Genomic DNA, 115,343 nt, shown 5'->3' on the forward strand with positions numbered 1-115,343 from the left:
TATTGCGCTAAAAAATATCATCACAGCTGTGCAAGATCTGGTAAGTAAAAACAGAATCAATCCCGATCTAATTGTCCAAGTGAACGAAAAGGAATATCCAAATGCTCACAGTTCCTTTGGTGGGAAAAAATTTGGAGAAAGCCTCACTCGCATCACTGAACGATGTAAACAAATCATACAAGATTTTCGAATGAATGCGTTGATGAATATGGAAGGTTAATTCTAATGTGCCATCATGGACCCAATTCTACTAGGTGTCGCAGACACCATCGAATCTGAATTTGATTCGGAAGTTTATAAAAACCTTCCTCCTTTAGAAAAATACCATTCTTTACTTTTCCGTTCTGTGGATAAACTTTTCGGTTTTCTCGGAACGGATCGTTCAAAAATTGCTCCTTATTTAACTGATTTTGTTTCCATCGAAGCCCAGTCTCTTGGGCGCGAAGGGTATGGATTTACAGTGAAAGATGCCAATGATATGGGATTTGGTGGGCTTGCCTGCCATACGGTGGATTTGGGTGGGGCCAGTGTCGGTGGAGCTATCGGACAGGCACATACCATAGTCAAATCCAATCCTTATGCAGTTGTCCTTGTTGCGGCCGCCGATATTCCCAAATCTGTTTTCAAACAAGTTTCAGACTTAAAACGACTCACAGCCACAGTTTGTCATAAGGATTGGGAAATGCCGTATGGGGCAACTCTCATTGGACTTTATTCTTTGTTATGTGAACGAATGATGTTTGATACGGGTGTGACTAGTGAGGATTTAGAAGAAATCACAAAACACTTTCGTTCCCTTGCCGAATCCAATCCCCGTGCCTTCCAATTCCAAAAACCACTCACAGAAAAACAATTAAAGAAACCTCTTTCTGGAGTTTATAGCACACCGATGATCGCCATTGTCACCGATCATGGATTTGCCACTCTCATCACTTCTGAATTCATGAAACAGAAGTTAATTGAGAATAATATTATCAAAAAAGATGCCGAACATATTTACTTAGCAGGTTCCGGACACAGTGCCCATGCGGAATACTTCATCCAAAAGAAAGACTTAAAAAGTCCAGCGGCTCTTGCTTGTGAACGAGCTGTGGCTTCTTCTGGATTCAATCGTTCGGAGATTGACTATGCTTGGATTTACGATTGTTTTACAGGAATGATCATCCATGAAGCGGGTTTGTATTTTGGAGTTTCTCCGAAAGATACAGCGACATCACTACGTAAGGGAAAAATCTCCAATGGTGCAAAAGAAATTCCGATCAACCTAGGTGGGGGAATTTTAAACTACCAAGCGGCAATGGCACTTTCGGGAGCTACAGGTCTCATTGATATAGCAAGCCAATACGAACTTGCGGTAAATCCTATTCCAAAAAAGTTAGAAACGTCACCTAATGTGAGTTTGCTTGGTGGGAATGGTGGGATTGATAGTATCAATTCAGTGGTTTTGTTTTCTAAAGAAAAACCAAAACCTGCGAGAGAACCATTGGCTTTAAAACCATTGGAAGTCAATGTCCCCAGTCCCAAACTCGGAGAAAAAGCAACCATCCTTACCGTTAGCACCATCTATTTCAATCCAGGTGGAGAAAAAAAACCACCATACCTCATTGTTTGTTCTACAAAAGACAATGGAGAGATGGTTCTTACCAATCTATATGGGAAAGACGGAGTGGAAATTGTATCGAAAGAAGGATTGGAACTGGGAAAATCAAAAGTAGAATTCCAGGAGATCGAAGGAAAAATCCAAGCGATTCTATTAGGGTAAAATGAAAAAGGCCAAGGATGGAAGTTCTTGGCCTTTGGTTTCTTAATCACCTAACAATACTAAAACTGTCTTAAAAACCTTAAATTCCCCGATTGGAAATACCGGATGTCATGGATTCCATAACGCATCATCACAAGACGGTCAAGGCCTAGGCCAAAGGCAAACCCAGTCCATTTTTTTGAATCAAGTCCTGCCGCTTCCAAAACATTGGGATGAACCAGTCCACAAGGAAGTAATTCCAACCAACCGGAATGTTTACATACACTACAACCATCTCCACCGCATACCAAACAGTTGATATCAAGTTCAAAACCTGGTTCCACAAAAGGGAAGTATCCTGGTCTTAGTCTAGTTTTGATTTCTTTGCGAAACACACGAGAAAGAAGTGTTTCCATAGTATAAATCAAGTGGGCGACTGAAATATTTTCACCCACAACCATCCCTTCTACTTGGTAGAATGTATTTTCGTGAGAGGCATCTACTTCTTCATAACGAAACACACGACCCGGAGCAATGATTCGAAAGGGTGGTTTTAATTTACGAAGGGCACGCACTTGGATGGCTGACGTATGAGTTCTCAGTAAATTTCCATCTTCCGTATAAAACGTATCTTGCATATCGCGAGCAGGATGGTCTTCGGTAAAATTGAGAGCACCGAAATTGTTTTCATCGGTTTCTACTTCTGGCCCATCCATCACAGAAAAACCCATAGAAGTAAAAATATCTTCGATTTCGTATTGGATTTGAGAAATGGGATGAAGGCTTCCTCTTTCTTTGGAAGCTAGCGGTTGCAAACTATCAAAAAATTCTTGGCCTAACTTGTTTTCATAAAAACTTTCTTTTAACGAAGTTCTTTTGGATTCAACAAAACTTTCGAGCCGGCCTTGTGCCTCGTTCGCTTGTTTCCCTACTGTTTTTTTCTCTTCCACGGATAAGGCCGCAAGACCTTTTAAAACAGAAGTGAGTTTTCCTTTTTTACCAATGAATTGGTTTTTTAAAGAATCCAAATCTTGTTCGGATGTAGCTGAAGATAAAATAGTTTCCGCTTCTTTGACTAAGGCTTCGATTTCTTGGGATAGGCTCATACAGATTCTCGTAATTCGATTAATGATTTTAATTCAGGATAAATTCCACCAAAGGCACCATTCGACATCGCAAGGATGATTACTTTTTCTTTTTGGAATTTTGGTAGAATCTTTTTTAAGAGGACTGGAATTTCTTTGGGATCTTTTGCATACAATGCGTCTTTTTTTGTATTCTTAACAATGTCTTTAACCAATTTTTTAACATTCAAACGCAAAGGTTTGTTTACCTTATCTACTTGGTAAACTTCAGTAACAATGCTCACATCACTTCCTTTAAAAGATTTGGCAAAGTCATCTTGGAAAACATTTCTATGTGAAGTGGCACTTCTTGGTTCAAAAAGAGAAATGATTTTGTATCCAGGATAAGTTTCTTTGTGAGCTCGTATGGTTTCTTGGATGGCCACAGGATGGTGAGCAAAATCTTCTACAAGTAAACTCTTATCGGAAACAAATAGATTTTCTTGCCTTCGTTTGACACCTGGGAAAGAAACCACAGCTTCTAAAATTTCTTTTCTTTTTTGAGGAGCAATTTCTAAACAAATACGAGTGGCCACTTCTACATTGCGGTAGTTATGTGATCCAATCAAAGATGGTTTTAATTTTGTTTTGGTTCGGATCTCAGATAACACACCTTTTTCATATTTAAAAATGGAGTTTTTGTCTCCTAAATCAAAGGATTCTACGGGTGCATGTTTATAATCTTTCGTGATTTCCACGAGGTTCCTAGAACCTTTCCAATAAAAAACCTTACCACGACCAGGAACCAAATTTAACAGGCGTTTGAACATGGTTTTAATTGCATTTAAATCAGCAAAAATATCCGCATGATCAAAATCCAAAGCATTCATTGCTAAATAGTAGGGTCTGTAATGTAAAAACTTAGAACTTTTATCAAAGAAAGCAGAATCGTATTCATCCCCTTCAATGACAAAATAATCTCCTTCCCCAAGTGCAAATCCTGGGAAACCGTCTTTCCGAATCCCACCCACAAAAAGACCGGGTTTTAGTCCAATGGACTCTAAAATCCAATGGGTTAAAAAGGTTGTTGTTGTTTTTCCATGAGTTCCAGAAATCACGATGGGTTTTTTCCCTTTCAGAAAAAAAGTTCCGATGGCCTGGGCCATACTCATGTACTCCATCCCTGTATTTAGAACTTCTTCTACTTCTGGATTCCCACGTGAAATCGCATTTCCGATGATGACTAAATCCGCACCTTTTACATTTTCTTTACGATAACCAGATTTAGGTGACAATCCCCATTCTACCAACTTATCCGACATAGGTGGATAAAGATTTTGATCGGAACCTGAAACGTCATGACCTTGATTTTTTAGCATATAGGCTAAATTACCCATAGCAATTCCACCAATGCCTACCAAAAAGATTTTCAAAAGAGTACCGTCCTAACCAGGTTGTAAATAAATAAAGGAACTGAAATAAGAACCAAAAAAAACAAAACTACTTTCATCAGAAAAAATAGAAAATCAAAGGATGTCCATTCTCTTCGGTGTGATAAATAGTAATATGCCAAATGCAATGAATACAAAAAACCAACACCTAACGCAAGTAAAGGGATCGGTGCAGGAAAAATCCAAAAGATGGCAGTAGCACTGAAAGGAAGATAGGAAATCATAAACACATGTGGTTCTGGTCCTTCCCAATCTTTGGTTCGATCTCGCATTTGATGGTACATTCGAAAACTATCAACCAATCGAATTACAATATAGAATCCTAAATAAAAAAAGAATAAGGTCAAAATCCCTTGTGTGTAGGTTAACTTTGTTTCTTCATCGACCGTGGATACTTTGAACAAAACAATTTGGATTAAATTTCCAAAAAACTTTGCAATTGGAGCAAGCAGAATGAGTTGGAGATGGGCCAACCATAAGTCACGACCACCCAAATCCGTTTTATGATAATAGGATTCGAAGGCAGACATAGGAGAATAGAATAAATCTCGGATCATTTCCATCCGAGATGCGACTGTAGAAACTTTTTGCACCTTATTGGATTTTCTGGTTGGGACGCTCATACCGGGAAGCACTTTTCACTTTCATGACGGCATTCACCAAATTTTGGAAGGATTCTTCTCTCATCCAAGTGATGGATTCAGAAAAATAAGGCAATAATTCCCGGCGTACGGGACGCCATTTTCCCGAATTGGATTCCCAGAGTGGATAAAAGGAAAGACGAAATTTAATTCCTTCGGATTGCGTTACATCCAATATTGCTTCTGGCGTTTGTTTGGAGGACAATATTGGAAACTCAGGGGCACCAGTTTCATCGATATAATATTCAACTTTTAGTCCTTTGACCACCGATTCCCATTGGTTTCCCACATCTGGTGGCAAAACAATCCTTTCATCAGTGATGCGACTCCAATCGTTTACATATACATTATATTGGTTTTTTTTGGCACGATTTTCCGCCTTTACATTCACTACTTGGCCGGAAAATGAAATTTCTTTCAAGTAACCTTCGTTAAATGTAATATACATTTTTTCTCGAAAATTTGTATAAGGTGTGCGAAACTTTTCAATCAAATAGTTATAGGGAGCAATAACTTCTTCATTCACCAAAACAGAAACACGTCCTTCATCAGACCCAATCTTTTTACCAAAAAACAATTGTTTCTCTTTGGAAAATTCAATTTCTGCACCGTTCTCTTCAGATAAAGCTAATGATGGAGAACTCATGCCTAAACAATAAGATTTTTGAATTTCGGGAGTCGATTTTTCGATCAACTTTGTTTTAAGAACACTTAATTCTGAAAAACTATTTTTTACATTGTAATTGGCTTCGTAAGAAAAATCTTTTCCATCTTTTGTAAAACTAACAGTGTAGATAGGAGTTAGGTTCCATCCTCGATTGATTTTGCGAAACACCATTTCCTCATCTGCAAACTTCGGTACCAAAACTCCACACCAATCTTCTTTCGGTGGAATGTATCGAATGGATTTCCAATCTTCTTTCCAAAAATTGGTTTCAGAAATATTTTCTGGATGGTCTTCCATCCAGTAGAATAGAAAAAACAATCCAACAAATGCAATGACTACTAAAATAATTTTCTGTTTCATACTTCAATCATAGAACTTTTTCGTCTAGAATACACAAAGTAAGATCCCACTGCTAAAATGAATCCTGGAAATAAAAACACTCCAATCACCCAAGCCACTAACTTTTGATTGTCGGAAAGAGAAATGGTGTCCAATTCTTCTTTTTTAAGTGGAATTTCAGCAACAGCAGTGTCTTGGAATAAACCAGTAATGGAAACAGTAGAAAATTGAGAGTTCATTGCATACGGAATGTACTGATCGGTGATCCAAGAAGTTCCTGTATGTAAAATGATTTTTCCTGTTTTGTCATTGGTTAAGGACATAGGTGTCATTACGATAGAGAGAATTTTGCTTTCTCTTTTTTCATTTGGATCTAATTTTCCATTTTTGTTTTCATCAGAATAGGCATCAAAACCTGATTCTAATAATGTTTCTGACTTCAATGAATGAGGGGATGGAGCAGTAACATCAGTTTCCAAATAACCACTGTAAGGAAATAAAATTCCCATATCTTTTTTTTGTAATAAATCAGTGAGTCTGTGATCGGGAAAACGTTTCGCAACAATAAAACCTGGTTTTTCATCTCTTTCGATAAGCTCAGAAGATTTATATTTCAAACCAGCACTTGCCAGTAACCACGCGAAGTCTTCGTTCCCTTTTGGCTCCATTGTGATAAGGAGTTTTCCACTTTTTTCTAATACAAACTTAGTAAGTTCTTCCTTAGCTTCTTTAGAAAAAGGAACCGTTGGCCCAAGGACCACCAACATTTCTGCATCTTCTGGCAATTTGGAAGGCCAACCTTGTGCAAAACCCCACTCTGCCACTTTAAAATTGAGAAATTGTAATGAAGAAACAAACCGGTTTACTTGTTCATTTGGAAGAGCCTTAAAAGACATACCGAATCTTTCTCCATTGGAAACGGTAAAATAAACTTTTTTCTGTTCGGTGGTAACATTGAGAAGTGCACCCACTAACTTCCGTTCTAAATCTTCTAAATCTTTAGGTTCTTTTGCAATGACTCGCTCTTCTACAAAAGGAGTTCCAGATGTGAGTAAGGATTGTTTCTGCGAACGAACAAAGATGGTTCCATTGGAAACTTGGCCAAACTCTTTTAATAAGTCAACTTCTACATCCGCATTGATAAACTGAACGGTTATATGTGAATTTTCTGCTTTGATTTGGTCCAAAAGGATTTCAATATCTGGACGAACGCGGGTGAGTGCAAAAGCTGCCAACTTATCCCCGTTTGCTGGTCCATCCGCCTCAAGCGGACGAGGATAAAAAGCAGTGATTGTAACATCTTTTGTGATAGGTTTAATTAGGTTTCTCGAAATTGGAGAAAGAGAAAATTTCCCTTGGCTACTCAAATCAAAGTTATAGTTTCGTTTGATAGCAAAATAATTAACTGCAACTAAAATTGGCAAAACGAACAAAAACCCAAGCACCGCATTTTGTAATAAGGAACTTTTAGATTTTGCTAAGTTGCTTTGTGCTTCTAGTGATGACTTCCCTATCTCGAGTAGTATGATTTGTAGAAGAAATACAATCGACAATAGAACCACACAAAGTAAAAGAAACTCCCTTACTTTTGGAATCGCACTTAATTCTTCGTTTAATCCCACAACTGGCTTTAAATCCAGAAAATCACGCAAAACTGATAATAAAAATGCCCCAATCCCAAACGCAGCTGCAATATAACGGTTTTGGTCTTCTTTGCGTAAACCTTTTGAAAAAGCCCGAAGAATGGTATCAGAGGCTAAAAATAAAAAGATCACTCCAAAAAAAATAATTCTCCTTTTGGGATCTACGACCATGCCATCAAACAAGAAGTAGGCGAAAAGTGAAAGTAAACTTACAAATGGTAAAATTCTATCTGCGGTTAAAAACATGGTCTACCCCCTCCATCTCCTGGATTCCAAGACCTTTACGGTAAGATATAGAAACAAAAATGTTCCACTAAGGAAAAATACGATTCCTGTTAAAGGAACAACCCCTTTGGCAAAAGCCGCAAAGTGCGAAAAAATATGTAAGTGAAAGAGAACCTTTCTCGTTGTTGCTTGGAAAAGGTGAGAAAAATACCCAACAACCCATAATGTCAAAATGATTAAAACTGAAATCAGTAGTGAAATCATTTGATTTTTGCCGAGGCTTGATCCAAACATTCCGATCGTGAAAGTAAAAACACCTAACAAAAATACTCCGACACTACCAGAAGCTACCATATAAAACGGAGCTTTCCAAAAAGAGTATAACAACAATGGAAAGAGACCATTGATAAAGATGGTAATGATCCCACATACTGTCACACCAAACAAAAATTTACCAAATACAATTTCCAAATCGGTAACAGGGGAAGTAAAAAGTAATTCCAATGTTCCTTTGTTCCTTTCTTCTACAATGGATCCCATTGAAATGATTACCATTGCAATTAGAATGGTTGTCATAAAGGAAATGAAAGTGATGTAGGTTGCAATTTCATAATTGGCAGTTCCGTTAAAATTTAGAATCATCACGAAGAGTGCATTCAAAAATGCAGTTCCTCCTAGAACCAAAGGTCCCATATATGTTCCAAAAAATAATCGTAATTCTTTTTTATAGATCCAAACAGCCGTTTGCCAGTTCATATTTTCTCCATAAAAATCTGTTCTAATGACACTTCTTGTTTTTTTAAAGACTCAATTTGAATTCCTACAGCGAGTGCTTTGGAAAACAAAGATTCTTTGAATTGTTTTGGATTCGTTGTTCGCACCAAAAACTGAATTTCTTCTTTGTTGATTCCGAGTTCTGTAACAGTATCTGACCCACCTATCACAGATTTTACGAATGAATGAAGTTCGGTAGACTCTTTTCCAGATAGTCCAACTTCCCATCCAGCAAGTCGATTCATTTCTTCTTCTAACCTTGAAAGAGAAAGTTCCTGTTTTAAACTTCCTTTGTGTAAAAATAAAAACTTATCACAGGTTTTATAAATCTCTGTTAAGATATGGCTGGAAATCAAAACTGTATGGTCTCCAGCTAGACTCCTGATTAAGTTACGAATCTCTACAATTTGTTTTGGGTCAAGACCTGAAATTGGTTCGTCCATAATCACAATTTCTGGATCACCTAAAATGGCCTGTGCAATTCCCACTCGTTTTCGGTATCCTAAAGATAAAGTTCCAATTAATTTATCTTTAACAGTCGTAATGTTAGTTTTTAAAAGAACTTTCTCAATTTCGGAAACTAGTTTCGTTTCTTCGATTTTTTTGATGCGACCAACAAATTGAAGATATTCAGTGATGGTCATGTCCTCATATAGTGGAGGAGTTTCGGGTAAATATCCAATTTTCTGTTTTGCCTCCAATGGAAAGTCAAAGATGGACTTTCCATCAATCGAAGCATCACCCGCACTGGGGATCAAATACCCAGTCAGGATTCGAATGGTCGTAGTTTTTCCGGCTCCATTGAGCCCCAAAAGACCCACGATTTCGCCTTTTTCTAATTTGAAATTAAGCCCTGAGATGGCTCGTTTTTCGCCGTAAAATTTTGATAAATTGCTGACTTGAATCATAACTCTGGTTTAGTTTTCGTATACCTGCACCTATGAATGAATTTCTGGAAAAAATCAAAAGCTTTTTCAAGGATGAAGACAGCTTTTTTGATGCAAAGTTACTTCTGCAACAGAATTGGCACAAATTTGTGCCCCAATATTTCGATAAAATCTTGGAAAATCGTGCCAACGCCGTTTTTGTTTTGGACAAGGACCTAAATTATACCTACGTAAACTCTGCGGCAGAAAACATGGTGGAAAAATCCACCAGTCAGATGTTAGGGCAAAACATTTGGAATCTGTTCCCAAACCTAGATGAAACTGAATTTGGTAAAAAATTATCCGAAGCCATTGCAAAAAGAGAAACATTCCGATCTGATGAATTTTTTTTAGAATCGAAAGGATGGTTTGCGACCCAAGTTTTTCCACAAGAAAATTTTACGATCCTGATTGCGACGGAAATCACTACAGAAAAAAACGCTAGAGATAACTATAGTCAGGTTCTAAATAAAAACAAAGCTATCCTAAGCGCACTCCCTGATAAATTATATGGGATTCACAAAAATGGATCAGTCATTGATCATAAAGAATTTCCAGATTTTAAAGGTTGGGACTCGCTTCATGAAGGCCAGGAAATCAGGTTCACACGAATTGGGAACCTTTTCCCTTCAAAAAAACTTTCTGAAATTGAATCTATATTGGAAAAAGTATTAGATACTGGTGAAACCAAAACTTATGAATATTCCATTGAAGATTACGACGGAGAAAAATATTTTGAAGCCAGGTTCACAAAAACAGGAGAAGAGGATGTCCTTGCAATCGTTCGAAATATCACCGAACGAAAAAAAGCTGAAGCTTTAAAAAACGAATTTATTAGTTTAGTAAGCCATGAGTTAAGAACTCCATTAACATCGATTAAAGGCTCTATTGATTTATTGCTTGCTGGTGTGGCTGGCGAACTCTCCAATCAAACGAAATCCCTTCTAAATATCTGCCGCAAGAACACCCAAAGACTTGTACGTTTTGTTACGGACTTACTTGATATTGAAGCTTTGGATTCGGGTAATATTAATTTTAAATTTAGAACTTATCGTATAGAGGAGATTCTTCAAACTTCTGTTGATGGGATGAGAACCTTTGCCGAACAATACCATGTTTTACTGAATTATGATCAAAATTTTCCATCCACTTCTGTTTTCGTAGATGAAGATAGGTTAAATCATTGTATCACCAATCTGATTTCGAATGCAGTCAAATACACACCTAAGTTTTCAGAGGTTTATATCACGGTTGTTCCTTCTGATACTCATGCTCAAATATTAATTAAAGATAATGGTCCAGGAATTGATCCTAATTTCGCACCAAGGTTATTTCACAGATTCGCACAAGGAGCGCCACCTAAAGATAAATTAGTGGGAGGATCCGGCCTTGGACTTTCCATCACCAAAGGATTTGTAGAAGCAATGAAAGGTAAAATATTTTTTACTTCCGATGATAAGGGAACTGTTTTTACAATTGAATTTCCAATCATCAAACCAGGATCAAATCCTACTGGATACAACCAATGACAGATACTGCTTTAAAACATGTGTTAATTGTTGAAGATGAAGAAGATATTGTAGAAATCCTAAAGATTGCTTTAGAGTTTAACTCAAGTTATCAGGTGAGTTTTGCAAAAACGGGACCGGAAGGACTACAAAAAGCAATTATCTTACAACCTGATTTGATCTTATTAGATGTTTTGATGCCAGGAATGAATGGAATGGAACTCATAGAAGAACTAAAAATTTTTCCAGAAACGAAAGCGATTCCTGTAGCCTTTATTACTTCGCGAGTTTTAAAAAATGAAATTTTGGAATACCAAAGAAGAGGTGGCATAGGTGTGATTGAAAAACCATTTGCCCCTCTTGAAATCGCTGATAAAATTCAAACTCTTTGGGAAGATTCAAAAAAAAGTCGTTAAACTTATTTGTCTTTAAACCCATCCAAAATTTCGTCTTGTCTTCCCATAAGGCGAACCGACAAACGTGGGCCCACTTCGCAAACAATGCGAGAGGCAACATAGTTTCCCCAACGCGCTGACTTTTGTGATGAATACCCTTGAGTTAAACCATACAAAACTCCAGCAGCAAAGGCATCCCCTGCTCCCGTAGTATCAATGGGTTTTACTGGAAATCCGGGAACTAATGTGATTTTGCCATTTTCAGCAACATAAGCACCGTCTTTACCAGCAGTCATAAAAACCAAAGGACAAAGTTTGGAAATATATTCCACAGCCTCTACTGCGGTTTTTGCCCCACTAAGAGCTAATCCTTCTTCCGTGTTACAAAAAACAACGTCTACATATTCTTTTGTTAGGTGAATAAATTCATCTCGGGAACGATTTACACAAAAAGGATCGCTATAAGTAAAGGAAACCTTTACATTGTTTTCCTTTGCTACTTTCATAGTCAGTTCGCTTGCTTTTTTCGTAGAATCTCCATCCCACAAATAACCTTCGACATATACAAATTTACTTTTTTTTAAGTTATTGACATCGATATCATTGGGGCCAAGTGATGTTGAAATCGCAAGATTGGTTAACATTGTACGTTCTGCATCAGGTGTAGTTAATACAACGCAAGTTCCAGTATGGCCATTGGCATCAGGTTTGGTTTCAAATAAAACACCCGCCTCTTCCATATCTTTTTTGTAAAATTCACCATAAGTATCATGAGTTACTTTTCCCGTATAACAGCATGTTCCACCGGAATTTGCAATCGCAATCATTGTGTTGGCCGCACTCCCACCAGAGCGAAGTTCTTTCTTTTCATCATGAAGATCAGCAAGAATTTGACCTTGTCTGGATTCATCTACAAGAGTCATAACACCCTTAGTGATATTTTGTTTTTCTAAAAAATTGGGACTGATAAAGGCAATGATATCTACTAGGGCGTTCCCTACGCCGAATACGTCGTAATGCTTCATGGGGACAATGCTTTTTTCCTTTAGGGAATTGACACTCAATTTTCCTATTTCAGTTTGGCAGGTACCGAGAAAATACCCTTCAATGGTTTCCAAATTCAGATTATCGATTCTGCTTTGTTTCAGTTTGACACCCTTTACCATTTTTGCGCAAACCAAAGATACGAAAGAAGTGGAAATTCGAGCCAATGTGGACTCTCAGTTTAAAAACTCAAACTTTGCTAAAAACCCAACAGGGTTTCAAAAAGAAATTGATTTATCACAAACAAACACCCGTTACACCAGCTTACCCGATGTTCTCAACCGAGAAGCAGGAGTCCGAGTGAGACAATATGGAGGACTTGGATCTTATTCAACGTTATCCTTACGTGGAACCAATCCAAACCAATCCAAAGTATATTGGAATGGTGTTCCCATTAACAATTCAATGGGTGGGGAAATTAATTTAGCAGATTTACCTTTCGATAATTTGGAAAAAATTGAAATTTATAAATCGGGAACTCCTGCCGGTTTTTCGGGATCGGCAATTGGAGGATCTATCAATTTAATTTCCAAATCAAAAATTGATAAACCAATCACCAGAATCAACTTGATGGGTGGAAGTTTTAAAACTGCTAAAGCCACTGTCACCCATATGGATCAATTTGCTAGTGGTTCTTATTTTGTGCAGGCTCTCCAAGAAACATCCGATCAAAATTTTAGTTATCTCAATAACAAAGGTACTGTTTTATTTAATACTTATGATGATACAATCGATACTCGCAGGAATTCACAATTTCGTAAAACAGGATTTACAGGAAATCTTTCGTTAGAATTTGGAAAAACAAAAATCAATTTACTGAATGATTATATCCACAGAAAACAAGGCTTACCTGGACCAGGGAACAGACAGACCGTTGCAGTGGACCGAGTTTTTAGTAAACTTTCTTCTGCGATCACAACAGAAACAAATGAATTTCTTTTACAAAATCTAACACTAGAAACAAAAACTTACGGGAATTTTTCAAAAGATGATTTTTTTGATCCCAAATCAGAATTTAGCTTTGGAACTCCAAATGCATTTACCAAAACAAACCAATACGGCTTTCAACTTTCACCCACTTTATATTTATTAGAATATAATCAAATTATAAGGTCCTCTTTCCAAACAGAACAAGAGTTTTTTACTCGATATGAAAAAAGGTCCAACCATGAAACAGAAAGAAAAGAACCTAAAAAACGTCGTGATACATTAAGTGCCACCTTTCAAGATGAAATAAGATTTTTTTCCAACCGACTTTTCTTAGTCCCTCAAGTTCGTTTTGAAAGATTTACGGATCGATTTGGAAAAGATGAAACGAGTGTTCGCAATCAACTCCTAGATCCAATAGCAGATGTTTTTTATGTCAGACAAGCATTTACCAATCCAAGTTTTGGTATTAAAATTATTTGGATTAAAAAAGAAAATTTAGAATTTGGAACACTTGGAAACATCAGCAAAGACTTTCGTATCCCCACCTTCTTAGAGTTATTTGGAGAAAGAGGAAGTATTGTAGGTAATACCAAGTTAAGGCCAGAACAAAGTAGAAACGGAGATTTCGGGTTTTATCTTAATACAAAACCATTTACAAATTGGAAAATCCAGTCAGATATCTCCATTTTTCAAAAACGAATTTATGATATGATTTTGTTTTTACCTAATTCCCAATTTACTCTTAGGCCTGAAAATGTAGACCAAGCACTCATTCGAGGTTTAGAAACAAGCCACAATATGATTTGGAACAAAGGAATCAAATTTAACTTTAATTATACGTACCAAGATGCAAAAAACTATTCTGATTCTCCGGCATTAAATGGAAAGTATCTACCCCTTCGCTCCAAAAGCCAAGGCAGTGCACTACTTGCACTTTTTAATGAATTTAGCGAAATAGGATTGGAATACCAGTATATTGGTGCTAATTTTCGGGATAGAACCAATGAATATTTAGGATATCTTCCAGCACGGCAATTTTGGAATTTGTATCTTCAGTTCATACCTTATAAAAATTTGGAAACTGGAAACGAATTAGTTTTAGGTTTTGAAGTTCGTAATTTAACGGACAAACGAGTTGAGGATCTGGTAGGTTACCCTTTACCGGGTCGGAGTTATTATTTCACAGGGAGTTACCGATTCTAATGTTGAATACCATTCGCCACTTTCTGGATTTAAGACCTAAACTCAAACCTTCGAGAGTGTTATGCGCATCACGCATATTCACACCTTTACGCGTTTTAAGCGCACCACGCATAATTCCACACTCGCGCGAGTTATACGAAATACGAATATTCCCCATAACTCGATATTCCAATTACAAGTTCGACCCCTCGCGCATTTTTAACGCATTACGCATATTTCCCGTTTTGTTTTTTCATTTCCATTGTTCTCAAATGGAAATTGAAAAACCAAACTTTTTTCAATTTTTATTTTTGTCAGCTTCTCCGACTTCGGTAGGTGTTGTGACTTCTGATTTTGCCAGTGGGGGAAGGTTTAAAACTTTTGAACCAAACTCATTTACCACTTTTCCTACATCAGTCCCAATCCATTCTGATGCAGTCGGAAGATATTCCAATGATAGAGTGTTTATAGTCAATCGTTTGAATCGTGACAATATCCAAGTATTAAACCCACAACTTGGATTTACAACCGAACAGGAGTTTAGTGTTGGCCAAGGAAAAAATCCACAAGACATTTCCGTTTGGAACGATAAATATTTCATAAGTTTGTACAATTCAGATGAGTTGGCTATATATTCAAGATCCAATGGAACAAAAGTAGGAGGTGTTTCTTTTGCTTCATTAAAAGAAACATTTTCTACTTCAGGAGTTCCTGATAACTCAGTCGAAGCTTCTTATATGGCTCAAGAAGGATCAAGTTTATTCATATTATTACAACGCCTAGACAGAAACGATGCATCGGGATACTTACCACCTAACTCAGATTCCTATCTAGTTGAAATTGATATGGATTTAAACCAAATTAGAACCGTGTATACCCTTCCCTATAGAAACCCAAGTTCCAAAATCCAAAAACTAAATCTATTTGGTGAACCTCACTTGGTATTTTCCTGTGTCGGTCGAGTTGGTTTTATTTCACAAATCGATGCAGGTATCATAGCTTTTCGTTTAAACACTAGGCAGTTTCATCCGAATCGCTTATTTGCTGAAGAAACTGCTGGTGGTGATATCCTTGCCTTCCAAATCAAAAATGATGAATTAGGATTTGCTGCTGTTCTTGATTCTAAATTTACTAAAACGATCCAAGCCTTTCGTCCAAGAACCGGCGAACGTCTTGGGACATTACTAGAAATTCCAGGAAATATTGGCATTAGTCTATCTGGATTATTGCTAACAAATGAAGGCAAATTATTAGTTGGATCTACCGATTTTACAAAACCGGGAATTTATGTTTATGACTCCAATTTAGGAAATGTACTTTTAAATCCCATACCTAGTTCGGTAGAACTAACTCCTTTTGATATCTTCCAGTTGCAAAATCTACAATAAATCCCACAGTGGAAAAAGACAGGGGAATCTAATTTATGTTAACTCTAAAGAAAAATCCAAACGGCCCATTAACCAAACAAGTTTTACTCATCATTTTAGATGGAGTTGGTTTTACAGAAAAGGGTTATGAAAATGGGAATGCAGTTGCCAAAGCCAAGATGCCTGTCCTAAAAGGACTTTGGAATACAGAACCAACAGTTTTATTAAAAGCACATGGAACTGCCGTAGGTATGCCTAGTGATGAAGATATGGGCAACTCAGAAGTAGGGCATAATGTTTTAGGATCTGGACGGATATTTGACCAAGGTGCTAAATTAGTTTCTCAATCTATTGAAAATGGAAGTTTGTTCACAGGCCCTATTTGGAAAAAATGTATTTCCAATTGTAAATCCAACCAATCTACATTTCATTTCCTCGGTTTGTTCTCCGATGGAAACGTTCATAGTCATATCGATCATTTAAAAGCACTCATAAACAACGCAATCAAGGAAGATGTAAAAAAAATCCGATTACATATCCTCCTGGATGGAAGAGATGTTCCCGAAAAATCTGCGTTAGACTATCTAAATCCGTTTGAAGAATATCTAGATACTTTTCGTAAAAATGGTATCGATATCCAAATTGCATCTGGTGGTGGACGTATGGAACTTACAATGGACCGTTATGATGCGGATTGGTCTATGGTGGAAAGAGGTTGGAATCATCACGTCGAAGGTGAAGGTCGAACTTTTTCTTCTGCCAAAGAAGCAATCGAAACTTTCCGAAAAGAAAATCCTTCTGTTATTGACCAGTATTTGCCAGGATTTGTGATCAGTGATGCAAATGGCAAACCAGTGGGTAAAGTGGAAGACAATGACTCAGTTGTATTTTTTAACTTCCGTGGTGACCGTGCGATCGAAATCTCTAGAGCTTTTACAGAAGAGACATTAACTAACTTTCATCGAAAAAGATTTCCTAAAATTGAATTTGCTGGGATGATGCAATACGATGGAGACCTCTTTATCCCCAAACAATACTTAGTTGCGCCACCTGCCATTGACAGAACGATGGGTGAGTATTTTGCAAATGAAGGTGTTGCTCAGTATGCTCTTTCCGAAACACAAAAATATGGTCACGTTACATTTTTTTGGAATGGAAATCGATCAGGTTATTTCAATCAAACATTGGAAACTTACGAAGAAGTAAAATCAGACATCATTCCGTTTGACCAAAAGCCAGAAATGAAAGCAAAAGAAATCACCGATAATTTAGTTCTTGCTTTAACTTCACACAAATTCCCTTTTTTAAGAGTGAACTATGCTAACGGAGATATGGTGGGACATACGGGAAATATGGATGCAACCGTTCGTGGATTGGAATACTTAGACGTATGTTTAGAACGAGTGAAAAAAATCTGTGATGAAACAGGAACTGTTTTATGTATTACTGCTGATCATGGTAACGCAGATGAAATGTATCAACTAAACAAAAAAGGTACAGCAGAAACATCAAAAGACGGAAATCCAGTTCCCAAAACAAGTCACACTTTAAATCCAGTGCAATTCGTTCTTTATGATCCAAAAGGAAAAATCAAACTTAATCAAAGCTTAAAAGAAAAAGGTCTTGCCAATGTAGCAGCAACGATGATGGATCTTTTAGGATTTGAAGCACCAGAAGGATATCATCCAAGTCTAATCACTAGAGACTAAATTTCTAACGTAACATGAAATTTCGGATTTCCATCGGACTTATATTCAGTTTATTTTTTATTCACTGTACTGAGTCCGAAATAGGTTCCTTCTCGGAAGAAACTAAAGAAAAAATCAGAAAGAAAATCAAACAAGAAGGTTTTCAAGGAGTGGTTCTCATTTCGCAAGATGATAACATACTCTTTAGAGAATCCATTTACCCAGGTAAAAAACGAAAAAGTTCACAACTTTACAAAAAACGCAATTTCCCGTTAGGTGAATCAACCAAAACGTTTACTTCCTTTGCCATTCACATTTTAGAAGAAGAGAAAAAAATTTCCCTAACTGATCCTGTATCTAAACATTTAAAATGGTTTCCCGATTCAAAAGTCAAAATAGAACATTTATTGCGTCATACATCAGGATTACCAAAAATTATAGAGTTTCTACCAAATATTGATTTAGAAAAAAGTAATCTAAAACGTGAAGACATTAAAAGACTTTTTTTAGAATCAAAATTGAAACCTGCATTTCCTCCAGGAGAGTATTGGAAATACAGTCGACTCGATTATCTTCTATTAACCTATATCATTGAAAAAGCATCAGGCACTTCTTATTCCCAATTTTTGAAAGAACGAATTTTTAGGCCTTTAGGATTTCAAAACACAAATGTAGATTCTAACGAAGTTTTAATTGGCAATAGTGGGATTTATTCTACTCCAGAGGATCTTGTGATTTTTAGTGAGGAGATAAAAAAACCAAAACTAATATCAAAATTATCACGAGATTCAATCATTAAAAAAACCGTTTTGTCTGACTCCATCTCAGAAGATCCCATTGCGTTTGGTGAAGGAGTATTCGTTGGAGATTATTTTTATTGGACTTATGGTAAAGAAAAAGGGATTTCAAACTTTGTATACCACGATCTAAAAAGTAGAATTTTCATTACTGTCGTAAGTCCCTATGGCAGAAGTAAGGGAGATTTATCTTCCGTAAAATCAGCACTTACAGAGATTATTTTTGATGCTAAAAAATTAAATCTTAAAAAGAAAACCAATCTTCCAAACGAAATCTATATTGAAGATATGATGAAAGAAGAAAAAGTTCCATCTTTAGGAATTGCCGTGTTTAAAAATTATTCCTTGAGTTGGAAAAAGATGTACGGAACAAAATCCCAGAACACATTGTTTCGAGCAGGTTCCCTTTCCAAAACAATGACTGCTACCGCAACACTTAGATTAGTTGAAGAAAACGAATTAGATTTATATTCTAATTGGATAGGAAAACTTAAACAATACAAAGTTTCTATTCCTAAAGGTAAAAAAAGATCACTTGTAAATCTCGACCTATTACTTTCACATACTAGTGGACTTACAGAAAAAGGAAACTGGGATGATCCGGTAAACTCTGGGAAAAAACATTTACGCGAATTAAAAGATACCAATACGACTAAAGGGAATGGGTTAAAGTTATATTATAAACCAGGAACTAAATCGAGGTATTCAGGCGGTGGCTATAGCATTGTGCAAGAGATCCTCACCGAACGAACTGGAAAATCATTTCAAAACCTTATGTCTGAGATTGTATTCCAACCCCTACGCATGAACCGCAGCACGTTTCGACAAAATCTTACAACGAGTGATGACCGTTGCGATGGATATGATGAACTTGGAAATATTTTACCGCAAAAAACATTTGTTACGCCTGAACTTTCCTCTGGAGGACTTTGGACAACCCCTGAGGAAGTTGGCCTATTATTTGCGGAAGTGGCAAAAGCTAAACAAGGCAAATCGAACTTTTTAACCAAAGAATCGGCAGAATATTTGCTTTCCCCAAAAATGAGTGCCGCCAATCTTACGGTTCACGCACTGGTAGCCCACGGATTCTTCCTAAACCGCACCGGAAAAACGGAATATTTTTTCCACGGAGGCCATACAAAGGGACATAAGTCGCTTGCTCTTTTCAATACAGAAAAGGGGTATGGGGTGGTCATCATGACCAATTCGGAAAATGGTTCCAAACTGATCTGGCGGATTCTCAGGTCCATTTCAGTAGAAGAAAAATGGGACAAGTTTGTGAATTAATCTATTGACCAATTTCCAAAATTAGCTATTCTCAAATCGGTTCAATGGAATATACAGAATCTAAATTCAACGGCATTGTTGTTCTGAAATTATTTGGCAACTTAGATATGTTAAATGCCGGTATTCTAAAAGAACGAATCAAGGAATCGGCGTCCCAGAAGGAACACAGGTTTATCTTCGATTTAGAAGGTGTCAGTTTCATAGACTCTTCCGGGTTTGGCCTCATCATGTCCCTAAATGATAAATTATCTGAGTTAGGTGGAGGATTACGAATTGTTAACGTATCCAAAACCATCAGGCAAATTTTTCGAATTTCGAAAATATCTTCCGTAATTCAAATCTTTGAAAGTACGGAAGAGGCAATTGATTCCTTCAAATAAACTAAGTTACCGAAGTAGTAACCATTTTTTTCCAAAAGTTTTTTAACTTTTGTACTTTGGGATTTTCAGGTGCAATTTCTTGAAGGTTTAAAAGCACTTCTTTCGACCTTTCTATATCTCGTCTGTGCATTAGAATTTCCGCAAGTAACAAAAGATTATTGAAGTTTTTAGGATCTCTAAATCGAAGTCTTTCTGCAAAATCAGTTGCTAATACAAAATCTCTTCTTTGTTTATGAGCATAGGCAATATAAAATAAAAAATCTGTATCACCTGGATTTAATTGTAAATATCGATTGGCAAGTTCAATTGCCTTTTCATAATCCTTCGATTTCATATACAATTTAGATAATTCTCTTAAACAATAAAGATCATCTGGTTCAGAGTCTAATGCTAACTCTAAAGCAAAAATGGCATTATTCCATTCCCCGTCCCGATAGGATTGAATCCCTTCACCTAACATTTGATAATAAACAGTAGGTTTTGTTGATTCTTTTGCTGCATAGGCAACTTCTTCTAAAAATGCAATACGCATCAAACTTAAGTCATCAGTGAGATCTCCAAATTGTAACATTACTTTACAAATTTGCTCCAAGTCACCTGCTCCTTCAGCGACATGTCTTAAGAAGATAGTTTCATCATCATTAATTACACGGTTTCCACCTGACTGACCCACAAATAAATCATCTCGCCCATCAGAACCCAATATCAACACATCACCTGGTCGTAAGGGATAAATTTGGATGACCACTTCGTCACCACTCATTTCGGTGAATCCGATTTTTCTTAAAGAATGTTCATTCTCAAGAAAACTTGCATTTCCATCTCGATAAAGAACAATCCAAGGATGTTCAGCATTGATGTAATACAAAGTCCCTGTTTCTTCATCAACTAATCCCAATATGGCGGAAAGTAACATATGGCCGTCAAAACTAATAAAAACGTTATGAACTTCCTGAAAACATTCCTTCAACCAACGTTCAGGGTGTCGATCTTGCATATAACGTAATTTTTGAGTTCTTGTGATAATGGATTTAAAAACTGTTCCCATGACTAGAGCTCCACCTGCTCCTTGGATGGACTTACCCATTGCATCGGCGTTTAAAAAGACAGTATATTTTTTACCCATCAAATAAATGGAATCAGAAACCGAAAGGTCTCCTCCAATTTCAGATTGTTTATTTCTGAATTTGAATTGTTTCATTTGTCTTTCAAAAATTTTAACGGAAACCGTTTCTGATTTGGAAAAAGAACCTCGCAAAGGTTTGATTAAAAGTGAAGTTAAAAAATAATCTCCATCTTGTTTGTCTTGCAGTTTTTGCATTTCCGATAATGTTTCATTTAATTCTCTGGTCCTTAGATTTACCATTTCCTCTAAATGATTTTGGTGTTCCGACAACTCCTCTTTCATCTCGACAAAAACTCTTCCCATCTGACCAATTTCATCACTTCTATGAGTTGGCAAAGTTTCTGGTTTCCATTGGTCTAAATCAACCATTGCACTGGTTAGAAGTTTAATCGCTTCGACCATATCTCTTGAAAACAAAAAGGAAATAAGGAAAATTACGCCACATAACACTAAGGAGGCGACAACAAAAAAGGACCAAATTCTCCAAGTTTTTGATTCCACCTCATTTTCATCAATCATCACATGAAATACCAATTGTTTCACCGATTGTGAATTACCAACATAAGGAATTTTCACTAAATAATAGGGTTTTTTTTGAAAATGAAACCTTTGTTCCTCCATTAACAAATCTGGTTTTTCATTCATCACCATACGAATGGTATCGGAACCAATAGTTTTTACTTTTCCTTCTTGAAAAATTGCTAAATGAATTCGATTGTCTTTGGAAATCGTTTTTGTGAAATTATCATCTACGACTTGACCGATAAGAATGGTCCCACGACCAAACAGTGGTGCCGCCAAACGAAATCCGAGTCCACTATGTCCGTCTTCCAGAGCCGCAGTGGACTCTCCATTCAATGCGTTTTTAATAATCGGTTGGTTTTTTTTATCATCTCCAAAGTCTTTGGGGCGATGTACTCGAAACAAAACCTTACCTTGGTGATCACCAATTTCAAAAATCGAAAGACCATATCTTTTTAGAATTTGTTGTAAATAAGGAAGTTCCTTGGAAAGAACAGAGCGATCCGTTAGACCTCTTTCCAAAATTCCTCTGGTTTGGGAATTAAAAGTGATTTCCTCTAATAATAATCGAAGTTTTTCTTCTTTAAATTCCAACTCTCTTTGAAAATTTCGAGAAAGATCCTCAGCTCGCTGCGTTTGTGGTATATTTTTTACAGATTGCAAAAGATAGGCGAAACTGGTGGTGAGAGCGATTACAAGAAGAATTTGACTCACACTCAATATTAATAAGAATTTGTAACGTATGCTCATAGAAAATTACGTGAATCTTCTCAGAATTGAGTTACAATCAAATGACATTCCCTTGAAGGAAATGTATCATCAAAAAAATTTCAGATGAAACCAAACGCATTTCTTTTTTTCATAATTATCCTCATTTTGCTACTTTATTATACTTTTGAATATTTTATACACAACCAAACTTTAAAAAAATTCAAACACCGAATTCACGTAAATGGAACAAGAGGGAAATCAAGCGTAACAAGACTTATACGAGCAGGACTTTCCTCTACAGGAATGTCTGTATTTGCAAAAACAACAGGAACAATGGCAAGGATGATTTTTCCTGATGGATCAGAAGAATCTATCTCTCGATTTGGAAAACCATCTATTTTAGAACAAATTAAAATTCTAAAAAAAGCAAGTCGTATGGGAGCAGAAATAGTCGTTTTAGAATGTATGGCCTTAGAACCACGTTACCAGTGGGCAAGTGAAGGACAAATTTTGAAATCTGACATTGGAGTGATAACTAATATCAGAGAAGACCATCTAGAAGTAATGGGACCTGATTTAAAAGATGTCGCAAAATCATTATTATCTGGTTGCCCCGTAAAAGGTACTCTTGTAGCAGGTCCAACAGATTTTGAATCCATAATCCTCAAAGTATGTGAGGACAGAAAAACAAATGCCATTTTCATCCAAGAAGAATCAGAGCACACAGTCTCCGATGATGAAATGAATAAGTTTTCTTATTGGGAACATAAAGAAAATGTGAATTTGGCTCTAAAGGTTTGCGAAATCCTGGGAGTGGAAAGAAAAAATGCGTTAGAAGCAATGTGGAAAGTAAATCCAGATCCAGGCGCCCTTTCCGTATCTCCTATCCATTTTTTTGGAAAAGAATTTATTTATGTCAATGCAATGGCTGCCAACGATCCCAATAGTACAAAACTGATTTGGTCCTCTGTAATTGATAGATATCCTCAATACAATAAACGATATATATTATTTCATACAAGAGATGATAGGCCGGAACGAAGCCATCAACTAACAAAGGAATTTGCAAATTGGGAAGGATATGATGCGGTAATTTTAATTGGTTCCTCCACTTCTCTTGCTTTTAAATATTTAAAAACATATTCCAAAAAAGACATACCTATTTTTGTTTGGGAACATTTAAGTTTAGATGGAATTTTTGAATCGTTACTTTCGATTCTACCAAAACAATCTATGGTTTTTGGGATTGGAAATATAGTAGGTTTAGGAATGGATTTATCTTTATATCTGAAAAATAGGTCGGAACAAACCAATGAATGAAATTCTTCCACTTTCTATTGGGCTTAGCCTTGTTGTCAGTTTAGTATTTTCGGAATTGTTCGGAATTCTCGGAACAGGACTTGTCGTGCCGGGATATTTGGCTTTATCATTAAATCATCCTAAAAATATAACTCTTACTTTTTTAATCGCATTACTCTCCTATATTTGTGTAGAAGTGTTATCTAATTTTTTATTAATATTTGGAAAAAGAAAAATCGTCTTTATATTGTTATTTGGTTATTTCTTCGGATATTTGCTGAATTACCAAATCCTTCCCGATGTAGATATTGGATATCTTGCAGAAGTAAGAGGAATCGGATTTATTATTCCTGGTCTCATTGCTGTTTGGTATGAAAGACAAGGAGTTTTAGAAACCACATCAGTTCTTATCTTGGCAGCTATATTTGTAAAAATCCTTCTCATCTTTATCTTGGGTACAGAGTTAGAAACTTTATGATGACTAAAATTTATTGGTCGCCGTGGAAACATAGCCGAATCGCTCTCTTTTTATTAGCAATTTTAGGAATTTTAGGCCTTCTGTTAATTGAAACCTGTAAGGTTAAAAAAGAACAATCCTATTTCAAAAAGAAACTTCATGCCGCAAAACTAGCCGAACGTGGATTTCAAATTTTAAAACCGGAACTTCTCAAACATAAAAAACCTGATTATAAGGAACTAGACCCTACCAATTCAGGATTTATCGGAGACTTTTTAACGCCAGTAACGAGTAACAGTGGTTCGTTGTCAGCCAAACAAACATCCATCAACCCAAACTTTGCTGCAGTGATGATCCAATTTCTAAAAAAAGCAAAACTAGAAGAAGGTGACACAGTGGCCGTTGCCGTATCCGGATCTTTTCCTGCACTGAATCTTTGTTTATATGCAGCACTTGAAACATTAAAACTCAAACCTATTATTATTTCCAGTGCCTCAGCATCACAATTTGGTGCCAACCATCCTCAAATGCTTTGGTTAGATATGGAAAGAGAACTGGCTGAATCTGGAATCTTTTCATTTAAGTCTAGTTATGCGTCTCTTGGAGGAATTCAAGACAAAGCAATGGGTATATCTAAAGAAGGGAAAATTCTTCTTGGTCTTGCTTTACAAAGAAACCAAGTAAAACTCTTAGATCCTCTTCATTTTGATGATTCCATTGAGAAACGAATGAAACTCTATGAAGAATTATCAGGTGGGAAACCAATCAAATTGTTTGTGAATGTGGGTGGAGGAACAACGATCCTTGGTACCAATCTCGGCAAACAAGTATTCAAAAATGGACTCATCACGAACTTACCGGAAGAAGTCCATGTTCCCAATTCTGTCATTAAATCCTTTTTGGAACGCGAAGTTCCTGTTATCAATTTCATTCAAATTGAATCACTCGCAAGGAAATTTGGCCTTCCCCAAACTCCCAAAAAAGTTCCGAAACCAGGGGAAGGGAGAGTGTTTTATTCCGAAGAATACAGTCCCATACTCTATCTTTCCGTTTTCCTTTTTCTCCTGGTTGGATTGTATGGTGTAACGAGGCTCGGTTGGGGCGAAAATGAAGAAGATCGCCATCTTCCCAAATCCTTACGAGCTAAGTGAGGTAATATGGCAAAAATCATAGTCCTTTCTATTCTTCTTTTTTTGGTTTTACGTTGGGTCAGTCGGATTCTGATTTTACCGGCAAAAATTGCGGAAGAGTTGGGAAACAGGCAAAAGGAAGGAAACCCCAAACCTTCTGAGTGGACCAAACCTCGCGAAAAGGATATCTCAGACCGGGGAAAAATAATCGATTAAAGTCCCTATTTCCTAACAGGCGAATTAGGAATTCTGTCGAAAATCAAACTAAGATGAGACAGAATTCGATTCCAAGTCCCCTCATTCGGATTGTATCCAAAAATATTTTTCCCTTACTTCCCATTCTTTTTACCATCACCCTGATCCAATGTGGTGTCCCCAAAGGCGAGTTTGGTTGGACCACCACCAAAATGGAAGAGATGGATATTTTAGAAAAAAACATCCAAACCATCACCGACTATAAAATGATGCGAGATGATCTTATCTTTTCTCCTTCAGACACCATTCATTATGTTTATCAGTTTTCTAGAAGTCCTGGTTTAGAAACAGACTTCTATATTTCACTCAATCGTTATGAACTTGATTTTGTTGAAATTGATATCAAGAAAAAACGAGTAGAACCGGATTCCCTTGCCATTAGAGATGAATTTTCTCTTCTTAGGACAGGTGAGTATTTAATCAAAATCGTCCATGAAGGTGATACGGTAGATGAAGTAAAATTTCGCGTTTTACCAGACGAAGGTTATACTCAAGAAAATCTTGAACAAGAATTAGCTGGTGATCAAACAGATGAAATCATCAAATACTCTCGTTAATTGGCGGTTGTATATTTCCTGTTTCTAAAATTCTTTTGACTCGTTCCAGTTCTTTCAAAGCAACGCGGATATCGGTTTCGCCACCTTTGTTAACGATAAGTTCATAATACTCTTTTGCTTTCACAAAATCTCTAGATTCTTCAGCGAGCACTCCTAATCGAAATAATATTTTTATCAAAGGAATTTTATTTCTTTTGGTTTCTAAAACACGGATGATTGCTTCTTGGTCTTCAATTTTTAAATCCATCAATCGATACTGCGAAAGAATATCATCGAGAGTTGTGACCATCAGATCTTTTTTGAGACTTTGTTTTTTCTCAATCATATCTTTGAGTTCTTTTTCAGCATTTAACATCTTTTCATCTAAACGTTTCCATTGAGAAAAGGAAAGATTCAGTTTATTACGTTCCAATTCATTTCGTTTGTATTTTTTATCTTTTTTACTCAGATAATAATAGGCGATGGATTCAAGTTCGGTAAGCCCTGTATCTGCATCTAACGAAGGATTCCAATCCTTACTATTTCGTTCCAACCAATACTCTAAAAAAGGTGCGGCTCGGTCCGGGTCTCCAATTTGTGAATTGAAAAACACTCCTATTTCATAGGAAACTCTCGTTTTATCAACAGAATCTGGAGATAAGTTAAAATACTTTTCGTAATATTGACCTGCGAGAATATTTCTTTTTAAATCCGCATTGAGAGTGGCCAAACGTAAATTTGATTTTATGATTCTTTCTTGTTCTTCGGCTGTGGGATTTTTTCCTTTTAAAAGTTCGATCAAACCTTTTTCATAAAAGTCAGCGGCTCTTTCCTTTTTACCATCTTGTCTATATTGTTCGGCAATATCAGTTAACACCAATGGATTTTCATTCCACAGCCGATAGGCACGTTCCAATATTAATTCATAAGCAAAAAAATCAGTGTTTCTCTTATAATCGAATAAAACATAAATCCCCTTTCCCGCGGTACCAAGTTTGTTTACGATCTTTAGTCGTTCTTTGTTATCATCCTCTAATTTACGAACTACATTAGCAAATGCATATAAGTCGTTGGATTCAATTTGTTTGCGTTTATTTAGATAGGCCAAATAACGTTGGTTTACGGATTCATCATATCTTTGTTTCGTTTGTTTTCGATTTTCTTCAGCGAGGCGGACATCTTCTTTCCAAACTTTTGATTGAGGAATCAAATCGGCTAAACTTTTCCCTTCTCGGATCCAATTACTTTCTTTGATGTGGATATCATCTTTTGTTTTTTTTACTTTTTGTTCTGCTTGTTTCCATTCATTATAGAAACGGTCATGTTCTTTTGCAGAATTTGCATCATATCCTAATACATCTTCTTTTTGCCATTCTCCGTTCCGAAATCCTTCTTCTGTCATTTCCAATGGATGGTATCGAAACGCTGCAAGATAATGCCTTAACGCTGGTGCATACTTTTCGGACTCAACATACAACCTAGCAAGCCTTATGTGTAATTGGTATAATAAGGGAGAGTCCCGAACAATATAAGTTTCTGTATTTTTATGAGTGCTTTGCCACAACAAAAGACGAATATCATTCATCTCCGTTCTGGAGTTATAAACATTGCCTTTTTCTCGGTCTTCCCAAATTCGTTTTTCTTCTATGAACTGACTGTAATAACGTTTGAGAAGGCCTTCCGCCTCACGGATCTTAGTTTCTATATTTTTAGGTCCAGACTCTACTCCCGCATCCACTGGAGTGTCCGCCCCCGGAATGACAGGGACATCCTGAGCATTGGGATCTAAGGGTTTTGGTTCTTCCCTAAGGGCAATTCCAGAATCTTCGTCTACGGGAATTCTTTTTTCTGAATCTAAGGTTTGGATTTCCTCTGTGGAGATGACTTGTAAGGGAGATAAATAAAGTCCTGACAAAGGATTTCTCCTGTCCTCTTCCCCTGCCCAAAGGGCACCAAACCCACTTAGGAAGGAAGAGAAAACCAAAAGACAAAAGGATAGGTAGAGTGGCATAAAACTAACATCAAGAGGTAATCTTTTTGCGGTTTTCACGATTGTAACGTTGGTCCACAGCTTCCTAAGAAAGCCAACTTTCATCTTCCCTCTCATTCCTCTCCGAATTTTCAGGGATCCTTTCCTACTTCCTCACAAGTTCCCTGATTTAAAGTATCGGCGAAAAATCAAAATCCAACAACCAAAAGGGGTTGTATATTTACAATGACTGGCGTTCACTGTAGCCAATCGACCAGCAGAACTGGATCTCCTATGTCAAAAAACATCGTCGAAAGGTATCTCGTTTTAAAAAACAAATACCGAAATTATGATACCAAATACGCCTTAAAACGGATGCAAGCATTTCGGCTTGCCACCCAAGAATTATCTCGCAAAGGATATGAAGTTGCTTTGGAGCTGCTCGGATCCATCAACTTTGGTATTGTAGATCCAACTTCCGATGTGGATTGTATTTTGCTTTTAGAATGTGATTTGCATAAAGACCAAAGTTGTTGCCCAGCTCACTGCACCAATTTGACATTTGTAAAAACCGAAATTTCCAAATTTGTATTAAAAAGATTAGCCCCAGAAACATTTAACATTGATTATTTGGATACTATCAATCTAAAATACGTAGAAGAAAAAATCAGAACCGAATCTGTTCTAGGTGATGAGACATTATACTGTTTATTATTTTATAGAAACATTGGTAGACCAGTCAATCGCCCACTGTTTATCCCATTTTGTGACCAACTGGAAGAAAACCATGACTTCGTGAAAGAAATTATTCCGTGGGCGGCCGATGCCTTAGAAGGTTATCTAAACACCAACCAACACAGAATGTCTTTCAACAAATACAACGAGAGGATTCGGGCAAGAGGATTAAGTCTTCCTGAGGGATTACAACAGGAATTACAAGCCTACATGGAGGGAAAAACTTAAACTTAATTGCCAGGTTAATATTATTGTTTACCGTTCCGCAAGAATCCTTATTCTTTTGCCATGCCTAAGGGAATTTGGACGAAAAGAGGCAAGTTGTATCCCTACTTGTTTTCGAACATTATTCTTTTTATTTTTGTCACTATCGCTTTTTTATTCTATACCGCCAGCGAACGAAACATCGATGAGGCGGAGGAAAACCGCTACCATTCCTTACGCATCGCCAACGAACTCAGGCAATCTTCAGACCAACTTACAAACTTAGTAAGATTGTATGTCATCAAAAGAGATAAAAAATATAAACAATACTTCCAAATGATTTTGGATATCCGCAATGGAGAACTTCCGAGACCGAAAAATTACGGTTATGCGTATTGGGATTTTGTGATTGCAGATAAACTTCCACCACCTTCAGGCGAAGGCGAAAAAATCAGCATTTACGAATTAATGAAAAATGCAAACTTTCTCGAATCCGATTTTTTATTACTTTCACAATCAAAAATCAAATCTGATGAGTTAACTAAAATTGAGTTTGAAGCAATGTCTCTTGTTGAAAGGGACATGAAAACTGGATTCAAAACAGATCCTCGAGTTTTCAATTTATTATTCGATGACAACTACCTCCGAGCCAAAGCGGAGATCATGAATCCTATTAATGACTTATACTATCAATTAAATGATCGAACAACAAAAGCAATCCAAGATGCAAAAAGAAAAGTATTTATTTTAAAAACCATTCTCGTTACGGCGGCTGTATTTTTTGCTATGAGTCTATTTTTGACACATAGGTCGCTGACTACAATCATAGGTGGAAGTGTTGATGAAGCATTTCAGAAAATATCTTCCTTGGGAGAAGGAAACTTTTCGGGTGATATCAAACCCGCTATGTTTAAAAATTCCATTTTACATAGTTTAAACATAACGCAGAAAAGATTACAACAATTATACGAAGAAAGTGAATCGAGTAAACAAAGATTAATAGAAAGTGAATCGAATCTCCGCAGCATTTTAGACAACGTATCTGCCTGTATTTATTTAAAAGATATCAATGCTAAGTATCTTTTTGCGAACAAACAAGTATGTGATTTATTTGGATATCCGTTGGAAGAGATTCTTAATCAAACGGATGAAAAATTCTTAGTAATTGAAACTGCAAAAAAAATTCTAAATAACGATAAATCAGTTTTATTGGAAGGGAAAACATTACATGCCGAAGAAGAAATTATAAATCGAACCGACGGTAAAACATATTCTTTTCTCACTGTCAAAATTCCATTAAGAAACCATTCAGGCGAAATTTACGCTCTTTGCGGAATCTCAACTGACATTGGTTTAACGAAAGAAATTCAAAAAGAATTAGAACGCGCAAAAGATACAGCAGAAATAGCAAATCGAGCCAAATCAGAATTTTTAGCTTCGATGAGCCATGAAATTCGAACGCCTTTGAATGGAGTAATTGGGTTAACACAAATCCTTTTTAAAACAAACTTAGATCCAGAACAAGAATCCCTCGTTAAATCAATAGCCTCGGCTGGCAGGTCATTACTAATCATACTCAATGATATCCTCGACTTTTCTAAGATGGAAGCCGGTAAGTTAAAAATTGAAAAAATAAAATTCGACATTCGTCTTACGGTTAATGAAATCTTTGATTTATTATCCATTGAATCCAAATCGAAATCGATAGAGTTAAAACTAAAAATCGATCCAAACGTTCCACAATTTATCTATTCCGATCCCGGCAGAATCCGCCAAATTATATTCAATTTATTAGGAAATGCTATTAAATTCACGGAAAAAGGGTATGTGATTCTTCGACTCAAAAAAGATAAAGAATGGATTCGCATCGAAGTCGAAGATTCTGGCATAGGAATACCAAATGAGAAAATGCAGTTTGTATTTCATAAGTTTTCACAAGCAGACGCTTCGACTTCGCGCAAGTATGGAGGAACAGGTTTAGGTCTTGCCATTTCAGAAAGATTAGTATCTTTACTTGGAGGAACCATTGGAGTGGAGAGCCAAATTAACAAAGGAAGTTTATTTTGGTGTAACTTTCCTTATGAAAATGAAGATCTTTCTAACAAAGAGAATTTTTCAGAATTAGATTCTACTTTACCAAAAGTTTTTGAATCAACATTTACGAACCAAAAGTTTTTGATTGTTGAAGATAATATACTAAACCAAAAAGTCATTGGTGGACTCCTAAAAAAATACAATATACATTTTGATGTAGCAGAAAATGGCAAAGTTGCTGTGAATCTATTCCAACATAACAAATATGATTTGATTTTAATGGATTGTGAAATGCCTGTTATGGATGGTTTTGAAGCCACATTAAAAATAAGAGAATTAGAAAAAACAAAATCTGGAAAAACAATCATCATTGCTGTTACAGCTCATGTATTAAACGAACACAAAGAAAAATGTTATGCCGTAGGTATGGATGGATTTATTGGAAAACCATTTTACATTGAAAATTTATTAAACATGTATAGTGAAATTCTAAAAAAACAAAAATCATAATTCCGTTTTATTTTCGAGAACTATCAAAAAATCAATTTTTATTACTTCGATTTGTTACGTGATCTAAATTTCCATCTCCATAACTATTGGTTATTTCGGCAATGACCACTTGGTAACCTTCGTACCATTTTGAATATTGAGACTTTGCTGATTTATGATCAGAAAATGTTTTTAGCGCTTCCAATCCTTTCCGCGATTGAAAATAATACACCACTGCCATCGTCCCTTTTTCCTGGTTCAACCATTGGTCTTTACCTAAATATTCAGGATGGTTTTCGACGAAGGATTCAATGGAACGATCCAAGGTTTGAAATTCTTCATCTGATTTTTTTTGTTTAAAAATGAATGTTGCTGAAATCACAATTTAAACAAAGATAATTCTTTGTTTCTTTCCGCAACTAGTTCCTTTCTATTGCGTTTGTAATTTTATTTTAAGGAAAATGAGAGGCTTTCGTTTTAACGTTTTCTAAATGGCGGATGTCTTTTCCTGTATTGAGTCGGACAAGTTCTTCTGCTACGTTTACCGCATAATCGCCTAACCTTTCCAAGGCGAGAATAATCCGATATACATCTGCAAATTCTTGTTTTTCCATATCGGGAATACAACGATACTTATGGAATGCTTGGTCACAAAGAGCGTTTAATTCATCTTCTAAGGAATTGACACTTCCCATAAACCTTTCTTTTTCTTCGACAAGTGATTCAATGGCCATTCCTGCAAGTGTTGTTACACGAGATAAAATCAAAGTCATAGGTTCTTCGTTTTTAAAAAGACCTTTGCGAATGGTTTTATGGCGAAATACATCGGCACAATTCACCACCTGGTCTCCCATCCTTTCCATATTCCTCGTAATACGAATGGCAGAAAGCGCAAACCTTAGAGGATCTTTTTTTAAGACAATATCATTGTCCACATCGCCCATACCTAAAATGTTACGATTACTCACTGCTTCTAAAATGGCATTTTGGGAAAGGTTATCGTTTTCCTTTTCTAAATCATCAATGAGGTCATCCCTTTCGACGATCCGCTCTGCTTGCGCATAATCATCCGCCTCCAAAGCTTCACTAAGGAGGATCACTTGCTCCAAAACTAATTCAGCCATAGAATATAAATTCTTTCTTAAGTAGTAGAACTTGGAAATAATCATATCAGGCAATTTATTCGGAACCTATTTCTAGTTAGACGGTTGCTAACTCAGTGATTTCGTCGACCGTGAGAATTTTTTCAATATCGATTAAGATAATAAACCTATTATCTTTTTTACCAACACCTGTGATGTACCTTGATGAAATTCCTTTGACCGAAGGTGGAGGTGGGTCCACTTGGTTTGCAGGAAAATGAACCACATGTGACACTTTGTCCACAATCACACCAATGGATTTACCAGAAACGTTGATAACAATGGCTCGGTCAGCCGAACCATCCGTAATATTTTTAATATTGAGACGTTTGGCAAGGTCGATCATTCGAACGACTTTTCCCCGTATGTCCATAATTCCTGCGAAGAAACTTTTGGATTGTGGAACACGGATTAGGTTAGTGATTTTGACAATCTCTTCGACTATGGTGATGGGAATTGCATATTCTTCATCGCCCAAATTGAATATAATGTACTGCTCATGAATGAATTGGTTTGCCGATGATGTTTCTTTTGCCATATAACTTTTCTACAATTTTCTAGCCTACGTCTAGAAGTAGACGTAGCCGTTATAGAAAAAATATGAACCGAAACTAAGAAATGACAACACTTTTGTCATTAAGACAGAGCGTTTTCTGACAAGAAAATCCAAAAGTCCAGCGGCCATTCCTAGAATGCCTAAAGTCAGTCCTAATACGACATAATCATAGTATAGATAATAGACCAGACAGCCGAAACCGATGCCCAGGCAGATATCTTGCAAATCACCCCAGACTCGTCTTTTAAAACGCACCCAGAGCGATCCTCGCGCCTCTCTAGCCTCTCTGCGCTCCCTTCTCCAACGTTGGAACCGAGTTTCACGGACGATCCCAAAAATGGAATCATAACGAGTGGATGGAAATAAAGCAGACTCTAAAGGAAATCTTTGGGATCGAACCTTTTCTGGGCCATCAGGTACAAAGGGGGGATAAATTTCGTACGCCCCTCCAATACATGCTAACATGTCTTTATCAGGAAGGGTACTAAAGTATTCGCGAAAGGGCCAAATCTTTCGAAAGACTGGGTAAGCACGGCCAGAAGTAATATCCTTCTCACCTTGGACAGTACCGTTTTTCACGGTGGCACCGTACAGCCTACCTTTCTCTTCTTTGATTTCTACAGCTAACCGAACGAGTCGTTCGTGAAAGTTGAACTCAGCCTCCAGGACATCCCCGAGAGGTGTTTCCAGGATAAATGCTCGGATGAAACCGGGTGTGCGGGGTTTCTGTTTCCTCCAGACTTGTTTCATAACAAACCTATCGGAGGAAACATTAAGTCACTGAAGAAAGATTATTTCTTCTTTTTGTGTCTGTTGGCTCTGCGTTTTTTCTTACGTTTGTGGGTTGCGATTTTTCTACGCTTTCTCTTTTTTCCGGAAGGCATTCCTTCCTCCTTATATCAAGCCTGTTCTGTCAAATTTCTAGTCGAGGTACTTTTGTAAAACTTTATTTTTCCTCATTGTGGATAACATCGCTTTGATATCACCCACTCCCTCGCGTGAAGTGACAAGTAAAACATCTGGTTCTTCTACAACAATGAGATCCTTCACACCAAGAAAGGTTATGAGTTCTTTTTGCACCGAAGAAATATTTCCTGAAGCCTTATGATAGAGTACTTCTTTTCCTTGGTGGTGGTTTTTTTCCTTGTCTCCAGGCAAAATTCGTTCCAAAGACATCCAAGATCCAACGTCGTCCCAATTAAAAGTAGCTTCTACCATCCGAATCCTGTTGGATTTTTCCATAATGGCAGTGTCGATAGCCTCGGAGGGAAGCATTTGAAAAGCCGTTTTTAAATCTCCAAAACTTTTAAATGGGAATCCATTTTTTAAGGGATTTAAGATGTGAGGAGCATGACGTTCTAGTTCCGAAAGAATGGTTTCTGTGCGAAAAAGAAAAATCCCAGGGTTCCAATAAAAATTCTTTTTTTTGATGTATTTTAGAGCCGTTTTAAAATCAGGTTTCTCAAAAAATGCTTTTACCGTATAACCTACATCTGTTGGTTTCCCCGTACTAATATAACCATAACCTACTTCCGGACGGTTTGGTTTCACACCTAATAAAACCATTCCATTGGCTGTCTCGTATAATGCTTGTTCTATGGTTATAGTAAATTCTTTGATCGGATCAATAAAGGCATCGGCTGATAAAACAATTAAGTTTGGGTTTCCAAATTTTTTCTGAAAATAAAGTGCCGATAGAGCAATGATGGGAGCCGTGTTTTTGCCCTCTGGCTCCAAAATGAAATTGGTAGAGGGAAATTTAGGATCTTTTTTAAGAATCTCCGCTTTAAGGTTGGCGTTGGTTCCAATATAAATTCGATCAAGTGTAGTAATGGTGAGAGCGCGGTCGATGGTCTCACGAAGTAAGGTTTTATTGGAATAAACTTTCTGGAGTTGTTTTGGGGAATTCGTGCGGGAGCGAGGCCAAAACCTCTCTCCCTTTCCGCCAGCCATAATAAGGACAACCGGGGATTCTTTAGGTATTTTTGCCATAGGGTTTGGAACCAGAATCTAACAAAGCAGAAAGAGGAAAACCAGAAAAGAGTTAGGCTCCTCCCGCTTCTTTCGGTGTTTCTTCACTATGAAGTTTGATGGGTTTTGCAGGAATGATGGTAGAAATGGCGTGTTTATACACCAAGTTCTGTTTGTTATCGTTTTCTAGGATGATTGTGAAATTGTCAAAACTGACAACCTTTCCTTTCAGCGGAACTCCGTTTAACAAGTAAATGGTGAGATCAATTTTCTCCTTTCTTGCAGTATTTAGAAGTTGGTCTTGAATATTATTTTTTGCCGACATTGGAAATCCCGAGTGTTTTTCTCTATATTTTATCTATATTTGTATACAATTGGACAGCGGATTCGAAGGAAATGGCCGAAAGTAATGGATCTTTTTTGAACCAAGTAACCTGTCGTTTCGCATAATTTCTATGACTTTGGGCCAGCTGCTCAATGAATGTATTACTGTCTATGGTTCCATTTAGGAAAGCAAGCGCAAAATTGTAACCTAAGGTTCGTAGGCCTGGACAGTTCGACCCGTATCTAGAAATTACTTCTTTGGTCTCCGCTAACATACCAGTGGCGATCTCTTTCACACGTTCATTAATCCTTTGGTAAAGAATTTCTCGGGGCCAATCCAACCAATGTCCAATGATTTGGACATCTGGTTCCTCATTTAAAAATCCACCCACTGTCTCCTTAGATACATCTGACCAAAGTACGCCAGTAAGTACCACTTCCAGAGCTCGTTTGATTCGATAACCATCTTGTGGTGACAAAGAAGCTAGGGCTTTGGGATCTTTGGCAAAAAGTTGTGACCTTGCTTCCTCTAAAGAAAGTTCCAAAACATAATCTTTGGTTTCCTTGGGTACATTTGGTACGGGATACATTCCTAATAGAAAAGCTCTGAGGTAAAAACCTGTTCCACCAATTAGGAAGGGAATTTTTCCACGGGCACGAATGTCATTTATGGCTTCGCGGGCCCAAAGGGAAAATTGACTGGCATTGATAGATTCATTGGCATTTAGAAATCCAACAAGCCAATGATGAATGTAAGTGGACTCTTTGTGGGAAGGGGCCGTCGTGCCTACCGGGAGATCCCGATAGACTTGGCGTGAGTCAAAAGAAACAATTTCGAAACGTTTAGGGTCAAGGGTTTGGGAAAGTGCGGTTTTTCCGGAACCTGTAGGTCCACCAAGGACAGGAAGGATCAAACCTCTTCCTCGGCTACGACCTCCTCTTCTTCGGTCTCTTCCAATTCTTCCGTTTCTTCTAAGAGTTCATCATCTTCCAAAACTGGCTCTTCCTCTTCCTCCACTTCGTATTCGGAACTGCGAATGGCAGCCATCCGGGATTTGATAGCGGGTTTGGCCAATTGGTCTGCCCCACATTTAGGGCATTTTTTTTCGGGTTTGTTCAAATCATAAAACTTTGTTCCGCAAGAGTAACAGCTGAATTTTTTTCCCAAAGGGTTATTGGGATCGAATTTTACAGCGGGTGTTGCTTTTGGAGCCGGCAAAGCCTTGGCCTTCGTAGCGGGGGTTTTAACACCGACTACTGGCTTTTTTTTATCTTCCTTCGGGGAAGCGGACTTTACGTCCTTGGTTGGTTTTTCTTTGGCTACCGCTTTTTTCTTGGGCGGGGGTGCCTGCTTCTTGACTGCTTTTTTTGCGACCATAAACGTACTTTTGACAGTTTTGGAAATCCCCTCTCGGGGACAACCTTTTTGAAATTGGACGGTTTTCTCCTGGATGAAAATTAATGAAAAGTTTTTTTTTTCCTATGACCCAATTAAGTGTCAATGTCAACAAGATCGCCACTCTGCGTAATTCTCGTGGTGGATCCATTCCTAGTGTCACAAACATTTCAGAGATTATCCTGGATACAGGCGCCTACGGCATAACCATCCATCCCAGAGAGGATGAAAGGCATATCACCAAACAGGATGTACTCGAAATAGGCCAGTTTTTGAAATCTTACAACGAAAAATTGTTAAAAAAGGGATTTCCCAAAAAAGAATTTAATATCGAAGGCGAACCAAGTGTACGTTTTTTAGATCTAGTCCTTGCGGCCAAACCGGACCAAGCCACTTTAGTTCCGGTAAAACCAGGAGAAATCACCTCCGACCACGGATTCGACTTAAAAGACAAAACAGTGTTCCAAACTTTAAAATCGATGATTGGACGTTTCCACGAAGAAGGAATTCGTGTTTCTTTGTTTATGGAAACCAATTTTGAACAATATACGCTCGTAAAGGATTTAGGGGCAGATCGAATCGAACTCTATACAGGACCTTTTGCTTGGGCTTACGAAAGATCAAAAGAGGAAGGTTTATCGAGTTTTAAAGAATATGAAATAGCGGCAACAGAGGCAAACAAACTAGGGTTAGGTGTAAATGCAGGACATGATTTGGATACAAACAACCTTACACTATTCGCAAAACTTCCCTTTTTAGCAGAAGTATCCATCGGCCATAGGTTGGTAAGTCAAAGCCTTGTAGACGGAATGGAAAAAACAATCAAAGAATATCTTAGAGTTCTTTCGCAAGGAAACGTAATTTAGAATACTGAGGGTCTTGTTCTAATAGTAATTTGGCTGCTCTTTCCAATGCGAGTGCTAATTGTCCTTCGAGTTTTCCTTTTCTTTTTATGATTTGGATTTCGGAAATAAAACTACGAAGGGCGTCTCTCGCTTGGGATTCATTCCCAGAAGCTGAGGCTAGTTTCACTTTTTTCCAAGCATCGGTAATGGCTGTCCCTGGTTTCCAGGTTGTCCCTTGCACAGGAACTCCCGCTTCTGTACCGAGAGAGGAACTCACTGAAACCACTCCCGCACTGGCCCCAATCGCTTCTTTTCCCGATTCCCCTCTGTGGTAGTAGGTTGTGTCCCAAATCCGAGAAAAAGGATCTGATTTCATTTGATCTGCATAAAGACGTTCTTTATAAGAAAGAGAGGCCAGGCGAATTTCTTTTTGAATGTTGGATTTGTCTATTTCATTCAAACGTTGGAAACAATCGGCAAGAATTCCCCGTCGTAAAGATTCTTTTGTTAGGACCCCACGTTGTGATAAAAATAAAAAGGATGTTACTTCTGGTGTTTTGTTTTCCTTACAAAGTTTCTGTGTTTCTGTAAAAATCGCAAAAACCTCTCCATCGCGGGAATGGGCTTTGAGGTCGGCTAAATTTCCCGATTTTTCAGCAGTGATTCTTAACATATTTTTATAGAGACTATCATTGGGATTTTTTTCCAGAGCCTTTCGAAATGCAGTATAACTCTCCGAATAATTGCCCCGATGGTATTCCAGGAGTCCCCAAGTATAACACAAATATCCATCATCCGTATCACGGGTTCGACAAACATATCTTAGTCGAGACATTGCCTCTTCTCTCAATTCGGTGGACTCCCAAACATCCAAAAGCACCTCTTCCAAAAAGATGAGGGTTTCCAAACTGTACGGATCTCGGGTAGGGTTTTTCTGAGGATCTGAAGTACAAAACCCAAGGGAAAGAGCAAAAATCAGGACAACGAATGGACGCATGGCACCGTCTATGATATACGTGTGTCCTAGATTTGTCCCGAATTTTTTTGAGTTGCATGGACTGGAAAATCGGAAATTCTTAGGATAATCTATCCACTTTACGAGCGATCCCTTGAAACGAATTGTTTACCTACTTTCCTTTTTCACCCTACTCAGTTTTGCCCTTCCTGTAGGCTTTATTTCCTGCGAACCGGAAGCCAAAAAAGCTCCTAACCGTGTAACCAATTTTACCTACCAAGACTTCGAAACCGTGGTCAAATCTGTGGATAAGTTCTACATTGATAAAAATATCAATAAAAACAGGGCATTCACTGATGCGGCTTCTTTTGCTGTTCTTAGTATGCCACACCCACTTTATATTTACCCTGAAAGTTATTTCAATGAAAGGGAAAAATACGACGACAAAGAGGATCTTTGGCCTGGGAAAACTTTTAAAATTTCACCTTCCGACAAATTCGTGTTATTTGATCCAGATTATACTCTTGTAGAAAAAATCCAAAAAGAGAAACTAAAGAAAAACGAAAATAGAAAACTCTCCGATGCTGAAGTCAAAAAACTCATCGAAAAAGAAAAACTAAAAAAATCTGTTATCGCAGCGAAGTGGGAAGAAATTAATTTCTCACGCAAAGAATTTGATCGAGTCGTAACTTACATCCAAGACAATATAGAAACTTACAAAACACCTGTGCTAAAAGGACTTGTAGAACTTGATGGCGAACTTCCTGACGAAGAGGAAGATAAAAAAGAATTCAGCATGGAACAAGTGTTTCTTGCCGCAGCCAATGGTTACCTAAATTCTTTAGATCCACATTCCAATGTGTTTTTGAAAGAAATGTGGGAAGAGTCAATGGCTAAAATTAGCGATGGTTCCTTTGAAGGAATCGGAGCGATTTTATCTGGTGGTGGTAGCCGAGAAGTCGTCGTAGAAAACCCACTTGAAGGAAGCCCTGCTGTGAAAGCAGGAATTCGAAGTGGAGACACAATCGTTGCAGTAGACGGTAAAGTTATAAAGAACCTAACGCTCGATAAAGTAGTAAAAAAAATCAAAGGACCAAAAGCAACAAAAGTGGTTCTGACTATCACTAGAAAAGGAAATACCGGTAAAACCGATATCGAAGTGATTCGTGATAAAATTACTATTAAAAACGTAACCCATCATATCGTAAAAGAAAACCCACAAGTTGGTTATATCAAACTCACTGGATTTGTGAAACCAGGTCCAGGGGAAGCTCCGATTGATACACAAATTGCCAATGCAGTGGTAGAGATGGAACAAGAAGCCAAAGAAAGTGGAAAACCATTAAAAGCACTTATCCTTGACTTACGTGGGAACTCTGGTGGGTATTTAGATCTTGCGATTGATATTGCAGATATGTTTATCGAAAAAGGAATGATTGTATTCACAAGAACTCCATTCCGTAGTGATGAAGAAAAATATGCTAAAAACAAAGATATCACAAAACTCCCGCTAGTTGTTTTAATCAATTCCAAATCCGCTTCTGCATCCGAAATTGTAGCAAGTGCCATCCAACACCACGGTCGCGGAATTTTACTGGGAGAAAGAACTTTTGGGAAAGCCACAGTTCAAAGTTTAAATAACTTAGAAAACAATCCAGATTACTTACTTAAAATTACAAATGCAAGATACTATTCTCCATCTGGAAAAACAATCCAAGTTGTAGGTGTATCACCTGACATTGAAGTTTCGGAAGAACCAGATGGAGGATTTCCTTTCCGTTATCGTGAAGAAGATATGTGGAACCATCTCCCACTCATCCCTCACGAAGGTGTAGTCAAATCCAAATTCAACGTCAATGCCATCAAAGAGTTTGCAAAGAAAAATGGGAAGGCAGATGCCTTCTTAAAATCACATGCCAACGATGCCATCAAACCAGACTATATGTTAATCAGAAGTTTGGATTACATTGAAGGAATGTTAAATACAAAATAATCCTTAGTAAGGATATTAGATGAATATAAATTGGAAACCATGTGACTCGAATTAAAACAGATTTTTTGATCATTGGAAGCGGAGTGAGTGGCCTCTTTACCGCATTAAAGCTAGCTCCGCTGGGAACTGTAGTCGTTGTCACTAAAAAAGCTGACTACGAATCCAATACCAATTATGCGCAAGGGGGAATTGCCTCTGTTTTCGATGATAAAGATAAGTTCGAAGAACATATCAAAGATACCTTAGAATCGGGCGCAGGACTTTGTGATTTAGAAGCAGTGCGTGTCCTTGTCGAAGAAGGACCTACTCGGGTTCGAGAACTACTGGATTTAGGAGTTCCGTTTACCAGAAACCAAACCGGGGAACTCGACCTTGCCCGCGAAGGTGGTCATAGCAAAAACCGCATCATCCATTCACTAGATAGAACCGGAAGTGCCGTAGAGCAGTCGCTACTCGACCATGTGCACGCAAACAAAAACATCCAAATTTTAGAAAACCATGCCTGTGTAGATCTTATCACCAAACACCACTTAAAGGACAAAGAAAATCTTCCCCTTCGGTGTTATGGTGCTTATATTGTTGATACAGAAACAGGAGAGGTATTTCCAGTTCTCGCTAAAAAAACCATTTTAGCCACTGGTGGTGCCGGTCAGGTATATCTTCATACCACCAATCCAAACATTGCGACTGGAGACGGAGTGGCAAGTGCCTATCGTGCAGGGGCCATCGTTAAAAATATGGAATTTTATCAATTCCATCCCACTTCTCTTTTTCATGAACAAGGAAATAGTTTTTTAATTTCAGAAGCAGTGCGAGGTCATGGTGGCATCTTACGAGAAATAGGCGGTAGACCATTCATGAAAGACTATCATGAAATGGGAGAACTTGCACCGCGTGATATTGTAGCTCGTGCCATCGACGATACTATGAAAAAAAGAGGAGAACCCCATGTCCTTCTCGATATCACTCATAGACCTGCAAACGACATCATCAACCACTTCCCTTCGATTTATGAACGTTGTAAAAAACTAGGAATCGATATTACAACCGATCCGATCCCTGTGGTGCCAGCAGCACATTATATGTGTGGCGGTGTGGCAACCGATCTACTGGGAAGAACCAATATTGCCGATTTATATGCCTGCGGGGAAACCACATGCACGGGAGTTCACGGCGGAAACCGATTGGCATCTAATAGTTTACTCGAATGTCTTGTTTTCTCTCATAGAATTGCAGGTGATATCCAGTCCCAAGGAAAACTAAGTTATTCGGCTGAAACAGATTTGATTCCTGATTGGAACAAAGAAGGAACCACCAATACAGAAGAATGGGTTCTCATCTCTCATGATTTGATAGAAATCAAAACCATTATGAGTAATTATGTGGGGATTGTGCGTTCAGATATGCGACTCGAAAGAGCCCTACGAAGAATCAAACTAATTTCGGAGGAAGTGAAAGACTATTACAACAGAACCACTGTCTCTCTTGGTTTACTAGAACTTCGAAACTTAGTAAAAGTCGCCGAACTCATTGTACGTTCCGCACTCCTAAGAAAAGAAAGTCGCGGGCTCCATTTTAGTACGGACTATCCAGAAGACAGGACACCTTCCAGACAAGATACAATCCTTTCTCACAAACTATAAAAGGCAAACTAATATTAAGCGCCAGGGACCCTAGCGGAAATCCTTTCTCGTCAGAGAAAGATTGAAGCGGAGGGCCCGGTCCCTTTTCGTTTTAATTTTATGTTTAAGGAAAAAATCGGAGGCGCCCACCTAACATAAATGAATTCAAATCAAATTTCACTTACTAAAAAAATACGACCGAACAATGATTAACTCCTAATTCCTAGAATGGTATAAACAATTCCTAAAATGATGGGAAGGATAGAATAACTAAACACATGGATGAAATGTCCACGTTTTTCGCCCCATTTTTGCTTCATCGGTTCCAATTTCCAAAAAAATCCAGGTTTGTAGATGCGTAAGATATATGTGGTGGTTCCATAGAGGATAAAAAATACGCCGAGTCCAACAGTGAATAGGTTCATAAGTCTCCTTGATAATCTCACGTTATGTGGGAATGCGAACTTTCCAAGAAAAAAATATAGGGAAAATAGTTTTGGCTATCGGATTTTTATGGATGTGATAAGAGGAAGTCATTGGGAGGCGGGTTCAGTTCCCCACCCAAATCAGGGCGGGGATACTATATTCGCACATAACCGCAACAAATACACGAAACTCCAATAAAACTTCCAAAATCAAGAACCAAATCCATCCGATTCCACCTAACTAAAATACCAATATAAGGTTAGGTATCAAATGATCAAACTTCGTTATTCACTCGAGGACCATCGTTTCCATTTGCAATTTGGATATTCGAAAACTTTTTTTTCCATTGCAAAATCCATTCCCAAAGCATATTACGATTCCACTACCAAATCATGGTCCTACCCAAATGATCCAACCATCATTAAACAGGTACTAGATGCCTTTGAATCAGATGATATACGAATCATTCCTAAAGAAATTCCAAAAAAATGTGGAATTTTAGATGATTATTTAAAAGCAACTAGAGATAGAAATTTCACGTTTTGCACTACAAAAACTTACTTCTCACATTTATTTCGATTGTTAGTGTTCACAGAAAAACTTCCATCAAATATAAGAATGATTGATTTAGAAAATTATTTGGACCATATCGTCTTAGAACGTGGTGCAAAAGCTGCTAGTGTTCGTTCTGCAAGACAGGCTTTCATCTTTTATTTCCGCGAAGTTAGAAATCAGTTTACCAATCTAAAATTTCCTAAGATGAAAGTGGAATCAAAACTACCAGAAGTTTTGTCAGCCGAAGAAACAAGAGCCATCTTTAATGCATTACCCAACAGAAAACATAAAATGTTATTACTCATCAGTTACTCTTCCGGCTTACGGGTAAGTGAAGTGATTCATTTAAAATTAACTGATATAGATTTTAAACGAAATATGGTTCGTGTCACACAAGGAAAAGGTAAAAAAGATAGGTATACCATACTTGCTAGTTCCCTTCTGGAAGAACTTAAAGAATATTTAAAAGTCAGGGAATACAATTTGTTATTACGACAAAGTTATAACGAAATGCGAGCCAATCCTTGGTTGTTTCCTGGAATGAACAATAGACCACTTAATATTCGTACTGCGGAAACCATTTTCACCAACGCAGCCCTAAAAGCCAATATCCAAAAGAAAGTGACCTTCCATAGTTTAAGGCATGCTTTTGCCACACATCTTTTAGAATTGGGAACAGATCTACGAATGATCCAAACTTTACTCGGACACGCAAGTGTCCGAACCACACAAATTTATACAAAAGTGGCAAGAAGTCGGTTAGAAAATATCGTCAGTCCTTTGGACCGAATTCCAAACCAAAAAGACAAAACCATTCTTTTACCAGAAAACAAACAAAAAGACTAATCATCATTTTCTCAAAGACCCATCCAATTCATTTTTTCCAAAAGCCACTGACTCTTACTTTCACATTTAGTTGACGAAAACCAAATCGCCCACACTCTTCCATTCATTCTTTTCTAAATAGTTTGGCCGAAACCAACACAAAACAATGAAAGACAAATTCGAACAATTTTATTCATCTTTAACAGAAACTGAAATTTCAATTGTTATGCGACTTAAAGAAATTTTAAAACCATTTGAAACTCTCGAAGAAAGGATTTCGTATTCCGTTCTCTACTACTTTCAAAATAGTCGTGTTTGTTTTATTTGGCCAGCTTCTATCAAACCTGGACCAAAATCTGGAGTACAGTTTGGATTTTGTAACGGTTATCTGTTAAACGATCCGAATCAAAAACTTGAAAGGGAAAACCGCAAACAAGTTTATTGTATCACATTTCATACAGTCAATGAAATCAACGAAATTGACCTTACTAATTTTATAAAAAATGCTTTAGAAGTGGACCTGAGTATTTTTAAAAAGAAAAAGTAGTGCGTTCCCAATGGTTATGAATCCTCAAATCCGTATCAAAAAGGGCCGGGCTACTCCGGGGTCCGCTGAACGCTCCCGTCACCAACCATCTAACGATGGCAGGTGACCAAGCCCTACGTCTCCCTAACGCGATAATGGAAACTAAAATTTAATTAAAAAAGATTAACCTTTTCCTTTTTGAGCCCAAAAGTAAATTAACACAAGGAAACCAATTCCTGTCAGACCAATCAATTGCCACCAACCACTCATTCCTACATCATGAAGCCTACGGGAACCAACGCTCAAACTTGGCAACAAAACTGCTAAAGAAAAAACTCCGCCAATCAGCGGAAGGATCATGTTCAGCGCTGCACTGATGATGATACAAGCAACAACCCACCACCAGAACTCTGGCCTTTTTGCATTGCCGCTAAAATCAGCATATTTTTGTAAACATACCTTAATCGCATCTTGGAATGACATATCTTTTTACCTTCCACTGAGTCTCTTATTTTGTTCGTTACAAACGAGGCATATTAGAAATTAATTATTAATCATGTAAAGTAAAAAAGGAAAATTGAGTAAATGTTGCAAATAGGAATTCTTATTTTTCCAGAAGTCGAAGTAATGGACTTTGCCGGCCCCTTTGAAGTCTTTTCTCTAGCAGAAACTAACGAACGTAAGAAATTATGCCAGGTACATATTGTTGCCGAAAACCTATCTCCCATCCCTGCAAGGAATGGACTCATAGTTTTGCCTAACTATGACTACACAAATTGCCCACAAATGGATATATTAATTGTCCCAGGCGGATTCGGTGCCGAGGAGTTAGAGATTAAAAATCAAACAACCCTTAGCTGGATTAAAGCGAAATACTCAGAAGTTAAGCATTTAGCTTCCATTTGTACAGGTGCGTTTCTATTAGCAGAAATAGGACTTTTAGATCATTTAGAAGTCACCACTCACTGGATGGACATTGAAACTCTTAAAAACAACTATCCAATGTTAAATGTAAAAGAAAACGTTCGATTTACAGACAATGGGAAAATTCTAACTTCGGGAGGAATTTCCTCCGGCATTCATTTGAGTTTTTATCTCCTCCAAAAACTATTTGGACTCGAAGTAGCCACTCGAACCGCAAAACGCATGGAATACGATTGGGATCCAAGTTCACTTAACAAACATTAACCATAGCTCTCAACCCATTTCACTACTGAATTCGATTTATGTCTTCAATATGCCTAGGGCCCCTTGTGGGAGCTCTGGCCCTCCGTGGGTGCTGTTTGGTGCCCTAGGCATATTGAAGACAGTATTAACGTTGAAGTGGAAATGAAAATAATTCTATAACTATGCGATTCGTTTTCCTCGGATTTTCCATCGTGGAAAATCGTTCGAATCCCTATTCACTTCAGTCTTAAATAAAATCTATATTTGTACCAAATTTCCCTAATGAATTCGAGCCCTTTCTGAGAAATGGCATGGGCGCCGCACAGCACCCACGGACGGGTGCGAGCGGGAGTTCTGGCCACGGAGGGCCAGACGAACGCAAGGCGTCCATGCCATTTCTCAGAAAGTATATTCGTTGAAGGGGAAATTAACAAATTGGGTGGATGACGGGATTTCGCCTTACACGGTTCTCCCGTCCGGGTCGAACTCGTTCCAGGCCGTCTTTTGCGAGCCCTCGCACATCCATGTGCTCGGTCGTTCTCGCTTAACGCCAATTAGGCAAGGTGTCTTGCCAAATTGGCTACTCGAACTCTATCGCAAAATCGTTCGAATCCCAATCTTTTGGATTCTGATATTAATTTGTTTGGAATTTGAATCGCCGAAGGCGATTTAATGGGTGGATGACGGGATTCGAACCCGCGACGACCGGTACCACAAACCGGGGCTCTACCGCTGAACTACATCCACCGTTTCTAGAACAATCATCGACCCGAGAGGGATTCGAACCCCCGACCAACTGCTTAGAAGGCAGTTGCTCTATCCAGCTGAGCTACCGGGTCAGATAGAACCAACTGATTCGGGATGACAGGATTTGAACCTGCGACCCTCTGTACCCAAAACAGATGCGCTACCACTGCGCTACATCCCGAGAAAGTCCTTGAAACACCAGTGTTTTTGGCTTAGGGACTGTGTCAACAAAACGGAGATTTATTTCTTTAGGTTCTTCAATCTTTCTAAGAGGATGGGATGGTTTGGGTTCTTTTGTAGAGCTTTGCGATAGGCTTTCCAAGCTTCCTCTGGTTTTCCAATGGTTTGCAAAAAATAACCAAAGGAATCCAAATAGGCCGGATTGTTGGGATCGAGTTCCAATGCTTTTTTTAAAGAGCGAATGGCTTCCGCACGTTCCTCGGAATTTGGTTTTTTTTTCAAGGCAAGAAGGTATCCAAGCGAGTTCAAACTGTTTTTGTAATCGGGAGTATGCCTTAAAATACGGCGGTGGATCTCAATGGCTTCTTCCAACCGGTGTGTGTATTCATAAACATGAGCTAAAAACGAAAGGAGTTTGGCATCATCCACAGCCACTTGTAATCTTTCTTTGATGATGGATTCGGCTGTTTCCCAATCCTTTAATTCCACGAGGGCAAATACTTTTAGGCGGTACACATTATCCAGTTCAATGAACCCCGGATATTCGCTTAGGATCCGATCCAAAACCTGAATCGATTTTTTAAAGTTTTTGGTCTGAAAACAACACAAAGCAAAATTATACAAAAGGATAGGATCTTCTGGATTTTGGAGTAAGGCCTGGTCCAAAAGATTCAATGCCATAGCATAGTTGCCTTTATTCATATAACCGAGATAATCTGTTTCTTCAGCCATTGGTTTACTTAGATTGTAGTTCCTTTAATCGAATCTTTTCCGTTAGATCTAATTGAATCGGTGTGACAGGAAGTTTTCCTTGGTAATAAGCTTCAAAGTCAGTGCCTGTTTCATCATCATGTCCAAGCAAACTTCCATTTAATTGAAATTCGCTGACTCCTTCGATGATTTGTTTTTTTTCATACTTTTCGGAGTAACGACGACGACCAAGACGAGTAAACACAACCTCGTTTAATGTGCCTGATCCAGAAATTTCGGGAGGGAAATTTAAATTCCATACTTCACCAGACTGAATCTGCGATCGGTATTTTTCCAAAAAAGATAAAACTAGTTCGGCTTCTTTTTCATAACCATCGTCTGGATCAATCCTACCCGAACTCACGGCAAGAGAAGGAATTCCATGCAAAGCACCATGTTTGGCAGCTCCAACAGTTCCTGAATAATGGACATCATACCCCATATTCACACCACGGTTGATCCCAGAGATGACAAAGTCAATTTTGGGAAAGATCTCTGCATACAATCCAATGTTCACACAATCGGCAGGAAAGCCGTCAGCAATATAATGGTTGTCATTGATTCGTTCCACACGCATTCCTTGGAAGACGGTAAGAGCCATAGAAGTGACAGAACGTTCTTTCAATGGTGCAATGAGATATGTTTTATAAGATTTACCGAGAACTCGTTCTAATGCTTTGATTCCGGCGGAAGAAATTCCGTCGTCATTTGTGATGAGTAAATTCAAACTAAAAACCACCTGAAATCGATTGAAGGATACTGGTTGCCGTATATAGATTCATAAGGAAAGGAAATAGAATCGTAAGCCCAAGTGCATAAAAAGAAAACTTTAAAGAATCACGATTTCTTAATTCATAAATGGATTTGAGTCCACGAGAAAGAACCAAACTATAGAGTAAAATAAAACTTAAAAGAAGAAAAAATCCCGTTCCAATTCCAGAAATTCCTAAAGAATGAAACACAATACAAACAGGTGCAAATAACAGAAATAATACGACCGAATGTCTCGCAAATAAAATCAAAAACAAAAGTTTAGGTGTTCTTCCTTTTTTTTGCACATAATAATCAGTGACCAATGCATAAAAAAAAGGAAAAAATCGAAAGAGTAATAAATTGGCTATAAATCCAAAAAACAAAAATGACAAAGTAGAAACAGTGTAAGGAGCAGAAAGGATACTCATCCCCACTGACAAAGATAAGGCGGAAAGGATAGAAAACATCCAACTGGACACAGGGCTTGCCGCAAATGGGATTTCTTGGACCTCCTCCGAATAACGAAGAGGATCCAAAAATACCAATTCCAATACATCCACTAAATCAAAGAAAAAATCTCTCATAACATTAATTTTCCAAGAGCGGTTGGTAAGATGACCAAAACTTGAGATTGGATAAGAGATCTAATTTTGGATACATGGGAATTGTCTCCAAAAAAGCTCACACCAATGGATTGCAAAAAACGATCGAAGGGAGAGATCTCTTGTTCAAAAAGTGGGATGAGTCCGTCGTATTGACAAAGTTCAGAAAGTTTTTTATGTGCTTCCCGTCGCCCACCAATGTCATCTACAAGTTTATTACGGAATGCATCTTCGCCAGAATAAATTTTTCCTTCTGCTAACTCTTCAATGGACTTTACTGTTTTGTTTCTTCCTTTGGCAACATCTTCCACAAACTTGCGATAGGTGTCTTGCAATTGTTTTCCAATCATATCATCTTCTTCGTTTGTAGAATCACGGAAAGGAGAGTACATATCTTTGTATTTCCCTGCTTTGTAGGTGCGAACACCCACGCCGTAACGATCCAAAAGTCCCTTCACGTTTGGTGCAAAAGAAATCACTCCAATGGATCCCGTGATGGTTCCGTTTTGTGCAAAAATATAATCAGAAGCAGCGGCAATATAATACCCACCGGAGGCTGCTACGTCCTTCATACTCACCACAATCTTTTTGGTTTTCCGTAAATGAAGGAGTTCGTTGAAAATTTCTTGAGAAGCAGCAACAGTTCCACCAGGGGAATTGATCTCGAGAAGGATTCCTTTGACATTTCCGTCCTCTTCCAATTCGCGTAATTGGCGTAAAACGGTATCAGCACCCGTGGAATCAAAGGTTGATGAGCCAGAATGGATCTCACCCACAATCGGTATGACGACAGCTCCAATTTCACTGGCTTGGAAAAGACTGCCACCGGTTCCAGTTGAGAATCGGGCAAGGCTTGATCCAGATACCAAAATGGCAATTCCGAGAATTGTGGCAATAGTGGAGAACAAAAAGGAGAGAAAGAGAAGAAATTGGTTTCTTTCCATAAACTCCCACAAGCAAAACCTTGCAAAAACTCGAGTCAACTTTAATAATTCTTTACTTTTTTTTAGAAAAAGTTTATTTTCCTTGTACGGTCTAACCGAAAATTAGACAGGTAGTCATAGGATTTATGTCCAGGTACCGCCGAGACATAAGGCCTTTACCAAGGAAGGTAGGACATGGATGTTCGTCTCAATCGTCTCCTCAACTCAGCCGAAAAACTAATCCAGGACAAAAAGGACACAAAAGAAGTCTCTGGAAAATCAGGAGTACCTGTACAAAAGTCAGATGAAAAATCCGACTTTGTTGTCAGCCTTCCTGTTCAGTACCACAATATCCAATCACGACTTACGGAATTGCAAAAACAACTTTCTAAGGAACAATCTAGGATTGGCCTTTTGGAAGATAACTCTCAAGAAGAAGACAAACTCAAAGAACTTCTTTTTGAAGGAGAACCACTATTCCCAGAGTTAGGTGAGGGCAAAGTAACCAAACCAGAAATTTTAGAAAACAGCAAAGGGAATATCTCAAGCCTTCTAGCGGAACTAAAGAAAAAGGAAGTAGAAAGCGAAAATATTTTTTCCCTTGGAATGATGTTAAGCCCAGAAGAATTCAAAGGGAAAATCGGAACTTTGTCTGCATCATCTATGAAACCAATTTCTGAAACAATGGTAAAACGACTCCTCGGCTGATCATTGGAATTAAAACGTAGTCTCAATACTTTTGATTCCATTTCGGTTCTCTTCTCCTCTATGGTGGGGTCGGGAATTTTTTTCACCTCCGGGTATTTGATCAAAGAAACCGGAAATCTTTGGATTGTTTTGTTTTGTTGGATTGTGGGCGGAATTTTAGCCCTCTCTGGTTCCATCACTTATGCTTATGCAGCGCGCCTCCTCCCTTTTGCTGGTGGCGATTACGTTTACTTAAAAGTTGCTTATTCTCCTGCCATTGCCTTTATGAGTGGTTGGTCATCCTTACTCACCAATTTCTCTGCCTGTGTGTCGGTGCTTGCTCTTGCCTTTGGAAAATATGTACAAATTTTATTTCCAGAAATTCCAGTTTGGCAATCACCTACTTACACCTTACTTGGGTTAGATTTACAAATCAGCTCCATTACTTTTATTGGTGTTATACCGATTTTATTTTTTAGCATTCTCAACTTTTTTGGAATTAAATCTGCCGTTCGCGTACAGAATGTTTTTGCTGTCTTAAAAATTACGGGCCTTCTTCTTTTTCTAGCTCTTGGGTTTTCTATGGGAAACACCAACTGGTCTTATTTATGGAACACTCCTTTTCCAAATCTAATGGAACTTTCTTTTTACTCCAAGGTTTTGATTGGAATTGTGCCTGTGTCCTTCTCCTATTTGGGATGGAATATGATTACCTATATTGCGGAAGAAGTAAAAAACCCAGAACAAACCATTGTTCGTTCTGCCATCACTGCTTGTTTTCTTGTGGCCGGCCTCTATTTTGCGATCAATTTACTTTTTGTGATTTCAGCTCCCATAGAAGAGTTAGCTGGCCAAGATGGGATTGGTGCCATCGCCTTTCAAAAGTTATTTGGGGTAAATTACTCTATCCTTACTACGAGTTTTATTGCTTGGGTAATTTTGGGATCGATGTCGGCCATTCTCATCGGAGGAAGTCGAGTGTACTTTGCAATGGCAAGAGATGGAGTGTTCCTTCCTTCTTTTTCCAAGGTTCATCCCGAATGGCATAGTCCTTATGTTTCTATTTTTTTCCAAGGTTTCGTAGCCATTCTCTTTTTGTTTGTCAAAGAAATCGAAGCCCTACTTTACATGATCACTTGTTCGATTTTGATTTTGTCATGTCTTACGGCAGCCACACCATTTCGGTTTGAGAAGATGGGAATGAAATCAGATTATAAAATTCCTTTCTATCCTTTGCCCATTTTTCTTTATATTTTGGCTAATATTGCTGTGATGATGATTCTATTTATCGAAAAACCTGTAACGGCTTCTTGGGGACTCATGATCACTCTCATTGCCCTTCCCGTATATTACGGATTTCGATTGGATAAAAAAATGGTTAAAGTTAAAAAATAATCACTAACTGGCAATCTATGAGATTGCCATAAAGGTTTTGCCAATGATAGGCATCACTTCGTCTTTTGCTAACACCCAAATCACATCCCCACCTCTCACTTGTGTATTTCCAGAAGGAATCAAAAATTGTTCCCCCCGGGCAATGAGTAGGATATGAGACTGCTCTGGAAGTTTAATTTCAAACAAAGCTTTGTCCACCACACTTGAGTTATATGGAACAATCAATTCCTGTAAAGTCATACCAGGAAACTCAATGTTATCAAAGTCTGTAGGATGGTAAATTTTACGATCAGGATCCTTTTTCAAAATTCCTAACCACTGTGCCACCCGAGGGATAAGAGAACCTTGGACAAGAAGGGAAACAAGAACTACAAAAAATACAATATGGAAAAGTAAATCTCCCCATACCAATCCTTGGGCAATGGGAAAGGTAGCCAAAATAATTGGTGAAGCACCTCGTAACCCAACCCAAGAAATAAATAACTTTTCTTTGACAGGTAACTTCACACGCAGTAGTGAAATAAACACTGCCACCGGTCTTGCAAAAAGAATGAGTAATACCCCAATGAGAAGTCCTGGTACCCAAATATTGACCATCCTCGAAGGATACACAAGAAGGCCAAAACAAAGAAACATACCTATCTGTAAAATCCAAACATAACCGTTTAAAAAACGAAAGATGGATTTTTTATGAATGAATTTGTTTCGTCCTACAATGATCCCAGCGATATAAACCGCCAAAAATCCATTCCCTTGAAATACAGTGGTCACCGCATAAATAAAAGGAACGGATGCCGTGATAAAAACTAAATAAAGACCATCATACCCTAGTTTGACGGAGTTCATTAAATAAAGAATAAGAATCCCCAAACTATATCCCATCATGGTTCCAACAAGAACTTGCATGACAAAAAATCGAAAGAATTGGAACCCACTAAAACTTGCATCGGCCGTGATGAGGTTCATAAAGATGGTTGTTAATAGAACACCCACTGCATCGTTAGAACCCGATTCAAATTCTATGATCTTTTTTAAATGAACTGGTAAATCAGAAGATCCAGTTTTAAAAATATTAAAAACGGAGGCTGCATCGGTGGCACTCACAATCGAACCGAGTAAAAACGATTCCATAAACCCAAGAACCGGAAATAAATAATGGATGAGAACTCCTAAAATAAGAGCAGTAAGTATCGTGCCGATAATCGACAAACGAATCCCAACTGCCAAAAAGTTTTTTAGACTATCCCATTCACTTTCGAGACCACCCAAAAATAAAATATAAATAAGAGCAAATATACCAATCGATTGAGCTAAACCATAATCACTAAAATCGATTCTTCCTGGGCCATCAGAACCAGCTAACATACCGAAGGTGAGGAAAATAAGTAAAATGGGAAATCCAAAACGGAAGAATAGTTTACTAGATAAAATAGAAAATAAGATAAGAGTAGAGATAACAAGAGCTTGTAAGGTAAAACTGTCGATCATGTTTAATCCTTAGACGATCCGAATGGACTATCGATTTGAGGAAAGTATCTCTAAAGCTTTTGCTTTTAGAATGGGATGCACTACGAAATCTTCTGGATTGAGCGGACGAGTGTCGGCAACTCCTTTCGTTTCCATTTGGTTTGTAGCATTGGGGAGTTTCCATTTGTCACGGCCAAGCCAAACAGAAAGGCCGTAGATCATACGTTGGAAAATTTCGTCCACTTTGTCCTGCCTACCTGCCTTTTTATAATATCCAAAGGCCAACATAGGAAGTTTCCGATCGTACATAAAATGGTCACCTAAACGAATGAGACCATCTTTGTAATCGGTTTTAAGAAAGAGTTCACGTGCTTTACGAATATCGCCTGCATTAAAAGCGGTATTGGCTTCGCGAATTAGCGCTGCTCTTTCTTTTGCGTCCATACAAAGAGTATCGAACCAAATTCCGAAATTGACAACTGAAAAAAGTCTAAAAGTATGCAAATACCAGGAGAGAAAATTATGTTGGAAGTAGGGAAAAAAGCCCCCAATTTTACAAGTGTCAACCAAAACGGCGAAAAAGTAAAACTCGCTGACCTAACAGGAAAAAATGGAGTCGTTGTTTATTTTTATCCGAGGGATATGACTCCAGGATGTACAACAGAAGCTTGTGACTTCCGTGACAATTTTGCACGACTGAAAAAATTCGGTTACAATGTGGTGGGAATCTCCAAAGACAATCCCAAGTCGCATACCAAGTTCATTGAAAAACAAGAACTCAATTTTGATCTTATCTCTGATGAATCAGGCGAAATTTGTGAGGCCTATGGTGTTTGGAGAGAAAAAGTTTTTATGGGCCGTAAAGGGATGGGAATTGTTAGATCTACCTTTCTTTTAGATAACTCTCTCAAAATCAAAAAAATCTATGACAGCGTGAAGGTCAAAGGACACGTTGAAGAAATCATCAAAGACATTCAGGAAATCCAAGGGAAATGAAAATAGAAACCTCTCCACTCCAAATCCAAATCGGTTCCCCTAAATCCGGAACATATTACAAACTCATCCCCATCTTCCAAGAGGATGTCAAAGAAGAACTGGGGAAAAAATTCCCAGTGCAAATCGAAACCAAAGTTTTTTCGGGAGAACTCGGAAAAGAATTTCGTGATGAAGCAGAACAAACCATCTATCTTGGATTAGGTGAAAAGGAAAAACTCAACTTTAGAAAGTTTATTTCCCATTTTTTTAAATACGGGGAAAAAATTCTAAGTTATGATGGCATGGGTCTTGAGATTATTATCTCTAAATCCCTTTCTAAAAAGTTTTCTGCCGATCGTATCGCATACCAAATTGCGAATACACTTTTTATTGGAAGTTATCCTGTTTCTGTTTTACAAACAAAGAAAAAAGAAAAAAAGAAAGTGGGTGCGGTATACCTAAAGTTTGAAGACAAATCTGTGACTACATTAGCGGAATCAGGACTTTCCAAAAGTAAAATTGTCGCCAAACATGTGAATGGTGCTCGCCACATCGCTCATTTACCTGCAAACTATTTCACTCCCGATGATTTTGTTTCTCGTTCTAAAGAAATCGCAAAAGAATACAAACTCTCTGTTAAAGTTTGGGATGAACCTCAATTGAAAAAAGAGGGTCTTGGTGGGATCTTGGCAGTGGCTCGTGGATCAGAACTCAATGGCAAGATGGTGATTTTAGAATACAAACCGGCCAAAGCCAAAAAGAAATTCGCCATTGTAGGAAAGGGATTAACCTTTGATACCGGTGGAATTTCATTAAAACCACCAGGCGAAATGCATGAAATGAAATACGATATGTGCGGGGCAGCTGCCACCATACACGCGATTGGTGCCATTGCCGCACTGGAACTTCCGATCCATATTGTCGCTGCCATTGGTGTGGCGGAAAACATGCCAGACGGAAAGGCGATCAAACCAGGCGATGTGTATACCGCATACAATGGAACCACTGTGGAAGTCCAAAACACAGACGCTGAAGGTAGACTTGTGCTTGGTGATGTTTTGTCTTATGTTTCTAAAAATTACAAACCAGACTATATGGTGGATTTAGCAACACTCACAGGTGCTGTGATCATAGCTCTGGGTCATGAAGCGGCCGCCATTCTTACCAATTCGGATCCACTCCGGGAAGCCCTATTCACTGCCTCCGAAGCTTCGGATGACCGAGTTTGGGAACTTCCACTTTGGGAAGAATATGGGGAAGATTTGAAGTCAGACATTGCTGACCTAAAAAACATCACTGGCGGCGGAAAAGGAGCAGGTACCATTTCTGCGGGAATTTTTCTTTCTAAGTTTGTGGATGAGTCCATCAATTGGGCTCATATTGATATTGCAGGAGCCGCTTGGAGAAAGAAAAAGTCAGGAACCCAATTTCATGGACCAACAGGTTACGGTGTACGTTTGTTAGTCGATCTTGCGAACGAACTATCTAAAAAATAAAGTTCCAAATTGAATACATAAAAAAGGCGGGAGATACTTTCCCGCCTTGCAAACCAAACCTACCATTCCCTCTTTAATATAAAACTATTGTGTTCTCACTGTGAATGTTTTCGCAGGACAATTTGGTTCACACTATACATCAAAATCACAGTGAGAACGATAGCACCTGCAACTACATAACCTAAAATTTCATACCTTTCCATATAACCACTAGAAGTCTGGATGACAATCAGGCCAGCAACAGAAGCCGCAATTCCACCAGAAATTTGTTGGATCGACGAACTGATGGCCATAAAGGCACCTCTGTCATGTAAGTCGGGAACTGCTGAGGTTAAGGCATTGGCAGAAATCATTCGTGCTGCCACAAAAACAAAAAGGATGGAATTTACGAAAATCACAATCGGCAAAGGAGAAATCTCCATTTTAGTGTAATAGATGATGATACTAGCTGCAAAAATAGAAGCAATCACAAACATATTGTATTTCCCAATGGCATCACTCAGTCTACCCATCAAAGGGCCACCTAACATAGAAACAACACCTGTTACCATATAAACCAATGGTAAATCTTCTAATTTTACCCCAAGGTTATGGACAGAAAATGCGGACCCAAAAGGCATTAACATAAATCCACCTGTGGCAAGTAAGGTGGTCGCAATAAAAGCAGGTAAATACTTAGGTTGTGTAATTGTTTTTGCTAAGTGATGGAATGCATGAATATCCGTTTTGTGATCAAGATGGGTAATCACTGGTTTTAAAAAGAAGAAGATAATAAATCCAACAGCTCCACTAATACTTGCGATCATCAAAAACGGAGATTGCCATCCCCATAAATTAGAAATATAAATACCAATGGGAAGTCCAAATACTTGGCTTGCGGCAAAAGCAGTCATAATAAAACCCATCACCCTTCCTCTCACTTGTAACGGGAACAAATCTGCAACAATGGCAAAGGATATGGAAGAAAGGACACCAGCAAAGAGTCCAGTCAAAATGCGAGCACCAAATAAAAAGAAGTAAGTTGTTGCAATGCCGCAAAGAAAAGTGGCGAGCACAAACCCAATGTAAAAGAATAATAATAATTTTTTACGATCAAATCGATCCGCAAACCCGGCCGCCAAAATACCAGAAATCCCGGCACTAAAAGCATAAGCAGAAACAACAAATCCAAACTGTTGGGTTGAAATTTGTAATTTTTCCATGACCAGAACTCCCAGGGGAGAAAGAATCATAAAATCAAGAACCACGGTAAATTGCAAAAAAGCAAGTAAACCAACAACAAAAACATGATACGGCGTGAACTTAAAATCCATTCTTTTTCCTTCTACTGTATTATAACAAATATACCGCTAATTCTACTACTCAATGCGGACATTTTAAGGATGCCAAGGAAGAAAAATGTTAGTTTTCTGAAAAAAATAAAATGATGATCAGCAAACTCTCTTTAGCCGAAACTTTCCTTTATTTTCAAATATTGGGGATTTTCAGGAGCAATGGATCCAAGTCGGGAGAGGATTTTTTTGGCGCGATCTTCATTTTTCTGAAGTCTGTAACATTCGATCAAATTAATAAGATTTCTAATGTGTTTTGGGTCTCTTGCCCTAAGTCTTTCCCCAATTTCAATCGCCTTACTTAGATTTTTTGACTTTCTGTACGCATAACTCAATTGTAACAATATTTCATTGTCAGTGACAAAATATGGAAAGATAGATTCCAAAGAAGCAACGGCCGAATCAAAACGTTTTAATAAAAGCGAAATTCTTGACTTTTCTCTTAACAAATTGATTCGAATATCATCTTCTAAATTTTCGTTCGCTAACATTCGTTCAATGATTTGATAGGTTTCTTCGGTATTTCCCGAATCTAATACAGACTGTAGTTCAGTATATAAAAAATGATCTGAACTCAAAGAATTTAGTGAATTTGTCCTCATTCGTTTGGTAGAACCCATCCACTCTAACCTAAGAAGAGTTAAATCATCAGAAAAACTCCCAATGGATTGAAGATTTTGGACAATCTGTTCCAATTCCCCATTCGAATCATTCACTACTTGCAAAAACTTAGTTTCGTCTTCGTTCATCACACGGGAACCGTCGGATCCCGTTTCTAAAATTAAATCGTCGCGTCCATCCGAACCAATAAAAAGCACATCTCCTTGTTCCAAAACGAAAACTCGAATACGCACTTGTCCTGCCATTCCTTTGGTTCCGATTTTTCGAAGTTCTAACTCATCTTCGATAAAAGAAGCAACTCCATCTCTGTACAATACTGTCCAAGGATGTTCTGCATTGAGATAATACAATACCCCTGTATCTTCTTCCACTAAACCCAGAACAACAGATACAAGCATTGACCCATCAAAAGATTCAAATATAGTTTGGAGTTCGTAAAAACATTCTTTGATCCATCGTTCCGGAGATTTGGACTGGCTTTCCAATAAAAGTTGTGTACGTTTGATAAAAGATAAAAATACAACACCTAACACAAGTGCGCCGCCAGCACCTTGGATGGACTTACCCATTGCGTCTCCATTAATAAAAACGAAATATTTTTTACCGTTAAGAACTATATCATCACAAATAATCAGGTCTCCACCGATCTCTTTGGTTTTTCCTTTAAATTCGAATTCTTTTTTTTGTTTGGTATAGGATTGGATTCCAATCATTTCTGAATGAGATTTTTTGGAATCGTTCAGTGGATCCAAAAGCAGTGAGGTTAAAAAATAATCTCCATCTTGTTGGACTTTTAATTCCTGAACACGAGTGAGAGTTTCTTGTAATTCATTTGTTCTTTCCACAACCTTTCTTTCTAGGTTGGCGTTAAGTTCTTCGACTTGTTTATGGACACGCAAAAACCGATTGGCCAAAACAACAGCAATCCCTAAAACAAAAAATAAAAATCCAAACCTAGATAAATTTAAATTTTGGATTGGAATCAATCCAGAAGCACCCAAAATATCCCAAATGGCGGTAAACATCAAAAACAATATGCCAACTAATAATCTTTTGGCGTCTTTATTGTTTTTCATCACGGCTCTCACAGTGATATAAAACAATACCACACTGAATGCTAACACCGAACCCTGCCAAACTCTCAAAAACACAATTGAACTGGCACGATTAACAAAAAACTGAACGATAGCTAGCGTTAAACTAAATACAAAATATCCTTTTGTGATGATACTGATTCGTTTGCGAAAAAAAGTATCAACGAATAACAAAAGCCATGTGGGTGTCAAAAAAACGATAAAATATTCTAATTTTGTAGTGGTAAATGAATCCACATCCCATCGATAGATGGCTTGGGATCTAAAATAAAGGTAAGCCGACAAAAACACGGCAAACAAAGCAAAGTAAAAATTGTATGTTTCATTACGGCGTTTCCAATAAAACAAACCATGATAAATTCCAACAAAAAAGTATAAAAAAAGTAACATAAAAGTTGCATATTCTTCTTCAACTTTTTTTAATTCCGTATAACGATCAATAGATGAATTAAAATCATTAAAAACATTGCAATAATTTAATTCTTCACCTGCTTCTGAGGCCAAAAGAACTCGGATTTCATTTTTCCCAATCTGTAACAAATTTCGAGAAAGTTTGATAAGAATATTTCTTTTGAATCCGTTTCGGACAATATGTCCATTATCTAATGCACCTCCCTTGTCGACTAACTCTCCATTTACATACACTTTGTACACATTTGAAATACAAGGTATATGAAAGGAAAACATATCTGCTTCTGTTTCTTTAAAATCAATTTCAGACAACAAAAATGGTTTTACCATTGTGATTTGTTGTAACTCTCCATCAGGAAATACCAATTGTGATTTGATAGAAACGAGTGGTAACGTTTCCAAAGGGATCCACCCAGAACCCATCGGAAGTTCATACTCAGACCAACCCTTTTTGACATTCCAGTTCTTTGTCAAATCCACAGGCAAAGCAAAGAGAGAAATAGGAAATACAAGAAAAAGAAAGCAGTATAATCTTAAAGGAAATTTCATATAGTAAAGGTTTGAAACTCTAAGGATACACCATAGGTTTCTTCAAAAAGATCTTTTTTTTCTGCCACAGACCAAATTTCTAAATTGGGATCGGTTCCTTTGTGGTGATACAACCGACAAATAACTTTTCCTTTTTCATAGATAGCATCCAATCTTTCAATGATGGATTTTTCTGAACGATCAAGCCCGTCGCCAATGCGAAGAAAGGCTGCCAGTTTTTTGACAAGGAGTTGGTCATCGGGCCTTAGTGCTTTGAACTCTTCATGTTTACCTTTCGGTCCACCCTTTCTATGATAACGAGCTATGAGCGCGATGATTTCAATTTCTGAATTGGAAAAACCCACCATTGCCTCTGAGTTTTTGATGATATAATAACTATGTTTGTGATAATTATGATGAGAAATACATAGTCCCACTTGGTGCAAATAACAAGCTGTTTCTAAATAATCTCTTTCTAAATTACCTAGACCATGCAAATCTTTCAGATCATCAAACATCTGCAAGGTGGTTTTTACAACGGACGCCGCATGTTTTTTTCCAGCGGGATAAAGATTGGCAACGGTTTTGATGGCTTTTTCACGAATATTGTCTAGAGGCGGTAAAGAAGAATCCTTCTGACGAAACCATGATTCGATTGTATCATAAACAATTCCTTCTCTAAGGGCAAACTCACTCACAGTAAACGAAGGAGCTTTGATCCTTTGTAATACTTCATCCAAAACCAAAATCCCACCCACGATGATATCTCCTCGTTTGGCATCAAGGCCTGGAATTTTAAGTCGTTTTTTCAAACTATCCGCATCTAAAATCTGTTTTCTTACATCCTTAAACTGATCGACCGGAATTTCTGTTCCGTTCAATCTGTCCCTTTTTTCCATCTTTTTTTCCAGAACTATGGAGGTCACAGAGGAGATGGTTCCTGAACTTCCCACCACCATAAAGGGTTTCCAAGTTTCGATTTGCGGTAAAAAGGCAGATAACACCGATTCAATGTGAATCCTACATTTTTGAATATCATTGGCACTCAGTGGATCTTTTTTTAAATACTTTTCCGTTAAACGGATGGCACCTAGTTTTAAACTAGTGGAAAAAAGAATCTCACCTTTTTCTCCCACAAGAAGCTCTGTGCTCCCTCCGCCAATGTCGATGAGTAGGATTCGTTTGTCATAAACCGGTAGGCCTTGCAATATCCCTAAATAAATAAGGCGCGCCTCTTCATTTCCTGAGACCACTTGGATTTGAATGCCCGTTTCCTTTTCAGCTCGGTCAAGAAATACCTGGCGGTTTCCTGCTTCGCGAAGGGCACTAGTGGCCACTGCTCGAATTTCTGCGTTGTAACTGTCGGCAAGGGTTTTGAATCGTTTTAAACATGCAAGTCCCCGGTCCATCGCCTCGTCTGTTATGACCGCATAATCACTGCTACCGCTTCCAAGTCTCACCGATTCTTTTTCTTTGGTTAGGTATTCAAGTGTACCATCCGGTCTTAGTTTCACTACAACGATATGGAAGGAATTGGTGCCCAAATCAATGGCAGCAAGGATCTTTTCCGTGCGAAATGCCTGGTTTGGTTTTCGTAAGATTTGTGAGAAAGGAAGCATTTTGTATCTTACTAGCCTATCGAAATTTTTTACGGTTGAAAGCAAAAACCAGCCGAAAATTATGGGGAACGGGTAGAATTCTATTGTTTTGGTGTGAACCCACCGTAAATTCCCCCTTTCGTACTTCTTTCACCAGGATCTGATATGATATTTGATAACCTTTATGGACTTTTCTCGAACGATATGGGAATCGATTTGGGAACCGCGAACACCCTCGTGCATGTGAAAGGACAAGGGATTGTCTTATCAGAACCGTCGGTTGTGGCTGTCCAAGCCTCTACTGGTCGAGTCCTCGCTGTGGGACAAGAAGCAAAACGAATGCTAGGAAGAACTCCTGGTGACATCGTTGCCATCCGCCCTATGAAAGACGGGGTGATCGCCGACTTCGAAACTGTGGAAAAGATGATTCGTTACTTCATCGCTAAAGTCCACAACCGCACTACATTTGTAAAACCGCGCATCGTCATCGGAGTTCCTTCAGGGATTACCGAAGTAGAAAGACGTGCCGTTCGTGAGTCCGCAGAACAAGCCGGAGCCCGAGAAATTTTCCTCATTGAAGAAGCACTCGCTGCTGCCATCGGTGCCAACATCCCCATCCATGAACCAGCAGGGAACATGATTGTGGATATCGGCGGGGGAACCACAGAAATCGCTGTGATCTCTCTTGGTGGTATGGTAATCGCCGAATCCATCCGCACGGGTGGTGATGAATTTGATGAAGCCATTGTGAAATACCTTCGTAACCAATACAACCTAGTCGTTGGTGAAAGAACGGCAGAGGATATCAAACTTACCATCGGAAATGCATTCGCAGACAAACGTGTGGACACGATGGAAGTGAAAGGCCGTGATGCCATCTCTGGTCTCCCACGTACTCTCGAACTTGATTCTAACGAAATCCGTAAAGCCCTGAAAGAACCTACAGACGAAATCCTAGACGGAATTAAATCCGTATTGGAAAGAACTCCTCCGGAACTTGCGGCCGACATCGTAGAACGAGGAATCGTTCTCACAGGTGGTGGTTGCCTTCTCCGTGGTCTTGAACACTACCTCACAAAAGAAACAGGAGTTCCTGTATTCCGTGCTGAAAACCCACTGACTTGTGTGGTTCTGGGAACAGGACGTTACTTGGATGAGTTGAAATACATCAAACCAGGAATCCGATAAACTTCGGTTACATGGTTTGGTGAAAAAGGGGAACGAAAGTTCCCTTTTTTTTGCCTGGAGCTAATGGCGTATGACGGATAGGATGATGTAGGGCGAATATACGAAATACGATTAGTAGCCAAAATAGAGTGCGCTATACGCAATTCAAATAGCTGCATTATTTCACATGCGAAACGAAATGCGTGTAGCTGCAAAGAGATTGTGGATATACGAATCACATATATAAGTTTTAAGTTTTTTGGGGCGCACATTTCCGGCTCTCCGCTGCAATCTTTGCATTCGCAAAGGATTTCCGCTTCGATCCGGGGCGCGGTAATCTAAATTCAAGACCAGAATCCTTTCTTTTTACCTAACTTGGGAGAGTCATCGCCTTTCGATACGGCCTTCGGCCTACCCAAGGCTCCGCCTTTTTTCTTCGGTTTCCTTGAATCATAGACACCTCTTTTTTGATTCACTTACAAAACTAACCTATATTCCTACAGTTTCAGAATCCATTATCTTCTGCTTGATCGAAGTGGAAAAACTTTATGGTCGGGGCCTCTCTATCATCGATATCAATCTCTATGCTTCCGCCAAGGCGGAAGGAGTCAAAATCTGGACGAAAGATAAAAATCTCTCCAAGCTTTGCGAAAAGTCACATTTGTTATATACAGGAAACTAAAAAGACGGTAGAGAAGGATTCATCTTCCAATAGCCTTTGAAAGGAAGTTAGGGACTGGAACGACGCTTGCGTAAGCAATATGCGATGAGTCCAAGGATTCCTGTTGCAAACACAGTCGAAATGGTTCCAGTAATGATATCCTTAAGCATAGTTATTCCCGGCTCCCGAAACTATATATTGCTAAAATGCAATGTTAATTCCAGCTTATGGTAACTGGTTTGATATTCCCCGTTTCATGGTACCAATGAAAAAAAAACTTCGGAATTAGGATTTAAAGTCCAATCATTGCCGTCGATATCAATTTCTCCACCGTTATTAGTCTGAAGTCTTTTCCGTAAAGGTTCGGGCAGAGCTCGACCCAGTTCATGTTCAGCTACTGATAGATGTTTCAAATCCAGAGGGAATGCCATATTACTTCCTAGAGGTTAGATAATGGCGCATAACTTTAATGTAAACGCTTACAATCCACCTTGACAAAACCTTAAAATTCAATCTCCATAAACTATGGATAAAAAATATATCTTTTTGATCATTTTGTTTAGCATAAACTTGTTTTCACAACCAATTCCTGAAGTTAATAAAATTCAAGAGATACCAGAGTTTCAGTTTACAACCGATCACCTGAAAACCTGTCAAAATTTAATCAATCAATCGAAAAAAGGTGGTATCCCTGATTCTGAATTTTGGAAAGAATTTAATTCAGATAAATGTCTTCCTAAAAATAAAATCATTCACATGAAAGATGTATGTTTTCTCGAATTGGTTGGTTCAAAAGATGAAGTCGCATTTTTTTTCGATCTAATATGCAGTGAAAATAACACAAAGAAGATTCAAAAAAAAATGACGTTGATTCCCATCATGACTGTAGCGGAATCAGATCCAAGTGATCTGAGAGAATTCGAATATACTTTGGATGAAGAATATAAGAACTTTAGAACTAAGTATCAAATTGGAACCGAACTTTTGAAGTATAAAAAACATAGTAAATTTGATGCTGAAATATTACAATTCGACCGAGATGGTGATCTTATGTTTTATACAATTATCAACCTAAAACCCCGCAAGTAAATTCATCGATTTTCATATAGCTAAGAAAAATTGATAAGAGTCATGAAAAATGAATGAATATTCTTGAGACTTGTATCACTACCGATTGATCAAACATTCAATGTCATTTTCTTTTTTCCGTTTATGCAACCTCATACTTTTATTGATCATGTTGCCTTTTTTCATCGGGCATTGCAATCAGAACCAACCCGTTTTTCCTAATGGACTTGAGCCTGTCGCCACAGGTTGGGAAACAAAAAATCCAAATCTTCTACTCAATTCCTCTTGTATTTCATGCCATAAGGATATAAAACCTCACGAAGATAGACATTCCTATTCTTGGAAAAGTGATTTATTTCAAGAAGCTTTAAAAATTGAAAATCGTGAATGGTGTGTTCATTGCCATGCACCTCTATCAAAACAAAAAGAAATCTACTACCGAAAGATTAAAAATGAAAACAATATATCCCAATCCGATTTACATCTGTTAAATGAAGGTATTAACTGTGTATCTTGTCATGTTCGAAATGGAAAAATACTGGGATACCAAAAACGAACGATTGGAAATCATGAAGTAGTTGAATCAAATATTGGAAAGCCAGAGTTTTGTGCAAACTGTCACCAATTCAACTTCCCTATATTTAAAGATGATAAAATTATATATTCCAATCATCCAATGCAAAATACTTACGAAGAATGGAAATCTTCTGGAATCGAAGATAGTTGTCAATCCTGTCATTATTCAAATCACAAACTCGTTGGTCCAAACAATCGGGAATGGTTTTCCGATCAATTTTATGATTTTGCTATTGATACCTCAGAAGAAGAATTATCCCTTACTTTTAAAATGACAACCAGAGGACACAACTTACCATCTGGTGACCTATTTAGATCATTAGTTCTGGAAATTAGTAAAGACTCAAAATTTCAATCGATTATCATATCGAAACGTTGGTCTAGAAAATATGAATTGATGGAAAAAAATTCGAAAGAATCATTCGGTAAAAAACTTTCGATTGATACTTCATTACTTGCATCGAAAAAGAAAATTCAGCTTATTTTTGATAAGCCATTCATATCCCCCATTTTTGTACGACTTGCCTACTATTATCATGATCCTGTGTTGGCTGGGAAATCAAATGTGAACCCAAGTCCATTGGTTTTGTTCAAACAGAAAATTTATTGAACTCTGTAATCCTCTAAATCTTTAGGATAGAAATTTGGATCACATTCTTTCGGCTCTTCTCCCGAAAACTTTTTATGAGAATAAGATCTGTAATCTTCCTCATTCTTCTCTGGTTTCACTTTTACTGCTTCAAACAAACTATGATAAGATAGTTCACTTTTGTATGCTTTGGAATTTTTTTTACATTCGGCAAATTTTGGAGTTCCATAACATTCTGTCGGGGCTTCAGAATATTCATACTTATTCCTTTGCTCTTGACTCACCACGTAATCCAAATCACAATCTTCTTTTTTTTCTGTAACTACTTTGTTTCCTATAAACTCCCACTTACCTCTACTAAAACTTTTGTACTTTTGATCACAGTAATATTCAGTTTTCACGACAAAGTAACCATTGGAACAAAGATAAAATTTATCCCCTGATCTAGGACCTTGGTAGGTTATTTCACCAATCACATTTGACTTGGTGATGTAATGTACTTTGAAGAGTTCCTGAAGGCCCTGGTCCCAATTTGGAAGTTTCCGTAAATTTTCCAAATCAGGATCTTTGTTTATTTTTTGGATGGCAAAATATCCATTTTGAATGGCTAGTCGTAAGTTTGATTTAGACTCTTCTAACTGATTTAATCGACTATAGACGCAAGCTAAGTTGTAGTAAAGTAATGCAGTATTATCAGGATACATTTCCAATGCAATTTGGTAAGCCTTGACTGCATCGTTTAATCGATCCACATTGGTTAAACTATTGGCATAATGATAATAGGTTTCAGAAGTTGGATAAACCAAAATTGCCTTTTTATATTCTTCAATGGCTTTTGTATCCTGTTTTTTCTGATAATAATTGATACCAATTCTAGTAATAGCAGCAGCTTTTTTTTCTAATTTTTCCTTTGTCTTCCAGTTAATATCTTTGTTTTTCGAGCGACGAAACCCCTCTACCCATTTTAATGTTAGCATCTTTTTTTCATCAATAGGTTCTTCCGTAAATAATACATTTACGAAGGGACCTAGCAAACAAACAAGAATCAAAATTAAGATAGTTTTTTTCTTGGTTAGTGATACCAGATTCATACTGTAATTTTCTTAATCTGCAAACAATAATGCAATAAAAAATTGTATCGACCTACTGTTAGTGGATATTCTAATTAAAATTATTCTCGTTAGTTGATCTTAATCAAACAATTACTACACGATATATTTATTGAATTTATTTGATATTACTTTCTTTTGGAAGTGTATCCCCTCCCCCCGCACCAGGGATTAATCCGCAGCGACCATAGGAGCGAGGATACAAGCAAACTGAAAGTTTGACTTGGTGAGTGAACGATAGAGAACTCAACATACGATCGACATGAACGACATTACAACTTTAATCTCCGAGAATAACGTGATTAAAGAAAAAACAAAATGTGGAAATCCTTTTCACTTCAGTGAAAAGATTGGAACGGAAAGCCCGGTCGCGAACAAAATAAAACTGCGCTTAAAATAATGTTTGCGAGGTGCCCCACTAACTTACAAAAGAAACAGGAGTTCCTGTGTTCCGGGCCGAAAACCCAATGACTTGTGTGGTTCTTGGGACAGGACGTTACTTGGATGAATTGAAATATATTAACCGATAAGGCGTAGTTGCATTCCGCATTTCGATACGGTCTCCGGCCTACTCAATGCTCCGCCTTTAGGGTCGTCTGCATTGTAGGCCAAGTCGTTTCGGTCGCCTAAGTAGCGAAGCGAAGCGGTTAGTTTCTGTTATACCTATGGTGTAAGCGGGCTATATGCAAAGCAGATAGCGGCTGTGAGCCTGCGGATATACGAATAACGTGTTTTAGTTCTCGGGCGCACATTTCCGGCTCTCCGCTGCAATCTTTGCTTACGCAAAGGATTTCCGCTTCGATCCGGGGCGCGGGGAAAATTGGTAAAGACCCAATATACAATTTTTCTCCAAAACTTAGAACCAAATCCCTTTTTTCTCAATCATTGATCTAAAATTACGTACATATCCTATGATTTTACTCCTGCTAGGAAGGAATTTTATCGATTGACAGGAAACATTATATACAATATTTGTTTCCTAAAGAAACAAAGGATACAAAATATGTTTCCAATTGATAAAACAAATCGAGTCAAACTTCAGCCCAATTTCGCAAAAAATCTTGGGATTCTCTTTTACATTCTATTCATTATGGCTTGGGGAACCCTCTCTGCGGAATCGGAAAAAACACAAAATCCAATGCGAATGGAAGATATCCTTCGCATGTCTTGGGAGAACCAAGTAAAGACACAAACACTCAAATTGCAGTTAAAAACAAGTAATTACGATTGGGAAAAAACGAATGGAAACTATGCATGGAATCTCGAAGCCAAAGGTTTAGCAAAGAATACTACCAATTTTGACCTGCCTCAATATATCATCCAAGGAACTAGAGTTACGGATAACACCGTACAGGCGGGAATTAACAAAAAATTCAGCACAGGGACAAGTTTGGGTGTATCCATCATTGACAATCGTTATGAAACCAATGCGGGAAAAACAGGGAATTCCACAATTTCAGGTTTTTCTGGATTTGCACAACCATCCTATCATTTTGCAACTGTTGGAATCAACATAAGCCAAGATCTCTTAAAAAACTTTTTTGGTTACCAAGATCGATTAAAGTTAGCAACCGCTAGGAGATCCTCATCGATCCAAAGACTCAATACTTTGGATTCACTTTCGAAAAGTTTGGTCAATTCACTGATCGAATTTTGGAATTTAAGTTTGGCCGAGGAAAATCTTGAAACTAATACTTCTTTATTAAAAAATGCCAAACTCATTAGAGATATTTATACAAAAAAGGCAAACTATGGATTTGATACAACTGGAGACATCCATCAATGGAACTCGATTGTCCTTTCAGCAACAAGTGCTGTCAAAAATTCCGAACTTGAAAGAAACAAAATCAAAAGAGAATTACTGACTTCTCTTGGCAAAGAACCTGAAGACAACTTCTCTTTTATACCAATTTTGAATGAAGAAGAATTGATTGTTACAGATAATTATGAAACAGAACTGAAAGAGGCTTTTGAAAAAAGATATGATGTCCGTGCTTCCTTGTTGTTATTACGTAACTCAGAAGATAATCTAAAGTCAGCAGACAATGGTTTGTTGCCAAATTTTACAATTGGAGGAACTTATAATTTCAAAAATTATGACCAACAATTCCCACAAGATTTTTATGGAATTTTGAGTGGTAGGTTCAACCAAAACACAGCTGAATTTAAAATTGATTATCCACTTGGCAATGAAGCAGCAGAAGCAGAATATAAAAAAGCTGAATCAAATAAACAACAATCACAAATTGAATGGATCGAAATTCAAAACAGTGTGCGATCAGATCTATTATCAAAAAGAGAGAACATAAAAGTAAGTTTTGAACTCTATTTAGAATCCAAGAAAAACAAAACCGAGAGTAAATTATTTTATGATAAAGCACTCTCTGCTTTTAAAAATGGAAAAGGAACATCTGTTGTTTTAAAAAACGCTATGGATGCTTATGTCCGCTCTCAATCCAATCATTCGCAATCTCTCATTTCTTACAATATTGCAATCATTCAATACGAAATCTCAAAAGGGACATTTTTTGAAAAATATGCAATTAACCCAGAACAAATAGCTATTTTAAACAACGAGGACAACCAATGAATTTAGCAAAATTATCAATCGAAAGACCAGTGTTTATTGCCTGTACGGTCATTTTAATTGCGGTAGTAGGCATAGTTAGTTTTGGGAAGTTAGGTGTCGAAAACTTTCCTGATGTTAGTTTTCCAACGATAGCTGTTAATGTGACCTATCCAGGTGCGGCTCCTAACGAAATTGAAACATTGGTTTCCAAACCTATTGAAGATGAGTTATCCACGATTTCTGGAATGAAAAAAATCAGATCGACTTGTAACGAAGGATCTGCTGTCATCGTTGCTGAATTTTCATCTGATACAGACATAGGTTATGCGGAACAGCAAATTAGAGATAAGGTGGCATTTGCAAGAAAAAAGTTACCTTCCGAAGTAGAAGAACCCGTGATTAGAAGATTTGACCCGTCCGATTTGCCAATCATCAGCATTTCCATGCAATCTGATATGGCAGAAAATGAATTCTACGATTTTGCATCAGAAACTATAAAACAAAGATTAATTTCAGTCAATAATGTCGGTTCTGTCGATATCATTGGAGGACGGAAAAAAGAAATATGGGTAGAATTAGATCGAAACAAACTCATATCAAAAAACATAGCAGCTTCCACTGTATCACAAAAGATAACAACGGGTGGTTCCAATATTCCTGCAGGTAAAATCCGTGGCGAAAGATCTGACCTCAATTTTCGAACGATCAATGAATATAGAAATTTTGAAGAAATTAAAAATGTGCCTATTAGTTTTTTAAACAATGAAATCCCAATACCGGTAGGAGACGTTGCACGAGTAACTACGGGATCTGAGGATATAACTTCACTTGCCTATTGGAATGGCAAACCAGCCTTATTTTTGTTAGTTTATAAACAATCTGGATCAAATACTGTTGAAGTGGCTGATGCAGTCAAAAATCGAATTGAATCTTTAAAGAATGAATATCCAAAGGTTCATTTTGATTACTACAACGATTCATCTAAAGTTGTAAAAGACAATGTTTGGGACGTGGAAGAATCTATTTTTATAGGTATTATTTTAACAATTGTAGTTGTTTTATTCTTTTTAGGAAGTGTTCGATCAACAATCATCACTGGACTTGCATTGCCAACCTCTCTTTTAGGTTCCTTCATCCTAATGTACTTAGCTGGATTTACAATCAACACAATGACTTTACTTGCGATGTCACTTGCTGTTGGCTTACTTATCGATGATGCCATAGTTGTCCGCGAAAATATACATAGGCACAGGGAAATGGGAAAGGATAGCAAACAAGCTGCACTTGATGGTACGAAGGAAGTGACATTGGCCGTACTTGCCACAACCTTTGCGATCCTTGCTGTCTTCGGCCCTATCGGTTTTATAGGTGGGGTAATGGGTCAGGTATTAAAACCATTTGGATTTACTGTTTGTTTTGCTTTGTTAATTTCTTTATACGATGCATTAACAATAGCACCGATGATGTCAGCTTATTTTGGTGGAGACCATTCTGAAAAACAACCAGGTCGAATCAAAAAGATTTTATCGTTCCCTATTGTAATGTTTGATCGTTTTCAGGAAAAATTAACAAATTTGTATGTTAGTACATTGAAATTTACGACAAAAGTTCCAATTATCATAGTTAGCCTTGCTTTATTCTTCTTTGTGAGTAGCATATTTATTTCAAAAATGTTGAAGTCTGAATTCATTCCCACGCAAGATTTAGGACAATTTACAATTACATTTGAACTTCCTCCGGGCGCAAGTTTGGAAGCTACAAAAAAAATAAATACAGAAGTGAATGAACTCCTTCATTCTCAAAAAGAAATCAAACTCACTGCTGGTTTTATTAAACAGAATAAAATTGATATTTATGTAGAATTGGTAAGTTCTAAGGAAAGAAAAATAAACACACCTCAGTTTAAAGATTACATTCGTAAAAAATTAATAAATTATACCTTTGCCAAACCTATTGTTAAGAATTTTGATCCCGTGGGCGGTGGTCAGCGATTATTTTCATTTGTTATTACAGGCAATAATGCAGAATCAGTGGAAACTTACAGCAAACAAGTATTTGATGAAATTAAAAAGATGAAAGACCTTACAGATCCCGACATTAGCCTTAGGGATGGTGCTCCAGAATTCAAAATCATCCCTAAAGGTGATCAAATTGTAAAATTAGGGGTAAATCCACAAACAATGGGAAAAGAACTGAGAACCATTGTAGAAGGAGATAAGGTAGCTGTGTTTCGTGAGAATAATTTCGAATATGATATAAGGGTACGGATGTTAGATGAACAAAGAGATTTGGCAAAAAACTATAATCAAGTGAAAGTGCCAAATATAAATGGTTTTTTAGTTCCATTATCCTATGTTAGCTCTGGAATCGCAAGCACTGGTCCAGCTACTATCCTTAGACAAAATCGAACTAGAGCAGTGGAAATCTCCGCTGATACAGATCCAAATGGACGAGGTTCTGGTTTCGCAATGGAAGAATTGCAACGTATTGTGAAAGAAGTCCTCCCGTTACCTGAGGGTGTCAAACTCACATTTAGCGGACAAACAGAAGATTTAGAATCCACTGGTAAAAACATGGGCATTGCCCTTGGTCTAGGTGTTGTGTTTATTTACCTTGTTCTTGCTTCGCTTTATGAAAGTTTTATCATACCAATCTCAATCCTTGTTGTCATTCCACTTGCGATGACTGGGGCTTTTTTGGGATTATATATAACAGGGAAAGCTATGGATATTTATGCAAACATTGGAATGATTTTACTTTTTGGACTGGCTACAAAAAATTCCATTCTTCTAATTGATTTTGCAAAAGACTTACAAAAAACTGGAGTAGATACTGTAACGGCACTCATAGAAGCGGGAAGAGCAAGACTCAGACCCATACTTATGACATCGATTGCTCTCATTGCAGGTATGCTTCCAGTTGCCATTGGATTGAATGAAGCATCCAAACAAAGAACAACGATGGGTGTAACTGTCATTGGTGGATTAATATCTTCTACAATTTTAACTTTGTATGTAATTCCCGCTGTGTATCAATACATTTGCAAGTGGATTGAACCAAAGAAAAAAATAGTTACTAAATAAAGGAGTAAGAATTGGATCCTGTTCAAATTAGAATATTAGATAAAGCGGAAGAATTGTTTTCGAAGTACGGTTATTCCAAAACCAAAATGGAAGAAATTGCTAGTTCTTTAAAAATAAGCCGCAAAACATTATATAAATTCTATTCTAATAAACAGGATCTTTTAGAATTCTATTTAGATTATAGACAGAAGGTAAACTCTGAACTTCTAAATCAGATTGCCGATGACGAAACCTTAACTGCTGTAGAAAAATTCAATAAAATGCATAAAAATTTTGTGGAAGACTCACCTAATACAATGTTAGATGAATTTATTCGAGAAATCTCAGAATTATTTCCGCACATCGCAGAAAACATTAACAAATACAGGGAAACTGAACTACCGAAAATATTAACTCGAATATTCAATACGGCAAAAAAAAAGGGGGAACTTAGAGATGGTTTTATGCCAGAAGTAGCTGTCCATTTGTTTTTAGCTTCCATCGACAAACTCATCAACAATAAGTCATCCATTACAGTACCACTCAATATCCACCAGTTTCAAAACGAAGTTGTCAATGTAATATTTTATGGAATTCTAAAACGCTAAAAAATATACTTTACGAAACCAAATTGAAAGTATCATAAAATCGTTTTCCATTTGGTTACTGAAGTTGTAGCCATTTTTCAAATGAAAACTAAAAAGTCTAAATTGGCGATTTAAAAAACCTGGTCATTCCACAACGGCGAATTGCTGTGTAAGGGCGATTCCACTCCTAGAAAACTTATTTACTTTTGTAAAGAACAGATAAACTTAAAGAAAATATTTAGGATTATACATTTGAATGATCAACGATTTTTGGATGCGTATTTTGATCGCATTGGATTTAAGGGCCCTCAAATTCCCTCTCTCGAATTATTAAACAATATTACCTTAGCTCATGTTCGCAGTATCCCATTTGAAAATTTGGATATTCTATTAGGTAAAAGTATCAATATTAGTTTGGATTCAGTTTTTGAAAAATTAATCATTCAAAAACGAGGTGGTTATTGTTTTGAACAAAATGGACTTCTTTTGCATGTTTTGCAGAAACTAGGATTTGAAGTCACTCCTATCAGTGCGAGAGTTCGTTTAGATAGACCAAGGGAATTTACTCCGCCGCGAACACATGTTTTTCTACGAGTAGAACATTCTGGAAAGTCTTGGTTCACTGATGTTGGTGTAGGTGGAGTATCACTCACATCAGCAATAGAATTCATTCAAGATACAGAACAAAAAACAAATCACGAAACAAGAAGAATTGTTTATGAAGGAAATCGTTACTTCCATCAAGTTTTATTTCCAAATGGATGGTCCGATGTTTGTGAATTTACTTTAGAAGAAATGCCAGAAATAGATCGTGAACTTGCAAATTGGTATACAAGTGACCATCCAAAATCTCATTTTAAGGACCGCTTAATTGTTGCTAGGGCAGGCGAGGACGGGAAAAGGTTTACACTAGTCAATAGAGAATTCTCGGAACGTGACAAAAATGGCATTGCCAATAAGTTTCTAATTAAATCACCCAAAGATTTAATAAAAATTCTTAAAGAAAAATTCAACCTTACTTTTCCCTTAGATACAGAATTTCGGACACCTGGTTTACAATGGGATCAATGATTTCGTAAATTAAAATATCAAACTAAATAAACATACAAATGTGATACTATTACTTTAAAGGTTTTTTCTTTGAATTTTTTGAATCTAAATTAATAATCAAATAGGTTTAGAACATTAACTCAGAAGAATTTATAAAAAACTAACAGGTGCAAAATTATTTTTGAAATCCATTTAAGAAAAGAACTATGGTATGCCCTCAGTTTTTTATTGCAATTTAGGTCTATCCATTTAGAGATGAACCCTCCAGGAGAGTTTTTTTGAAAATCAAGCAACTTCTTCCAGTTACATACTTACTCTTAAATTATAAGGGTCGAATTGATAGAAAAGTGTATTGGATTGCCTCATTGTTTATGTGGTCCAACTTTTATGTTTTTTACCAAACTTTGGACTATTTCCTAGGAGAGACAAGTACTTGGATCATCTACCCGCTCATGCTTTGGGGGATACTTGCAGTTTCAGCAAAACGATTTCATGATATTGGGAAATCAGGAAACACGATCCTACTCACGTTTATACCTATTTTTGGTCCGTTGTTTGTCATTTACCTTTTAGCCTTTAAAAAAGGAAATACTAAAGGCAACCAGTACGGCTCAGTTCCTGGGTCGGAAATTGATTATTATAAAAATGATGATGGAACCACTATTCCCCACTTAAAATCAAATGAAGTGATCATAAACGATGTTACGCGATTAAATCCAGTAATCGTATCCTCTGTGTTTCGTCCAGAATCCTTGGATGAACTTATAAATTTTGTAAAATCATCACCAAGTTCCATCTCTGTGGGTGGAGGGCGATTTAGTATGGGTGGCCAAACAGCAAGCCCAGGCACAGTGCACATTGATATGCGAAAACTCAATCAAGTGATTGATTACAATCCATCGGAAAAGTGGATTAAGGTCCAAGCAGGCATTCGTTGGTGTGACATTCAACATTATATCGACAAAGATGATTTATCTGTTAAGATCATGCAAACGTATGCAAACTTCTCTGTAGGTGGTGCATTGAGTGTCAATTGTCACGGCCGTTATATGGGATTGGGTCCTGTTGTTTTATCAGTCAGATCCATTGATGTAATCCTTGCCGATGGTAGTTTAATCAAAGCAAACAGAGAAGAAAATTCCGATATATTTGCTGGGATGATTGGTGGTTATAACTCCGTTGGTATTATAGCAGCGGTTGAGTTTGATTTGGATGACAATGTTAAAGTAAAACAAGTCAGCAAAAAAATGAAAAAAAACCAATACTTCCAATTTTTTAAATATAGTATTCGGGAAGATAAAAAGGTAATTTTTCATAATGCCGATATTTATCCTCCTAAATATAAAAACATTAGGGCAGTTAGTTGGGAATTTACTTTAGACAAACCTACCGTAAATTCAAGATTTATGCCATTACAATCATCTTATCCAATCCATCGTTATTTTTTCTGGGACTTTACAGAATCTCCATTTGGAAAATGGAGGCGTGAGTATATTGTAGATCCTCTGCTATTTTTTTCCAAAAAAGTCCACTGGAGAAATTATGAAGCTGGTTATGATGTTTTAGAACTAGAGCCATCAGCACGTGAAAAATCAACTTACGTATTACAAGAATACTTTGTTCCAATTGAAAAATTTAATGTATTTTCAGACAGATTGTGTGATATCTTAAAACGCCATAAAGTAAACATGGTGAATATTTCAGTACGTCATGCAAAGGCAGATGAAGAAACTTATTTGTCATGGGCGCCCAAAGAAAGTTTTGCTTTTGTATTATATTATAAACAAAAAGTAAACGAAACTGATAAGTTAAAAGTCGCAGTGTGGACTAGAGAATTAATGAATGCTAGCATTGAAGCAGGAGGCACTTATTATTTACCTTACCAAACCCATGCATCCAAAGAAATGTTCCAGAGAGCTTATCCTAAATACAAAGAAATTTTTGCTTTAAAAGAAAAACTAGATCCCAAGTTTCGATTCAAAAATATTTTTTGGGATACTTATTACAAAGATAACCAAAACCCTGAAGTTTCTGATTCCAAATTTCATCAAATTTTTGCAAATGTAAAGTGGAGTGATGCACTCTATCGCTTTCTGCAAGTGGTCTTTAATCTTTATCCAGAAGAAAAATTCTTTCAGTTGATCTACGATATCACCAAACAATACAAAACAGATCTCGAAATTTATTCACAAATTTCAAAAAGAATAAATTCAGTTAAACCTTTTCATGCTGATTTGACTTACGCATTACCTGCACTACTCAAACAAAAAAAAGAACTGTCTGAGCAAATTTTGGAACTACTTGGAACCAATACTACCATTAACGGATATATGGAAATCGGAACCACTGGAAGATACATTTCGAGTTTAAAAAATAAATTAAAATTTAACCAAAAAATTTATATAGTAAATTCAGTTCCACCTAAGTACAATGCAGTTGATATTTTAGAAAGAGGTGGGATCAGAAAAATTGGAACTTTTTATCCACTCAACGATTATGATCCGATTAGTAATGAAATACCTTCTGAAAGCCTAGATCTTGTTACTGGTTTGATTGGCTTACATCATATACAATTAGATAAATTAGAATCCTTCATCCAATCAATCCATCGAGTTCTTCGAGTTGGAGGTAAATTTATATTAAGAGATCATGATGTGAAAGATTCAGAAATGTCTGCATTTGTTTCGCTCATCCATACAGTTTTCAATCTTGGATTAAAAGAAACTTGGGAATTTGAATCTGCTGAATTTAAAAAATTTCGTTCCATTGAGGAATGGATAGAGATTCTGAAAAAATTCCATTTGCAAGCAGGACCAGAAAGACTACTCCAGAAGGATGACCCTTCTGATAATACTTTAATGATTTTTACGAAGGTATCAAAATGAGTCGATTGATCTTTACTACTCTAATTTCTTTTTCCCTCAGTATTTGCATTTGGACCTCAAAACAATCCACTACAGAATATATTGAAAAAGTTCCAAATGAATGGATGCTGAATGATACGATGTCCTTCACTCCCAAAGAACATGTACGTCCCGGAGACCAAACTTTTTTAACTTTTCCCGAGTGGTTTTTAGTTCATAGTCCCAAAGAACAAGCTATATATTTTAAAAATCAAACTTCTAGCACATTTCCTTATTGGGAACACGTTTTGCAACTTTGGAAATCATATATGATTGTTTCAGACCAAATTTTAGAATCATATGAATTTAACTATGGATACCATCTAATGATAGTTGTATTAACCGTCAGTACGACAGTTGAGTATGGAGCAAAACAAATTTATGAAAAGATGATTGGTCGTATTACCACATTAACCGAAGACAAGGCACTCACTGAAGAAGACCAATTCAATGCAAAGTTCACACAATCTTACGTAAACTTTATACTACAGACTCCTTGGTATGAATATAATTTCTTTCAAGAACTCAAATCTCTTTGGATTGAAGTTCCTTTATTTGGGGATCATATGTTTCGCAAATGGGAGAGACGTTATTATCTGACCACAGATATTTTTGTAAAAGCTGTGTATGGATTTTTGATCAAAAAAGCCACAAAAGCTACCTACGAAGATCCTATTTTAGGCACTGCTATTGTTTTAGATGAAACCATTAATACCAATGATAAAATAAAACTTCTAAATGGTAAGGATCCTCTTCATACTGTGTATTTGATTCCTAGGTATGCAGATTTCCATTCTACTTTGGAATCTATCCTTATAGGAAAAACTGTCGACTTACAGGAGATAGCAGGAAATAAATCAGCCACCTTAGTGACTATCTTATTAAAGAAGGATGATAGTTTTCCAAAAATTCCTGAATCAAAAACGATATTCCGACAAGACATCCTCACTAGACCAGGAGAAATGCGTTATGCGCTAGTCTCCAAAGTTCAAAACTTAAAAGCTATGTTGGAAATTCTAAGTGAAAAAAACATCGAAATTGAACATATCTACGATTTTTAATAAACCAATTAGATTAAAATTCTTTCAAGAAGCCGCCTTCCCTAAGAAATCGCTCCTAAACTTGAAGATGGATCCAAAGTGAGGATATTAAAATTCAATTTCTTATATTTAAGAAACGAACATAGAATCATTCAATTTTAAATCATATAGTGATTATTCAAATTAATACTCGTTGGTATTTTTAGAATCTAAAAGAAGGATACCATGAAATAGTTGTTATATTTAGCTTGCTATTTTTTTCGAATATTTGAATCTTCTGCTGTATGATACAGAACATTCAATCTTCCAAAATTAATATTACTTTTCTTCTCATATTGTTTATGAGTTTTAACTGTGCGACGTATATGAGAAATTCATCGCAAGAATTACAAATCTTGGGACCAGAAAATAGCTCAATTTATATTGAGAATGAAAAAGTTGGTGAATCACTGATTGTCACAAAAGCTGGATTTCCAGAACTTGAAAAAAAACCAACCAAAACGATCCGAGTGGAGAAAGATGGTTTTAATCCGGAATCTGCGCAAATTGAATCTAGTTTTAGTTTTTGGTTTTGGGGAAATATACTTTTGCTGCCTGCCGCTCCTATTGGTTTTATCACAGATTATTACTTAGGTTATCATAAAAAATATTCACCAAAATCCGTTGTTCTAAATAAATTAACGGTAAATCCCAGTTTCAAAATTCAAAACAATAATCCTTCACATGATAAATTCAATCAGAGAGTAATACAAGATAAGGACAAAATTACCAGTGTCAGTTATGGAAATTTAATAAAAGTTCGTTTAACAAAAGTTGATGAATCTGGAAAAGAAATTCCAGACTCAGAAGTCCAATTTGCAGGTTTAATGAATCCCAATCAAGAAGCACAGATTAAACCAGGTCGGTATTTGATCCAAGGAACTTTTGAAGGGGATGCCTATGATCATAAAGCGAGAATCCGATATACAGCAAAAGTACCAGGCCAATCAATCATAGATATACCGGGTGGCGGAGTTGGTGTTTTTTGTGGAACCATCGACTATGAAAAAAAAGGAACTGGTATTCGATTCCTTCATATCAATGAGGAAGACACAACATTGTTTCAAGGTATATTGCCAAGGTTTGATTTTCTTAGACGAATTGCCTTGGAAAATTGTAGGGATGTATTTAATCCACAAGACCTTAAAAGATAAACCCATCGCAAACAAAATAAATTGATACTTTTGGAGCTGAGTAACTGATTTTAGTCTCAGCTCCAGTGGAAAGAAATACGAACTCAGGTAAAGAGGAACGAATCCAAATTTAAATATGTTTTGCCAATCGCTCCGATTGTTTTGCAAGTCCATCCACATTTTCACGTAAGTGTGAGGTATTGGATGCAAGCGAAGATGCAGATTGTTCAATTGATACAAGTGCCCTCGACATTTCCTGAGTTCCTATTTTTTGTTCCGATGCCACAACTTCCAATTGTTTGGAAAGTGAGAACAATTCCTGAAATGAATTTAAAAATGATTTATGAATCGATGTTTGTTTTTCCACTTTAACTTTTAAATCAGATAAGTTTGAAACAAGAATCCCAAAACTTTTGTCTTGGATTCCCATTTTTTCCTTCGTTTCAGAGGCAGCAGTATTTCCGCTAACAATCTGTTTGGCTGCTTGCGTAATGATTTTTGAAATGAGGGAAGCATTTTCTTGTGCGCTATCAGCAAGTTTTGCAACTTCTTGAGCTACAACGGCAAAACCTCTACCATGTTCACCAGCCCTTGCCGCTTCAATTGAAGCATTTAATGCTAGTAAGTTGGTCCTGTCGGCAATATCCCTTAAAATTTGATTCACTTCTTCCACTTTTTGAAAACTTTCTTTAATTTCTTCAAAATTAGAACTTACAGAATCCATTGCTGAAGTCACTTGGAAACTATATTGTTTGGATTCGTCTGTGGTTTGTGCCAAATTGATAGTTGATGAGTAAACTTCAGACAAAATTTTATCCATCACTGAACTTTCTTGGTTTAAGTCATCAATTCTAGTAAACTGTGATTTTACAAAATCGCTAGCGCTGTCCATTGATGCTGCCAGTTCTTCCATTGATGCGCTGATCTCTTCGACACTCGAAACTTGTGTTTGAATTTCAGAATTTAAAGAATCCATAAATTTTAACATTTCTTGGACACTTTTGTTTAAAGTCTCTGCTTCTGATTGGATGTTTTGTTTGGTTTGATTTGCAGATTCCGATTTTAACCTTGCATCCTCAGCAGATTTAGTTGCCTCATTACTCGAATTAGACATAAATTTTACAACAGCACTCATCATATGAACACCGCAAACCAATGCGATTGTATTGATTCCAATAAAGGGAATCCCAAATTGGTTTGCCGCAGTGGCAATGAATTTGATTTCTGCACCTCCCATGACTCCTAAAAAAACATAAAGGAGTAAACTAGAAATTGCGATGTATCCAACTGTCATTGTTAGTCGGTAAGACAAAAGAAATCCAGAATAAATAACGACGAATAGAAGGACCAACATGACAAAAGGTAATGTTGCAATTGATACCTTTTCTGCAGGTGATTTGGACATAATAACCACAATTGCAAAAACACTCGAATAGATGATGATATCGAGTAAAATGGAAACGTAGGCAAATTTTAAATAGAATTTTTTCTGTTTGTAGAGCCAAAAGGTATAAACACCATACGATAATACCACAAATTCTAAAAATGAAAGAATAAGACTCATGGTCTTTTCCGTTGTGGGAATTGCCACCATAAAGAAAATATTGATGGATAACATCACAATCGCAAAAGAAATACGAATTGTGTTCGCAATCATACTCCCCTTTTCTAAATAGTTACCGGTTACAGCTGACATAGGGCAAATCTCTCCAATAGAAATTGACGAAATTTTTTGAATTATTTCGCAACGAATTATATTTTACATTATTAAATAGGCCAAGAATCGTCAAAATGAATTCAGTTAGTCAGAGTAGATTTTAGAAACTAAACGTATGTAAAACATACAGAGTTAATTATTCAGCAAGATTCATATCTAATACTATGCTTAAAAACTTAAATTTGGGGATTAATAGCAAATCAAAAGAATACATCTTATCACTTGCTCATCCTTTGCAATCCCTTTCCCACCCAAGTAACCATCGAAAAAAAAGTAACAATCATTTTTAAGCAAAGCTTTATTTAAATTTTAACTATCATTAAGTGAAATCCGAATAAAAGCCACTCCAACTTCCCAATTCTTGCTAACTATCGCGAATATTGATAACTAAGTATTTTATACCTTGAAATCAGACAACTTTACACCAACGGAAACGCATATTAGTTGTTATGTGAATTAACATTGACGTTTCAAGTTGTGGGCGCACATTTCCGGCTATCCGCTCCAATCTTTGCTTACGCAAAGGATTTCCGCTACTATCCGGGGCGCAAAATATAAAAAATTGTTTCCTTTATAAAGCAATGCTGAATAAAATACAATTTCTATGAAATTCATTCAATTCAGTATTCTAACTATCGTAAGTTTATCTTTTTTAGTATGTTCAAGTTTACCTAAAAAGGAAAATCCAACCTACAATGGTTGTTCATTAAAATTTAAAGTAATAGAATTAGAATATACCAAAGATCGTAAACACCATTTAGTCTTTGAAGACAATAGGATCAAGGTTGGTGGAGTGATTTACGATGATTTATCTTCAGTCTTTGATGACTGGATCCGTGCTAAAAAAAATGGAAAATATGGATTTATTGATCTCAAAGATAAAGTTGTTATGGATTTCGAATTTTCTCTGGTTGGAGACTTTAATGAAGGTTATGCCGTTTTTAGAGCAGGCGAGGATCGAAAAGATCCAAGAGGATTTGTAGACAAAAAAGGAGATTTATTAGGAAATCAATATTATGATATGACCTATCTATTTCAAAATGGATTGGCTGGCGTAGAAATTAATAAGAAATATGGATTCATTGATAGAAACGGAAAAGTTGTCATCCCGATCAAATATGATTTTATAACAGGAATTATTGATGGATGGGGAATATTCAAAAGAGAGGAACACCAAGGCCTACTCAACAGCAAGGGCCAAGAAAAAATGTTCATTCATGATAAATACGAACTTCGAGGATACTATTATGAAGGAACAATCGTATACAAATACTTAAAAAAAGAAGGAATCATGGATTCAAACTTCAAAGAAATTACTCCGCCAAACTTTGATTATATTGGTAATTTCCATGAAGGTTTAGTTAGATTTAAAATTGGCAATAAATGGGGATTTTTAGATAAAAATGGAAAGATTGTAATAGAGCCAAAATTTGATTCTGAATATGATTTTAGCGAAGGATACGCATCCGTTTCCATTGGGGAAAAGTATGGAATCATTAACCCAAAAGGTGAATACCTGATTGAACCTAAGTTTTCCTATATCTCTTCTTTTCATGAAGGCCTTGCAGTTGTGGAGGAAGACGGAAAAAAAGGTTTTATAAATAAAAATGCAGAATGGGTAGTACCTCCCGTTTTTGATAAATTAAATTCTTACAAAGATGGAGTTTTTACTTTTGCCATTGAAGAGAAATGGGGCTTTGTCAATTTAAGGAACTGTAAGAACTAATGAAAAAAATATATTGGATCATTTTGTATCTAGTTTCCGTTTCAATCCTGTTTGCAAATCCTGCAAAACTCATTGAATTCAAATCAATTGGATTTTCGATAGAAAAACCAAATACATGGGAAGAAGTAACATCAGAAGAGTTTCTTGATAGCAAAAACCGTGTTTATTTGGATTCAAAAACCTTAACCAAATTATTACACGAAAGTAGAGAAGTTCCATTGTTCTCAATTCGGAAGGGAGACCCTGAAATTGAAAAATATCTCACGACAATCAATATCAAAGCTCAGAAAAGCGATTTAGAATTTAACAATATACCGGCTGACTTACGCACATATCTATTTAGACTTTCATTAGTATTAAAAAATTTTGATTACATTGTTGAACCTAAAACTGTTAGAATTAACGGCAACTTGGCAGGATATGCCTTATTTTCCCATTCCATCTTAGACGAGGAAAACAACGAAACTAAAGTAGTTTCAGCATTTTGGATTTTCCCAATGAAAGACCATATTTATTTAGTGGGATCTGGATTTTTATATGAAGATTTTGAATCATTTTTGGATGAAATCAAACAGATTGTGGGAACTATAAAATTTTCAAAACGCTAAAAAAACATATTTAGTTTTATATATGACTCCCATTGCCATTACCTCATCTCTCTTACTTCTTTTCCTCGCAGCCATCCACGTCTATTGGGGTTTTGGGGGACTTTGGCCAGGGAAAAACAAACAAGAATTAATTGACTTAGTCTTCGGAAAAGGAGATAGATTTCCAGCACCGTTCATGTGTTTGTTAGTTGCTATCTTTCTATTTTTTTTCTCCTTGTTACCTATTCTATGGATTTTGAAGACTAAACTATCATTAGATGGCAAAATGATCTTTAGATTAAGAATTCTTTTGACAATTGTATCATTGATTTTTTTATTACGAGGATTACTTGCTTATTTTCCATTCATCACAAAACAATGGAAACCTATATTTGTCTATTACACAAAACGAATTTACAATCCATTATGTATTTCCATTGGACTAGTTCTACTAATTCAAATTTTAATTTAAAAAATATTTAAATATGAAGATTCTAAAATAGAAGGACAAAATGTACCTTTAGATTTTGAATCTATAATTAACACAGAGTTAGACGGCGCAGAAAATGGAATTCCATAAATCTTTCCATTGGATGCCAGTGTTCCACCGTTCCATTTATTAGTTCCAACTAAACCTGCAAGTGTTGAAGTATTTGCTGTTTGATTCATTGGATCTAATATGAGAATTTCTTCGCTTGATGCTGGAATTCCGTAGATTTTGCCACTTGGCGCTAATACTCCACCAATCCATTTTGGATTAGTACCTATAATGCCGGAAATTGTAGTCGTATCGGCAGTGCCATTTATTGGATCAATGATAAGAACATTTGTCGCATTATACGGCATTCCGTAAATTTTACCATTAGGAGCCAGAACACCTGAAGACCACATAAACGACCCACTGAGACCTGTAATCGTAGAAGTGTTAGCTGTATTGGTTACAGGATCGATGATAAGAACACCATCAGACATATTATAAGGAATTCCATAAATTTTTCCATTAGGAGCCAAAACACCAGAGGACCATTTACTTGTAGCCACTCCTAAACCTGTGATGGTTGTCGTATTTGCTGTATTCGTAACAGGATCAATAATTAGAACACTGTCGCTTTCCGAAGGTATCCCATAAATTTTGCCATTGGGTGCCAGTACTCCACCATTCCATTTACTAGTTCCTGAACCTAAACCAGTGATCGTTGTCGTATTTGCTGTGTTGGTAACAGGATCAATAATAAGAACATTGGGACTCGAATAAGGAATTCCGTAGATTTTGCCATTGGGTGCAAGAACTCCGCCATTCCATTTATTGGTTCCAGTTAACCCAACAATAGATGTGGTATCAGCAGTATTCGTTATAGGGTCAATGATAAGGACTGTTGTTGCTTGATAAGGTATTGCATAAATTTTTCCATTGGGTGCAAGAACAGAACCTAACCATCGAAACGATGCAGAGGGAACCGTAATTGAAGTAGAATCAAAAGTAGGACTTCCTGTAGATCCTTGTTGTGATTGAAAATTTATTTCATCTAAAAATTTTTGCGAATTTTCAGTTTGAATTACTGAAGGATAATTTAGATCGCAAATATTCGTTGTTATTTTTATTCCGCAATGAGGAGAAAGATCACCTCTCCCTATTTTGACAATTAATGTTTCAAGAAAGGTATTAGAACTTGAATCACATGAATTTTCCAAATCAGCGGGTTTACATGTAAGAAGTACCAATAATATTCCCAATAAAATTTTCATTGTTCCGATATTTTTATATAAACCAAACAAGTGCTATCTTTTTTTAGAATCCCATCAAAAAAGTTAATTAAAAGAATACCATAAATTAGGATTTTGACTAATCAAAATAGGAAAGTTAAAATTTGAATGTTCAATTATTTCTTGCTATCTTTTAAAAATGCTTCAAGGTTGATTTTTATTTTGTAATCAATGGAACCATCAGACAAACATAACGAAAAAATGGCTCAAATGACTTTTGCCACAGTTTATCCACTGTATCTGACAAAGGTAATAAAAAAAGGTAGAACCAAAAAGGAATTGGATTTGGTAATTGAATGGTTAACTTCTTTTGATTCAAAAAAAATAAAAGAATTAATAGATGAGAAGGTTAACTTCCAAACATTCTTTGAGAAAGCAAAATTAAATAAAAATGCACATCTGATTACAGGTATGATTTGCGGATATCGAGTGGAAGAAATACAAAACCCTTTAACCCAAAAAGTCAGATACTTGGACAAATTGGTGGATGAATTAGCAAAGGGAAAGGCGATAGAAAAAATATTGCGAAATGTATAATTTAACTCCTTAAATTATATCTCTCCTTGACAATTCGAAATATGGATGATCTCCTGATTAAGTTCTAGTATTTAAATTCCTGTTAGGTTCCCTATGGCTGACGAAGAGACAAAAGATTTTTTTCGAAAGATCATTTTTACCAATGAAGAGATTTTAAAACTAAGAATGCTGCTTTATAGCTTAAAAATTCGAGCTTTAAATGCTCAAATTCTTTCGGCAAATTCGGGAGCTTTCGCTGCCAGTTATGGTGTTGTTTCTGCCGAAATCATTCATTTTAATCACAAAATACAAGAAGTAAACGAAAGACTAACGAAAGCCATTACGATCGTCATAAAAATGGCTAGTGAAATGCAAAAAATTGCCAAAGTATATCATCTTATGCATGCAGCAGTAGAAACATGCAAAACAAGAAAAGTAAACCCAATGCATTTTAAAAATATCGAATCGAGTTTACGTTACCGATTCGAAGAAAAAGAAATGTTAGATTCTCAGTTGAAAAAAGAATTTAATGCCATACATAACTTAGTGAAAAGTTCCACTAAGTTATGTATGGAAGGCAGGACAGTTTCTTTACAAACACGCATTGAGTCAGCATCCATAGTAGAAAACCAAAAACTTTTTTTAGCAGTGGCAGAAAGTTTTGATGGAGCACTCAATATTATCGAATCATCTTATCGTTATCTTGCAAAACTCTGGTAAACCATGAAAAAAATTCAAACTATCTATTCGGACAACGATCACAAATGGTCAGTAATTGCAAGAGATCCTTCCAAACCCAATTGGCTCATCGATACCAACGAATATCTAATAGAATCAAATGGAATGGGTCTACTCACAGATCCAGGTGGTAGCGAAATTTTTCCCGAAGTATTTTCTGCACTTGTAGAAGTATTTCCTGCATCACAAATTCAGAATATTTTTGCTTCTCATCAAGACCCAGATATAGTTTCGTCTATATCTCTTTGGCTAGAAGTCAACCCATCAATTCGTTGTTATGTGAGCTGGCTGTGGACAGGATTTTTACCACACTTTGGTGGAAATGCAGATACATTCATTCCTATGCCCGACGAAGGTATGGAAATCATACACCAAAACATCAAACTGAGATCCATACCTGCGCACTTTTTACATAGTGCTGGAAATTTAAATCTTTGGGATCCCAAGGCAAAAATCTTATTTAGTGGAGATGTAGGTGCCGCCTTACTTCCAGAAGACGAAACAGATTTGATTGTAAAAGATTTTGATAAACATGTTCGATTTATGGAAAAATTTCATAAACGTTGGATGGCATCTGAACAAGCAAAAATAGCTTGGTGTGAACGAATTTCCCATCTCAAACCAGATATGCTTTGTCCACAACACGGATCAGTGTTTCAAGGTCCCGACGTGGAACGATTTATCAACTGGTTTTCGGAATTAAAAATTGGAATGGATGCTTTGGCGCTTCCGAAACCATAAGTTGAGAACTTGGTGATTGGCCCCTCGCCCTTTCCTTTTTTCGGATTGGAAAATCTATAGAAAAGTTAAATTCCACTGAACCGCGCCTATATCGACTTTTCCCAAAAGAATCAGTTCCCCAGTAGTTTGGTTGATACTATATTGAATTAAATTTCCGCCGTTTGCAGCGACATAAGCAAATCGTCCCGTTGGATCAATGATCATAAATCGAATGCTACTATATGCAAAAGTAGTTACATTAGAAGAATAGGAAATTTTACCACTTTTGGAATCTACTGTATAACAAGAAATTGTATCTTCATTGATATGAACTAAATAAAGAAAACTTCCACTGGGATGAATTGCAGTACTATTGATACTTTTACCATGAAAAACAGAATCCACGATACTCATGCTGCCCGTATTTTTATCAAAACTTAATACTGTAACTGCAGGAAAGGATCCAACATATATATATTTGCCATTGGGGTGAGTTGTTATATGACCGGATCCATCATTGGGAAAAGATGGACTTATGTTAACTTGTGATAAACTTCCATCAGCATAGTTGATTCGAAATGAAGTGACCTCTGTTACAGAAGGATTCATAAAAAATATAAAATTTCCATTTCTTGAAATTTGAATTTGTGAATGTACAATGGAAGTGTTATAAAAATTAAGAAAACTAAGAGTACCATCTCCGTTAATTGCAAAGGCGTGGATGGATTGAGTGCCTTCAGAAGCCAAATACAAATACTTTCCATCTGGAGTGATCACAAGGTTGCGAGGACTATTTCCAGCTGCTGCTGTGGTTGGAGAATTTTGAGTCAAAGCCCCTGTCGTTTGGTTGATTAAATGTTGCGAGATCGTGTTGCCATAAAAATCACCAGTATACAAAAATTTACCTGATGGCTCCACTCCAATCCCAGTCGGTCCATTTCCAGTTGGAAAAGAAGCATAATGGGACAACAAACCTGTTGTGTGATTCATAGTGAGAAAGGCAACCGATGAGTTTAGATCTAAACTTGTATAAACGTAACCTGTAAAAACTGTAATATCACAGTCAGCTTTTGCCCTTCCATCAGCTGAGGTAGCAGTGATAATTACCTTTCCATTGCCGATACTTTGTACAAATCCATTAGCATCCACAGTAGCTACTGTGTTATTGCTACTAGACCATTGGAATGATGAATCGACTTGTGATCCGAAAATATAATATTTTGCTTCTAACTGTAAACTTTCCCCTTTCCGAATTCCGGCCCAATTGCGATTTAACTCTACAGAGGATTCCGCATTTGCTAGTAAAGCCCAAAGAGCCAGTAATGAATTCGAAGAGGATTTTTTTTCTGGAAAAAGAAGATCATGAACAATAGGATTGAGAAGACAGGCATTAAAAGAAAAAATACAAAGAAATAAAGATAAAACTTTTTGGAATTTATAGAACGACGGAAGATTCAATCGATGTAAACGATCTGTTTTCATAGGAACCAACAAACATAAGTAAAGCGGATACTAGAAAATGTCATTCCAAAAATATAAATGTGACAAGAAATCAATTGAATTTTGTTCAATGCCAGCGCCAGGGATTGTAGTGGAAATCGAAGCGAAGCGGAGATTGAAACGAAAAGCCCGGTCGTGCCAAGTATAGATTGGGTTATAACAAAAAATTCGAGGCGCCCCAATTTGAATAAAGATGGCAAATTTGTGGATTAAAATGAACTTTAAAGAATCAATGAAAGTCTGAGAAGAGTAGGATTTTATTAAAGGAAAAACTTTATGCCAAATACAAAAACACTTTCATCCAATGATTGGCTTTCGATCTCTTCCTTTTTAGTTTTAGTCTTTGCTTTGTTAGCTCCTATTGGCGAAGGACTTCTCATTGTATTCGCCGTTGTTTTTTTAGCCGTTGGAATTTCAAGTGCAGTTCATAGTGCAGAAGTCATTGCTGAACGCGTAGGTCCATCACTCGGAACTTTGATTTTGGCAATCTCAGTAACAGTGATTGAAGTAGCATTGATAGTCAGCTTAATGAGTAATGACACTGCTGACTCACCGCAAATCGCAAGAGATACAGTTTTTGCAGCTTTAATGATTGTCACAAATGGAATTATTGGTATCTGTATTTTGTTAGGTGGACTAAAACATAAAGAATTGGGTTTTCAATCAGTAGGGACAACGGCCTTACTGGGAGTCCTTGCCGTACTGTCCACTCTTACGTTAATTTTACCATTATACACTACAACCACTAACAAAGGAACTTACAGTGCAGGACAACTAATATTTGTATCTTTTGCATCACTGGTTTTGTATGGATCACTTGTTTGGTCACAAACAAAATCTCATAAGAACTTTTTTTCTGCAGGAGAAATTGAATCATCTTTAGAAGAAACATCCACAAACAGACCTTCTAAAAAACGAGCCATTACAAGTTTTATTTCACTTTTATTTTCACTTGTGGCTGTCGTAGGTTTATCAAAAATTCTTAGCCCTACCATAGAAAACACAATTTCTGCGTTAGGTGCACCAAAGGCGGTTGTGGGAATTGTCATTGCGATTCTTGTTCTTGCACCAGAAACATTGGCTGCCATGAATGCTGCAAAAATCAATGAACTTCAAACTAGTTTAAATTTGGCATTAGGATCTGGTGCTGCAAGTATTGCACTTACTATACCAGTAGTTAGCCTTTATTCATTATTATTCGATAAACCACTTACCCTTGGATTGGATTCCAAGGGTATTGTTTTTCTGATGGTAACATTTCTCGCAGGTAGTTTCACTTTCGGCTCAGGAAGAACCACATCACTTCATGGACTCATTCACTTAGTGATCATGGCATCCTTTTTGGCGATTTCACTGATGCCTTAGAATCTGAATTCAGAAAAGAAGTTTGGTCTAGGACCTTACTTCTATAAATACTTAGTTTGGATTCATCAACTTCCGCAAACAAGGCATCCTTCCTCCATCGAACATGACTCACCAACAAAATTAGAATCCACTTTATCTTTGTTATCCGGCAATGGTTGCTGTTGTAAATTTTTAGGATTCAAAATTTCTTCTCTAGCTTTTTCTACTGTGAATTGGATAGCTTGGGTTGCTGCCTTGGTTCGCAAATAATACATACCTGTTTTTAGGCCTTGTTTCCAAGCATAAAAGTGCATGGAGGAAAGTTTAGAAACTGTTGGATTTTCGACAAATAAGTTCAAAGATTGTGACTGGCAAATAAATGCACCACGATCTCTCGACATATCAATGAGAGATCGTTGTTTCATTTCCCAAACCGTTTTGTAAATTTCTTTGAGTTCATCCGGGATTGATGAAATAGATTGAATACTTCCGCCGGATGCAATAATTTTATTTTTCATTTCGGAATTCCAAATACCAAGTTCAATTAAATCGTTTAATAGATGTTTATTGACGATGATAAACTCACCACTAAGAACCCTTCTAGTATAAATGTTAGAAGTATATGGTTCGAAACATTCATTGTTTCCTAAAATTTGCGACGTGGAGGCTGTTGGCATTGGAGCAACAAGAAGTGAATTTCTTGCGCCGTATTGTATTACTTCTTTGCGTAGAGATTCAAAATCCCACCGCTCAGTAGGTTTCACATTCCATAAATCAAATTGAAAAATTCCTTTTGATAAAGGTGAACCAGGAAAACTTGGATACGGACCTTCTACTTTTGCTATGTCTTTACTCGCTGTCATTGCGGCAAAGTAGATAGTTTCAAAAATCTCAATATTTAGTTTTTTTGCCGCATCACTTTCATAAGGCATACGTAACAAAATAAAAACATCGGCAAGACCTTGAACGCCAATACCTATAGGGCGGTGTTTTAAATTGGAGTTTTTAGCTTCCGGTACTGGATAATAATTTTCATCAATAATTCGATTCAAATTGATTGTCATTTGATAAACAATTTCATATAATTTATCAAATAAAAAAATTCCATTTGCAACAAACTTTGGCAAGGCGACAGAAGCTAAATTACAAACTGCAACTTCCTCTGGGCTTGTATATTCTAAAATTTCAGTACAAAGATTACTGCTCTTTATAGTACCTAAATTTTTTTGATTACTTTTGGCATTAGCTGCATCTTTATATAATAAATAAGGAGTTCCTGTTTCAATTTGCGATTCCACAATGGCAAACCAAAGGTCTTGGGCTTTTACGGTAGAACGTGACCTTCCTTCTCTTTCGTATTGTTCATACAATTTTACAAATTCGTCTCCATAAACATCGGAAAGACCGGGGGCTTCATTGGGACAAAACAAACTCCAGTCTGCGCCTTCTTCTACTCGTTTCATAAATAAATCAGAAATCCAAAGTGCAAAGAATAAATCACGAGCCCGCATTTCTTCTTTTCCATGATTTTTCTTTAATTCTAAAAAAGGAAAAATATCAGCATGCCAAGGTTCCAAATAAACCGCGAATGCTCCTTTTCTTTTTCCACCACCTTGATCTACATAACGTGCAGTATCATTGAACACACGTAACATGGGAATAATTCCATTGCTAGTACCATTAGTACCACTTATATAGGATCCTGTAGCACGTATATTATGAATAGAAATTCCTATTCCACCAGCGCTCTGGGAAATTTTTGCGGTTTGTTTGAGAGTATCATAAATTCCATCAATACTATCATCCTTCATTGTCAAAAGGAAACAACTGCTCATTTGCGGTTTTGGAGTACCTGCATTAAAAAGTGTAGGTGTTGCATGCGTAAACCAACGTTCGCTCATCAGGTCATAAGTTTTAATTACATCATTAATTCTCTCTTTATGAATACCAATGGCAACTCTCATGTACATGTGTTGGGGCCGCTCTAAGATTTTTCCGTCAAGACGTAACAAATAAGATTTTTCTAAAGTCCTAAACCCAAAATAATCAAATCCAAAGTCTCGATCATAAATGATAGAGCTATCTAATATTTCTGAATATGTTTTAACAACTTCCCAAACATCCTCGGCAATAAGCGGCATCCATTTTTTAGTTTTCGGATCAATGTAAGAATAGAGTTGTTCCATTGTTTCCGAAAAAGATTTAGTTGTGTTTTTATGTAGGTTACTCACAGCGATTCGGCTAGCAAGCAGTGCATAGTCTGGATGTTTTGTAGTAAGTGAAGCAGCGATTTCGGAAGCTAAATTATCCAGTTCAGAAGTGCTAACACCATCATAAATTCCTTCGATTACTTTTTTGGCAACATCGATAGGACTTACCAGACGGCTTAGTCCATAGGATAGTTTTTCGATTCTAGCTGTAACTTTATCAAACTTAACCGATTCTTTTTTTCCATTTCTTTTAATAACAAACATATAATTTCCTTTAATATTTAAAAATCTTCATTTAATGAAAATTTAGAACCGCGATCTGAATTGAGAACGCCAGCCTTCTGGTAATCACCTACGCGTTTCTCGAAAAAGTTAGTTTTCCCTTGTAAGGATATCATTTCCATAAAATCAAAAGGATTTGTGGAATTATATAGTTTATCAAAACCAAGTTCAATGAGCCAACGATCTGCCACAAATTCAATATATTGTTGCATTAATTTTGCATTCATACCAATAAGATCGACTGACAAAGATTCGGTGATAAATTCCTTTTCAATATTAACAGCATCAGAAAATATTTCATACACACGTTCAGCACTTGGTTTTTCGTTTAACAATTTAAAAAGAATACATGCAAATTCGCAATGCAATGCTTCATCTCGACTAATTAGTTCATTCGAAAAACAAAGACCAGGAAGAAGTCCTCTTTTTTTCATCCAGAAAATTGCACAAAAACTTCCACTAAAAAAAATTCCTTCTACGGCAGCAAAAGCAAGTAATCGTTCAGAAAAGTTTCCTTCGCCTATCCATCGTAATGCCCACTCTGATTTTTTTTGTACTGCTGGAATGGTTTCAATAGAATGAAATAAACGGTCTTTTTCTATCGAATCTTTGATATATGTATCGATTAAAAGCGAATATGTTTCTGAATGTATGTTTTCCATCATAATCTGGAATCCATAAAAACACCTAACTTCAGGAAGTTGAACTTCTCTCATAAAGTTTATAGCTAAGTTTTCGTTCACGATCCCGTCACTCGCCGCAAAGAAAGCCAAGATATAACTCAAAAATAATCTTTCGTTATCAGTAAGTGAATTCCAGTCATCTAAATCACTGCTTAAATCTATTTCTTCCGCTGTCCAAAAAGATGCCTGTTGTTTCTTATACATTTCCCAAATTTTGGGAAATCTAATCGGAAGGATCACAAAACGATCCTTATTTTCTTTTAATAATACTTCTGATTTGTATTCCATACAACTCCTCCAAGTTTTTTATCTACCTGTATATTGATTTGTTCAAATTCGCAATGAACATAACAACAAACGCTTGTTTGCCGATAAAAACAGATTCGGGATGGTTGTAATTTCCCAAGACCAAATCTCCTTTAGCCCGGAATACAAACCCCATATGTTGATGGATAAGGTATGGGTATCCCGGTAGCAAATAGTCCGGGGCCCTGAAAAAAATTTCGGTACAAATGATCGTTTACGGGCGATTCACCTGTGGGAAGATCCGACTTTCCTTATCAAAATGGATAAGGATTTACGGTTGCGCCGTCAGCTGAGGAATTTCACCTCATTCCTCCCGGAATAGAATCTAAAGGAATCCAAGGAGACATATTTTGTCAACGGAATAAAACGAAGGAATTTTTAAAAAATGATACCAATAAACTTTAAAAAAAGGAGAGAGTTTGACTTACATTGAGAAGTAATTTCGTTTTTTAACTTCTTATACCATTCATCACAAGATCACCTTGGTAATATTAGAATTTATTTTTATAAACAGCGGAGAGGAGCTCCGAAAGTATAATTGGTTTTTTAACACAATCATTCATACCATTTTCCAAATATTCATGCAATTGAGATTCCATACTATTTGCAGTAATCGCAATTATCGGAATTTCTCGATAGGAATCATTTCGCTTCCTAATGAGTTTAGTTGCTTCCAAGCCATCAAGTACGGGCATTTGAATGTCCATTAGTATCATATCAAAGCGGTTATCCAAGTTAGACAATGAATCATCTAACATATGTATGACTTCAAGGCCATTGGATGCAACACTCACATTAATATTTTCTTTTTGAAAAATTTTTAACATAAACTTTTGATTCAACAAATTGTCATCTGCGATCAAAATATGAAAACTTTTTCCAGCACTAACCAAAGTTGGATCCACTTTACCCAACGGTTCTTCCCTTTGTTCTGTTTCTTGAAAAGGGATAGAAAATTGAAAAGTTGATCCTTCATCTAAAACACTAAAAACCTTTATTTCCCCACCCATTAAATTGATAAGTTGTTTTGAAATATAAAGCCCAAGCCCTGAACCTTCAAATTTTTTAGTCCTTGAGTCTTCCAGTTGCACAAATCGGTCAAATAATCTAGAAATATTATCTTCTGAAATTCCAATTCCTGTATCTTTTACATCAAATACGATAAATTTCTTATCTTCAGTGAATCGAACATCCAATTTTACAGACCCAGTGAATGTGAATTTTACTGCATTAGCAATTAGATTAATTAATATCTGTCTAAGTCGATTTCCATCCACTAGAATGAATAAATTTGGTTCCAAACCAGTCACCGTCATAGACAAATCCAAATTCTTTTTCTTTGCATCAGCAAGAAATATGTTAGTAATATCTTTGCATAACTTATAAATATTGGTTGGTTTTGGAATAATTTCTAATTTTTTGTTTTCTAATTTTGAAACATCTAAAATGTCATTAATGATAGTTAGGAGGGATAATACAGATTTTTCAGCGTTGTCCAAGTAGTCTTTTTGTTCCGCATCCACATTGGTTTGTTCCAAAAGTGTCAACATACCCAACACACCATTCATAGGAGTACGGATTTCATGGCTCATGTTTGCTAAGAATTCAGATTTAACTCGATTCGCTTTTTCCAATTCAAAAGTTCTTTTTTCAACGATATCTTGAATACTTTTTTCTTTACCCATAACAAGAAGAAGTAATATACCAAGTAATCCAGTTAATAGTGACGAAATGATTAACAATAATCGTGATGCATTGGAAAGATTCCTTTGAAAATATTCTTTTGTCGCAATTGTTTTAATGTTCAAAAGATGTGAACCAATTGTCATCTGATGTATATGGTAATAATCAGAAAAAATCTTTTCTTCCATATCGGAACAATTTTTTGAAATTATTTCTTGGTGATACGGACTATTTATCTCTTCCATTTTTATACAAAGATGATTCTGATCATTTCCGGTTAGTGCTTTATCTATGATTGTCGAAATACGGATCACTGCTGTTGCAAATCCATACTCACCAGTGGACCGCAAAACTGGATAAAAAACTAAAAAACCAGAGTCTTTATCCTTACTTTGTACAAAACTAATTTTGCCAGTCATATCAAAACCTTGTTTCTCTCTCGCGCGAAAAAGTGCCTCCTTTCTCTTTAAGTCAGAAAGTAAATTGTATCCGATAGCATCTTTGTTTTCCAAATATGGGTATATATATTTAATATAAACATAATCTTCATATTTGGGAGAAGAAATCAAGGTTTGATTTTTTTGTATTGAAATTCCAATCGAATCAGGATAATCGATTTTTAATTTTGTCTCAGCTGTATTACGTTCTGAATGTTTAACCCAAGGATTCCAGGACAATGTGGTAACACTATCTGATTCTTCAAGTACACCTTTAGAAAAAGTATCAAAGTTTTTACGATTTAAGTTAGTTGTTAAAGAAATAAACGAACCAAGTCCTTTCACAACTTTTATATTATCTAATAATCGATTCTCTATACCAGCAGCAGTAATTTGACCATCTGATTTGATTCGATATTTTATAAATTCTTTTTCCCAATTACGAGTTAAAAAGAATATCGATAATGTAAAAATGAAAGTACTCATGGTTGCTGAAGCAAATGTAATTAATCTTAAAAGTTTTTCTTCACCCTTATACCATTTATAAATTAAAATCATCAGAGGAGTAAAAATGATAATTCCAATGGTATCCCCCATCCACCAAGTGATCCAAGTTTGAAAAAGAAATTCCAAATAAATGATTTTAAAATATAATAGAGATAAACTTCCAATCACGGAAGAAACTAATGCTGTTACTGGTCCCGCAAAAACAAAAAAATGGGAAATCTCATTTGCCTGAAAGATATTCAAGTTTGTGTTCGAATATCTTTTTAATAGAAAGGATCCAATTACTGCTGAAGTTGCATTTCCCAATGAAATTGTAATATTTTGTGGGTCAGAAGTGATAAACTCAGCTAAAGTTTCTAGTGTCGGGAGATGCGTTGTGTTGGTGAAATACGCACCAAGAAAAAGTGCAAACCAAACGCGATTGCCGAATAATAAAACAAATCCAAGTGCGAGACCTGCCGGAGGCCAAACGGGCGTACTGTATCCATCAATAGAGGAAAGGTTTAGACTTAGTTTTCCTGCGAAGAAATAAAGTAAGAATACAAAAACCTGGAGTGAAAATTCTCGAATGTAATTTTTAATGGAAGCATTCGCAGAAAACATACATACATAAAGACGAAAAAATCCCTAAAATAAAGGAGAATTGGCAACAACCAATTGAGAAAATATCATCTATTGGCTTCTATATACTTTTTAAAATTGTCTAAAATGGCTTGCCATCCTCTGAACTGCTTCTCTTCGGGATTCTAATTTCCGGATCAAATCTCACTGCCACCTTTGTTTTGTCCCCATAAGTTTCTAAAACTACAGATGCTTTTCGTCAGCATCAATAATCGATTGAACGGTAATTTGATTAGAACCCATACAAAAAAATATATAAACTCTCTCTCTTGGATGCAAAGCTTTTAATTTTTTTCATAAAATCACTAAATGCTTATTTCACGGTTTTTGCAATTTCTTCGATTATGCCCAAACACTGTTTCCAACTTTCTATGGAATGGTCTCTTCTTTCCTCTGCTGTGAATCCCGATTGCGTTAAATGGATAGAAACCAAACCGTCTGCGAATGTTAATCTATTTTCAATGATGGAGTAGTTTTCTGGCAGGTCAGGTAACCCAAAAAAATCACTGAAATAGGAATACTTGAATATTTGAGGAGGTTGGAAAGTCAGTATTATTCCTTTTTCCTCATAAGGAGTTCCCTCCCAAACTCCTTTAAAAACAAGGGAACTTCCTTCTTTCCATTCGGAAATAGCATCAGTACCATATAAAAACTCCTTTATGTACTTAGGAGTTGTAAGAATCTCCCAAATACGTTCTAAACTAGATGGAATGGTTTTTGTAAGACTCAGTGTTAGATTATGATTCAATTGATTTGTGGTCTGCATTGTTTTCGTAACTCCTAAAAGAAAGATAACAAATAAGATAAGATTTGGATTGTAAAAAAGCGACAAAACTATAAATAATTACTGTGGTGAAGGAAAAAGGAAAATCAACTCGTGGAGTTTTGCGCCAAACAAAATCCAACCAAATCACTAATCACAATCGTTTTTTTGCGAATGAAAAATTAGATTTTTTTGTTGAGCACTATTGGACTGTTAGTTGGGATTTAATGAACGAAGAACCTTATCTAGCAGAAACTCTCCCTTACCCCAGCGTACACATTGTATTCGAAAAAGGTAATTCAAAATTATTTGGAGTCACAAAAGGTAGGTTTTCTACTTTATTACAAGGAAAAGGTTCCGTGTTCGGAATCAAATTTAGGCCAGGAGGTTTTTATCCTTTCTTCCAAAAGAACATATCTACTCTCACAGATAAAACCATACCCATCGCAGATCTAAATATATCAGATATTCATTCTCTCGAAACAAAAGTTTTTGAAACCGAGAAGGCGGAAAATAGAATAAAAATCATCGAAACTTGGTTAGAAAATATACTGCCCGAACAAGATCCAAAAATATTATTAATCAATAAGATCATAGATAAAATCAAAGAAGATAGGAGTATCCAATCAGTGAATCAAATCACAGAACTCTATTTAATTAGTCTCCGAAATTTACAAAGACTATTTCAACAGTATGTAGGTGTCAGCCCCAAATGGGTCATCCAACGATTCCGAATCCAAGAAGTAGCAGAACGAATGGAAAAGGACAAAACCATCCAATTTGCAGAAATGGCTTTAGATCTTGGATATTACGATCAGGCACATTTCATAAAAGATTTTAAAAATACAATTGGATTAAGTCCTGAAGAATATTTGAAAACTATAATTTAACTCAAAATACATGGCTAAAGTTGACAAATAACTGCTCATCTTCTCTGGATTTAGCATAATCAATCATGATGATGGTGGCTTGGTTCCAAGCGATTCGCAAACCTATCCCGCGAGAATAAGCATACCCTTTCCAACCTAATTTATGTTCGTCGTCCCATACACGACCATAATCAAAAAAGGGAACTAAGTTAAATGCGAAAAATTCATCTCCGAATTTAGCTTCTGCAAATTTCCATCGAACCTCTGTATTTCCCCAACCCATTGCGCGTCCCACAAATCGGTCCTGTTTGAATCCTCGAATGGTTCTTAAACCCCCAAGTCCCCCCACAAGTCCTTCGGTTCCCCACATATTTCTATATTCATAAAATGGTGCTTCACCTTCGGTGACACCCAAACCAAATCGATTGGCAATGACTAATTTATCAAATACCTTTGGAAATGGACTCCAAAACAATTTTGTTTGAGCAAAGTATTTTTGATAATCATAATCAGATCCAATGGCCTTGGTATGTTTTTCATAAGTAGCTTCAGCAAAAATTCCAGAGTTAGGATCTGGCTCAAAATCTCTTGTATCATAAACAAGACCAACACGAAGCGCATTAACATAACCACCGTTATAACCAATTATTTTTTTTGCTTCATAGTCTTCCGTTAGGCGTGTTTTTCCATTAGGAACGTCGGCAGTATGTTCACCACCAAGGATAGGATCTACACCACGTGCTAATTTTCCGTCATAGGTTCTAACAATATTGTTAGAAAATTTTAGACCTGCAACAAGTCTAACTGTTCCACCCACAAACGAACGTTCCGTACTCGTGGTAGCCATAGGAGTTTCTATCGTATAACGGTTGTACATTTTATCTGTGACTACATATCCAGGAGCTGATGGAAATCCGGAATAGGTTTTACCTCCGAAACTAATTGGATCGGATCTAGTTCCTGGTCGATAGTAAGTTAGGTTATTTTCCTGATCGATATAACTTGCATTGATGATATGTCTTCCATCTTGTTGGTTACGATCCAAATAAGATAAAGGTTTCATTGTGTCTTCCCCAATACCAAAATAAAGTGTGGTTGGAGTAATTGTTAAAAACAGGTCAGCTCGAAGTCTCCATTGCGTATCTGCAATGAATGGCATATCCAAACTAACTTGGTGATACTGTGCATTTTTATTTGTATTAAAATATTGTGCAAAGACTCGCATCCGATATGGTGTGTAATAAAAAAGTGAGTCTGATTTTTTTCCATTTTCATATACATAAGCACGAGCCCCATATCCAATCCCTTCATTGGGGTCAGAATTAATCAATGGTAACCCGGTTAGATACCAACTTTCTCTTTTGTCTTCAATGTCTTTTTTACAGAGTTGTTTGCTTACATCCATAGGGAAGGGAAGATTTTTGGGCGGAGGATCTTTTTCACAGCCGGCACTGGGAACATATTCCTGTGCCAAAAGAAAATTCGGAGTCATTACTGAAAAACAAACAAGGAAGGAAAAAAGAACAAGGTTGCGATTTCGATTCATAGACCTAAGTACGTACACAACTCATGGACATTACGTAACCAAAAGAATCGGTCAACTAGGAAATGAGTTCCCACTCACTTTTTATCTAAGTTAAATCTAAAAAAAGGTTTCCCGAACTCGGATTTGAAAATTCCAAAGGGCAGTTAATTTGTCATTTCTTTCGCCAAGGAATCAAGCTGAACAATGATTCCTCCCGTAGATTTGCTACTATCCGAAATTTGTTTGGAAATTTCGACTATGTTGGCAGCGTATTCGGATATATCCGCCGTAATTTTCGTAGACTCTTCAGTTGCAATCTTTTGGAAATTCGTAGAATTTTCGATCGTTTTACTTGTTTCGTAAATCCTGGTATTTAGGTTGTCGATCGTTTCAATGGCTTTATCAATTTCTACAATTTTGGATCCAACGCCGGTGATTTCGTTTTTGATGATCCCAATGGCAGAGTCCAATTTTCCCATTAGGTCAGATGATCGGTGGATAAGTTCGCTACTTTCATCAATCAATGAAAGATTTTCTTGAATGATTTTAGAAATTTCTTTTGAATTCCTAGTTGTTGCATCAGCTAACTTTGAAATTTCTTCCGCTACCACAGCAAATCCTCTACCGTGTTCTCCTGCCCTTGCTGCCTCAATGGCTGCGTTTAAAGATAACAAATTTACTTTATCAGCAATATCGTTAATCACAGAAACAAACTCAGAAATTTCTGTACTTTTCTCTTGTAGAATATTGAACTTATCAATAGAAAGATGGATATGTTCAGATGTATCATTCGAATAACTCATGACTACATCTAAATTTTTATATATTCTCCCAGTTCCAGTTTGAACGGTTTCATTGATTGTTTTAAGGTCATTTACTGATTTAATAGAAACTTCTGATTCGTTGTACAATGATTTGGCGATTTTATTGTTTGAATCTGCTTTTGATGACAACTCCATTAAAGATGACGAAATTTCAGAAAGAGAGGAAGCCTGGTGTTCAGAGATATGTTTCAATTCATCCGATATTGTGTCCTGATTTTTAATCTGTTCTTTCATTAGATCAATGGTTTTAAGAATAGTTTTTGCCATATTCATCAAATTTTCTAAGGCTTTCTTTGCTTCTTTTTGTTTTTCAACAGCTAAGTTCAGAAGATTTCTTGTCGCAGTAGCCCCTACTGTTGCTCCAATTCCTACCCATACAAAGATTAAAAACCTAACAATGATATTACTTTTAGGTCCACCAGGAATCAGTTCTGGCCTGAATGAAAACAAAAGGATTTCAGAAACGATAATTAATATAAAGTTATAGATGGAAGCATTTCGATTAAAATATAAAACACTGAGAACGAAAGAAATATAAAATGTTGCGGCTAGTTCAGTCGCACCGTAAATCACATACTGGAAAACAAGTAAACATAATGTAACACCCGTAATTGAGATATAACTGGAAGACCAATGCGTTTTTAATCGACTAGAGAGTAAATATCCAACAACTAAAATGGTAGTGGCTAGGACAAATTCTACCAATATACTCTGATATGTTAAATAATCAGACCCTTTCCCTGCTATTTTGATGGATAATGTCGCGACATTTGCAAGAGCGAGGATAGAAAGAAATGACATGAACATACGTTTGTTGTTCCGTAACATCACTTCCGTGAAAAGGTCGTCGGAAATGGTCATCACTTTATTTGGGGCAAAAATTTTAGCGAACAAACAGAACCTTCTTTATTACTTAGGTTAATTAAAATGCCATTCTTTAGAAAATGGATGGTTTGGCAAGAAACGTCCTAAAGGTGACTAGAAAGATTCTAAAATAGAAACTCGGCTCAAATCCGACTGCCAGGCGTTTCCAGGAACAAAAATCGTGTCCATTCCTAAATCAATGAACGAAGGACATTAAAATCCAATCCATTCAAAACCTATGAGACGAAAGGAAGGTAAAAGTTTTGTAAAAAAAACCTATTTTCCTTCGGTAATTTTTGCATACAAAGGATCATGAAAAGTTAGCTCCGAACCTCAAATTAAATAGAAAAATTTATCAAAATTTAGAATTTTAAAAAACCTAACAAACGAAAATTCATCACAATACGGTCATTAGCCTAAAATACTACAAAAATAACAGCATTAGATTTGTATAATATTATAGATTTTCCTAATTCACCACAGTATTCTTGTTAGTTTTTTATCAAAAAAACTTCGACTCGGTTGACATAAATTACAATAAGATAACTACTGTCAGAAAATCATCTGGAGAACTATGTGAAAAAAAATATAATTATTGTTATATTACTGAATTTGATTCTATTTTCCTTTAACTGTACAGGCGCGTCGATACATTCTACTTATGCTCCGAATTCAAATACAAATCCAACAAGGGAATACGCAACACCATCTATATTTCTAAAAGGTGGATTTATCTATCACAAAACATACGTTCCTGGGCCCATCGGTTTAAATGCCGAAGGTACCTCCGAAGGAAGAAGTTGTAGTCAATCAGTATTACATTTGTTTTCTTCGGGAAATTCATCCATAGAAGCTGCAAAGAGAGCAGGCAACATTACAAAAGTTGCATATTTAGATTATGAGCAATTCGGAATTTTCATGGGTATTATTTACCATAGATTTTGTACAATAGTTAAAGGATCATAAACGGTATTAAATATGAAAATCAATCTTATCTTTATCTTTCTCTTCAGCTTTTTTCTAGTCACAAACTGTGCCATTGGACCAACTCACGGTTATATAGTAACATCAACCAAATTTCCTGGAACGTTTAATCCTGAAAATAATGTTAAGGCCACAAAAGAAGGTCGAGGCTGTCAGTTTACAGTTTTATATCTTTTTAGTTTCGGCGATGCAGGTGCAGGTTCAGTGGCAAATAAAAACGGAATTATCAAGATTGCTACAATCGACCATTCCACAATATCATTTTTAACGGGTGTATATCGGTCTTACTGCACTATCGTATACGGAGAATAATCATGAAATCTATATACCTTACTATTTTAAGTTTATTAATATTATCCAACTGTGTAACAACTCCACTACCGGGTTATTATTTCACGTACACTACGCAACATATAAACGGTGACGCAACAGGAAACATGATAACCTCTGCTAAACTAGAGAAAAATGGAAAGTCATGCAGTTTCTCGGGATTTATTGTCAATTTTTTCTTTTATGGCCCAGGAAACTCCATTGAAGAAGCATCCCAACATGCAAATATCCAAAAGATAGCTGTTATCGATAGGGAATCTCTGACCATTCTACCATTCGGTATTTTTTATCGCGAATGTGTGATTGTATGGGGAGAATAAATCGTGTCGCATAAGATACTAACTACTGTTCTGTGGATTTCCTGTTTGTATTCTAGCAGTATTTTTTCTAAGGACTTTGATTCAACACATGAATTACCAAAAGTAAGGGAACCAGACAAACATAGAGTATACCTTCGGCGCAATGAGGGTTATGGCGGAATCAACTTTCCGGTTATGGATTACTTACGTTATGAAAGTTTTAATTCACTATTAGTAAATGGTTATGATGCTAATTCGGCGGTTAGGGCGTTTTCAAAAACCAATGGTTATAACGCCGTTTCCATTCAACACGAACTAGAATATCGTTATATGGATAAGTTTCGAGTCTTTTACGAAAGCCGATCATTAGTAAATTTAAAATCAAGTAAAAATGATCAAAGGTCTCTGCAATTCAAAGAGGACTATGTTAGTTTAGGGGCAGCCTATTTTCATCCTTTATCTCCAAATTTTAATATTGGAGTTAGTTTGAGACAGGTGGATATTGAACAAACTACAAAAAATAACTATGTGTTATTCGATCTTTTCCCGCCACTAATAGGACCTAGAAATAGAGAATTCAGTATGAATGTGAGAGGTACTGTGCCTGGAATTCATATTGAAATCAAACCATTACGTTGGTTTGAAATCCATATAGGTAAACAATTTTATAATCTCTCAGGAAATGACACTAGATCAAGAGTTGATATCATTTTAGTAAGTGATAGAAATGAAAGTTTATTGTTTGGCTACTATGATTTATCAAAAGGCCTTGTCAGTTATACGGGAGAAAAAACTACCTTAGACTTTGTATTTCGATTTTCTTCTTGGTTTGCAACAAAATGGGGTTATACAATTGAAAGATATGACGTAAAATACAAAAAATATCTTCTTTTTTTAGATGGAGATCTTCAATCTACATTACTGTATTCTACTTTAGAAGGTTCCCAAAAACAAAGGATGGACTTCGGTTCAATCAATTTAACTTTTGAATTTTCCAAAAGTTTTGGCGAGTAATTAAAAAAACCTAACAGAGGTGTATTTCTCTGTTAGGTTTACTGATTTAAACAAATTATCCAATATTGATAATTGTTTTCATTTATATTTCCTTAGACTTCTTTTTTCAAACCGAACTGATACCAATCAACCTTACGAGTAAAATGCATCACAGCTGCAAGAATAGAAAAAAGTGCTAATGATCCCAAAAGTAACGCTTGTTCTTCGGATGCTAAAATTACATATAAAAACGAATACAAACCCAAATAATAGGAAGCCGTAATAATTCCCTTTTTCTTATTTTTTAACACACTGATTGCGTAATACCCAATGAGTCCAGTCACTGCGGCACTTGATACAATGTATGCTAATAAAAAACCAAAATGTTCAGAAAAAGATAAATTCAGAATGTAAAACAAAACCATAGCCGAACCAATCAAAATGTATTGGATTGGATGTAACAAAACTCCACCAAACACTTCCATTAGGAAAAATAATGCAAAACTTGTAACAATCAAAAGTAATCCGTATTTTACAGACCTTTCCATCTTTAAATAATGATCCACAGGAATCACAAGACTCACTCCAAAACCTGAATTCAAAATTGTATTTAAAATGGAATCATCCAGTGAATGGATCACTTGCGGATAGGATCTGCCAAAATAAGAAGATTCCCATACAGCAGAAAACCCATCTTCTTGTATGGTTCGATCTTTTGGTAAAAGATTTCCATTAAAGGATGGATCTTTCCAATCAGAACTCATATATAATTTAGATTTTTTTCCAATGGGAATCACTGAAAAAGATTCGGATCCTTTCACTTCTAGTTGGATTTCAAATGGAAGAGAGTTTCCAGAATCTGTCATGATAATAGGAACATTGAGACCAGATGGTAAATGAGAAGATTTAGTTCCAGGCAAAAATTTCTTTTCTTTTCCAGACATGGACAGTTTCATTTCTCCACCAAGTCCCTTCAAATCAGAAACAGAGAGTATCAATCTTGAATCATCCCAATAGATATATGTTGTATCATTTGGAAAATCAGTAGAAGAAATCGGTGAAAATTTTCCAACAATCTTCACCTTACTAGTGTATAATGGAATTTCATAGATACTTCTTTTCCGAAGTTCTGTTCTCATATCCACAACAGATTCCAATTCATCAGGTAAAAAATAAGCGTAATCGGTAATATAATCCCATTTATCTTTTTCTTTTGTGGAACCTGATTTTGGAATCCTTACGTTATAAGGTACCATTAAAATAGGACCAACAATTGTTTGATTTGTTCCCCATTTTTCTCCAACTTCAATTGCAGCTTCATTTCTAGCCGAATTTCTTTCCTCAATTAGAGAACCTATCATTGCCAATGGAATGATAAATAATAAAACCATACCACCAAGGATGGCCAGCATAAGGTTGACAGATGTTTGTAGTTTACTCATAAAAATCTCCTATCCTTATGATAGAATCTTTACGTGAGTCTTTTATGTTCTAAATGTGAGGATTCTGTGAGGATTTAAGTTTTTGGAAAACTTATCGATACAGATACTCCACGAGGTTCACGATTTTTGATTTCCAATCTACCACCATGTAAATCCACAATTTGACTTACAATACTTAGACCCAAACCAGAACTTTTACGATTGTTAGTTGGTCTTGGCAATGAATAAAATTTTTCGGTAACTCTCTCCAAAGCATAGTCAGGAATCCTTTGACCTTCGTCCAAAACAGAAAACCTAATGAAACCTTCCATTTCTTCCTGGATATCGATATTAATGACATCGTTTTTATTGGCAAAATCGATGGAGTTTCTGATTAAGTTTTCGATAGCCAAATATAAATAATTACGATTTCCTTTTAGCTCCCACTTACTATTTTCACATTTTACAAAAATCTTTACAGCCTTCCATTCCATTTCTGATTTGAAATTTATTAAAACTTCCTGAACCAAATCATACAATAGAACATTATCATCCAAAGAGATAGATTTTTTACCTTCTAATGAAGAAAGTTCTAACATTTGTTCAATGAGATTTTGTATTCGTTTAGCTTCCTCGTGAATATTTTTGGTAAGTCTGATAGATTCGTTTGGATGAGATTGTAAAAGTTCTACAGAAGCTAATATGGAGGAAAGAGGACTTTTGATTTCATGTGTTAAGGTTTGTACATACGATTCTATATATTTTTTTCCTTCAATTTCTTCTACAAGTAAATCCACTTCTTTACCTAATTCATTTAACTCACGAATCCCAATTTTGGGAAATACTACCTTCTCTTTTTTCCGAAGAGACGAAACATATTGAGAAAGACTTAAAATGGGACGAAAAAATAAATACGCTAACAAACTAAATAAAATAGCAATCGCAGAGGCCACAAGAAGTGAAATACGCCAAAACTTTCTTTTTGCTTCCTCAATGAAAGGAATCACACCTGTTTTGGGTTTAATTACAGTAAGCACTCCAACGATTTGATTATTGAATCGAATGGGTGAAGCTACAAATAATGCTCCCTCTCCTTCCTTATCCAGAAGTTTACTGGATCTTGCTCCATACTTTCCTTGTAGAGTCAAATAAACATCATTAAACTTTGAATAGTCGAGACCTTTGCGGTAAACTTCCGAATCATAAATGACAATTCCTTTTTCATCCGTAATATAAACTTGAATATCAGTATTCGTTTTTAGAAGGGAATATATTTTTGCATTAAAAGATCGTCTGTTAGTATTTTCAAAAACTGGAGAAAATAGGGAGTCTAACGTTGTTTGGAACTTTGTAAACGCTCGTGGATTATGTTTCAATTGTTCTTCTACAATTGCAGACAAAATATGAGCTGTATCGTTTAAAGATTCCTCGACAGTTTCCATATAACGAGGCCGTATTGAATCTTCTGTTTTATCGATTAAATAATAAAAACCAATGCTTAAGATAAAAAAAAACTAATGATGATTCGAATCCAAAGGTTCATATCTTTTCCTTTAATCCATAACCTTGTCCCCTTCTTGTTTCAATGGGATCGAAGTCTGGTTCCAATTCTTTAAATCTAGCGCGGATGTTTTTAATTACTGTATCCACTGCGCGGTCGAAACTATCTTCCGGTTCTGTCCAAACATTGTCCATAATTTCTTCTCTTGTAAAAATTCGACCTGGCCATTTAAAAAACAATTCCAACGTTTTGTATTCGTAAGGAGATAGGTTTAATGATTTTCCATTCAAATAAACTAACTTTTTATCCAATGAAATTTTAAATTTTGAATTTTCTATAAGCTGAGTAGGCAATGTTCTTCGCAATATAGCCCGTATCCTTGCCAAAAGTTCTCTGGGACTAAAAGGTTTGACAATATAATCGTCAGCTCCAATTTCCAAACCCAATACTTTATCTATCTCAGTATTTCTTGCAGTAAGAAATATAACAGGCGTTTGAAAGGATTTCCGAATTTCTTTTAATACTTCAAATCCATTTTGGTCAGGTAATCCAATATCTAGAATAATCAAAGATATATCATTGGAGAGGAGTAACAAACCTTGTTTCCCCGTGGATGCTAAAAATACAAAAAATCCTTCTGACTCCAAGGTGATTTGAATGGTTTCCTGAATTCCCGGTTCATCCTCAATCAGAAGTATTTTTGTCATTTTTTAAAATCTATTTTCCTTCCGCCCAAGACTCTTCTCTAGGGTCAGCAACACCGATTAGCCTTTTATCTTCATTTAACACAGCACATACGGCACCAAAATCATTATCTAAATGACCTTTTTTATAAACCTTATATCCTTTTGCTTTCAGAGAATCCGATACTGAATTATAAAGAGACTCTTCTAATTCAATTCCACCTGGTCGGTATGTATGGGGTGAAAAACTATCAGGCCAGTTCACCGAACGAAATCTAGGTGCCTCCACTGCTTTTTGTGGATCCATTCCAAAAACAATGACATTCAAAAAAAATTGGATCATCGCCTGGCTTTGTACATCTCCCCCGGGAGTTCCAAAACTCATCCATAACTTTCCTTTTTTTAAAACCATACCAGGATTCGGAGTGATTCGTGGTCGTTTCCCAGGTGCAAGAGAAGATGGATGGTTTGGATCCAATCGAAACTGAGTCATCCGTATACCCAATGTTAATCCCGTTCCTGGAACCATAGGTGATTGTGGAAAATCACTTGGAGTGAGAGATACTGCATTTCCTGCTGGATCAATGATACTCAAATAAGTTGTATCTTTTCCATACTTAATTTCACTCACAGTTTGGTCTTTGGTTTCATTTGGTTGTAGATTCGAAGACGTTGTTTTTTTGGAATCAAACATCCAAGGATTACCAAAAGGAGGAGTCATTCCAAAGGCATCCTTTTGAATTAACATTCTTCTGACACTAGCATACTTTTTCGAAAGTAATCCTTCCAAAGGAACATCTAAAAATTTAGGGTCGCCAAAGTATTTTTCTCTATCGGATATAACGAGTTCAATCGCCTGCGATACAGTGTGAATGTATTCTGGCGAGTTGTGACCCATCGCTTTCAAGTTAATACCATCTAGCAGCTGTAAAACCATTGGAACTACAGGCCCTTGTGTCCATGTTTGGTTGGATAAAATTTTATATTCCCCAAATTCCCCGGTAACTGGTTTCTCCCAACCACCAGTGTAAGATGCTAAATCTTCCTTTGTAAAAAGTCCATTTTTTTCTGAATGTAATTTTACGATAGCATCAGACACAGGACCTTTGTAGAAATAATCTCTTACAGATTCTAATGCTTGTTTTCTCGATTTTCCTTTTTTGAGAGATTCAACTTCTTCATTAGCCATAGAACGCCAAGTTTTTGCAAGATCTGATCGTTTGGTTAGTTCTCCTTCGCGAATTCCATACCACCATTTTTTTTCCAAATACACTTCGGAATTATAAGGCATGATGATTGTAAATCCCAATCGTTTGTATAAAGGTAAGTCTAAGTTTTTCACCAAGATCCGATTTGCAGGAAAACCTTCTTCTGCAACCGCAATAGCCGGTTGCACTAATTCAGAAAAAGATTTTGTTCCATGATCTTGTAACAGTCGTACGATGACATCTGGCGAGGCTGGCAATAATTGACTTAATATAGAATTTTTAGGCATCACATCATAACCGTTTTCTTTAAACCATTCGATGGTTGCTTTTTTTGGTGCCGTTCCAGCACCTATATAACTTTTTACTTGTCCTGTTTTTTGATCATAAACTAAAGTGGGAGCAACCGATGGAAAACTGGCTGCTTCGCCATTAGTGACATTTAACACAAGCAATGCGGCCACTGCTGCATCAACTGCATTTCCTCCACTTTCTAAAACCTTGATTGCGACCTTCGTTGCCAGTGGATTCCCTGTCGCTACCATATACTTTTTTCCAAGAGCAACTTCACGCAAACTACCTTGCGGATCTACATAAGAGGGAACGAGTGGTCTACGACTTCCTAAACATTGAAACAAAAAAAGAAACGTAAAAAAAGTGCATAAAAACTTAAAGAAATTGGCCATAGAACCCTCAAAACAACGATTTGATAAAAACTATGTAAAATTTTAATTCTATGTCGAACCATTTTTTACAACTAAAACCAGTTGGTAATCACTTTAATAATATTGATGTTTAATATTGCGTAGGAGAAAACAACTCTTCTGTTTTCCTTTTCCGTCCGATTGAGAGTCCAGTGGCTTCAGCTACAATTCCAAACTTCTGTCAAAAATCTTTTTTAAAACCTAGTTACTACTAATTAAGTCCAAAAAGTATGAATCATGAAATTTATACTAATTGGGAAAAAGATACTGCGTTAATTACAACTCGTATCTCTGGTGCAGTGACAGAAACAGAAGTATCCAAGTGGAAAGAAAGTTTAGAAAAAACTTTTGCAGAAATTCCGAACGGAACAAAATTTAAAATCTTTGTGAATTTCTACGGATTAAATCCTGCAACTGTGTCTGCACACAAATCATATAGAGATATTATCCCTTTACTTTTAAGTAAATACAATTGGCGCATTGGTTACTTAGATTTATTTGAAGAAGCTAAAAACTTAAAACTAACATCTGAAAACGGAACCGAATGTATCGCTGCCGTTCATTGTCATCATGATAGTTACAAAATTAATGAATATGAAAGTAGATTTGGCAAGGAAACAGAACATTTTTTTGATGACCCAGAAAAATCAGAATCTTGGATCAGAAGTTACCAAACCAATTCACAATAGGAAACGTTTGCTTACTATGAAAATTAATAGTAAGCTATTTTCTTTTTTCAAAAAGAATCCTGTTCTTTAAATAAACAATAGGAATACGAATTGACATTTCATTTTTAAAGGTACAATCGCTGGCATGAAACCAAAAATATTTTTCACTCTGGCCCTGTTTTTATTTTTCCACTTTGGGATCTTTGCAAACCCCGAAACCAAAGCAAACGAACTTTGTGATTGCTTAAAAAAAGGCAAAACAACTGAGAATGCAGCAGATAAAAAATCATGTTTATCATTAAGAGAAAAACATGTTTCGGATTTAAAAAAAGGATCTAAGTCATACGAATCCTATCTTTTGTCTGTTCAAAAATGCGAACAATCATTAGTCGGAACTCCCGAAACAAATACCAATCTAAATACAAAAGAAAAAATTTCTGCAGTATGTGATTGTTTTCAAAAAGCAGGTAAACAAAACAGAATGGGATGTTTTAAACTCCAAAGTGATTATGGAAAAACCATCACAGACCCAGAAGAAAAAAAGGAATTTAATCTATCTTCTGGAAGTTGTGACCAGTAAAATCAAGATAAGGAAAGGACTCTCCTCTTTAAAAGAATTAGTCCCTTCCTTTCCTTCCTTTCCTTCCTTTCTCTAGTTTATTTTTTAAAATAAACATAAATCTTTTTCAATGGAAAATACAATACAACTGCAATTACCACAAAAGGAATCATCCAAATCAAATAGTAAGTTAGTTCTAAAAATAAATTCAAAATTCCTACGAAGGCATTTTTATAAGTTGGAATTTGAACTTTATCAGCAGGAATTGGTGTGGAAAAATTTACATTTAAGGTTGCCCATTTAACTCTGTCTTTTATTTTCCAAATTTCATGTTCCGAACTATCTAAATTATTTTCGCTCTCAGTGACTGCTTCTTCGATCACTTGCCAATTTTTGGAATTTGCCAAGGTTTGGTTGTTTGCATTCGATCGTCTCACTAATCGAATTTTTTCTCGGTTTGATTTTATCTTTTGCCAAACCATTCCTTCTGTATGATCCACAGTTGATATATCTTCGTTAAGTAATACTCCATACGTATCTAATTCCATCAATGCTTCGTATAATTTTTCAGATTTTATATGAATTCGTAAATTAATGTAAGGTGAGTCTGTATTCACAGCAGAACTATTTTCAACATAACCATACTTGGAAATAAAACCAAGGATATCTTTTCTCGTTTTAATTAAGTCTTGCGTTTGATAACTCAATTGAATTTGGTATTCGAGCAATCGCTCTGTACTATTTAAAATGGGCACAAATACTTCGCCAAGTTGATTTTCGACTGATGGCTGTTCGATGGTGTCTTCCAGACGAGAACCAGAAGTCGACACTTTTTTTTCCATAGGCATGTCCAACGAACGCATTTCCGCTTCGACCGGTGCCGTAGATTCACTGTTTGATTCTTTGCCACATTGTAAAAGGAAGGCAAAAAGAATGAAGACCATCAATATATAAATTTTTTTCACAAAAGACCCTACTTGTTTCTATTTAGACATAACAATTCTCAGAGAAAAGTTTCTCAAGTTTTCTGGCGAATCCAACACCAAATGGTGTTGGACCGGGCTTTCCGCTGCAATCTGCAAAGCAAAAGAAGGATTTTTTTTCATTTCAAATCAATCCACCTAACTTCTATTGCATTGCAGGATTTACGCTACAATCCCTTTCGCATTGGATCTAATTACAATATACTACAATTTTTTACTTAAAAACGACCTAGAAGGAATGGCAAAAGGAACTTCCAACTCCACAGTTCCCATCCCACCACTAATCACTTCTACTGAATTTTGTTTATAAAAAATTTGATCCACTGTGAAAGTGGAGGGGTTTGCGTCTGTCGACGTAATGACTTCCAGCAAATCCCCTTTTTGAATTTTATTTTTTACTTCAATGACAATACGTTTCGTATCCGGTTTATATTCTTTTACAAATCCTGTATACTTTTGGCTCATTTGTAAACTGGTACCAAATTCATTGTTTTGAAAGTTCCTTTCCTCTTCAGGAATTTTGTCTTCCATCCCACGGCTTAAAAAACCAGAAAAATATTTTCGTGAAGAAACTTTATCCAATTCTTCTAACCACTTCCGATCAAAACCTTCGCCTCGTGCAATATTATCTAATGTATGACGATAACTACGAGCCACCATTCCTACATAATAATCATTTTTTGTTCGACCTTCTACTTTCAAAGAATCAACGCCAGCATCGCATAGCTCCTGTAAAAATTCGATCGCACGAAGGTCTTTGGAATTCATTAAAAAAGTTCCCTCTTCATCGGTAATGAGTTCCATAGGTTCATCATTTTGTTTGGGATTTGTGACATACACTTTGTACAAATCACGACATGCATTATTACAAGAACCTTGGTTTGCATCTCGTTTTTTAAAATAATTACTCATAAAACAACGACCACTATGAGCAATACAAATTGATCCATGGACAAACACTTCAATTTCCATATCGGGAACTTCATTTTTTATTTCAGCAATTTCCGAAATAGATACTTCACGAGAAAGAATCACACGAGTGGCACCAAATTTTTTCCAAAATTTAACTGCCGCATAATTCATCGTATTCGTTTGGACAGAAATATGAATATCAAGTTCGGGATGTGATTCTTTTGTGATCAAAATCAATCCAGGATCAGCCATAATCAATGCATCTGGTTTTAATGCAGCCATTTGATCCAAATACTTAGGATAAGAAGGAAGTTTGGAATTTCTTGGAATGTTGTTTACTGTAAAATAAATTTTTTTACCAAGTTGTCTGGCAAGGGCGACTCCCTTTTCCAAAGCCTCCATTGTAAAATCATTTTCACGTGCTCTTAAAGAGAACCTAGGAACTCCGCAGTAAGCGGCATCCGCACCATATAGATAAGCAATTTCTAATTTTTCTAAATTTCCTGCAGGAAGTAATAATTCTGGAATTTTTCTCATCTGGCACACACCCTAAATCCATCCCAAAAGAATCCCGATTTCCCAAAAGGAAAAATCTATGAAAAGATTTTTAGATCGTTTCTAAATTCAAAAAAGGAAACGACAAAGAGATCCATATTTTTAATTTAAAGATATCATGTTTCTTTACTTTCTACTTTTAATCCTTCATGTTCTATCCGCTATGATTTGGGTAGGAGGGATGATATTTTATGTGATCGTTTTTATTCCTGTCATTCGTAACCCAGAACTAAAAGATCAAAAATTAAGATTATTGCAACTAACAGCAATTCAGTTTAGAAACATTTCTTATTATATCTTTTCAGTATTGATTCTTTCAGGAACAGGAATTTTGTACTTAAAAGGTTTTTTCAAGAATGGAATCAACCTGGAATTATGGATTTCTAACATTGGTTATATGTTTATAACCAAAATTATTTTATTCACCATTTTATTTTTATCATCTTTGTATCATGATTTTGTCACTGGTCCCAAAACCTTTACCTACCTCACAACAGATCCCGTACGGTTTGAACGATATAGAAAAACCTCATCTTTTTTTGGCAGATTCAATTTGTTAGTTTCTCTTACCATTGCGATCTTTGGAATTTTTGTTTCTAGAGGGTTTTCGATTTTCTAGTCATTTATTCCCCTTGACAGTGCTGAGAGCCTTCATTCCCTAAAACAAATGATTTCGAGTCGCATTTTCATATCTATTTTCATTCTAATTCTAATCTTAGAACCGGGCCTGCCACAGACGGAACTCCATGCCTTTCACGGAATCATGCAACCCGCCTTTGGAGCCAGACAAGCGGGAATGGGAGGAGCCTTCCAAGCAGTCGGAGGATCAGTGATGGATTTAGAATCCAATCCTTCTCATTTAGCAAGAGTTAAAAGAACCAAATGGGAGTTAGGTTCCGCAATTCATCTCCCGTCCATCGAATACAATGATGAATACATCGATCCAAATCCCCAACGCTCCTATCGAAATGCAACTGTGGAACATCCGAGGGCAGTCCTTCCTTATCTCGGTGTCATAAAGCCAGTCACCGATAATATCAGCATTGGATTTGCTCTTTATGCGCAAGGAGGTGGTGGTGGACAATTTAAAAATATCAAACGTAATACGCCTGATGGTAGAACTCTGAACGAAACTTTTGGAATTAACATCCCTATCATCGGAGATAGTTCGAAAGCAGTAGAAGATTTAAATTTTAAATTTATGACCATGAAATCTACGTTTGGTGCTGGTTACAAAAAAGGGAACCTCGCAATAGGAGCTGGCATTGATTTAGTTTATGGGTTTATGGAACTAAAAAGAACCTACCAAGACGAAACAAGAAGCCTTACCATTCCTGGTGGAATTCGTTACCAAAGTGATTCTGCATATACAATGGGAGGAAAAATCGGTGTCTCTTATGATCTAACAGAAAAAATACGAGTCGCCTACTCTTATACAACTAGGAACTTTTTGCCAATGGATGGAACCATGAAAGTAGATGGTTATGCACCTGAAAGGTCCTTTGGAACAAGAGTTTCGCGTTATATGATTTGGCCAGACAAACATGTAGCGGGTATCTCTTACCGCACGGATAAGTTTATTATTGATTTTGACATTAAATACATTCCTTGGTCAGAAAGTTTTAATACCAGTAAGTTTCGATTGGAAGATGTTTGGATGAGAACACCGATTGGAGTCGAAACAAATGCTTTTCAATTTAATTTAAATTGGAAAAACCAAACTATATTGGCAGTTGGATTGGAATACAAATGGAATGAACGTTTTATGAGTCGTATGGGTTATAGTTATGGAAACAATGTTATTCCTGCAAGTGGAGTGAGTCCGATGTTAGGAGCGAGTATCGAACACCATCTTGCTATGGGAGGAAGTATTTCTTGGAATGATACTTCGTTTCATCTTGCCTGTGAATATGGATTTCCTAAAAAAACCTATGGTGGAAAAACTTCTGACTGGACTTTATCCCATGCTGTTTTATCTAATAAAGAAGTTCATCCATTTCAATTCTCATATAACAAACAAATGAGTGTATTTAGTATTTACCTGGGAATGGAACAAAATATATAAAAGGAAACTCTATGAATTCAAAATTTATTGGAAAATTAGCGATTGGACTTTGGGTACTAACTATAATCACACTTGGTTATTTTTTTTATTTCGGTAGCACAAGTCGCAGTTTAGATAATCGAACTGCAATTCACCTAACACCAGCAGAACGCCAATTGGTTTTAACAGAAATGAGGGCCTTACTCACAGCTGTGAATGGAATTCTATCTGGTTTAGCAGACAAAGATTATGAAGGTGCTGCCAAAGCCGCAGATGCAGTGGGTATGGGCCTTGTTGCCAGTTTAGAGAACCAAGAAAAAACCATCCTTCTCAAACTTCCCGTGGAATTTAAAAAATTAGGATTTGGAACTCACGAAAAATTCGAT

General features: G+C 36.6%; 99 protein-coding genes, 3 tRNA genes and 1 pseudogene (2 of these 103 cut by a window edge). 54 read left to right on the forward strand and 49 right to left on the reverse strand.

Annotation, left to right across the window (positions count from 1 at the left end; translation table 11 throughout):
• Both EHQ31_RS15790 and EHQ31_RS15795 read left to right on the forward strand, forming a co-directional pair.
• Window positions 1–220: the 3' end of a hypothetical protein gene (locus EHQ31_RS15790; RefSeq protein ID WP_135571847.1), read on the forward strand. 575 nt of this gene lie to the left of the window's left edge; the window shows 220 of its 795 coding nt (coding positions 576–795); its start codon lies off the left edge, out of view; its stop codon occupies window positions 218–220.
• Between the two features lie 15 nt (window positions 221–235).
• A complete protein-coding gene (locus tag EHQ31_RS15795) occupies window positions 236–1,762 on the forward strand; it encodes a thiolase C-terminal domain-containing protein (protein ID WP_135571849.1) in 1,527 nt (508 codons plus the stop codon).
• Between the two features lie 59 nt (window positions 1,763–1,821).
• On the opposite strand, the gene pheS is transcribed toward EHQ31_RS15795, so the two are convergent.
• From pheS to EHQ31_RS15830, 7 genes are read right to left on the reverse strand one after another with little or no spacing between them, the layout of a single operon-like run.
• A complete protein-coding gene (gene pheS / locus EHQ31_RS15800; protein ID WP_135571851.1) occupies window positions 1,822–2,847 on the reverse strand; it encodes a phenylalanine--tRNA ligase subunit alpha in 1,026 nt (341 codons plus the stop codon).
• The gene (locus tag EHQ31_RS15805; RefSeq protein ID WP_135571853.1) at window positions 2,844–4,238 is read right to left on the reverse strand and encodes a UDP-N-acetylmuramate--L-alanine ligase; all 1,395 of its coding nucleotides are present in this window, start codon (window positions 4,236–4,238) and stop codon (window positions 2,844–2,846) included. The genes pheS and EHQ31_RS15805 overlap by 4 nt, the downstream gene beginning before the upstream one ends.
• A complete protein-coding gene (locus EHQ31_RS15810; protein ID WP_244247432.1) occupies window positions 4,235–4,879 on the reverse strand; it encodes a hypothetical protein in 645 nt (214 codons plus the stop codon). Before EHQ31_RS15810 ends, EHQ31_RS15805 begins: the two co-directional genes overlap by 4 nt.
• The gene (locus EHQ31_RS15815) at window positions 4,851–5,924 is read right to left on the reverse strand and encodes a hypothetical protein (RefSeq protein WP_135571855.1); all 1,074 of its coding nucleotides are present in this window, start codon (window positions 5,922–5,924) and stop codon (window positions 4,851–4,853) included. Before EHQ31_RS15815 ends, EHQ31_RS15810 begins: the two co-directional genes overlap by 29 nt.
• Window positions 5,921–7,792 (reverse strand): motility-associated ABC transporter substrate-binding family protein, encoded by a 1,872-nt coding sequence (locus EHQ31_RS15820; RefSeq protein ID WP_135571857.1) that lies wholly within the window; start codon window positions 7,790–7,792, stop codon window positions 5,921–5,923. Before EHQ31_RS15820 ends, EHQ31_RS15815 begins: the two co-directional genes overlap by 4 nt.
• Window positions 7,793–7,795: 3 nt before the next feature.
• Window positions 7,796–8,527 (reverse strand): ABC transporter permease, encoded by a 732-nt coding sequence (locus EHQ31_RS15825; RefSeq protein ID WP_004786382.1) that lies wholly within the window; start codon window positions 8,525–8,527, stop codon window positions 7,796–7,798.
• Window positions 8,524–9,453 (reverse strand): ABC transporter ATP-binding protein, encoded by a 930-nt coding sequence (locus EHQ31_RS15830; RefSeq protein ID WP_135571859.1) that lies wholly within the window; start codon window positions 9,451–9,453, stop codon window positions 8,524–8,526. Before EHQ31_RS15830 ends, EHQ31_RS15825 begins: the two co-directional genes overlap by 4 nt.
• 128 nt (window positions 9,454–9,581) lie before the next feature.
• On the opposite strand from EHQ31_RS15830, the gene EHQ31_RS15835 reads away from it, so the two are divergent.
• Both EHQ31_RS15835 and EHQ31_RS15840 read left to right on the forward strand, forming a co-directional pair.
• Complete coding sequence (locus EHQ31_RS15835) at window positions 9,582–11,000, forward strand: ATP-binding protein (RefSeq protein WP_244247433.1); 1,419 nt, start codon at window positions 9,582–9,584, stop codon at window positions 10,998–11,000.
• Window positions 10,997–11,395: a response regulator gene (locus EHQ31_RS15840; RefSeq protein ID WP_135571862.1), complete on the forward strand. Its 399-nt coding sequence runs from the start codon at window positions 10,997–10,999 to the stop codon at window positions 11,393–11,395. Before EHQ31_RS15835 ends, EHQ31_RS15840 begins: the two co-directional genes overlap by 4 nt.
• 2 nt (window positions 11,396–11,397) lie before the next feature.
• On the opposite strand, the gene EHQ31_RS15845 is transcribed toward EHQ31_RS15840, so the two are convergent.
• The gene (locus EHQ31_RS15845; RefSeq protein ID WP_135571864.1) at window positions 11,398–12,399 is read right to left on the reverse strand and encodes an adenosine kinase; all 1,002 of its coding nucleotides are present in this window, start codon (window positions 12,397–12,399) and stop codon (window positions 11,398–11,400) included.
• Window positions 12,400–12,481: 82 nt separating this feature from the next.
• Between EHQ31_RS15845 and EHQ31_RS15850 the strand changes: the two genes are divergently transcribed.
• The 5 genes from EHQ31_RS15850 (at window position 12,482) to EHQ31_RS15870 (ending at window position 20,049) form a co-directional block, all read left to right on the forward strand.
• Window positions 12,482–14,551: a TonB-dependent receptor gene (locus tag EHQ31_RS15850; RefSeq protein WP_135571866.1), complete on the forward strand. Its 2,070-nt coding sequence runs from the start codon at window positions 12,482–12,484 to the stop codon at window positions 14,549–14,551.
• Window positions 14,552–14,802: 251 nt separating this feature from the next.
• The gene (locus EHQ31_RS15855) at window positions 14,803–15,918 is read left to right on the forward strand and encodes a hypothetical protein (RefSeq protein ID WP_135571868.1); all 1,116 of its coding nucleotides are present in this window, start codon (window positions 14,803–14,805) and stop codon (window positions 15,916–15,918) included.
• A gap of 35 nt (window positions 15,919–15,953) precedes the next feature.
• Complete coding sequence (gpmI, locus tag EHQ31_RS15860; RefSeq protein WP_135571870.1) at window positions 15,954–17,606, forward strand: 2,3-bisphosphoglycerate-independent phosphoglycerate mutase; 1,653 nt, start codon at window positions 15,954–15,956, stop codon at window positions 17,604–17,606.
• Window positions 17,607–17,620: 14 nt separating this feature from the next.
• Window positions 17,621–19,669, forward strand: a complete 2,049-nt coding sequence (locus EHQ31_RS15865; RefSeq protein ID WP_135571872.1) for a serine hydrolase domain-containing protein — start codon at window positions 17,621–17,623, stop codon at window positions 19,667–19,669.
• A 44-nt stretch (window positions 19,670–19,713) separates the two neighbouring features.
• Entirely contained in the window at window positions 19,714–20,049 is a 336-nt protein-coding gene (locus tag EHQ31_RS15870; RefSeq protein ID WP_135571874.1) for an STAS domain-containing protein, read from the forward strand.
• 1 nt (window position 20,050) lies between these two features.
• Here the strand turns inward: EHQ31_RS15870 and EHQ31_RS15875 are convergent, their stop codons facing one another.
• Window positions 20,051–22,447 (reverse strand): SpoIIE family protein phosphatase, encoded by a 2,397-nt coding sequence (locus tag EHQ31_RS15875; protein WP_135571876.1) that lies wholly within the window; start codon window positions 22,445–22,447, stop codon window positions 20,051–20,053.
• A gap of 84 nt (window positions 22,448–22,531) precedes the next feature.
• Between EHQ31_RS15875 and pgsB the strand changes: the two genes are divergently transcribed.
• From pgsB to EHQ31_RS15900, 5 genes are read left to right on the forward strand one after another with little or no spacing between them, the layout of a single operon-like run.
• The gene (gene pgsB / locus EHQ31_RS15880) at window positions 22,532–23,728 is read left to right on the forward strand and encodes a poly-gamma-glutamate synthase PgsB (protein WP_135571878.1); all 1,197 of its coding nucleotides are present in this window, start codon (window positions 22,532–22,534) and stop codon (window positions 23,726–23,728) included.
• On the forward strand, window positions 23,721–24,185 hold the full coding sequence (gene pgsC, locus EHQ31_RS15885) for a poly-gamma-glutamate biosynthesis protein PgsC (protein ID WP_135571880.1): 465 nt from the start codon (window positions 23,721–23,723) through the stop codon (window positions 24,183–24,185). The genes pgsB and pgsC overlap by 8 nt, the downstream gene beginning before the upstream one ends.
• Window positions 24,185–25,315, forward strand: coding sequence for a poly-gamma-glutamate system protein (gene pgsW / locus EHQ31_RS15890; protein ID WP_135573992.1), 1,131 nt, complete (start codon window positions 24,185–24,187; stop codon window positions 25,313–25,315). The genes pgsC and pgsW overlap by 1 nt, the downstream gene beginning before the upstream one ends.
• A gap of 6 nt (window positions 25,316–25,321) precedes the next feature.
• Window positions 25,322–25,510: a hypothetical protein gene (locus tag EHQ31_RS15895; RefSeq protein ID WP_135571882.1), complete on the forward strand. Its 189-nt coding sequence runs from the start codon at window positions 25,322–25,324 to the stop codon at window positions 25,508–25,510.
• Window positions 25,511–25,563: 53 nt separating this feature from the next.
• The gene (locus tag EHQ31_RS15900) at window positions 25,564–26,106 is read left to right on the forward strand and encodes an LIC_12238 family plasminogen-binding lipoprotein (protein WP_135571884.1); all 543 of its coding nucleotides are present in this window, start codon (window positions 25,564–25,566) and stop codon (window positions 26,104–26,106) included.
• Here EHQ31_RS15900 and EHQ31_RS15905 read toward each other — a convergent pair.
• Window positions 26,090–28,096 (reverse strand): tetratricopeptide repeat protein, encoded by a 2,007-nt coding sequence (locus EHQ31_RS15905; protein WP_338069475.1) that lies wholly within the window; start codon window positions 28,094–28,096, stop codon window positions 26,090–26,092. The genes EHQ31_RS15900 and EHQ31_RS15905 overlap by 17 nt on opposite strands.
• 252 nt (window positions 28,097–28,348) lie before the next feature.
• Here EHQ31_RS15905 and EHQ31_RS15910 point away from each other — a divergent pair, with 252 nt between their 5' ends.
• Window positions 28,349–29,017, forward strand: a complete 669-nt coding sequence (locus EHQ31_RS15910; protein WP_135571886.1) for a hypothetical protein — start codon at window positions 28,349–28,351, stop codon at window positions 29,015–29,017.
• A gap of 105 nt (window positions 29,018–29,122) precedes the next feature.
• A complete protein-coding gene (locus EHQ31_RS15915; RefSeq protein ID WP_338069472.1) occupies window positions 29,123–31,537 on the forward strand; it encodes an ATP-binding protein in 2,415 nt (804 codons plus the stop codon).
• 31 nt (window positions 31,538–31,568) lie between these two features.
• On the opposite strand, the gene EHQ31_RS15920 is transcribed toward EHQ31_RS15915, so the two are convergent.
• From EHQ31_RS15920 to EHQ31_RS15955, 8 genes are all read right to left on the reverse strand, one after another.
• Window positions 31,569–31,898 (reverse strand): hypothetical protein, encoded by a 330-nt coding sequence (locus EHQ31_RS15920; protein ID WP_135571889.1) that lies wholly within the window; start codon window positions 31,896–31,898, stop codon window positions 31,569–31,571.
• Window positions 31,899–31,968: 70 nt separating this feature from the next.
• Window positions 31,969–32,685 (reverse strand): phosphate signaling complex PhoU family protein, encoded by a 717-nt coding sequence (locus EHQ31_RS15925; RefSeq protein WP_208652788.1) that lies wholly within the window; start codon window positions 32,683–32,685, stop codon window positions 31,969–31,971.
• Window positions 32,686–32,716: 31 nt separating this feature from the next.
• The gene (locus EHQ31_RS15930; protein WP_135571893.1) at window positions 32,717–33,196 is read right to left on the reverse strand and encodes a chemotaxis protein CheW; all 480 of its coding nucleotides are present in this window, start codon (window positions 33,194–33,196) and stop codon (window positions 32,717–32,719) included.
• Window positions 33,197–33,226: 30 nt separating this feature from the next.
• Window positions 33,227–33,964: a hypothetical protein gene (locus tag EHQ31_RS15935; protein ID WP_135571895.1), complete on the reverse strand. Its 738-nt coding sequence runs from the start codon at window positions 33,962–33,964 to the stop codon at window positions 33,227–33,229.
• 171 nt (window positions 33,965–34,135) lie between these two features.
• Window positions 34,136–35,197, reverse strand: a complete 1,062-nt coding sequence (locus EHQ31_RS15940) for a mannose-1-phosphate guanylyltransferase (protein WP_208652804.1) — start codon at window positions 35,195–35,197, stop codon at window positions 34,136–34,138.
• A 61-nt stretch (window positions 35,198–35,258) separates the two neighbouring features.
• A complete protein-coding gene (gene hfq, locus EHQ31_RS15945) occupies window positions 35,259–35,510 on the reverse strand; it encodes an RNA chaperone Hfq (RefSeq protein ID WP_135571899.1) in 252 nt (83 codons plus the stop codon).
• A gap of 22 nt (window positions 35,511–35,532) precedes the next feature.
• Window positions 35,533–36,423: a tRNA (adenosine(37)-N6)-dimethylallyltransferase MiaA gene (gene miaA, locus EHQ31_RS15950; RefSeq protein WP_135571901.1), complete on the reverse strand. Its 891-nt coding sequence runs from the start codon at window positions 36,421–36,423 to the stop codon at window positions 35,533–35,535.
• Window positions 36,420–36,887, reverse strand: coding sequence for an FYDLN acid domain-containing protein (locus tag EHQ31_RS15955; protein ID WP_135571903.1), 468 nt, complete (start codon window positions 36,885–36,887; stop codon window positions 36,420–36,422). Before EHQ31_RS15955 ends, miaA begins: the two co-directional genes overlap by 4 nt.
• A gap of 104 nt (window positions 36,888–36,991) precedes the next feature.
• Here EHQ31_RS15955 and EHQ31_RS15960 point away from each other — a divergent pair, with 104 nt between their 5' ends.
• Complete coding sequence (locus EHQ31_RS15960; protein WP_208652789.1) at window positions 36,992–37,771, forward strand: pyridoxine 5'-phosphate synthase; 780 nt, start codon at window positions 36,992–36,994, stop codon at window positions 37,769–37,771.
• Here EHQ31_RS15960 and EHQ31_RS15965 read toward each other — a convergent pair.
• Window positions 37,740–38,747 (reverse strand): tetratricopeptide repeat protein, encoded by a 1,008-nt coding sequence (locus tag EHQ31_RS15965; protein WP_135571907.1) that lies wholly within the window; start codon window positions 38,745–38,747, stop codon window positions 37,740–37,742. The two genes, EHQ31_RS15960 and EHQ31_RS15965, sit on opposite strands and share 32 nt — an antisense overlap.
• Before the next feature lie 112 nt (window positions 38,748–38,859).
• On the opposite strand from EHQ31_RS15965, the gene EHQ31_RS15970 reads away from it, so the two are divergent.
• Together EHQ31_RS15970 and nadB are read left to right on the forward strand one after the other, a co-directional pair.
• Window positions 38,860–40,698 carry a S41 family peptidase gene (locus EHQ31_RS15970; protein WP_135571909.1) on the forward strand — a complete coding sequence of 613 codons (1,839 nt, stop codon included), beginning with the start codon at window positions 38,860–38,862 and terminating at the stop codon, window positions 40,696–40,698.
• 41 nt (window positions 40,699–40,739) lie between these two features.
• On the forward strand, window positions 40,740–42,341 hold the full coding sequence (gene nadB / locus EHQ31_RS15975) for an L-aspartate oxidase (RefSeq protein WP_135571911.1): 1,602 nt from the start codon (window positions 40,740–40,742) through the stop codon (window positions 42,339–42,341).
• 188 nt (window positions 42,342–42,529) lie between these two features.
• Here nadB and EHQ31_RS15980 read toward each other — a convergent pair whose 3' ends face one another.
• A complete protein-coding gene (locus EHQ31_RS15980; protein ID WP_135571914.1) occupies window positions 42,530–42,745 on the reverse strand; it encodes a hypothetical protein in 216 nt (71 codons plus the stop codon).
• Between the two features lie 271 nt (window positions 42,746–43,016).
• Between EHQ31_RS15980 and EHQ31_RS15985 the strand changes: the two genes are divergently transcribed.
• Window positions 43,017–44,147, forward strand: a complete 1,131-nt coding sequence (locus tag EHQ31_RS15985) for a tyrosine-type recombinase/integrase (protein WP_135571916.1) — start codon at window positions 43,017–43,019, stop codon at window positions 44,145–44,147.
• Window positions 44,148–44,292: 145 nt separating this feature from the next.
• On the forward strand, window positions 44,293–44,673 hold the full coding sequence (locus tag EHQ31_RS15990) for a DUF1801 domain-containing protein (protein ID WP_135571918.1): 381 nt from the start codon (window positions 44,293–44,295) through the stop codon (window positions 44,671–44,673).
• Between the two features lie 162 nt (window positions 44,674–44,835).
• Here the strand turns inward: EHQ31_RS15990 and EHQ31_RS15995 are convergent, their stop codons facing one another.
• Window positions 44,836–45,135 (reverse strand): DUF805 domain-containing protein, encoded by a 300-nt coding sequence (locus EHQ31_RS15995; RefSeq protein WP_135571920.1) that lies wholly within the window; start codon window positions 45,133–45,135, stop codon window positions 44,836–44,838.
• A gap of 102 nt (window positions 45,136–45,237) precedes the next feature.
• Between EHQ31_RS15995 and EHQ31_RS16000 the strand changes: the two genes are divergently transcribed.
• Entirely contained in the window at window positions 45,238–45,840 is a 603-nt protein-coding gene (locus tag EHQ31_RS16000; protein ID WP_135571922.1) for a DJ-1/PfpI family protein, read from the forward strand.
• A 654-nt stretch (window positions 45,841–46,494) separates the two neighbouring features.
• Here EHQ31_RS16000 and EHQ31_RS16005 read toward each other — a convergent pair.
• The 7 genes from EHQ31_RS16005 to sppA all read right to left on the reverse strand — a co-directional run bounded on the left by EHQ31_RS16005 (window position 46,495) and on the right by sppA (window position 49,795).
• Window positions 46,495–46,566, reverse strand: a tRNA-His gene (locus EHQ31_RS16005).
• Between the two features lie 18 nt (window positions 46,567–46,584).
• Window positions 46,585–46,658, reverse strand: a tRNA-Arg gene (locus EHQ31_RS16010).
• A gap of 17 nt (window positions 46,659–46,675) precedes the next feature.
• A tRNA-Pro gene (locus EHQ31_RS16015) sits at window positions 46,676–46,747 on the reverse strand.
• A gap of 59 nt (window positions 46,748–46,806) precedes the next feature.
• Window positions 46,807–47,478, reverse strand: coding sequence for a tetratricopeptide repeat protein (locus EHQ31_RS16020; RefSeq protein WP_135571924.1), 672 nt, complete (start codon window positions 47,476–47,478; stop codon window positions 46,807–46,809).
• Between the two features lie 4 nt (window positions 47,479–47,482).
• Window positions 47,483–48,223, reverse strand: a complete 741-nt coding sequence (surE, locus tag EHQ31_RS16025; RefSeq protein ID WP_135571926.1) for a 5'/3'-nucleotidase SurE — start codon at window positions 48,221–48,223, stop codon at window positions 47,483–47,485.
• A gap of 1 nt (window position 48,224) precedes the next feature.
• Window positions 48,225–48,833: a hypothetical protein gene (locus EHQ31_RS16030; protein ID WP_135571928.1), complete on the reverse strand. Its 609-nt coding sequence runs from the start codon at window positions 48,831–48,833 to the stop codon at window positions 48,225–48,227.
• The gene (gene sppA / locus EHQ31_RS16035) at window positions 48,830–49,795 is read right to left on the reverse strand and encodes a signal peptide peptidase SppA (RefSeq protein ID WP_135571930.1); all 966 of its coding nucleotides are present in this window, start codon (window positions 49,793–49,795) and stop codon (window positions 48,830–48,832) included. The genes EHQ31_RS16030 and sppA overlap by 4 nt, the downstream gene beginning before the upstream one ends.
• Before the next feature lie 174 nt (window positions 49,796–49,969).
• On the opposite strand from sppA, the gene EHQ31_RS16040 reads away from it, so the two are divergent.
• Both EHQ31_RS16040 and EHQ31_RS16045 read left to right on the forward strand, forming a co-directional pair.
• A complete protein-coding gene (locus EHQ31_RS16040) occupies window positions 49,970–50,482 on the forward strand; it encodes an LIC10415 family protein (protein ID WP_135571932.1) in 513 nt (170 codons plus the stop codon).
• Between the two features lie 3 nt (window positions 50,483–50,485).
• The gene (locus EHQ31_RS16045; protein ID WP_135571934.1) at window positions 50,486–51,856 is read left to right on the forward strand and encodes an APC family permease; all 1,371 of its coding nucleotides are present in this window, start codon (window positions 50,486–50,488) and stop codon (window positions 51,854–51,856) included.
• Window positions 51,857–51,871: 15 nt separating this feature from the next.
• Here EHQ31_RS16045 and EHQ31_RS16050 read toward each other — a convergent pair whose 3' ends face one another.
• Window positions 51,872–53,344, reverse strand: coding sequence for a potassium/proton antiporter (locus tag EHQ31_RS16050; protein WP_135571936.1), 1,473 nt, complete (start codon window positions 53,342–53,344; stop codon window positions 51,872–51,874).
• Between the two features lie 27 nt (window positions 53,345–53,371).
• Complete coding sequence (locus tag EHQ31_RS16055; RefSeq protein ID WP_135571938.1) at window positions 53,372–53,767, reverse strand: hypothetical protein; 396 nt, start codon at window positions 53,765–53,767, stop codon at window positions 53,372–53,374.
• A gap of 78 nt (window positions 53,768–53,845) precedes the next feature.
• On the opposite strand from EHQ31_RS16055, the gene bcp reads away from it, so the two are divergent.
• Both bcp and EHQ31_RS16065 read left to right on the forward strand, forming a co-directional pair.
• A complete protein-coding gene (bcp, locus tag EHQ31_RS16060; RefSeq protein WP_135571940.1) occupies window positions 53,846–54,319 on the forward strand; it encodes a thioredoxin-dependent thiol peroxidase in 474 nt (157 codons plus the stop codon).
• Window positions 54,316–55,794, forward strand: a complete 1,479-nt coding sequence (locus EHQ31_RS16065; protein WP_135571942.1) for a leucyl aminopeptidase — start codon at window positions 54,316–54,318, stop codon at window positions 55,792–55,794. The genes bcp and EHQ31_RS16065 overlap by 4 nt, the downstream gene beginning before the upstream one ends.
• Window positions 55,795–55,889: 95 nt before the next feature.
• Here EHQ31_RS16065 and EHQ31_RS16070 read toward each other — a convergent pair whose 3' ends face one another.
• The 3 genes from EHQ31_RS16070 to EHQ31_RS16080 form a co-directional block, all read right to left on the reverse strand.
• Entirely contained in the window at window positions 55,890–57,107 is a 1,218-nt protein-coding gene (locus EHQ31_RS16070) for an MFS transporter (protein ID WP_135571944.1), read from the reverse strand.
• Window positions 57,108–57,238: 131 nt separating this feature from the next.
• A complete protein-coding gene (locus tag EHQ31_RS16075) occupies window positions 57,239–59,800 on the reverse strand; it encodes a SpoIIE family protein phosphatase (RefSeq protein ID WP_135571946.1) in 2,562 nt (853 codons plus the stop codon).
• On the reverse strand, window positions 59,797–61,398 hold the full coding sequence (locus tag EHQ31_RS16080) for a Ppx/GppA phosphatase family protein (protein ID WP_135571948.1): 1,602 nt from the start codon (window positions 61,396–61,398) through the stop codon (window positions 59,797–59,799). The genes EHQ31_RS16075 and EHQ31_RS16080 overlap by 4 nt, the downstream gene beginning before the upstream one ends.
• 144 nt (window positions 61,399–61,542) lie before the next feature.
• Here EHQ31_RS16080 and EHQ31_RS16085 point away from each other — a divergent pair, with 144 nt between their 5' ends.
• The 3 genes from EHQ31_RS16085 to EHQ31_RS16095 all read left to right on the forward strand — a co-directional run bounded on the left by EHQ31_RS16085 (window position 61,543) and on the right by EHQ31_RS16095 (window position 65,459).
• On the forward strand, window positions 61,543–62,565 hold the full coding sequence (locus EHQ31_RS16085; protein WP_002972591.1) for a rod shape-determining protein: 1,023 nt from the start codon (window positions 61,543–61,545) through the stop codon (window positions 62,563–62,565).
• 1,165 nt (window positions 62,566–63,730) lie between these two features.
• Window positions 63,731–64,294, forward strand: a complete 564-nt coding sequence (locus EHQ31_RS16090; protein WP_135571950.1) for a hypothetical protein — start codon at window positions 63,731–63,733, stop codon at window positions 64,292–64,294.
• A gap of 148 nt (window positions 64,295–64,442) precedes the next feature.
• Complete coding sequence (locus EHQ31_RS16095) at window positions 64,443–65,459, forward strand: hypothetical protein (protein WP_135571952.1); 1,017 nt, start codon at window positions 64,443–64,445, stop codon at window positions 65,457–65,459.
• On the opposite strand, the gene EHQ31_RS16100 is transcribed toward EHQ31_RS16095, so the two are convergent.
• Window positions 65,453–66,529 carry a tetratricopeptide repeat protein gene (locus EHQ31_RS16100; protein ID WP_135571954.1) on the reverse strand — a complete coding sequence of 359 codons (1,077 nt, stop codon included), beginning with the start codon at window positions 66,527–66,529 and terminating at the stop codon, window positions 65,453–65,455. The genes EHQ31_RS16095 and EHQ31_RS16100 overlap by 7 nt on opposite strands.
• 440 nt (window positions 66,530–66,969) lie before the next feature.
• Here EHQ31_RS16100 and EHQ31_RS19080 point away from each other — a divergent pair.
• The 8 genes and pseudogenes from EHQ31_RS19080 to EHQ31_RS16140 all read left to right on the forward strand — a co-directional run.
• A pseudogene (locus EHQ31_RS19080) lies at window positions 66,970–67,077 on the forward strand (rod shape-determining protein); the annotation flags it as partial.
• Between the two features lie 473 nt (window positions 67,078–67,550).
• Complete coding sequence (locus EHQ31_RS16110) at window positions 67,551–69,137, forward strand: TolC family protein (RefSeq protein WP_244247437.1); 1,587 nt, start codon at window positions 67,551–67,553, stop codon at window positions 69,135–69,137.
• Window positions 69,134–72,199, forward strand: a complete 3,066-nt coding sequence (locus tag EHQ31_RS16115) for an efflux RND transporter permease subunit (protein WP_135571956.1) — start codon at window positions 69,134–69,136, stop codon at window positions 72,197–72,199. Before EHQ31_RS16110 ends, EHQ31_RS16115 begins: the two co-directional genes overlap by 4 nt.
• An 11-nt stretch (window positions 72,200–72,210) precedes the next feature.
• Entirely contained in the window at window positions 72,211–72,786 is a 576-nt protein-coding gene (locus tag EHQ31_RS16120; protein WP_135571958.1) for a TetR/AcrR family transcriptional regulator, read from the forward strand.
• Window positions 72,787–73,017: 231 nt separating this feature from the next.
• Window positions 73,018–73,836, forward strand: a complete 819-nt coding sequence (locus EHQ31_RS16125) for an arylamine N-acetyltransferase family protein (protein WP_135571960.1) — start codon at window positions 73,018–73,020, stop codon at window positions 73,834–73,836.
• Window positions 73,837–74,093: 257 nt separating this feature from the next.
• Window positions 74,094–76,700 carry an FAD-binding protein gene (locus EHQ31_RS16130; protein ID WP_135571962.1) on the forward strand — a complete coding sequence of 869 codons (2,607 nt, stop codon included), beginning with the start codon at window positions 74,094–74,096 and terminating at the stop codon, window positions 76,698–76,700.
• Window positions 76,697–77,779, forward strand: coding sequence for a hypothetical protein (locus EHQ31_RS16135; RefSeq protein WP_135571964.1), 1,083 nt, complete (start codon window positions 76,697–76,699; stop codon window positions 77,777–77,779). The genes EHQ31_RS16130 and EHQ31_RS16135 overlap by 4 nt, the downstream gene beginning before the upstream one ends.
• A 263-nt stretch (window positions 77,780–78,042) precedes the next feature.
• Complete coding sequence (locus EHQ31_RS16140) at window positions 78,043–78,951, forward strand: LEPBI_I2678 family protein (protein WP_135571966.1); 909 nt, start codon at window positions 78,043–78,045, stop codon at window positions 78,949–78,951.
• A gap of 109 nt (window positions 78,952–79,060) precedes the next feature.
• Here the strand turns inward: EHQ31_RS16140 and EHQ31_RS16145 are convergent, their stop codons facing one another.
• Complete coding sequence (locus EHQ31_RS16145; protein WP_135571968.1) at window positions 79,061–80,626, reverse strand: methyl-accepting chemotaxis protein; 1,566 nt, start codon at window positions 80,624–80,626, stop codon at window positions 79,061–79,063.
• Between the two features lie 625 nt (window positions 80,627–81,251).
• Here EHQ31_RS16145 and EHQ31_RS16150 point away from each other — a divergent pair.
• The 3 genes from EHQ31_RS16150 to EHQ31_RS16160 are packed head-to-tail and all read left to right on the forward strand — an operon-like array spanning window position 81,252 to window position 83,432.
• Window positions 81,252–82,373, forward strand: a complete 1,122-nt coding sequence (locus EHQ31_RS16150) for a WG repeat-containing protein (RefSeq protein WP_135571970.1) — start codon at window positions 81,252–81,254, stop codon at window positions 82,371–82,373.
• A complete protein-coding gene (locus EHQ31_RS16155) occupies window positions 82,373–82,981 on the forward strand; it encodes a hypothetical protein (RefSeq protein WP_135571972.1) in 609 nt (202 codons plus the stop codon). Before EHQ31_RS16150 ends, EHQ31_RS16155 begins: the two co-directional genes overlap by 1 nt.
• Window positions 82,982–83,003: 22 nt before the next feature.
• Window positions 83,004–83,432 (forward strand): DUF3995 domain-containing protein, encoded by a 429-nt coding sequence (locus EHQ31_RS16160; protein ID WP_135571974.1) that lies wholly within the window; start codon window positions 83,004–83,006, stop codon window positions 83,430–83,432.
• On the opposite strand, the gene EHQ31_RS16165 is transcribed toward EHQ31_RS16160, so the two are convergent.
• The gene (locus EHQ31_RS16165) at window positions 83,429–84,706 is read right to left on the reverse strand and encodes a Kelch repeat-containing protein (protein ID WP_244247438.1); all 1,278 of its coding nucleotides are present in this window, start codon (window positions 84,704–84,706) and stop codon (window positions 83,429–83,431) included. The two genes, EHQ31_RS16160 and EHQ31_RS16165, sit on opposite strands and share 4 nt — an antisense overlap.
• A gap of 189 nt (window positions 84,707–84,895) precedes the next feature.
• Between EHQ31_RS16165 and EHQ31_RS16170 the strand changes: the two genes are divergently transcribed.
• The 3 genes from EHQ31_RS16170 (at window position 84,896) to EHQ31_RS16180 (ending at window position 86,719) form a co-directional block, all read left to right on the forward strand.
• On the forward strand, window positions 84,896–85,261 hold the full coding sequence (locus EHQ31_RS16170; RefSeq protein ID WP_135571976.1) for a DUF2200 domain-containing protein: 366 nt from the start codon (window positions 84,896–84,898) through the stop codon (window positions 85,259–85,261).
• Window positions 85,262–85,354: 93 nt separating this feature from the next.
• Window positions 85,355–85,960 carry a hypothetical protein gene (locus EHQ31_RS16175; protein WP_135571978.1) on the forward strand — a complete coding sequence of 202 codons (606 nt, stop codon included), beginning with the start codon at window positions 85,355–85,357 and terminating at the stop codon, window positions 85,958–85,960.
• Between the two features lie 3 nt (window positions 85,961–85,963).
• Window positions 85,964–86,719, forward strand: a complete 756-nt coding sequence (locus tag EHQ31_RS16180; RefSeq protein WP_135571979.1) for an oxygen-binding di-iron domain-containing protein — start codon at window positions 85,964–85,966, stop codon at window positions 86,717–86,719.
• 54 nt (window positions 86,720–86,773) lie between these two features.
• Here EHQ31_RS16180 and EHQ31_RS16185 read toward each other — a convergent pair whose 3' ends face one another.
• Window positions 86,774–88,180: a beta-propeller fold lactonase family protein gene (locus EHQ31_RS16185; protein WP_135571981.1), complete on the reverse strand. Its 1,407-nt coding sequence runs from the start codon at window positions 88,178–88,180 to the stop codon at window positions 86,774–86,776.
• 294 nt (window positions 88,181–88,474) lie between these two features.
• Here EHQ31_RS16185 and EHQ31_RS16190 point away from each other — a divergent pair, with 294 nt between their 5' ends.
• Window positions 88,475–89,563 (forward strand): calcium:cation antiporter, encoded by a 1,089-nt coding sequence (locus tag EHQ31_RS16190; protein WP_135571983.1) that lies wholly within the window; start codon window positions 88,475–88,477, stop codon window positions 89,561–89,563.
• A 65-nt stretch (window positions 89,564–89,628) separates the two neighbouring features.
• On the opposite strand, the gene EHQ31_RS16195 is transcribed toward EHQ31_RS16190, so the two are convergent.
• From EHQ31_RS16195 to EHQ31_RS16215, 4 genes are all read right to left on the reverse strand, one after another.
• Entirely contained in the window at window positions 89,629–92,016 is a 2,388-nt protein-coding gene (locus tag EHQ31_RS16195) for a ribonucleoside-diphosphate reductase subunit alpha (RefSeq protein WP_135571985.1), read from the reverse strand.
• Between the two features lie 17 nt (window positions 92,017–92,033).
• A complete protein-coding gene (locus EHQ31_RS16200; protein WP_135571987.1) occupies window positions 92,034–93,005 on the reverse strand; it encodes a ribonucleotide-diphosphate reductase subunit beta in 972 nt (323 codons plus the stop codon).
• 509 nt (window positions 93,006–93,514) lie between these two features.
• Window positions 93,515–96,253, reverse strand: coding sequence for an MASE1 domain-containing protein (locus tag EHQ31_RS16205; protein WP_135571989.1), 2,739 nt, complete (start codon window positions 96,251–96,253; stop codon window positions 93,515–93,517).
• A 331-nt stretch (window positions 96,254–96,584) separates the two neighbouring features.
• Window positions 96,585–97,037 (reverse strand): SRPBCC family protein, encoded by a 453-nt coding sequence (locus EHQ31_RS16215; protein WP_135571991.1) that lies wholly within the window; start codon window positions 97,035–97,037, stop codon window positions 96,585–96,587.
• 86 nt (window positions 97,038–97,123) lie between these two features.
• On the opposite strand from EHQ31_RS16215, the gene EHQ31_RS16220 reads away from it, so the two are divergent.
• A complete protein-coding gene (locus EHQ31_RS16220) occupies window positions 97,124–97,924 on the forward strand; it encodes an AraC family transcriptional regulator (RefSeq protein WP_244247439.1) in 801 nt (266 codons plus the stop codon).
• 1 nt (window position 97,925) lies between these two features.
• Here EHQ31_RS16220 and omp85 read toward each other — a convergent pair whose 3' ends face one another.
• Both omp85 and EHQ31_RS16230 read right to left on the reverse strand, forming a co-directional pair.
• Window positions 97,926–99,449 carry an Omp85 family outer membrane protein gene (gene omp85 / locus EHQ31_RS16225; RefSeq protein WP_135571995.1) on the reverse strand — a complete coding sequence of 508 codons (1,524 nt, stop codon included), beginning with the start codon at window positions 99,447–99,449 and terminating at the stop codon, window positions 97,926–97,928.
• Window positions 99,450–99,592: 143 nt separating this feature from the next.
• Window positions 99,593–101,146 (reverse strand): methyl-accepting chemotaxis protein, encoded by a 1,554-nt coding sequence (locus tag EHQ31_RS16230; RefSeq protein ID WP_135571997.1) that lies wholly within the window; start codon window positions 101,144–101,146, stop codon window positions 99,593–99,595.
• A 546-nt stretch (window positions 101,147–101,692) separates the two neighbouring features.
• Here EHQ31_RS16230 and lsa14 point away from each other — a divergent pair.
• From lsa14 to EHQ31_RS16250, 4 genes are read left to right on the forward strand one after another with little or no spacing between them, the layout of a single operon-like run.
• Window positions 101,693–102,082 (forward strand): adhesin Lsa14, encoded by a 390-nt coding sequence (lsa14, locus tag EHQ31_RS16235; protein ID WP_167481669.1) that lies wholly within the window; start codon window positions 101,693–101,695, stop codon window positions 102,080–102,082.
• A gap of 12 nt (window positions 102,083–102,094) precedes the next feature.
• Window positions 102,095–102,412: a TRL-like family protein gene (locus tag EHQ31_RS16240; RefSeq protein ID WP_135572001.1), complete on the forward strand. Its 318-nt coding sequence runs from the start codon at window positions 102,095–102,097 to the stop codon at window positions 102,410–102,412.
• A 2-nt stretch (window positions 102,413–102,414) separates the two neighbouring features.
• A complete protein-coding gene (locus EHQ31_RS16245; protein WP_135572003.1) occupies window positions 102,415–102,750 on the forward strand; it encodes a TRL domain-containing protein in 336 nt (111 codons plus the stop codon).
• Window positions 102,751–102,753: 3 nt separating this feature from the next.
• Window positions 102,754–103,743, forward strand: coding sequence for a hypothetical protein (locus EHQ31_RS16250; RefSeq protein WP_135572005.1), 990 nt, complete (start codon window positions 102,754–102,756; stop codon window positions 103,741–103,743).
• Window positions 103,744–103,835: 92 nt separating this feature from the next.
• Here the strand turns inward: EHQ31_RS16250 and creD are convergent, their stop codons facing one another.
• From creD to EHQ31_RS16270, 4 genes are all read right to left on the reverse strand, one after another.
• Window positions 103,836–105,164, reverse strand: coding sequence for a cell envelope integrity protein CreD (gene creD, locus EHQ31_RS16255; protein WP_135572007.1), 1,329 nt, complete (start codon window positions 105,162–105,164; stop codon window positions 103,836–103,838).
• A gap of 74 nt (window positions 105,165–105,238) precedes the next feature.
• The gene (gene creC / locus EHQ31_RS16260; RefSeq protein WP_135572009.1) at window positions 105,239–106,639 is read right to left on the reverse strand and encodes a two-component system sensor histidine kinase CreC; all 1,401 of its coding nucleotides are present in this window, start codon (window positions 106,637–106,639) and stop codon (window positions 105,239–105,241) included.
• 43 nt (window positions 106,640–106,682) lie between these two features.
• Entirely contained in the window at window positions 106,683–107,351 is a 669-nt protein-coding gene (locus tag EHQ31_RS16265) for a response regulator (RefSeq protein ID WP_135572011.1), read from the reverse strand.
• Between the two features lie 10 nt (window positions 107,352–107,361).
• The gene (locus EHQ31_RS16270) at window positions 107,362–109,218 is read right to left on the reverse strand and encodes a gamma-glutamyltransferase family protein (RefSeq protein WP_135572013.1); all 1,857 of its coding nucleotides are present in this window, start codon (window positions 109,216–109,218) and stop codon (window positions 107,362–107,364) included.
• A gap of 248 nt (window positions 109,219–109,466) precedes the next feature.
• Between EHQ31_RS16270 and EHQ31_RS16275 the strand changes: the two genes are divergently transcribed.
• The gene (locus tag EHQ31_RS16275) at window positions 109,467–109,925 is read left to right on the forward strand and encodes a hypothetical protein (protein WP_135572015.1); all 459 of its coding nucleotides are present in this window, start codon (window positions 109,467–109,469) and stop codon (window positions 109,923–109,925) included.
• A 124-nt stretch (window positions 109,926–110,049) separates the two neighbouring features.
• Window positions 110,050–110,484 (forward strand): hypothetical protein, encoded by a 435-nt coding sequence (locus EHQ31_RS16280; RefSeq protein ID WP_135572017.1) that lies wholly within the window; start codon window positions 110,050–110,052, stop codon window positions 110,482–110,484.
• A gap of 77 nt (window positions 110,485–110,561) precedes the next feature.
• Here the strand turns inward: EHQ31_RS16280 and EHQ31_RS16285 are convergent, their stop codons facing one another.
• Together EHQ31_RS16285 and EHQ31_RS16290 are read right to left on the reverse strand one after the other, a co-directional pair.
• Entirely contained in the window at window positions 110,562–111,407 is an 846-nt protein-coding gene (locus tag EHQ31_RS16285) for a DUF4349 domain-containing protein (RefSeq protein ID WP_135573998.1), read from the reverse strand.
• A 243-nt stretch (window positions 111,408–111,650) separates the two neighbouring features.
• A complete protein-coding gene (locus tag EHQ31_RS16290; protein ID WP_135572019.1) occupies window positions 111,651–112,904 on the reverse strand; it encodes a U32 family peptidase C-terminal domain-containing protein in 1,254 nt (417 codons plus the stop codon).
• Window positions 112,905–113,031: 127 nt separating this feature from the next.
• On the opposite strand from EHQ31_RS16290, the gene EHQ31_RS16295 reads away from it, so the two are divergent.
• The 3 genes in view from EHQ31_RS16295 to EHQ31_RS16305 are tightly spaced (at most 48 nt apart) and all read left to right on the forward strand, a layout consistent with a single transcriptional unit that may run on beyond the window.
• The gene (locus EHQ31_RS16295) at window positions 113,032–113,532 is read left to right on the forward strand and encodes a hypothetical protein (RefSeq protein WP_135572021.1); all 501 of its coding nucleotides are present in this window, start codon (window positions 113,032–113,034) and stop codon (window positions 113,530–113,532) included.
• A gap of 48 nt (window positions 113,533–113,580) precedes the next feature.
• On the forward strand, window positions 113,581–114,978 hold the full coding sequence (locus EHQ31_RS16300; protein WP_135572023.1) for an OmpP1/FadL family transporter: 1,398 nt from the start codon (window positions 113,581–113,583) through the stop codon (window positions 114,976–114,978).
• An 11-nt stretch (window positions 114,979–114,989) separates the two neighbouring features.
• Window positions 114,990–115,343 carry the 5' portion of a hypothetical protein gene (locus tag EHQ31_RS16305; RefSeq protein ID WP_135572026.1) on the forward strand. It continues 129 nt past the right edge of the window, so only the first 354 of its 483 coding nucleotides appear in the window; the start codon lies at window positions 114,990–114,992; its stop codon lies beyond the right edge, outside the window.

This window comes from Leptospira montravelensis, from assembly GCF_004770045.1.
Classification (GTDB): domain Bacteria; phylum Spirochaetota; class Leptospiria; order Leptospirales; family Leptospiraceae; genus Leptospira_A; species Leptospira_A montravelensis.

What these genes read in the sequence shown, in the direction of transcription:
- EHQ31_RS15900 (WP_135571884.1), top strand. Translation starts at nt 25,564, where the DNA reads ATGAGACAGAATTCGATTCCAAGTCCCCTCATTCGGATTGTATCCAAA.
- sppA (WP_135571930.1), bottom strand. Translation starts at nt 49,795, where the DNA reads ATGGAAAGAAACCAATTTCTTCTCTTTCTCTCCTTTTTGTTCTCCACT.
- EHQ31_RS15895 (WP_135571882.1), top strand. Translation starts at nt 25,322, where the DNA reads ATGGCAAAAATCATAGTCCTTTCTATTCTTCTTTTTTTGGTTTTACGT.
- creD (WP_135572007.1), bottom strand. Translation starts at nt 105,164, where the DNA reads ATGAGTAAACTACAAACATCTGTCAACCTTATGCTGGCCATCCTTGGT.
- EHQ31_RS15815 (WP_135571855.1), bottom strand. Translation starts at nt 5,924, where the DNA reads ATGAAACAGAAAATTATTTTAGTAGTCATTGCATTTGTTGGATTGTTT.
- EHQ31_RS15965 (WP_135571907.1), bottom strand. Translation starts at nt 38,747, where the DNA reads ATGCGTCCATTCGTTGTCCTGATTTTTGCTCTTTCCCTTGGGTTTTGT.
- EHQ31_RS15935 (WP_135571895.1), bottom strand. Translation starts at nt 33,964, where the DNA reads ATGAAACAAGTCTGGAGGAAACAGAAACCCCGCACACCCGGTTTCATC.
- EHQ31_RS16205 (WP_135571989.1), bottom strand. Translation starts at nt 96,253, where the DNA reads ATGTTTTCTGCGAATGCTTCCATTAAAAATTACATTCGAGAATTTTCA.
- EHQ31_RS16190 (WP_135571983.1), top strand. Translation starts at nt 88,475, where the DNA reads ATGCCAAATACAAAAACACTTTCATCCAATGATTGGCTTTCGATCTCT.
- pgsB (WP_135571878.1), top strand. Translation starts at nt 22,532, where the DNA reads ATGAAACCAAACGCATTTCTTTTTTTCATAATTATCCTCATTTTGCTA.
- EHQ31_RS16100 (WP_135571954.1), bottom strand. Translation starts at nt 66,529, where the DNA reads ATGAATCTGGTATCACTAACCAAGAAAAAAACTATCTTAATTTTGATT.
- EHQ31_RS16185 (WP_135571981.1), bottom strand. Translation starts at nt 88,180, where the DNA reads ATGAAAACAGATCGTTTACATCGATTGAATCTTCCGTCGTTCTATAAA.
- EHQ31_RS15980 (WP_135571914.1), bottom strand. Translation starts at nt 42,745, where the DNA reads ATGAACCTATTCACTGTTGGACTCGGCGTATTTTTTATCCTCTATGGA.
- EHQ31_RS15990 (WP_135571918.1), top strand. Translation starts at nt 44,293, where the DNA reads ATGAAAGACAAATTCGAACAATTTTATTCATCTTTAACAGAAACTGAA.
- pheS (WP_135571851.1), bottom strand. Translation starts at nt 2,847, where the DNA reads ATGAGCCTATCCCAAGAAATCGAAGCCTTAGTCAAAGAAGCGGAAACT.
- EHQ31_RS16090 (WP_135571950.1), top strand. Translation starts at nt 63,731, where the DNA reads ATGGATAAAAAATATATCTTTTTGATCATTTTGTTTAGCATAAACTTG.
- EHQ31_RS16215 (WP_135571991.1), bottom strand. Translation starts at nt 97,037, where the DNA reads ATGCAGACCACAAATCAATTGAATCATAATCTAACACTGAGTCTTACA.
- EHQ31_RS16170 (WP_135571976.1), top strand. Translation starts at nt 84,896, where the DNA reads ATGGAACCATCAGACAAACATAACGAAAAAATGGCTCAAATGACTTTT.
- EHQ31_RS16075 (WP_135571946.1), bottom strand. Translation starts at nt 59,800, where the DNA reads ATGAAATTTCCTTTAAGATTATACTGCTTTCTTTTTCTTGTATTTCCT.
- EHQ31_RS15955 (WP_135571903.1), bottom strand. Translation starts at nt 36,887, where the DNA reads ATGGTCGCAAAAAAAGCAGTCAAGAAGCAGGCACCCCCGCCCAAGAAA.
- gpmI (WP_135571870.1), top strand. Translation starts at nt 15,954, where the DNA reads ATGTTAACTCTAAAGAAAAATCCAAACGGCCCATTAACCAAACAAGTT.
- EHQ31_RS15855 (WP_135571868.1), top strand. Translation starts at nt 14,803, where the DNA reads ATGGAAATTGAAAAACCAAACTTTTTTCAATTTTTATTTTTGTCAGCT.
- EHQ31_RS16280 (WP_135572017.1), top strand. Translation starts at nt 110,050, where the DNA reads ATGAAACCAAAAATATTTTTCACTCTGGCCCTGTTTTTATTTTTCCAC.
- EHQ31_RS16080 (WP_135571948.1), bottom strand. Translation starts at nt 61,398, where the DNA reads ATGCTTCCTTTCTCACAAATCTTACGAAAACCAAACCAGGCATTTCGC.
- EHQ31_RS16140 (WP_135571966.1), top strand. Translation starts at nt 78,043, where the DNA reads ATGATACAGAACATTCAATCTTCCAAAATTAATATTACTTTTCTTCTC.
- EHQ31_RS15820 (WP_135571857.1), bottom strand. Translation starts at nt 7,792, where the DNA reads ATGTTTTTAACCGCAGATAGAATTTTACCATTTGTAAGTTTACTTTCA.
- pgsW (WP_135573992.1), top strand. Translation starts at nt 24,185, where the DNA reads ATGACTAAAATTTATTGGTCGCCGTGGAAACATAGCCGAATCGCTCTC.
- EHQ31_RS15925 (WP_208652788.1), bottom strand. Translation starts at nt 32,685, where the DNA reads ATGATTATTTCCAAGTTCTACTACTTAAGAAAGAATTTATATTCTATG.
- EHQ31_RS16195 (WP_135571985.1), bottom strand. Translation starts at nt 92,016, where the DNA reads ATGTTTGTTATTAAAAGAAATGGAAAAAAAGAATCGGTTAAGTTTGAT.
- EHQ31_RS16070 (WP_135571944.1), bottom strand. Translation starts at nt 57,107, where the DNA reads ATGGATTTTAAGTTCACGCCGTATCATGTTTTTGTTGTTGGTTTACTT.
- EHQ31_RS15845 (WP_135571864.1), bottom strand. Translation starts at nt 12,399, where the DNA reads ATGAAGCATTACGACGTATTCGGCGTAGGGAACGCCCTAGTAGATATC.
- EHQ31_RS16180 (WP_135571979.1), top strand. Translation starts at nt 85,964, where the DNA reads ATGAAAAAAATTCAAACTATCTATTCGGACAACGATCACAAATGGTCA.
- EHQ31_RS16115 (WP_135571956.1), top strand. Translation starts at nt 69,134, where the DNA reads ATGAATTTAGCAAAATTATCAATCGAAAGACCAGTGTTTATTGCCTGT.
- pgsC (WP_135571880.1), top strand. Translation starts at nt 23,721, where the DNA reads ATGAATGAAATTCTTCCACTTTCTATTGGGCTTAGCCTTGTTGTCAGT.
- EHQ31_RS16145 (WP_135571968.1), bottom strand. Translation starts at nt 80,626, where the DNA reads ATGTCAGCTGTAACCGGTAACTATTTAGAAAAGGGGAGTATGATTGCG.
- EHQ31_RS16240 (WP_135572001.1), top strand. Translation starts at nt 102,095, where the DNA reads ATGAAAATCAATCTTATCTTTATCTTTCTCTTCAGCTTTTTTCTAGTC.
- EHQ31_RS15910 (WP_135571886.1), top strand. Translation starts at nt 28,349, where the DNA reads ATGTCAAAAAACATCGTCGAAAGGTATCTCGTTTTAAAAAACAAATAC.
- EHQ31_RS15865 (WP_135571872.1), top strand. Translation starts at nt 17,621, where the DNA reads ATGAAATTTCGGATTTCCATCGGACTTATATTCAGTTTATTTTTTATT.
- EHQ31_RS16165 (WP_244247438.1), bottom strand. Translation starts at nt 84,706, where the DNA reads ATGAAAATTTTATTGGGAATATTATTGGTACTTCTTACATGTAAACCC.
- EHQ31_RS15870 (WP_135571874.1), top strand. Translation starts at nt 19,714, where the DNA reads ATGGAATATACAGAATCTAAATTCAACGGCATTGTTGTTCTGAAATTA.
- EHQ31_RS16040 (WP_135571932.1), top strand. Translation starts at nt 49,970, where the DNA reads ATGGATGTTCGTCTCAATCGTCTCCTCAACTCAGCCGAAAAACTAATC.
- EHQ31_RS16150 (WP_135571970.1), top strand. Translation starts at nt 81,252, where the DNA reads ATGAAATTCATTCAATTCAGTATTCTAACTATCGTAAGTTTATCTTTT.
- EHQ31_RS15930 (WP_135571893.1), bottom strand. Translation starts at nt 33,196, where the DNA reads ATGGCAAAAGAAACATCATCGGCAAACCAATTCATTCATGAGCAGTAC.
- EHQ31_RS16135 (WP_135571964.1), top strand. Translation starts at nt 76,697, where the DNA reads ATGAGTCGATTGATCTTTACTACTCTAATTTCTTTTTCCCTCAGTATT.
- EHQ31_RS16000 (WP_135571922.1), top strand. Translation starts at nt 45,238, where the DNA reads ATGTTGCAAATAGGAATTCTTATTTTTCCAGAAGTCGAAGTAATGGAC.
- hfq (WP_135571899.1), bottom strand. Translation starts at nt 35,510, where the DNA reads ATGTCGGCAAAAAATAATATTCAAGACCAACTTCTAAATACTGCAAGA.
- EHQ31_RS15995 (WP_135571920.1), bottom strand. Translation starts at nt 45,135, where the DNA reads ATGTCATTCCAAGATGCGATTAAGGTATGTTTACAAAAATATGCTGAT.
- EHQ31_RS16200 (WP_135571987.1), bottom strand. Translation starts at nt 93,005, where the DNA reads ATGGAATACAAATCAGAAGTATTATTAAAAGAAAATAAGGATCGTTTT.
- EHQ31_RS16050 (WP_135571936.1), bottom strand. Translation starts at nt 53,344, where the DNA reads ATGATCGACAGTTTTACCTTACAAGCTCTTGTTATCTCTACTCTTATC.
- EHQ31_RS15905 (WP_338069475.1), bottom strand. Translation starts at nt 28,096, where the DNA reads ATGCCACTCTACCTATCCTTTTGTCTTTTGGTTTTCTCTTCCTTCCTA.
- EHQ31_RS16095 (WP_135571952.1), top strand. Translation starts at nt 64,443, where the DNA reads ATGTTGCCTTTTTTCATCGGGCATTGCAATCAGAACCAACCCGTTTTT.
- EHQ31_RS15825 (WP_004786382.1), bottom strand. Translation starts at nt 8,527, where the DNA reads ATGAACTGGCAAACGGCTGTTTGGATCTATAAAAAAGAATTACGATTA.
- EHQ31_RS16300 (WP_135572023.1), top strand. Translation starts at nt 113,581, where the DNA reads ATGATTTCGAGTCGCATTTTCATATCTATTTTCATTCTAATTCTAATC.
- EHQ31_RS15795 (WP_135571849.1), top strand. Translation starts at nt 236, where the DNA reads ATGGACCCAATTCTACTAGGTGTCGCAGACACCATCGAATCTGAATTT.
- omp85 (WP_135571995.1), bottom strand. Translation starts at nt 99,449, where the DNA reads ATGAATCGAAATCGCAACCTTGTTCTTTTTTCCTTCCTTGTTTGTTTT.
- EHQ31_RS15875 (WP_135571876.1), bottom strand. Translation starts at nt 22,447, where the DNA reads ATGAGCATACGTTACAAATTCTTATTAATATTGAGTGTGAGTCAAATT.
- EHQ31_RS15810 (WP_244247432.1), bottom strand. Translation starts at nt 4,879, where the DNA reads ATGAGCGTCCCAACCAGAAAATCCAATAAGGTGCAAAAAGTTTCTACA.
- EHQ31_RS16270 (WP_135572013.1), bottom strand. Translation starts at nt 109,218, where the DNA reads ATGGCCAATTTCTTTAAGTTTTTATGCACTTTTTTTACGTTTCTTTTT.
- EHQ31_RS16275 (WP_135572015.1), top strand. Translation starts at nt 109,467, where the DNA reads ATGAATCATGAAATTTATACTAATTGGGAAAAAGATACTGCGTTAATT.
- EHQ31_RS16020 (WP_135571924.1), bottom strand. Translation starts at nt 47,478, where the DNA reads ATGGCTGAAGAAACAGATTATCTCGGTTATATGAATAAAGGCAACTAT.
- EHQ31_RS16155 (WP_135571972.1), top strand. Translation starts at nt 82,373, where the DNA reads ATGAAAAAAATATATTGGATCATTTTGTATCTAGTTTCCGTTTCAATC.
- bcp (WP_135571940.1), top strand. Translation starts at nt 53,846, where the DNA reads ATGTTGGAAGTAGGGAAAAAAGCCCCCAATTTTACAAGTGTCAACCAA.
- EHQ31_RS16160 (WP_135571974.1), top strand. Translation starts at nt 83,004, where the DNA reads ATGACTCCCATTGCCATTACCTCATCTCTCTTACTTCTTTTCCTCGCA.
- EHQ31_RS16265 (WP_135572011.1), bottom strand. Translation starts at nt 107,351, where the DNA reads ATGACAAAAATACTTCTGATTGAGGATGAACCGGGAATTCAGGAAACC.
- EHQ31_RS15840 (WP_135571862.1), top strand. Translation starts at nt 10,997, where the DNA reads ATGACAGATACTGCTTTAAAACATGTGTTAATTGTTGAAGATGAAGAA.
- EHQ31_RS16245 (WP_135572003.1), top strand. Translation starts at nt 102,415, where the DNA reads ATGAAATCTATATACCTTACTATTTTAAGTTTATTAATATTATCCAAC.
- EHQ31_RS16065 (WP_135571942.1), top strand. Translation starts at nt 54,316, where the DNA reads ATGAAAATAGAAACCTCTCCACTCCAAATCCAAATCGGTTCCCCTAAA.
- EHQ31_RS16295 (WP_135572021.1), top strand. Translation starts at nt 113,032, where the DNA reads ATGTTTCTTTACTTTCTACTTTTAATCCTTCATGTTCTATCCGCTATG.
- EHQ31_RS15850 (WP_135571866.1), top strand. Translation starts at nt 12,482, where the DNA reads ATGGTTTCCAAATTCAGATTATCGATTCTGCTTTGTTTCAGTTTGACA.
- EHQ31_RS16085 (WP_002972591.1), top strand. Translation starts at nt 61,543, where the DNA reads ATGATATTTGATAACCTTTATGGACTTTTCTCGAACGATATGGGAATC.
- EHQ31_RS15960 (WP_208652789.1), top strand. Translation starts at nt 36,992, where the DNA reads ATGACCCAATTAAGTGTCAATGTCAACAAGATCGCCACTCTGCGTAAT.
- EHQ31_RS15830 (WP_135571859.1), bottom strand. Translation starts at nt 9,453, where the DNA reads ATGATTCAAGTCAGCAATTTATCAAAATTTTACGGCGAAAAACGAGCC.
- EHQ31_RS15985 (WP_135571916.1), top strand. Translation starts at nt 43,017, where the DNA reads ATGATCAAACTTCGTTATTCACTCGAGGACCATCGTTTCCATTTGCAA.
- EHQ31_RS16030 (WP_135571928.1), bottom strand. Translation starts at nt 48,833, where the DNA reads ATGAGAGATTTTTTCTTTGATTTAGTGGATGTATTGGAATTGGTATTT.
- EHQ31_RS16285 (WP_135573998.1), bottom strand. Translation starts at nt 111,407, where the DNA reads ATGGTCTTCATTCTTTTTGCCTTCCTTTTACAATGTGGCAAAGAATCA.
- EHQ31_RS16110 (WP_244247437.1), top strand. Translation starts at nt 67,551, where the DNA reads ATGTTTCCAATTGATAAAACAAATCGAGTCAAACTTCAGCCCAATTTC.
- EHQ31_RS16055 (WP_135571938.1), bottom strand. Translation starts at nt 53,767, where the DNA reads ATGGACGCAAAAGAAAGAGCAGCGCTAATTCGCGAAGCCAATACCGCT.
- EHQ31_RS16175 (WP_135571978.1), top strand. Translation starts at nt 85,355, where the DNA reads ATGGCTGACGAAGAGACAAAAGATTTTTTTCGAAAGATCATTTTTACC.